Below are 115,343 nucleotides of genomic sequence, written 5' to 3'. Positions count from 1 at the left end.
TCGCGGTCACCGGCGGGCCATGACGCAATGCCTTGGCGTCGCCGGTCAGGATGCGACCGAGCTCGGACTGGTCGAGCTGGCGGACATTCCGGTCGGCAAAACCCTGGCCCGTCAAAAGGTCGTTCTTCATGCCAAAGATCGCGGCATTGGTATGGAAGCCACCGCCGCCTTCATATTGCCAGGAACCGAGCACGGTCGGCAGGCTTAGCGCCGCATGCATGGAGACCGTGCCATTGCGGCTGCGGGAAAAACCGTAGCCGAGGCGGAAATAGGTCTTCTTCGTCGTGCCCACCAGTTTTCCGAACGCCTCGATCTCCTCGACTGACAGGCCGGTGATCGCGGCCGCCCATTCCGGCGTCTTCGTTGCAAGATGCGCTTCGAGACCAACTGGATCGTCGGCATATTTCGCCATATAGCCGCGGTCGGCATAGCCGTCGCGGAAGGCGATATGCATGGCGGCGCAGGCGAGTGCCGCGTCCGATCCCGGCCTGAGGATCAACTTGATATCGGCCTGCTTCATCGTCGGATTGTCGTAGATGTCGACGACGACGATCTTTGCACCGCGATCCTTGCGGGCGCGGGTGGCATGCGTCATCACGTTGATCTGGGTCGTCACGGCATTGGTGCCCCAGATCACGACGCAATCCGCCTTGGCCATTTCGCGCGGATCGGGGCCGCGCAGTGCGCCGGTTCCCATATAATAACCGGACCAGGCCGGGTTGGTGCAGATGGAATCGAAGAAGCCGGAATATTTCTTGGCGTGGCGGAGGCGCTCGATGGAATCGCGCTGCACCCAGCCCATCGTGCCGGCGTAGAAATAGGGCCAGACGGTTTCGGCGCCATAACGGGCTTCGGCCTTGAGGAAAGCATCGGCGATCTCGTCGAGCGCATCGGTCCAGTCGATGCGCTGCCAGTTCCCCTCCCCCTTGGCGCCCTTGCGACGCATGGGATGCATCAGCCGATCCGGATGATAGAGCCGCTCGGCATAGCGGGCGACCTTGGCGCAGATGACGCCGGCCGTGTAGCTGTTGTCGGCGGCACCGCGGACGCGGCCGATGCGGCCGTCAGCCTGGATCTCGACCTCGAGCGCGCAGGTGGAGGGACAGTCATGCGGGCAGGCCGAATGACCGATCGTGATTTTTTCCGGTATGCGGGTCGCAATGTTCATGGCAATTGTATAATCGAAGCCGGCGCGCGGGAAAAGTTGCCGCAGTGCACATCAGGAAAATTCATCCGACCCATGAACTACCGCCATATCTATCATGCCGGCAATTTCGCCGATGTCTTCAAGCATGCGGTGCTTGCGCGGCTGATCGCCTATCTCAAGCAGAAGGACAAGCCGTTCCGGGTGATCGATACCCATGCCGGCATTGGTGTCTATGATCTTTCCTCCGAAGAGGCGCAGAAGACCGGCGAGTGGCGCGATGGCATCGGCCGGGTGATGGGGGCGTCACTACCCTCGTCCGTTGCGCCGCTGATCGAACCCTATCTGCAGACCGTGCGGGCACTCAACCCCGACGGCGGCGTGAGGCTCTATCCAGGCTCGCCGAAAATCTCGCGCCTGATGCTGCGCAAGGAAGATCGGCTATCGCTGATGGAACTCCACCCGGCCGACTATGAAGCGCTGGCGGCAAACTTCATCGGCGATTTCCAGACGCGCGCGACGCATCTCGACGGCTGGCTGGCGCTCAACGCGCATCTGCCGCCAAAGGAGAAGCGCGGGCTGATCCTCGTCGACCCACCCTTCGAGCTGGAGGGCGAATATCGGCGGCTTGCCGATGGGCTCGGCAAGGCCTGGCGAAAATTTCCAGGCGGCGTTTATTGCCTCTGGTATCCGCTGAAGCAGGGCGCGCCGATCAAGGCTTTTCACGCGGCGCTGGAAGCGCTGGGCATCCAGAAAATACTCTGCGCCGAACTGTCCGTCCGCAACGATCGCGATACAACCGGCCTATCGGGCTCGGGCCTGATCATCGTCAACCCGCCCTATACACTCAAGGACGAACTCGACACACTCTTGCCGTGGCTCACGAACGTGATAGCGCAGGACCGCTTCGCCGGCAGTCGGACTGTCTGGATCCGCGGCGAGTGATCAACGGTTACGTCAGCCTGGACATGACGGGTTACCCCGTCAGCCTGGACATGACGGGTTACCCCCGTCAGCCGGAGACTAACGGGGTAACAAGTTAGCCCGTTAGTCTGGGAACATTGACGATCTTGAGGAACAGCGCATTCATCGCCTCGGTAATGCCATCCGATGGGCTGACTTCGAAGAACAGACCATCGCTGGCACAGGCCTTCATGGCAGGATTGATCTCAGTGCTGAACGGCTTGATCCAGCTATTATACCATGAATTGGCCGTGACTGGCTGGTAGGTCGTATAGAGTACGGCTATGCGCACGCCATTGGCCTTGATCTTCGTGCAGATCGACGAATCAAGTGGCTGCTGGCACCGCGTGCTGCTGGTGACCGTCTTCAGGCAGCCGGTCGGACGGTTGGCGTCCTCAACCCCATCGCTGACCAGGAAAAGCACCTTCTGCGGACTGGTGGCATCCAGACCTGTTCCGCTGGTACCGATGGTGGTCTTGAGGCTGGTCAGGTTGGACAGCAGGTCGGTTTGCTGGTCCTTGTTGTAGTTGTTTCCCTTGATCGTCATCAGATCTATGGTTGCCGTCTTGCTGGCCACCGTCGTCAGGTCGTAGGAAAGCGGCGCAACATTGGTCAGTTGCTCGGTGGCGGCGTCAGTGCCCATGGAATAGACTGACATCCGATATTGGTCGGAATATTTGCGGTTCGACGCCGCGGTCGTCATCATGGCCTGCGCAGCCTTGGCAACCACTTGAATGCGCGTGGTGATGTTGAGCGACTTGGCCAGAGTATAGTAATCGCTCACACCGCTCGTGTCGTGACAGGCGAAGGCGCAATTCGCGTCATTCTTGTTGTTCTTCGTCGCGTTCTGCAGGGCGGTGATGTCGGCCGTGGTCGCGCCCAGGCCCATTGACGGCGAGTTATCCAGCATGAGGTAGAAATCGGTGTAGGTTGCCGGCACATAGCTTCCCTGTGAACTCCCTGAAACCGTGACGAAATTCTTGCCGATAATGCCGAGAAAGCTGGTGGGCACTTTTGCCGTAAAGGTTACCGTCGAGGTGAACTGCGTCGCGGTGCGTTGTATGTTCATGTGATAGTCGGTCACGTAGGAGGCGAGCTTGGGGTCGAGATTCGCCTTGAAATTGCGCCAGCGTCAGTGTTGGCCACATCGACTGTGCCAATGGTTCCGTTCTTCAATGCTGCGATGACGCCGACCGACTGCTCTGCAAGGGCGGATACCGCCGCCGAATCCGCCGACTGCTGCAACTGCCTCTGAGCCGTTAGCGCATAGCTGAGGTCGACTGCGCAGCCGAGCGCCGACACGATCGGAATCGTCAGCAGGCCGAACATGAGGGCGAAATTGCCCGAACGATCTTTCAGGAGACGGCGAAATGTCGGGCTCATGGACGCATCCTTCATGGCGCGAAATCAGGAATATGTCTCATTACTAATTCTCTTGATTTACGAATTGGTTAAACAGCATAGCGGAGCTGACGAACCGCGGTTCTGCGGACCAAAAAAGTACAATTCCGGAGCCAGGACGGAATGGGGACTTGAAACCTGTCACAAAAAGGAGGGAAAAGCCGCTTTATCAAGCAATGCCTCGTTCCAAAGTGATACACCAGCCATGAAACTCGTCCACATCTCCGACATTCACATCAATCCGGAACCCATTCTGGGCTTTGATCCCATCGGCAATTTCGAGGCCTGCCTCGGCCATGTCGCCGAATTCCACGCCGATGCCGACCGTATCGTCATCACCGGTGACCTGACCCACTACGGCAAAGCCGACAGTTATAAGCAGCTAAAAACCATTCTGGACGCCTCGCCTCTCAAGGACCGGCTCTCGCCTCGCCTGCTGATCGGCAACCATGACAACCGCGAGACCTTCGCCTCGCTGTTCAGCGATGCCGAGCGCGATGAGAACGGCTATGTGCAATGGACTGAGGACACGGATGCCGGTCTCTTCGTCTATCTCGACACTGCCGAGCCCGGCACCCATGCCGGCCATTATGACGCAAAACGGCAAGTGTGGTTGAGCCGCGTGCTGGAACAGGCCGAAACTTCGGGAAAACCGGTGTGGCTGTTCATGCACCACAATCCGCTGCCGGTGCATGTCGCCAATGCCGATGCGATCGGCATCGTGCACGAAGCAGATTTCCACGCCATTTTGCGCCGCCATCGGGAGACGATCCGGCATATTTTCTTCGGTCATTGCCATTTCACGCTGAGCGGGCAGGTCTGCGGCATTCCGTTCTCGGCGCCGCGCTCCACCAACCACGTCTGCTGGCCGGATTTTTCCGGCATCGTCGAGCGCATGGGCTATGGCGCCTTCGCGCCGAACTACAATGTCTGCTTCCTCGGCGAGGCTGGCACCGTAATCCATTCGGTCGACTTCCTCGACGCCCATAAGGTGCTCTGGGCCGCGGATTGACAGCGGTGGGGACTGTGGCCGGAATGCTCTTGACCTGATAGGACGAAGCGACCAATGCTGGCGTCTCCTACGGAGAAATACCATGTCTGCCCTTCGTTTCCTGCTCGCGCTCGGCTTTGTCGTCGCAACCCTTTCGATAAACACAGGGAGCGCCTTCGCCTGGCCGGTTCTGGATTCCAGCCCGCAATGCGATGCGAGATGGGTCGCCCGCCAGCTGAAGTTCGATTTCGCATTGAAATTCCGCCACTACAATGAAGCCGGACTGAAGCTGCAGGAGATCGTCAATCCGACGATGACCTATGAGCGTCAGCGCGACGAATATCACGATGTCGGTCGGCAGTTTTGCCACGCGACCGCGGCACTGAGCGATGGCAGCCGCCGCGACATGTGGTATCTGATCGCCAGGCCTTGGGGTTTCGCCGGCGTGCCAGGCACGGACAACGTGGAATTCTGCGTCGCAGGGCTCGACCCCTGGCATGTCTACGGCAAGGATTGCTCGACGATCCGCGACACCCTTGGCTGGTGAGGAACGACAGGATGCGACGCCTGCTCCGCGTGATGCTTGCCGGATGGACGCTGATCGCGGGCCTTGCTTTGTCGCGACCTGCCGTCGCTGCCGAATTCGATTTCTACGTTCTGTCGCTGTCCTGGTCACCGACCTGGTGTGCCGGGCATGACGCCGGCGGGCGGACGCCGCAATGCAACGGCAAGCATCGGTATAGTCTCGTCGTGCATGGTCTATGGCCGCAGAACGAGCATGGCTATCCCGAGAACTGCCAGAGTTCCGAGCCGGATCGAGTGCCCAGCAATCTGATCCGCAGCCTGTACGACATCGTCCCATCGGCCGGGCTTGCCGGACATGAATGGCGCACGCACGGCACCTGCTCCGGCCTCAGCCAGGAACGCTTTTTCGGTCAGTTGCGCGCAGCCTTTTCAAAGGTCCAGATACCGCCGGTCATTTTCAGCGGCAGCATGAACCGCAAGCTCAGGACCGACGACATCGAGAACCTGATGATCAACGTCAACCCCGGTCTGCGGCGGGACGGCATCGCGGTCACCTGCGAAGACGGCCAACTGGCGGAGATCCGCATCTGCATGACGAAATCGCTCGACTTCCGCTCGTGCGGCGAAGTCGCCCGGCAGAGCTGCCGGCAGAATATAGTCACGCTTCCGCCCATCCCCTGAAGGAATGAGCCATCATGAAACTTTTCTATTCATCGACATCGCCTTATTCCGCCAAGGTGCTGATGGCGGCACGACATCTCGGCATCGAAATCGAGGCCGTGCCGACCAAGACGGACGGTGCGCCCGAAGACCTCATCGCCAGCAATCCGCTCGGCAAAATCCCGGTTCTGCTGCGCGGCGACGATCGGCCGATCTATGACAGCGTCGCGATCATGCAGTTCCTCAACCGCTCGGCGGAGCATAAGCTCTATCCGCGCAATGACGAACGACGCACAGAGGCCGAAACCCTCGAAGCACTCTGCGACGGAATCACCGATTGCCTGCTGGCGATTGTCTATGAAAAGCGCTTCCGTCCGCCGGAGAAGGTCTACCAGCCCTGGATCGACAGGCAGTGGGAAAAGGCGGCGCGCGGACTCGATCACCTCAATGCCAATCCTCCGGGCGGACTGAAGCGGATGAACGGCGGGCATTTCGCCATGGCGGCCATGCTCGGCTATCTCGAACTGCGCTTTGCCGGTGAATGGGAAAAGGGCCGCGACAAGCTGAAGGGCTGGCAAGAGCGCTTCGAGAAGGCTTTTCCGGACTATCCAAAACTGAAGCCGCAGGCTCCGGCTACCTGAGTCATACATGTAGGCCGGATACAGATCCGGCCTTATTCAACTACGCAACCAAAGCCCGCTTTGACAGCGGGCGGCTGCAGACCATTCGTTACATCTTGGTCGAGTCCTGGATGGTCGGCGACTTCTGTATCGGCTGGCCTTTCGGCTGGTTGTCATTGACAGCGGGCGTGGTCGCAGGCGCCCTGTCGACAGATGAGGTGGTCGTCTTGTCGACCGGCGGCGCGATCTTGGAGCCATAATATTCGGCGCCCCACCAGGCGATCATCGCCAGAATGAGGCCGCAAACCAGAACGTAAAGCACAGGTTTGCCCCAACTGCCCTGCCGCGCTTCGGTCGCGGTGAGGGTGACCGGCGCGTCTTGCTCTTCTTCGCGGCGCGCACGAAAATAGCCGTCGGGATTGTCGAGATATTTTGCCATGATGCAATCCTTTCTCCCTCTTGACGGGACGAAGGATAAACTTCGGCATGATATGAAAGTTCCGGTATTTCACCGGCTGAGGCGCGGTGAAGAAAAACCCCGCCTTTTGGAAGACGGGGCCTGGAGGTTGGAGGTCAGTCAGGGAGATGATCAGAAGCGGACGCCGAGGCCGAGGTTCAGCTCATGGGTCTTCAGACCACGGCGATCGGAGCCGCTGTCGAGGTCGAAATTCTGGCGCTTATAGTCGGTGTAGCGATATTCGGCGCGGGCCGTGATCGAATCGGTGATCTTGGTTTCCGCACCGGCGCCTGCAGTCAGGCCGAACAGCGTGTTGCTTTCAGACGAGGTCGCGTCTTGCGACTTGACGTCACTGATAGCCAGACCGGCGGTGCCGTAGAGCAGCACGGGGTCGAGGTCATAGCCGACGCGGCCGCGGAGCGAGCCGTTGAGCTGCTGCTGGGTCTTGACGCCATTGGTCGTGTGATCGATGCCGGAATAGTTCAGGTCGGCTTCCGGGCCGTACACAATCTTGCCGTTCTGGATGTTGTAGCCGGTGTAGACGCCGGTGCCGAGGCCGTTGGCGTCATAGTGACCGCCTTCCTTAGTCTTGCCCCACTGATAGCCAAGCTTGGCACCGACATAGCCGCCGTCCCAGCCGGTCGGACCGCTGACCGTGTCCTGCGCCTCAGGGGCGGCCGGCACTTCGTCGATCGCATCGGCCGCATGGGCCAGGGAAGCGGCGCCGATCAGCATAGCGGAAGCCATAAGGGTCATCATCAGGTTGCGCATTTTAGTCTCCTTTTAGACCGGGCTGCGCCACGCAAAACAATGCAACAGCGCCGGGTTTAGCCAACAATCCACGTTCGGATTGAAAGAATTGATGACTACTAAATGAGGAAGCGAAGTTACCAAAGCGTGAAAAAATAAAGGCATTGTTGTGTCATTTCGATAACATCGCCTAAAACATAAATATTAACGCCAATATTTCTATATTATATTTCATTAACTAAGATTATTTACTTATTTATTCCTATCGTATCTCGAAATATATTATGGTTAAAAATTTGACTATCCCGCCTTTTTGACAAGGCTTCGCATCGCTATATCTTTTGGTCCGACAATTTAAACGATTCCCGGGGCAGCGGATTGACCACCGAAAAACTGAAGACCGCTCTGGTCACAGGCGGAGCTACGAGAATAGGCGCGGCAATGGTGCGCGATCTTGCCCACCATGACTTTGCGGTGGCGATCCACAGCCACACTTCCACTGCAGAAGCCGAGGCCCTGGCTGCGGAAATCCGCGCCGACGGCGGCAAGGCGATGGTGGTCAGCGGCGATCTCACCAAGATGGAGGATTGTGCGCGGATTGTCGCAGCGGCTATCGACGGGATTGGGCCGCTTGGATTGCTGGTCAACAATGCCTCCGTGTTTCAGCGAGATTCGGTTGCCGAGTTCTCATCTGAGACCTTCGATCTGCATTTTGCGCTGCATGTGAAAGCGCCATCGGTGCTGATCGGCCATTTTGCCCGGCAGTTGCCCGAGGAACGGCATGGTCTCGTCGTCAACATCATCGACCAGCGGGTCTGGAAACTCCGGCCGGATTTCTATTCCTATACCTTGTCGAAGGCGACGCTCTGGACGGCGACCAAAACTCTGGCGCAGGCGCTGGCGCCGCGCATTCGCGTCAATGCCATCGGCCCCGGCCCAACCCTCCGGAACAGCCGCCAGACGGATGAGGATTTTGCAGAGCAGGTCGAAGGGCTTATATTGAAGGCCGGGCCGATGCTGCCGGAATTTGGTCAGACCATCCGGTTTCTCTTTGACACGCCGTCGATCACCGGACAGATGATCGCGCTGGATGGCGGCCAGCATCTTGCATGGCGGACGCCGGACGTTTTGGAGAATAGAGAATGACCCCGCGCACGCCCGATGACGGCGGCATTTTATACGACGAGAACGTGACCGAAGACGATGACGACGATATCGTCGAAGCCGACGTCGATATTCCCACGGCCAAAGGTCCCGATATCGCCTGGCGGGAGACGCCATTGCCCGAAACCGGCCTGACCGGCATCGAGCTGATCGGCGAATTCGTCAAGCAATTGCCCAACAGCCCCGGCGTCTACCGCATGCTGAATGCGGATGGCGACGTGCTCTATGTCGGCAAGGCGCGGTCGCTGAAGAAGCGCGTCGGCAACTATGCCGCGGGACGGGTGCATTCCAACCGTATCGGCCGGATGGTGCGCGAGACGGCGAATATGGAATTCGTCATCACCCGCACCGAGACCGAAGCGCTGCTGCTCGAAGCGAATCTGATCAAGCGCTTGCGGCCGAAATTCAACGTGCTGCTGCGCGACGACAAATCGTTTCCTTATATCCTGATCTCCGGCAGCCATCGGGCGCCGGCGATCATGAAGCATCGCGGCGCGCGCGTGCGAAAAGGCGACTATTTCGGCCCGTTTGCCTCGGCCACCGCCGTCGGCCGAACCATCAATTCGCTGCAGCGGGCCTTCCTGCTCCGGACCTGCACCGACTCGGTGTTCGAGAGCCGCACCCGGCCTTGCCTGCTCTACCAGATCAAGCGCTGTGCCGGCCCCTGCACACACGAGGTCTCCGACGAGGCGTACAACACCCTGGTCGCCGAGGCGCGCGACTTCCTCTCCGGCAAGAGCCAGAACGTCAAGTCTGGCATCGCCGAGGCGATGAACCAGGCGTCGGAGGAACTCGATTTCGAGCGTGCCGCTGTCTATCGCGACCGGCTGGCAGCACTTTCTCATGTGCAGAGCCACCAGGGCATCAACCTCGCCACGATCGAGGAAGCGGACGTCTTTGCCATCCACCACGAGGGCGGGCTCTCCTGCATTCAGGTGTTCTTCTACCGCACCGGCCAGAACTGGGGTAACCGCGCCTATTTCCCCAAAGCCGATCCGTCGCTGACCGGCGACGAGGTGCTGAATGCCTTCCTGGCGCAGTTCTATGACGACAAGCCCTGCCCACGGCAGATCCTGCTCTCCGAGCAAATCGAGGAAATGCAACTGCTGTCGGACGCGCTGACCGAACGCGCCGGCTTCCGGGTGCATATCGCCGCACCGCAGCGCGGCGACAAACGCGAGGTCGTCGACCATGCGCTCGCCAATGCGCGCGAGGCGCATGGCCGCAAGCTCGCCGAGACCTCATCGCAATCGCGGCTGTTGTCCGGCCTCGCCGAGACCTTCGCCCTGCCCTACCCGCCGCGCCGCATCGAGATCTACGATAACTCGCATATCATGGGTACCAATGCCGTCGGCGGCATGGTCGTGGCCGGCCCGGATGGTTTCCTCAAAAGCCAATACCGCAAGTTCAACATCAAGTCGGAAGAGCTGACGCCTGGCGACGACTTCGGCATGATGCGCGAAGTGATGACACGCCGCTTCTCGCGGCTGATCAAGGAGAACGGCAAGCCGGATCGCAGCCTGCCGCCGGTCGAAGACGACACCATTCCAGCCTGGCCCGACGTGATCCTGATCGACGGCGGTCAGGGACAGATGACCGCGGTGCGCGCCATCCTCGCCGAACTCGACATCACTGACAGCGTCACAGCCATCGGCGTCGCCAAGGGCGTCGACCGCGACGCCGGCCGTGAGCGCTTTTTCCCCGAGGGCAAGCCGTCCTTCACGCTGCCGCCACGTGACCCCGTGCTTTATTTCATCCAGCGGCTGCGCGACGAGGCGCACCGCTTCGCCATCGGCTCGCATCGCGCCCGGCGCAAGAAGGAAATGGTCAAGAACCCGCTCGATGAAGTGTCCGGCATCGGCCCAACCCGCAAGCGGGCACTGCTGCAGCATTTCGGCACGGCCAAGGCCGTGTCGCGCGCCGGCATTCCCGATCTGCTCTCCGTGCCCGGCATTTCGGAAACCGTGGCGCGGCAGATCTACGCCCATTTCCATGCCAACATGCCCGAGAAGAATCTCAGGAAGTAGAAAACGCCTCACGATAGCTCAGTCACGCAGGTCCGCCGCCCGTGTTTCTCTGGGCGTTTCACCAAAGCGCTTTCCATAGGCCACAGCAAATCGTGACGGATTGGAAAATCCAAAGCGCCTGGCGATGTTCGAGACGGATTGACTGTCGGAATCGGCAAGCAAAGCCTTTCTGGCGTGTTGAAGGCGAATGTCGTGTAGTGCCGCCAGCGGCGTCGTATCGCGGAAGCGGCGAAAGGCGTTCAGCAATGTGCGTGTGCCGCATCCTGCGGCGACTGCGACATCAGCCATCGTCACAGGCAGGTCGGCCGAGGCATGCATGAAAGCAATCGCGCGCCGAAGATGCGCCGGAACGGGTGACGCCACGGAGCGCTTCATCCGTTCGGTATAATTGTGCGGCAGCGCATTCAGCATCAGATGAACCAGGCTGTCGGTAAATGCCTCGAGCGCTGTGGGTATGCTTGCAAGCCCGTGCGGATCGTTCAATTCAGACACGAAATATTCGATCGATCGCCGTACAGCAGCAGCAGCAGCGGCGCCGCTCCAGTCGATCTGGCTCTCGAATTCCAGTTTGTCGAGCAGAGCTTCATCCATGCCGGCGACCAAGGCCCGTTCAAATCGCGAAGCCTCCACCCACATCAATATCCGGGCGGTATTTTCGACGGTCTCGAAATGTCGTTGCTGGCGACCTTCATAGATCAGTCCACGCTGTCGATCGCCGACGACGGGCGCCAATCCGCCCAACGACATTTCGAGCGCGCCACTTGTGGTCAGGACGAAGCAGTATTTTGCCAGTCCCTCGCCGTCAACGCGAATATCGGTCGCATAGTGATCCCTGTTGTAGCCTAGCGCCAAACTGCCGGCCGGACGCATACCGAGCAAACTGAGCGGTCCGGATGCATCCCTGCGGGCGCCCCGATCTTTCAGACGGTAGGAGACATGGTTGTTGATCGCCTCGTATCTTTGTTGTGCGCCAAGACCGGCGCTACGTCCCTCCGGATATCGGATCTCCATCGACGTGAAGTTGTCGAATAGCGATTGTCCTATTTCGATCATCGGCACTGTCCCCATCAAACATGCGTAGCCTGCATTCCCAGTGACCCGTGTCCGGCATGTGCAGGTTCTCACTCGCGCGGGAGTGCTTGCCGAAACTCAGGCACCACTGGCGACTTGACGGTTCTCGTTGAAGTTTCGAATTTCACATTTGAGTGATTGATCGGTTAGAAGGGGTATTCGCCCGAGGTTTGCGATTTCCGAGGGGCGCCTCGGATCTGATCGGAACCCCATCGTCCTAACGGCACACAGACCCCACGATTTGTAGTCTGACACAAAAACTGACTGCGGCAGAAGGACAGATAGCGCATGTTGCGTACAGAAAGCGCAACAGAGTGAAACCACGTCTGGAAACCGGCTTGCCGTGTTGATTTCTGACCGATATGCAACCGGCAGCAGCGATCCACAGCAAGGGCGATGGCCCACGGACGTTGGAAAAGAAGGCGACGCTCGACATGCACCGAGGTGCAGGCACCTGGGCCAAATCCGTCGACCGCCGGCAATGAACTGAACATCCTCGGCTCATCCCATGGGCGGCGAGCACCTCGTCGCGCAGGGCGACCTGTGGCCGTTGCGATGCTTGCACGAATTCTGGAGTAGTGAAATGGGTTTCACGCGCAATATCGGCAACCGCAGTTCGACCTACGAAATCGCCGACTCGGATTCGACGATCAACCTTGCCAAGGGCGATACCATCAATGTCAGTAATAGCAGCGGCATTCTCCAAAGCCCTGACTTCCACTCCGATGCGATCGATGTCGAGGGCGAGATCCATGTGATCGGCGGCAGCGGCCTGCTGATCCGAGGCATGGACAATACCATTACCGCAGGTTTCGACAGCATTATCACCGGCAATATCGGACTTTGGCTCGACAACGACGGCTCCGGCAGTGTCGCCGATGGTAACGTAGTCGTCAACAAGGGCCAGATCGTCGCGACGGCGGATGGTATCCGCAACGAAAGCCTTGGCACGTCGATCCTGAACATCAGCACGTTGGACGCCGAGAACGCGGTTGTCGGATTGACCTATGGTCTGACCCTGATCAATGCCGAATTTGCCAAGATAGACGGCGACACCAGCATCGATCTCTCCGGGGTGACTGACGGCAGCCAGATGTCCAGGATCACCAATAACGGTGCGATCAGCGGCACTATCGTTGGCGGCGATGAGCGGGAGATCATCACCAACCACGGCACTATCAGCGGCAATGTGCTCCTAGCCGATGGCCAAGACGTGTTCGACAATCGCGGTGGCACGGTCGACGGTCTGATCGAAGGTGGCACCGGCAACGACATCTATTTCGTCGACAACGCTGATGCCAACCTAATCGAGGACGCGACAGGTGGCACGAATGATGCAGTCCATTCAACCGTCAGCTTCACGCTCGGCGCCAATTTCGAGAGCCTCTTCCTGCTCGGCTCGGCTAGGACCAGTGGTATCGGCAATGCGGAAGGCAATAGTATCTTCGGCAACAGGGGCAATAACATCCTGAAAGGCCGCGGCGGCGACGATGCTCTATCCGGCGGCAAGGGCAATGATGTCCTTTTTGGCGGCGCTGGAGCAGATGATTTCGAGTTCGACAAAGGGACCGGCCACGACACGATTCGGGATTTTACCGCAAACGGAAAAGGGCACGACATCATCAACCTCTCGAATTTCCTCGAGATCGGCGATTTGTCAAACCTCAAGAAGCATTACCTCGAAGAGCATCACGGCGACGTGCTCATCACCCTTGGCCATGGCGACGTGATCACTCTGGAGGACACGGCGACAGCTGATCTGCAGGCCGCGGATTTTCGATTCGCGAATGACTAGCCTGCAAAATCCGGCAGCTTAACGCGCTTGACATGTCTGCGTCTTGACGCGGACCTCGACGCAGGCTGTTGGCCGACAATTATCATTCTCCCGACATCGCTGCCTGTCCCACATCACCGGCCGGTGGGGCGACAGGTCAACATGTCAGCGTTTGAAAGGAACGCCTCATGGCGCGCACGACTATAACAGGATTGCAGAACGGCTCGATCGGCATCACGACCTCGGGAAATACTTATGAGATCAGCGAGAATGCGACCGTCATCGCCACAGGCGATTTCCCCGAGGGAGGAGGGCCCGGCGCCATTTTTGAAGATCCGAATGTGACGCCAGTTGTCAGCGACAATAGCTACCACATCGACGGTCGCGTCATCGGCTACGGATCGGGCGTTGTGTCTTATGGAATTCGCGACAGGATCAGTGTCGGCGTCCATGGCAAAGTTTCGGGAGCCGATGCCATCAATGCGCACGGCGACGGCTCGCTCATAACCAACCACGGTCAGATAATCTCTACAAAGGCGACCGCGGTTTATGACGTCGGTTCACATTCCCGGTTGGAAAATTTCGGCACGATCATCGGTGAGATGGCATTTGATGACGAGTCTTCAGGCGGAACGACTATAGTCAATGGCGCCAAGGGACGCATTTATGGGCTCGATGAAGGCATGTACATGGGCTCCGGGGCGAGCAGGCTCGTCAATCATGGCCTCGTCCACAGTGCCGTCGACTGCGCCGTGGACGGCGGTGCGGGCGATGACACCATCGTCAATGACGGCGTCGTGGACGGCGACATTGAGCTCGGTGACGGCAAGGACGTTCTGGATACGCGAGGCGGCACGATTCACGGCTCCATTGTCGGCCAGGGCGGTGACGATCTGTTGGTCACCGACAATGCCAAATACAAGCTCACGGAAGAGGTTGGTGGCGGCGCCGACACGGTGGAAGCCACGGTCAGCTACAAACTGTCGGACAATGTCGAGACGCTGATCCTGATCGGCAAGGGCAATATCAACGGCACAGGAACCGCGAGTGCCGACACGCTTATCGGCAACGATAGCGACAACAGGCTGGTGGGTGGAAACGGCGCCGACACTTTGGCGGGCGGAAAGGGCAATGACGAACTGAGCGGCGACCACCAAGGTACATCCGATGCAGCCGATACGTTCGTGTTTTCCACCGGTGACGGGCACGACCAGGTTATGGACTATACGGAATTCTCCGACATCCTCGACATCACCAACTGGAAGGGCATCGACAACCTGGCCGATGTCCTCAGTCACGCACATAACAGTGATGAAGGGCTGCTCATCAAACTCGGTCACGACAGCCTGCTGCTTTTCGGCTTCACCAAGGCCGATTTGGCTGACGACGGTTTCGCATTCAAGTTCTGAGGCGAGTACGCAGCCGGCGTAGTCTCCGCGCTGTCAATGATCATCCGCGAATTGGAAATCAGACATGTCCAAAAGAAACATTGTTGATACCGAATACGGTCCTATCCTCATCAAAACCGCAGGCAATACCATTCACGTCGGAGAAAGCGGAGCCGTCATAGAGGGAAAAGTTGTCGATGTCCCCGAACAAGCGGCATTGACCGAAGACTCCCGTCACGCCGCCGATATTCACGACAATACCTATGTCATCGACGGACGACTCGTCGACAGTGCCGCGGGATTGTTTGCCATCGGCGCGCGCGACGACGTGACAATCGGCGATACCGGCAGTGTTTATGGTGGCTACTGGGGAGTTTGGCTGGCTGGCGACGCCAGCAGGTTGAGCAATAGCGGCGAGATTTCGGGCAGCACTGGCAGCTATGGCGTCTATATAGGGCCAGGCACAGGCTCGCGCCTCAGCAATGATGGCATGATCACGGGTACCGTCGCGATCGGCTTTGAAAGCGAGCGGGGGACTATCGTCAACGGCCGTGACGGTGTCATAGCCGGCGACAGATCTGCTATCGAGATTCCGAGTTCCGAGACTGAAGTCGTCCGCGTGATCAATCACGGGCTGCTGATCGGCAGCAGTGGCCAGGCCATCGTGTTCTCGGGTTCGAAGGCACATCTCGTCAACGATGGCACGATCGAAGGTAGCGTCGCATTCGGCAGCGGGGTCAACACGTTTGACAACCGTGGCGGCGTCGTCAACGGCGCCATTATCGGCGGAACTGGCAACGACACGCTGATCACCGACAATGTCAACGATCACCTGAGCGAGGCTGCCAACCAGGGTACAGACACCGTCAAGTCGACCGTGTCCTACACGCTCGACGCCAATATCGAGCGGCTTATCCTGATCGGCAAGGCAGATATCTCCGGTCAGGGGACCGACGGGCTAAATGTGCTGCAGGGCAACGATGGCCGGAATTCGCTGAGCGGGCTTGGTGGAGCGGATATCCTGTCGGGCGGCAAAGGCAATGACAGCTTGTTTGGCGGTGATGGAGACGACACCTTCGTCTTCGGGACCGGCTATGGCAAAGATACGGTTGAGGATTTCCTGCCTGGCGCGGGCGACTTCATCCATCTTGGTGGCTGGACCGCCATCAGGAACTTTTCACAGCTTTTCAACCACGCCTCCGACCACGGCACCGATGTCTGGATCACCGCCGGCCACGACACGCTCGTGATCGAGAATATGCACAAGGCGGATCTGGGGCCATCAAGTAACGAATTCCTGTTTTGAAGCCGTCACTCCCATGGAGGCAGTCGCCACGGCCGCCACTGGTGGCGCGCTGACACCGGTCTCAAGCCATGGCACGAGACTATCAACGTTTGAGGAGGATGCCTCATGGCAACCAAGAACATCAACGGATTTCATGACGGATCCATCCATGTCGTCACGTCCGGAAATACTTACGATATTGGCGAGGATGCGACCGTAGTCGGGTTCGGCTATACTGACCCCGACACGGCTGTCGGTGCCATCTACGAAAGGCAAGACACGCCGCCCCTGGAAAACAACACATTCAATCTCGACGGGCGCATCATCGGATATTACAAAGGTATCGAGACCTTTGGAAGCAACGATCAGATCAATATCGGCGTTCAAGGAGAGGTTTCCGGGTATTTCGGCCTTACCGTCCATGGTGATGGAACGGCGGTCACCAATCGGGGGAATGTCGTTTCGGTCGATGGTTATGGCATCATCTGCGACAGCAGCAACGATGCAGTCATTCACAACTATGGTTTGGTCGACGCGTCCCGGGGTATTTCCGGCTTTGGTGCACCTGGCACGACTGTTATCAACGAGGTGGGTGGGCGGATATATAGTTCTGCGTCTGGTGTCGATTTGGAATCGGCAGCGGGCACGTCAGAAACGTTCATCAATCACGGTATCGTTCGCACGCCAGTGGGTGAGGACGCATATTTCGGCTCCGACGGGAGTGACACGGTTGTCAATGACGGTGTCCTGAGGGGCACAGTGATGCTCGGCTTCGGCGACGACCGGATCGATACCCGCGGCGGCACGATCATCGGCTCCATTGTCGGTGGCAATGGCGACGACACCCTCATCACCGACAACGCTCATTATACGCTCATGGAAGACCCCAATGGCGGCCTGGACACGGTGAAATCCACCGTCAGCTACACGCTTCCCGAGAATGTCGAGATTCTCTTTCTGCTCGGCAAGGGTGATATCGATGCGACCGGCAATGACGGTGGCGATATCCTCCGCGGCAATGCCGGCAACAACCGGCTGACGGATACAGGCGGCGGCGACGCACTGTCCGGCGGCAAGGGCAATGACGTCATGACCGGAGGCGCCGGCACCGATACCTTCCTCTTTGCAACCGGCGGAGGGCATGACACGATCACCGACTTCACGCAGACGGAAGATTCGATCGCTCTCGGTGCGTGGCTTGCCATGGACAGCTTCACCGAGGTGATGAATCACGCGCACGACCAGGACGGCGGCGTGCTTATCAAGGCCGGTCACGACAGCCTGCTGATCCAGGGCCTTTCCAAGGCCGAGCTGACGAGCAGCGACTTCCTGTTCACAATCTGAAAGCAACACGCGTTCAGTGCGTCGCTCTCGCTGAAGCCACACTTTCCGCCCCGATAGAATTCAGAGGAACTGCCATGTTCACGACAGAGATCAATGGTTTTGAAGACGCCCCCATCGCATTTGACAGTGCCAACAACAGCATCCACATCAACAAGCATGCGACGGCCGTATCGGGTATCTCAGAATCGACAAAAGGCCCGGCGGACGTCCACGACAACACTTATCTTGTCGATGGTTGGTTGCAGAACGAAGGATCCGCTATAAACATCGTCGGCGCCCGCGACATTGTGAGCGTCGGCGAAACGGGCCACGTCTCGAGCAGATACGGGGCGATATTCCTGAGCGGCGACGCCAATCGCATAACCAACAGCGGCGAGATCGTGGGCGGGCTTGGCTCAGCCGGAATTCTCGTCTCAGCCGGCACCGGCACGCATATCCAAAACGACGGCCTGATCACTGGTGACGGCGGCGGCGTGGATTTCGAAGGCGACAAGGGCCTGGTGGTCAACGGAAAGGATGGCGTCATTACCGGCAATGATTACGCTTTGAGGACGAATGTCGGTGCCGGCACCACATTCATAAACCATGGGCTCCTCATCGGCAGCAGCGGCACGGCATTCCAATCCGGAACGGCAACTTCAACCCTGATCAACGACGGCACGATCAGGGGCGATGTCAGCTTCGGCGATGGCGGTGGCACGTTCGACAATCGCGGCGGCATCCTCAAAGGCGCAATCATCGGCGGCGCCGGTAACGATACGCTCATCACCGACAATGCGAAATATCATCTGACGGAACAGGCGGACCAGAGCATCGACACGGTCAAGTCGACGGTCTCCTATACCCTCAACGACAATGTCGAAGCGCTGACCCTGATTGGCAAGGCGGATATCTTTGGAAATGGAAATGCCGGGGACAACTACATCAGCGGGAACGCCGGCGACAACGTCCTCAATGGCGCTCAAGGGGCCGATCACCTGTCGGGCGGCAAGGGAAATGACCAACTGTTTGGTGGCGACGGCAGGGATTATTTCACTTTCAGTACGGGTTGGGGTCACGACGTCATCGAAGACTATGATGCCAATGACGACGCAGTAGTGGTCAGCGGATGGCGGGCCATTGGGAGTATGGATGACATTATAGCGCATGCCCATGGCGATCATGGCAACACGGTGATCGAGGCTGGTTCAGACAGCCTGACCTTGAAAGGAATCCATCTCGCCGACCTCGACACCGTGCTGTTCCTATTCCCCAACTAGACGGTATCACGCCGAGGGCATCGGACGCCGTCGGATAAATATCCGGCAGCCGTGGACTAGTTGAAGGACTCGGGTCGATGTGGCGTTGTTTGCAGCTGCAGCTTTAACGCCGGTGCCGCCATGAAACAAGCACCATATGAAAACGCCATCGTTGCGAAACAACGATGGCGTTTTAGATTGGGGGTCGGTCAGCGGGTAACAGCAGAACGAGGACTCCGCAGGATTTACTTGCTGACCGACCGGCCCCACGATACAGGAGATGCGGCGGACCTGAACATCATGGGGTAGAGGAACCGTTTAGGCTTTCTCTGCCTCTGGAACATAGGATGATCACGAATCGCGAGAAAATCAATGGGTTGTTGGCGCCCCTGTCCTGACCCCCGCTTTTCAACCGAGCGAAATCGCGGGTTCGCAGGCTGAAAAGGCACTGTAATGCTTGCATTTTTCGCAATGCAGCCCTGTCAAAATAGAATTGACAGAATTTCGACACAAAGCTTTCCCTTTTGTTTCAAGAACATAGCAAGGTAAACGAAGAACATCTTCTATCCGCTTGTTTTCATAGCGCGAATCAAGCACCCTGAAGATACCGCTATATAGGCGATAGGGACAGCATAGGCTGCATTTTTTAGTAGAATTAGATTGCGCTAATTTGATTTTTCACAACTTTTGCAGATCTATTGGACAGCGAGATAAACGTTCCACGGGCTGCTGAACAAAGCTGTGGATAACTTTAGCATGGTCAGTTTTGTAAAGAAAAACAACCTGTCAGGCGGCAGCGGCGACGACTCTGTTGCGTCCGCTATGCTTGGCGTCATAGAGCGCCCGATCGGCCTGCTTCAGCAATTGTTCCGGAGATTCGGCGCCCCACACTGTCGACGATATTCCGAGCGATGCGGTGATCTGGATCGCGACGCCGGCCTGACGCAATTTGAAAGGGTTCATTTCGACGATCGTACGTAGCCGTTCGGCAACGGCAGCGGCCATTTCCGGCGGTGTGTCCGGCATGACCACGACGAATTCCTCGCCGCCGTAACGGCAGGCAAGGTCGGCGCCGCGCACGGTCGAACGGATGCGGTTGGCGAATTCCCTCAGCACTTCGTCGCCGGCATCATGGCCATAGGTGTCGTTGACCGATTTGAAACGGTCGATATCGGTGATGCAGATCGACAGAGGCCGGCCGCGTGCCACCGAGCGATCGAAAAGCATTTTCAAATGCTTGTCGAGATAGCGCCGGTTGTTGAGACCCGTCAGGCCGTCGGTCACCGCAAGCTCGATCGTCTGCTGCACGCTCTCGCGGAGCTGATCGTTGAAGCGCTTGCGGCGAATCTGGGTCAGGCAGCGGACGATCAGTTCATTGGGCTCGACCGGCCGCAGGATATAGTCGTTGACGCCGAGTTCCAGCGCCCGGACCACCATCGGCTCGCCGCCCTGGTCGACCACCAGCAGAATGGGAATGAAACGCGACCGATCGAGCGAGCGCAGCTGCGAGCAGAGCCTGAGCGGATCATAGCCGTCGAAATTCGAATTGACGATGATCAGGTCATAAGCCCCCTCGGCAGCCTCGAAGACGGCGGCCTGCGGGTCGCTCTGGGCGGTAACCTCGGCGATCGGTTTCAGCGTGCGGGCAAGCCGCTCCTGGGAATTGGCGCGGCCATCGACGAGAAGGACGCTCGGCGGCACATCGGCGTCGCCGCTGCCTGCCATCGCGTCATCCAAGCCGATGGTCCTGGCGGTTTCGGCGCGCAGGCGCAGTTCGTCGCTGAGCATCTTGAGGCGCACCAGGCTCTTCACCCGCGCCATGAGCTGCATATCGTTGACCGGCTTGGTGAGGAAATCGTCGGCGCCGGCCTTGAGCCCGCGGACGCGGTCGGCTGGCTGGTCGAGCGCGGTCACCATGACCACCGGAATATGCGACGTCCTGGGATTGGCCTTCAGCCGTTCGCAGACTTCAAACCCATCGATGCCCGGCATCATGACGTCGAGCAGGATGACATCGACCGGGACCTTGCTGCAGATGTCGAGGCATTGATGGCCGTTCCCAGCCGTCAGCACTTCGAAATATTCGGCCAGCAGCCGTGCTTCCAGGAGTTTGACGTTCGCCGGAATGTCATCGACGACGAGGATACGTGCGGTCATCTCAGCATCCCTCCGTCAGGCGTCGCCAAGATAGGTCTTGATGGTCTGGATGAATTTCGGCACCGAGATCGGCTTGGAAACATAGGCCTCGCAGCCGCCCTGGCGGATACGCTCCTCATCGCCTTTCATCGCAAACGCGGTCACCGCGATCACCGGGATGACATGCAGTTCGTCATCCTCCTTCAGCCATTTGGTGACCTCGAGGCCAGAGACTTCCGGCAGCTGGATATCCATGAGGATCAGATCGGGGCGATATTTACGCGCAAGATCAAGGGCTTCCATCCCGTTGCGGGTCTGGATCGTCGTGTAGCCGGAAGCTTCTATCAGATCGCGGAAGAGCTTCATATTGAGCTCGTTGTCCTCGACAATCATCACCTGCTTGGGCATGTCGCTTCGCTCAGACCCCTGATTTTGCGTGCCGGTCGGATAACCTCTATATAGAGGTGGACACGCGAATTCTCATCATTCATGTCAGGTACGCTATGCCGATTAAGTTTAAAAAGACGTAATGCGACCATGAAAATCCCAGGCAACGCCAAAATCGAACGCCCGACCGATGAGACCGCCGAGGAGCTGGCGGTCAGCATCCTCGGCTGGCTGTCGAACGAGCCCTCGCTGATGGGTCGCTTCCTGTCGATCTCCGGCATCGAGCCCGTCGCGATCCGCAGGATGATCGGCGATCCCGGTTTTTACGGTGGTTTGACCGGTTTCCTGATGAGCCACGAGCCGACTCTTCTGCAATTCTGTCAGGAGAACGATGTCAAGGTGGAATGGGTTCAGGCCTGTCATCAACATTTCACCGGGCCAACCGAAGGCGTCTGGCTGTGAACGACATTCTTGAAACGCTGGCGCTTTCGAAGAAGCCGCTGATCATCTGCGATGTCGACGAGGTCGTGCTGGAATTCATCGTGCCGTTCCAGAACTACCTCGCCTCGGTCAATCATCGCCTGCATGCCGATTCATTCCACCTGGACGGCAATGTGCGCCGCATCGCCGACGACATACCAGCAACGAAAGAAGAGATCGGCGCTTTCCTGGAGGCTTTCTTTTCCGCGCAGGACAAATGGCAGATGCCGGCAAGGGGCGCGAGCGCTGCTTTGGCCGGCTTGGAGGACGATGCCGATATCGTCTTTCTCACCTCTATGCCGCCACGGCACCAGATGGTGCGGCGGACTGTGCTCGACCTGCATGGCTTCCCCTACCCGATTGTCGCCACTGAAGAAGCCAAGGGGCCGATCGCTGCCAGCCTGATCGGCAGTCGACTCGTACCATCGGTGTTCCTCGACGATATCGCCCGCAACCTGCACTCCGTGCGCGAACACGCCCCATCCTGCCTGCTGATCAACCTGATGGCCAATGAGGCCTTCAAGGCATTGGCGCCCGATCCCGGCGTGGGCGTACACAAGGCGCGCGACTGGACGCATGCGGGTGAATTGATCCGGGCACATTTCAGGACAAGCTGAGAGTCTAGGCGTTTTGCAAGGCCAACCGCATCAACGGCCTTCCGTCCTTGCGAAGTGCGACTTGAGAAAATCCCGCCGCCTCGAAGATGCGGGTCGAGCCGACATAAAGGCCGACGGATTTCGATTGTTTGGTCCGATCGATCGGACAGGCTTCGAGCAATCGGGCGCCATTCTTTTCTGCAAAGACGATCGCCTCGGACAGCATGCGATGGCTCAGCCCCTTGCCGCGCTGCTTCGATGACATGAAGAAGCAGCTCACTGCCCAGATACCCTTGTCCGCCGCATCGGCATCATCCAATGGCCGCGATACCGTCTTCTGCGAATTCCAGTTGGGCACGTCGGTACGCGGGCCGACCTGGACCCAAGCCACGGGCACGCCGTCCAGATAGCCTAGAACGCCTGGTGGGGGACCCGCTTCAACCCGGGCATGCATGAATGCCTTCTTGGCTACACCATCCATCAGCTTGCGCTCGGATGACGCGATGCGGAAATGCGTGCACCAGCAGCCATAGCAGGCGCCTTGTGGTCCGAACACGGTTTCGAAATCCGCCCAGCGGTCGGCGGTCAAAGGCAAAGCGTGAAAGTCGTTCATGACGATTCCCGGTACTTGAGTGGCTTAAGATTAGAGCGTAAAGTTCAGATGTTCAACCTTTGTTCCGGGCGGGAACATGCAGGATTCGGAAAATGCGCCGGGCTTTTGCCGCGATTGCCTGAGACTGGCTTCGGGAACGGCACGGCGTTGCCGCGCCTGTGGCAGCCCTCGCCTGCTGCGCYATCCGGAGCTCAACCGCCTCAGCGTCGCCCATATCGATTGCGATGCCTTCTACGCCTCGGTAGAGAAGCGCGACAATCCGGAGCTCGCCGACAAGCCGGTGATCGTCGGCGGGGGAAAGCGCGGCGTCGTCTCGACCTGCTGCTATATCGCCCGCATCCGTGGCGTGCGCAGCGCCATGCCGATGTACAAGGCGCTGGAAGCCTGCCCGGAAGCGATCGTCATCAAGCCCGACATGGAGAAATATGCCCGTGTCGGCCGCGAGGTGCGCAGGATGATGCAGGACCTGACGCCGCTGGTGCAGCCGCTCTCCATCGACGAGGCCTTTCTCGATCTCGCCGGCACCGAGCGGCTGCATCACGATCCGCCGGCCCGGACGCTGGCGAAATTCGCCCAGCGTGTCGAGCGCGAGGTCGGCATCACCGTCTCCGCCGGCCTCTCCTATTGCAAGTTCCTCGCCAAGGTCGCCTCGGACATGAACAAGCCGCGCGGCTTTTCGGTGATCGGCGAGGCAGAGGCATTCGAATTCCTGAGAACCAAGCCGGTGACGCTGATCTGGGGCGTCGGCAAGGCCTTCGCCGAGGCGCTTGCCCGTGACGGCATCACCGAGATCGGCCAGTTGCAGCAAATGGAGGAGACCGATCTGATGCGCCGCTACGGCATTATCGGCAAGCGGCTGTTCAATCTGTCGCGCGGCATCGATGACCGCAAGGTGCATCTCAATGATGAGGCAAAGAGTGTTTCGGCGGAGACGACCTTCTTCGAAGACCATGCCCGGCTCGACGAACTCGTGCCGATCCTGAGGGCGCTGTCCGAACAGGTCTCGCATCGACTGAAGAAGGCGGCGATCGCCGGCCATACCGTGGTGCTGAAGCTCAAATCGCAGGATTTCAAGATCCGCACCCGCAACCGGCGGCTGGAGGCCCATACCCAGCTGGCCGACCGGATTTTCCGCGAGGGCCTGTCGCTGCTCGAAAGGGAGGTCGACGGCACGAAATACCGGTTGCTCGGGATCGGCGTCACCGATCTCGCCGATTCAGCCGATGCCGATCCGCCGGACCTGATCGACCGCGATGCAGGCAAACGGGCTGCAGCCGAGGCGGCGATGGACAAGTTGCGCGGAAAATTCGGCACGAAAAGCATCGAGACCGGCTACACATTCGGCCGCGGCAAGCGCGGCCATATCCCGAACAGCGATGCGAATTGACGCTCTGTAGTTTTGCTTCAAATTAACGGTAAATTCACCGTGATACGAAGCGAAAACGTGTTCCTTGCGGAACATACGTCACCGCAAAGATTCATTAAATCTCTAATCCTAGTTTGGGCACGAACCGTATAGCGTGGGGACAATCATGCTTGCACGTCTTTCTTTCCGCATCGCCTTGGCGACGACGGCTCTTTTTGGCACGGGCGCGAGCGCTGAGACGCTCGATCCGTTGCAGATTTTCGTTTCGAAGGATACGCAGACGCTTGTCGTCTATGATGGCGACCAGGTGGTGGCCACCAGTCATATTTCGACCGGCAAGCCGGGCCACACCACGCCGTCGGGCATTTTCTCGATCATCGAGAAGAGCATCATGCACAATTCCAATCTCTATGAATCGGCGCCGATGCCGTTCATGCAGCGGATCACCTGGGATGGCGTGGCGCTGCATGAATCGAACTCCGTGCCGCGCTATCCGGCCTCGCATGGCTGCGTGCGCATGCCCGGCAAATTTGCCCGCCAGCTGTGGGACATGACCAATCGCGGCTTCCACGTGGTGATCACCGAGCGAGAACTGACCCCGCATGCCATGCAGACGGCCGATCTCTTCAAGCCGCGCTACTCCCAGCCGGATCCGCAGACGATGAGCGATGCCGACCTCAGGCCGACGATATCGGTAAATCCGGGCACTGAAGTGGCGATGAACGAGACCCTGCCGAAGCTCGGCGCCACCGCCGTGGCGACGCTGCCGAAGGACATCGACCCGGTCAAGGTCCTGATCACCCGGCCCTCGCAGCAATCCAGGACGATGGCGGTGCAACAGATGCTGGCGCAGCTCGGCTACGATGTCGGCGATGCGGATGGCTATCTCGGCGACCAGACACGCACCGCGATCAAGACCTATCAAGCCATCCATAGCCAGAAGCAGACCGGTACGATGACGCCGAAATTCGTCGCTTCGATCTACAAGGTGCTGAACCGCAATCAGCCGACCGGCTGGCTTTATGTGCGACGCAACTTCAAGCCGGTCTTCGACGCACCGGTGGACATCGCCGAACCGAGCCTGGCGCTCGGCACGCATTTTATCGAGGCCGTGCATGTCAACATGGCGCAGAACAGCGCCGACTGGGTCGGCGTGACGCTGGACAACTACATTCCCAACAAGACGGCCAAACGGCTGGGCATCGTGCGCTATGGCGATGCCCAGGCGCCCGATGCCGCCGAACAGGCCTATGCCCGCGTGACCATTCCTGACTCGGTCCGCGCCCGCATCGAAACCATGCTGGGCAACGGCTCGTCGATCACGATCACCGACACCGGCACGGAGAGCAAAACCGGCGACGGCACCGACTTCATCACGGTCACCCGCGACACATCCTATAGCGACAACAGCTACCAGGACAATCTCGGCGCCAGCGATTCCGATGACGAGATCGGCCATTACGTCAATTGATCCGATACTGTCGCGTTCGACAGAACGCGGCCTGAATCCCGGAGGTCGCCTTTATCAGGCGACCTTTTCAATTTGTAAGACTATTTGATTAATTGCCGGCTTTCGGCGCAGCAAAGGCTCTGTTAGCCTCACACTATTCCCGATTCACGTTGAGGGTCCTTCCGCCAGGCGATCACGCCTGATCGGCCGGGCCATGATGCCATGACGCATGCCATTTCCGATATGTCCGCCGCCGACAGGCGACCTGCGCAGCTCATCCTGATCTCGCTGTTCGTCTGCTCGCTCGCCAATTCGTCGATCATCCCGTTCATGAGCTATTTCATCGTCGATCAGCTCGGCATGAAGCCCTGGCATATCAGCCTCTATTCCGTCGTCACCAGCATTTTCATCATGATCGGCAACCGGCTGTTCGGCGAGATGGTCGACCGCAGCAAGCCGATCTTTCCGCTGGTCTTCGGCGCCAGCCTCGGTCTGGTCGTGGCGAGCGGCGTGCTCTGCGTGGTGCAATCCTATTGGTTGCTGCTGGTTGTCGTCGGTCCGGGCATCGCGCTGGCAAGCACCGGCATATCGACCATGTTCAGCCTTGGCCGGCTCTATGGCGAACATTTCGGCCTCGACCTCACGCGTTACAATGCGCGGGTGCGGATGATGACCTCGCTCGGCTGGATGTTCGGGCCGGCGGCCTCCTATCTGATCGCGGCGCATTTCGGCAATCTCGCCGTCTTCAAGTTCGTCTTCATCCTGTCGCTGATCGGCAGCGCGACGTCTTTCTTCACCGTGCCGCATGATTTTTGCGGGCCGCGCCGGCATATCGCTTTGCGCGAGGACGGTTCGCGCGAGGGCTGGTTCGACAACAAGCCGCTCTGGCTCGCCGCTTTCGTCTGCTTCCTGTTCAACATCGCCCATGTGCTCTGTTCGGGCGCGCTGCCGCTGTTCTACACGGAAGAAGCGCATCTGCCCGTCTATGCCCCCGGCCTGTCGCTGACGCTGAAATGCACGGGCGAAGTGATTGCGATCCTCGCATCGCCGATGGTCATGATGCGCATCGGCCGCCGCAACGCGCTCTATCTTTCCACGGGCTTGGGGCTGGTAGCCTTTGCGGTTCTGCATGAGACCAACAGCATGGCACATATGGTGGTCGGCGCTCTGCTCGAAGGACTCTATTTCGGCCAGTTCGCCGGCGTTGCGGTGACATTCATCCAGGGCTTTGCCAGGGGTCGCGTCGGGCGGGCGACGTCGCTTTACATGAACAGCCTGTTCCTTGGCTCGCTCGCCGCCAATACCGGCATCGGCATCATTGCCAGTCTCGTCGATTTCCGCGCTGCGATCGCGGTCGCCGGCGGCGTCATGGTCCTGGCTGCGGCAGCGCTATTCGCCACCCGTCATGCGGACGCAGAGGCAGACGCCTGAGATCCAGGATCAAACGGCAGGCTTAGCCGGACTACACCAGTTCCACATCAACAACGCCGGGACTGGCCCTGAGTGCTGCGGCGATCTCCGGGGAAATCCGGTATTTCTCCGACAGCTCCACCTCGATCTCCTTCTTGCCGCTATCCTTGATGATGATGAAGGAGACTAGGCCCTCACCCTTGGCGTTGAGATGCGTCGCGACTGTCCGGATCGGCGTGGAATCGCGCAGGAAGACGCGCATCGCCTTCTGCAATTGCACCGACTTTTCTTCCAGCGACTGGACGGTCTGGATTCGGAGCCCGATGCCTTCCGGGCGTTCGTCGGCTTCAACGCCGATGATGAAGGATTTGCCGGGTTCGAGCATATCGCGGTATTGCGCCAGGGTTTCGGAGAACATCACCGCTTCGTACTGACCCGATGAATCCGAGAAGGCGATGATGCCCATCTTATTGCCGGTACGGGTCTTGCGCTCCTGCTTGCTGGTCACCGTGCCGGCCAGCCGGCCCGGCGCCTTGCCCTGCTTCACCGCATTGGCGAAATTGGCGAAGGTCTGGACGCGCAGCTTTTCCAGCGTTTTGACATAAGCATCGAGCGGATGGGCCGTCAGGTAGAAGCCGAGGACCTGGAATTCGCGCATCAGCTTTTCGGACGGCATCCAGGGCGTGGTGGGCTGGAATGTGATCTTTTCCGGCCCGCTCGCGGCATTGCCGAAGATGTCGATCTGGCCGCTCACCTTGTCGGACGCAGCCTTCTGCGTATAACCCAGCACCCGGTCGAGATTGCCGACCAGGAGCGCCCGGTCGATGCCGAAGCAATCGAAGGCGCCGGCCGAGATCAGGCTTTCCCAGACACGTCGGTTGATTAGCTTCGGGTCTGTCCGGAGGCAGAAATCCTCCAGGCTGGCGAAGGGTTTTTCGCCGCGGGCGGCAACGATGTGCTCGACGGCAGCCTCGCCGACGCCCTTGATTGCGGCGAGCGAGAAGTAGATGCAGTTGTCGCCGGTCTCGAACTGGCGGAACGAGGTCTGTACCGACGGCGGCACGACCTTGATGCCGAGCCGCTTGGCATCCTGGCGGAAGTCGTTGACCTTTTCGGTGTTGGCCATGTCGAGCGTCATCGACGCCGCCAGGAATTCCACCGGATAATGCGCCTTGAGATAGGCCGTCTGATAGGAGACGACCGCATAAGCGGCCGCATGCGATTTGTTGAAGCCGTAATTGGCGAATTTGGCGAGCAGATCGAAAATCACGTCGGCCTGGGCCTTGGGCACCTTGTTGGCCACCGCGCCCTCGACGAAGCGCGCGCGCTGCTGGTCCATCTCGGCCTTGATCTTCTTGCCCATGGCGCGGCGCAGCAGGTCGGCTTCGCCGAGCGAATAGCCCGACAGGACCTGGGCGATCTGCATCACCTGTTCCTGGTAGACGATGACCCCCTGCGTCTCCTTGAGCAGGTAATCGATCGTCGGATGGATGGATTCGATCTCTTCCTCACCGTGCTTGCGGGCATTATAGACCGGGATGTTCTCCATCGGGCCTGGGCGGTAGAGCGCCACCAGGGCGATAATGTCCTCGATGCAGTCCGGCTTCATGCCGAGCAGCGCCTTGCGCATGCCCGCGCTTTCCACCTGGAACACGCCGACCGTTTCGCCCCTCGACAGCTTTTCATAGGTCAGCTTGTCGTCGAGCGGCAAAGCCGAGAGATCGATATGGACATTGTGCTTGGCGATGAAATCGACCGCGACCTTGAGCACGGTCAGCGTCTTCAGGCCGAGGAAGTCGAATTTCACTAGGCCTGCCTGCTCCACCCATTTCATGTTGAACTGGGTGACTGGCATGTCGGAGCGTGGATCGCGATAGAGCGGCACGAGTTTCGCCAATGGCCGGTCGCCGATGACGATGCCAGCCGCATGGGTGGACGCGTGGCGGTAAAGGCCCTCGATCTTCTGGGCGATGTCGAGCAGGCGGGCGACGACCGGCTCCTTTTCCGCCTCTTCCTTCAGCTTCGGTTCTTCCTCGATCGCCTTGGAAAGCGGCGTCGGATTGGCCGGGTTGTTGGGCACGAGCTTGCAGATGCGGTCGACCTGGCCATAGGGCATTTCGAGCACGCGGCCGACGTCGCGCAGTGCGGCACGCGCCTGCAGCGAACCGAAGGTGATGATCTGCGCCACCTGATCGCGGCCATACTTGGCCTGGACATAGCGGATCACCTCTTCGCGGCGATCCTGGCAGAAGTCGATGTCGAAGTCCGGCATCGACACGCGTTCGGGATTGAGGAAGCGCTCGAACAGCAGCGAGAAGCGTAGCGGATCGATATCGGTGATCGTCAGCGCGTAGGCGACCAGCGAGCCTGCACCCGAACCGCGGCCCGGGCCGACCGGAATGTCATGGGCCTTGGCCCATTTGATAAAGTCCGCGACGATCAGGAAGTAGCCTGGGAATTTCATCTTCTCGATAATGCCGAGCTCGAATTCCAGCCGCTTGCGATAATCGTCCTCGCTATAGCCGGCCGCGAGACCGATGGAGGCGAGGCGGTGGTTGAGACCTTCCCAGGCCTGACGATTCAACTCGTCGGATTCCGCCTTCTCGGCTGCCTCCGCATCGCCTGTGCCACCGGTAAACCGCGGCAGGATGGGCGAGACGGATTTCAGCAGGAAGGAGCAGCGGCGGGCGATCTCGATCGTGTTCTCGATCGCCTCGGGCAGATCGGCGAACAGAGCGGCCATTTCCTTGCGGCTTTTGAAATAATGATCCGGGGTCAGGCGGAAGCGATTGTCGTCCGATACCAGTGTGCCTTGCGCCACGGCCATCAGCGCGTCATGCGCTTCGAAATCCTGCACCGTCGGGAAGAACGGCTCATTGGTGGCGACGATGGGCAGCTCGAGGCGATAGGCGAGATCGAGCATCTTCGCCTCATGCTGCCTGTCATAGGCGCCGTGCCGCTGCAGCTCGATATAGAGCCTGTCGCCGAAGAGCTGCATCAACAGCTGCAGGCGGCGTTCGGCGACCGCCGTGTTGCCGTCGCGCATCGCCATGTCGACCGGGCCGGTTGCCGCCCCGGTGAGTGCGATGACGCCCGGCATGTGATCGCCGAGCCAGGAGCGCTTGATATGGATCGAGGCATGCCCCTCGCCTTCCATATAGGCGCGGCTTACCAGCTCGGACAGGTGCTGGTAGCCTTCAGTGGTCGCCGCAAGCAGCACGAGCGCCGGCAGCTTTTTCGGCTGCTGGGTCCGTCCGTTGCGCTCATCTGACGCCTCTTCCTCGAAATCGATCGACAGCTGGCAGCCGATGATCGGCTGCAGCCCCTCGCCCGAGGCAGTCTTGGAGAATTCCAATGCGGCAAACAGGTTGTTGGTATCGGTCAGACCGAGCGCCGGCTGTTGGTCGGCGACGGCCTTGGCGATGATCTTCTTGACCGGCAGGGCGCCTTCAAGAAGCGAATAGGCGGAATGGATCCTCAGATGAACGAATTGCGGGCTTTCCGCAAGGCCTGAAAGGGCGCTGATCGTGTCCATCTGTTCCATGCCGCACCATAAGAGAATCCATTCCTCTCCAATGTAGCGGGTGCCATCGTCCTATGCCAGCTTGGGCCGGGCAACGGCGCATTTTCCCCACAGGATCAGAACGACATCATCACGACGGCGAAGCTCGCCACAAACATGACGACCGAGGTAAATGCTGCCATATCACGAAGAAATTCGCTCATTTCTGCCTCCAGTTCCGTTATGTTTCTTATATGTTCTATTAATGTTCCGTAGTCAACGCTATCCACAGGGGCAAGGTTAAAAAAGTATTGATGAAATGCGGAGCGAGCGACCGGCCCTGGAGGCGATCGCGACAAAGGACATAGGCCCACGCCCCCGCGATTAGACCGGACGGTCAGGGAGATAGAGCGGAGGAAGCCTGAAGTCCGTCAGCGTCGGTCAGAAGCGGAAGTTCAAACCGATCTGCGCGACGGGATAAAAGGTAAACTTGGAGATGCGGTCGCGTTCACGGTCGATCTCGCGGTCGATCTGGCCTTTGGTGAAACCGAATTTTTCAGCATGCGAATCGACGCTCAGGCTTGGCGAGCCGGCATAGAGCGCGCCTAGATCGAAACTGAGCGAGGTGCGCTCGTTAATCTGGGCGGAATAGCCGATGCCGAGATAGGGCTGGATGGCATTCTGGCGCGCCGTGTAGGTGGTCAGCGGATCGTCGATGACGATGCTGAAATGCTTGCCGCGCTTGACGAGGTTCTTCATCCGGCCATTAACCTTGCTGTCCGACAGCCGCACACCGGCGGAGACGCGGAAATCGTCGGCGAAGGGATAGTAATCGGCCGTCGCGCCGGCGCTCAACAACGAGACATGGTTGTGCAGGTCGGCATCCTTGTCGTGGTAGACATAGTCGAAGGCACCGCCATTGAGGCTGAGGCGACCGCCCCAATATTCGTTCCAGCGGTAACCCCCTTCGATGCCGACACCGAGCGTGCTGACAGTCGGCGTTAGCCAATATTTGTCGAACGACAGGGCATCACCGGCATGCGCCATTCCCGATGACGCGACAAGACAAGCGGTCAGCCCAGCCAGAACCAATTTCATTGTTTTCCCTCAGCGCCATATCCCACGGGCGCGTTATGATTCTACGCGAAACAAGTTGCCGGAGCCCTAATTGTGCGAATCTGGAGTCACCGGCAAAAAAACATGATTCTTGACGCAAATGCATTTGAAAGCGAACGCGCGCCTGCCTATTTTGCCCGCGAGGGGAGCGCGCGCCCGGCCGGGCTTGACCTTCATTGCCTGAAGCCATCATCTGGTAGCAATTGCGAGTCTAAGACAGAACACATGGCAAAGCGCGCTTATAACATCCCGAATATGCTGACCTATGGCCGGATCATCGCCGTGCCGCTGATCGTTCTGTGCTTCTATATCGAAGGTTCGCTGCAGAGCACGGATTTTGCCCGCTGGACCGCCCTCGGCCTATTTGCAGTGGCCTCGATCACCGATTTCCTCGACGGCTACCTGGCACGCATCTGGAAGCAGACTTCCAATATCGGCAAGATGCTCGATCCGATCGCCGACAAGCTGCTGGTGTCGGCCGTGTTGCTGCTCATCGCTGCCGACGGCACGATTGCCGGCTGGTCGCTCTGGGCGGCGATCATCATTCTCTGCCGCGAAATCCTGGTTTCAGGCCTGCGCGAATATCTGGCAGCACTCAAGGTTTCCGTACCGGTGACCCGGATCGCCAAGTGGAAAACCACGGCGCAGATGGTCGCCATCGGCTTTCTGCTCGCCGGCCCCGCAGGCGACAAAGTGCTGCCGCATGCGACACTGATCGGCATCATCCTGCTCTGGATCGCGGCGATCCTGACCATGTATACCGGCTATGACTATTTTCGCGCCGGGCTCAAGCATATTGTGGATGAAGACGAATGAAGGTCGACTTGGTTTATTTCGCCTGGGTGCGCGAACGGATCGGCAAGTCCGGCGAGACGATCGAACTGCCGCCGAGCGTGCTGACCGTGGGTGATTTGCTCACTCATCTCAAGACGCTCGGCGAAGAATATGAACTTGCGCTGGAACACGACAGGGTGATCCGCGTCGCAATCGACCAGGAACATGCCGAACAGGATGAACGGATTGCCGGGGCGCGCGAAATCGGCATCTTCCCGCCGATGACGGGCGGCTGAGATGTCTAGCCTCGAACCGCATGTCCGGGTGCAGGCGGAGGATTTCGACATCGCCGCCGAGACGGCGCGGATCACGACCGGGCGGCACGATATCGGTGCAGTCGTAACCTTCACCGGCCTCTGCCGCGACGAGGACGGGCGGCTCTCGGCGCTGGAACTCGAACATTATCCTGGCATGGCGGAGTCCGAAATTGTGCGCGTCTGCCAGCTTGCGGCCGAGCGCTGGCCGCTCAAGGGACTGACGGCGATCCATCGTTACGGAAAGATCGTGCCAGGCGAAAATATCGTCCTGGTCGTCGCAGCATCGAGCCATCGCCAGGCGGCCTTCGATGCCGCCAATTTCGTCATGGATTTCCTGAAAACGTCGGCACCGTTCTGGAAGAAGGAACATGCAGTTGGCGGCGCCGAAGGTGCCTGGGTCAGCGCGAAGGATGCGGATGACACGGCCGTCCGGAAGTGGGAATAGGCCACGTGGGTGAACTCCACAGCACGGCCGCATCCCTTCGCTTCACTGGCGATGATCTCGATCCGGATGAGTTATCGAGCAAGCTCGGTGCAGAACCCAGCACCAGCGCTCGCAAGGGATCGATCCGGCAGACGCCGAAGGGAAGGGAATTCATCGCTCGGAGCGGCATCTGGATATTGAATGCCGGCCAGCTCACTCCGGGCGATCTCGATCGGCAGATCAACACGCTGCTGGTCGATCTCAGCGGTGACCTTCAGATCTGGCAGGATATTGCCAGGCGCTACAAGGGCCATATCTTTGCTGGACTGCTTCTAGGGAGCGTCAATGAAGGCATGGGTCTGATGCCGCAGACGCTTTCCATGCTGGGTGCGCGGGGATATATCTACAGCCTCGCAGAAGAAGAGTGATTTCGCCGAAGGCCAGGCGACAAGTTAGCCAGCGCCAGATGACGGCGTGTGGCCCTAAGCCGCCATTCGATCGTGCCGTCATCTTGGCCCAAACCCGTTGAATCGGCGCTATCACAATTCAAGAACCATCCCCATGATGGCATCGCGCGTCCTCTCGGCGTTGCCCGACAGAGCATTGTCTCGATGGGAGACCAGTATGATCGGTTCGGTGACGGCTGCGTCGGTGATCGGCACCTGCCGGACCGCCTTGCCGTCATAGGTAATCTCGGACTTCGGCCGCGTATAGGAAAGCCCGACCCCCAGTCCATTGGCGGCAAGGCTTCGCATCGTCTCCATCGTGCCAGCCATATGTACAATCGAGAGCCGGTGACCTCGTTCGCTGAACACCCGCAACATATGGGCCTTGCTTAAACCCTGGTCGGTGACGATGATCGGCGCAGAGGCAACCTCCGCCATCGTCGCTGCTCCGGCATGCGCAAACGGGTGATCCGCAGACACCACCGCCTGAATTGGCAAGCGGAGGAGTTCACTTCGGATATAGGCGTCATCGAGGCCGAGGTCGTATGTAATTGCAAAGTCCATGCGCCCCGATTTTCCCAATCCTGACGAAACATCCTCAAAGTCGCCAAGCAGCGGATGTATATGGATGTCGGGCAAAACCCTTCCAAGATGTGAAAGGACTGGCGCGAGCAAAAGCGGCGCGAGGTCTTGGAAGAAGCCGAGAACGACAGGCTGTCCGGTTTCGGCGACACCGCCTGTCATCAGACGTTCCGTGTCGTCGACGATCCTGGACGCACCTTCCAGGAAGTTACGCCCGAAAGATGTGGGGATCATCGGTCCACCCGATCGACGAAAGAACAGCGGCTTGCCCAACTCCGCTTCAAGTTGGCCGAGCGCGACCGACAAGGCGGGCTGGGACACGTTGAGCGCCGCCGCTGCGGCCGAGACACCGCTGTGCCGCCAGATGGCAGTGACATATTCGAGTTGACGAAGCGTGACGGATAACATTTCGCGATACCGTGCATGAAGAAGTATTATTAGAATTTATGGCAATCGCGAACTACTGTTGTCAACATCGAACCACGGAGGCACTTATGTCGGCATCGCTCGTTACGGACCAGAACATCGAGGATTATCAGCGAGACGGCGTCGTCCTGATCAAAGGCCTGCTTCAGCCTTGGGTCGAGGAACTGCGTGCGGGCATCAAGCGCAACATGGATGAACCGGGACCGTACGCTTCGGAAAACCTCAAGCCGGGGGACAGCGGCCGGTTCTTCGACGACTACTGCAATTGGGAGCGCATTCCCGAGTTCGCACATGTGATCCGCCAGCCGGCTGTTGCAGAAGCAGCTGCCGCGCTGATGCGGTCCGAGACCGTCCAGATGTTTCATGACCATGTGTTGGTCAAGGAAGCACAGACTTCCAAGCCGACACCCTGGCATCAGGACGGTCCCTATTATTTTGTCGAGGGCAGACAGACTGTCAGTTTCTGGTCGCCGCTCGATCGGGTAAAAGAGGCGAGCCTTCGGTGTGTGGCCGGTTCCCATCTCTGGGAAAAGCAGGTGCTGCCGACACGATGGCTTTCCGAGACCAATTTCTATCCCGATCCGGGCGAATACATGCCAGTCCCCGATCCCGACGCGGAAGGCATGACGATCCGTGAATGGGAGATGGAACCCGGAGACGCCGTGGCTTTCAATTTTCTCACGCTCCATGGAGCGCGCGGGAATTCATCCGGTCTGCGCCGTCGAGCCTTTTCGCTGCGCCTCGTCGGCGACGATGCGAGATATATCGAACGCCCCGGCCGCACTTCGCCGCCATTTCCGGGACATGATATGCAAGCTGGGCAGCGGCTCCGCTCCGACTGGTTTCCGTATCTGCGCGGTGGCGACATCGTCGAAACCTGAAGATCGAACATGCTAATGGTCTCAGCTTGTCCGCTAGTGGCGCGATGAGGACATCGTTGGCCTCTGTCCGCTCGAGGGCCGGCCCAACATCCATGGCCGAACCCACCGCCTAAGAAGCTTTCAACGGGACTGTACGCATATGGTCCCGCCACTAAATCCGCCTCTCCTGCCTCAGCAGCACCGCCAACGCCACCAACATCGAAAACATCGCAAAATCGCGCCACATATAGGCCATGTAGGCACCCCAGAAAGTCTCCACCAGGCCGAACACGGCAGCACCCGCCGCCGATTTCGCCGGCGAGGATTGGTCGCCGATGGCGGCGATCATCACCACTTTCAGGCCGAACATCATGCCGGAGCCGAAATCCATCGAACCGAAATAGCCGGTCGCCATGACGCCTGCCACGGCCGAGAATGCTGCTGTCACCAGCGAGGCAATCACCACGACGCTTCCAGAATTGATACCCAGCAGTTCGGCGGCACGATCGTCGTCGCAGACGGCGCGCCAGATGCGGCCGAGAGGACTGCGCGCCAGGAACAGCGAGGCAGCAAGCACGATCAGGGCCATGGTCAGCGTGTTGATGATCTGGATCTGGGTCAGCATGACCGGAAAGGCGGCGAGCTGCCAGAAGACGATGCGGCCGTTGAGGAAAGGCGACAGCCAGAGATCATGGGCATTCACCGCGATCCGCACCAGCTCCATCAGCGTGATCATCACTGCCAGCGACGCGATGATCACGGCATTTGGCGAGACGAAGGAAAGTGGGCGGATGACTTTGTCACCGACCAGTGACGCAGTGAGCAGCGTATAGGCTATCGCGGCAAACGCCCCTACTCCCAAGGCTGCCGGGTAGATCAGCCACAGCCGGTCATAGCCGAAGGCGGTGAAGTAGACGAAGAGCTGGCCGGCGAAGGCAAACAGCGCGCCAGGGGTGAAATCGACGCGGCGCGACAGGCCGAAACTCAGCGAATAGCCGAAGGCCAGCATGGCGTAGAGCGCCGCATTGGGGGCGGCATTCAACAATTGCTGCAGGAAATAGGCGAGATCGGCACTGGCTATCATGCAAAAATTATAACTGGTAAAATGCGATTTACCAGTTATAATTTCCGGCATGAGCTTTATCTGGACCCCTCACCGTTTTGCCGGCGGCGCCTTGGCGCTCGATGTCGCCAACAGTGTCATCATGCGCTTCGACGACAAGCGCCGCGCCGACCGCTTTGCCTTGCCGTCGCAGTTCGAGGCTTTTGCCGATGCAGCTGAGAAGCTTTCGGCTGAACGCGAGGAATTTCCCGGCTTTGCCACGGTGGCGCCGGAGCGCAGAGGAGCGTTCATTGCGCTGAGGGAGAGGATCGACGCCTTCTTCCGGCGTCGCGTCGCCGAGAGGCGAGACGACCCTCAGGAGATGGCGGAGCTGCTGGAACGGGTTGCCGAGACGATCCGCGCCTATCCCGAGGCACCGTCACCCTGCCCCGTCGATCTTGCCACGGCGCGTTCGGCGCTGAAGCTGATCTGCCTGGAAGAGCGGGAGCGGCTGAAAATCTGCCCGAACTGCGAATGGCTGTTTCTCGACAAAAGCCGCAACCGCAGCCGTAACTGGTGCGACATGACCGTCTGCGGCAATCGCGCCAAGGCGCGGCTCTATTATCACAGGACGAAGGAAGGTGTGCGGTGAGAAAGATGCTGCTGTTGCCGGCCCTGATGGCGCTGGCGCTTTCGTCCGCGTGCCAGCGCGAGACGACCGAATATATTTCCGTCCAGGGCAAAATCTTCATCTTCAACATCCGCCTTGCCAAGGCCTATTACGCGCTCAACCTCAACCGGCTGAAGGCGACGCCGGACAATTCCGTCGTCCGGGTCGAGTTCGAAAATCCGGCCGGTGGTGCGCCGCTGATCAGCGAGCAGAAAGTGTTTCCGGCAATGTCGCGCATCGATATCGAAAGTCCCGATGCCAGCTGCATTGTGGCCGGCAAGCCCTACAAGATCCATATCGTGCTCAATGATCCCGATGGCAAGCAATTGCAGGTGCTCGACACGACGCTCACCTCGACGCTCGACCAGACTGTCATGCCGGCGGAGTCGCTGGTCGAAGGCCCGGCCTATGACAAGAACCCCGATGCCTTCAACAAGAACGGCACGACCAAGTTCCGGGAGAAATGCAAGGCAAGCTGAGACGAGAATATGAAGCCGGCCCAGTGAACCCTGAAGACATCAAGCCCGCGACATTTTCAGCATTTTGCCTGAACACATCTGTCAGCCCCAACAATACGTGTGTTAGATTTGGCCCTCGTAAGTGCCCGAGGACCCCAGTATGGAATTGAAATTCAAGGCCTTTTTGCTCTTTGTCGGCCTTTGCGTCGCACCGATCGCGGCGACGGCAGCCCAGACCAAGGCCTGCGCCCACAAAGGCACCATTGTCAATCTGGCGGATGTGCTGCTCCGGGATCTCGGCGCCCACGACCCGGCTGTCGCACGCTTCTATGCCCGCGATGCCGCCTTCCTCAAGATGTACTACGCCCCGATGAGTCCGCCGGCCATTGAGGCAATGTTCGATCACATGATCAGCGGAGGCGCGGCGGGCGCATCTGGATTTGCCTTTGCTTATTATCTTTCGACGACGAGCTATGATGAAGCGATGCTCAGGATCGGCAACCGAATGCATGATGCCGATCCGAACGCATTCGACCTGACCCTGATGCGGTCGCTTGCCAAAGCAGGGCGGTACGATCTGGCGGTCAATATGACGAAGGGCGTTTCTCCGCATCCCGAACAAGGATCCCTGCTGCCGCTCGCCCTGCCGTTCGTCGAAGCTGGCCCCGCGGAACGGCAGCGGCTCGCAGATATCGCCGACCGCTCCGGCGCCATCGTGCTGGCGGGAGAACTCTACGCATCCCTACCCAGCTACGAAGCCTGGACTGGCTTCCTCCGACGCCATTTCCAGACGCTCGGCTATCTTCACCTCGAGGGCAACTTCATCACCTTCTCCGCGATGCGCTTTGAGAACGCGGCTTTGCCCAATCCCAAGAACGGCGCCAACGGAGCGATGCAGCGCCGGTTCATACAGAGAACGGCGGCGGCGGCGTGGCTCGTGCCCGGGCCGAGCCTCATCTACCAATATCTGGGGCAGTTCAAGTTCGAACCGGTCTACGGCTCGCGCGCCGCGATCAAGCTCAAGGCCGCCTATGACAGCCACGCGCTCCGGCCCGACGGTCCCGTCGAACAGGGATGGCTGATGAGCTATCGTGCGCTGGCGGCGGCATCCGCAGCGGATGATCCGCATCTGATGGTGCAGAGAATGCAGCAGATGCGGATCAACAGCCGACACTACCTCCAGGGAAGTGTTGGCGACATCCTCGACACGATGCTGGCGGCAGAGGCGATCGGGCCCTGGCTCAGGGGAGCAGGTGGCGAATTTCCTGGCGTACCCGGTCTGGCGAGCGACACGCTGAAGGCGGATTGGCCGAAATGGCGAGCAGTGGCCGTCGCGATCAGAGGCAATGGCGCGCCGGATGGCCTGGATACGGATTTCGCATTGCGCGGAATGGTCGCGGACCTGCTTTACGCCAAGGGCGACGCACCGCAATTGCTGAAGCTGATCGCCATGGAGAAGAACGATGGCTTCAGGGACCGCCTGGCGGCGGATTTCATCAGCCGTCTCGACCGGCTCTGCGACAGCAGCCTGTATTTTCCCGGCGAGGGAATATTCCTGCGCAATACGTCGCTATACCGCTTCGAGATCGTGCCGCAGCAAAAAACCGGGGCGCCTGCGCCCCGGTTCTTGAAAATTTCCAATGACTTGAGGCAACAGCCTCAGAACTGGATTCAGCCGACGACTTCGGTGCCGGAGAACCAATAGGCAATCTCTTCCTTGGCAGTCTCGGGAGCATCCGAGCCATGCACGGAGTTTTCGCCGATCGAGAGTGCATGGACCTTGCGGATGGTGCCTTCGGCAGCGTTGGCCGGGTTGGTGGCGCCCATGACTTCGCGGTTACGGGCAATGGCGTTCTCGCCTTCCAGCACCTGCACGATGGTCGGAGCAGAGGACATGAACTCGACCAGTTCGCCGAAGAACGGGCGATCCTTGTGCACGGCGTAAAAACCCTCGGCCTCGCGGCGGCTCATCCAGACGCGCTTGGAGGCGACGACACGCAGGCCGGCATCTTCGAGCATCTTCGTGATAGCGCCCGTCAGGTTGCGCTTGGTGGCGTCCGGCTTGATCATCGAAAAGGTGCGTTCAATCGCCATGTCCTATAGTCCTCATATTGGTTTCTTCAGGTGGCGGGGTGCATAGCCGCCTTCGTCCGCGAAGACAAGAGGCGGTGCGGCAGAAGCGGCTGAAAAGGCTGATTTTCACGGCCTTGTCACAAAGACGCCGGATCGGCGGGCCGATATCGGAAGCAGATGGTGCGGCAGACAGCTCAGGTCTTTCAGGGCTTCTCGAGCAGTTCCCGCATGATCGTGGCAAAGTCCTTGCTCATGAATGAGCGCGCCTGCGAGAGCAGCATCGGGACGGGGCTGGATGGCTCGGTTTCGAAAAGAAATTCCTCGACCGTCTCGATCGCCAGGAACACGTCCTCGCGGCTTTCGATCGGAACCGTGGACGCCGAGGCTTTGGTCTCCCAGGCCTGGGTATCGGCATTATCCGACGCGCTCAAGGCGCGGATCTTGGCCACCCCGAGGTTGAAGCCTGATGCCTTGTCGACCTGGATGATCATGGCCTCGACCTTGGCGGGTGCCAGGGCCTCCAGCGCCTCGATCAGCGGCCGCCCCACGAGCATGCGGGCCTGCCGGACCAGCAGGCCGGAGGGCGAGGACGGCTCCCTGGTCTGGAAATATTCTTCGAGCCGGACAAGCACCGCCTTTGCCTCGGCATGGCTTTTGATCTTGAGCGCCTTGGCACGCTCCGGGTCAGTCCGGAACACCGAACGGACGGCCTGCATCAGGCCCGAACGCTCTGTGGAAGCCGCATCGGCTTTCTGCTCCGCACCCGGCGCGGCACCGCCGGCCGTAGGTTTCCTTCCCTGCCCAGCGCCCAGTTTCAGGAAGGTCTCGAGAGACACCAGAACATTGTCGACTTCCGCGACATTGGGCGGTGGCGCACTCGGCGCATTGGTCGACCAAATTTCGAGGATGGTGGCAAGCGCCGCTCGGCAGCGCCCCGCATCGGCGAGGATGTTCCCAACCTCTTCACGCACCTCCTCGGTGGTCACGGCCTTCGTGACGTCGTTGAGCGCCGGGACCTCCTCGCCGGGATAGGCCATTTCGGGACGGCCGGCGATCCGGTAATGGCGGAGCATGACATAACCGAGCTTGCTGTCGTAGAACAGGCGGAGATAGTTGATCGGCGCGATCACGCGCACGGGATGGCTCAGCACGGAGAGCGCGAGCTCGCGCATCTCGACATCGCCATTGTCGGGCGCGGGATGCACGTCCGCCCACCATGTCGTGAGCAATTCGGCGGCCGCTTCCAGGCATTCGGCAAAACCGCCGAGATCGCCGCTCAATATCCTGAACTGCGCCAATAACGCGATCAGCCGCAGGTCCTTGCTGCGCTTGAGCAGGGAGAAGATCGGCTTCTCCTCCGCGGCGATCTTGATCGACGCCGGATCGAACAATTGACCGGTCCCCGGGGAAACATATTTCCCGGGGAGGCGGTCAGGAGCGGTGATGGTGTAATTCAGATATTCGCCGTCTTCCTCGCTCAAATCCGGCCCGCACGGACGATCCTCCGTGACGGGCGTCAGACATAGCGACAGCAGCATCGATGCGTCCTGGGTCAATGTGGGCTCAGTCTGCCTTGAGCTTCAGTTCGACCCGGCGATTTTCAGCCGAAAACGGATCTGCGCTGTTGCGCAACTGCTTCTCGCCAAAGCCGACGGCCTGCATCCGTTTGGCGCTGATATGGTTCTCGGCGAGGAACTGTTCGACCGACTTGGCGCGCCGCTCTGACAATCTTTGATTGTAGTTCGGAGTGCCGAGCGCGTCGGTGAACCCTTCGATGCGGAAACCATCGCTGGCGAGCGCGGCATTCTTCATGGCGGCCGCCACCTTCAGGAGGTTTACCTTCGACTCCGGCCGAAGATTGGCAGAGTCGATATCGAAATTGACGACCAGATCAAAACCGGCCACCTTCGGCGTCTTGGCGCCGCAGTCCTCCTCCGAGCCTATGCAGACCGAGCGCGTCGCGCCGGATTTCCTGGCGTCGGCCAGCACCTTCTTCTGGGCTAGCATGAAATTGACGACATCATCGGATGTGTAGGTCTTCACATCGCCTGCGAATGCAGTGCCGACACTTGCTGCGCAGACCAATGCAAAAGCCAAGCTGAATGTGGTTCGCATCGCCTTAACCTCTTCCTTAGGTTACGCCTTGCCGAGATTATAACCCGGTTCAGCATCAGTTCAAGAACTTCATGGGAGCGCAGTCTACTCAATCTGTACCGGTGCGTGCCGGGAACAAAGACAGCAATGAGGTTAGACTGGTCATCCCTTCACTTTGGCTATCTGCTGCTTAGATGACGCATGACAGCGCTGTTTTATTCGGGGCGTAAGCCCATTTCCGGGCTTATCAAATGAGCGAGCGCTGGCCGATAACATGCTCCCAACGCTTGATAAGTTGCCGCTGTTTCGAGACGATGACCGTCTCGGTGAAACTGTTGAGCGACGCATATTCCGACAGGAAATTCTTGAGCACCGTACCGAACAGAAACACGCCCTGCCCTTCGAATGCCGCCTCGTCGAACGTCACCGTCACTTCCATGCCGCGAGCGACGTTGAAGCCGTTTTCCTGCTGGATTTTCCGCACCAGCGGCCGGGTCGACACGTCGGTTATGCCGCGGATGCGCCGTTCGATCGTCGGGTTGCCGACATCGGCGAAAAGCATCAACAATTCCCGCAATGCCGCGGCGCTGTCCTTGTTGCTGCGCAGGGCCAGGCCGATGTGATTGAACTGCAGGAAACTAATCAGCTTCCAGAGCATGCTGCCCACCGTTTCGGCGCTCTTGCCGCGCTGCAAGCCAAGCAGGATCGACTCGCGCGGCGGCGTCGGCCCAGCCACACTCTCGAAAGGGATGGTGGTGTTGTCGACCAGCTTGAAACGCACCTTGCCGCGTGCCGCGGTCAATCGCTCGGCGAGATGACGGTTGGTCACCAGCGCCCGGATCTGCAAGGTCCTGACCGGTTCGGCCTCCACCGTCTCGGCCGGTTCCTTGAGGCTGAGGAAGGTTTCGGTGCCGAGATAGGTATTGCTGAGCCCGGCGCGCCGTTCCTTGTCCGTCTTGCGCCGGTCGAGCCGCCGGCTCGAATAGAACAGTGCGGTTGACAGCTTCAGGTTGTTGCTGGCGGCAGAGTAGAGAGGATAGACCTGCACCCTTTCCTTGTTGCGCGGAAATTGCGCCGCAACGTCCAGTATGCGATAGATTTCATGGTTGAGCGGCCGGCTGCGGTCAACGATAACAGCTTGCTCATGCTCGTCGGTCCGCATCGGCAAGGGAGCGCAGACCACTTCCGAAAGATTGGCCGCGGGAACGACATAGAGGCCGAAAGCGTCAGGGTTGACGACCGAGATCAGCCGCGGCACGACACTGTCGAATTCGAAGACGATTTCGAAGCGATCGCTGTCAATCCTGGCGAGATGCTGTTTGAGGCCACGCAGGCGGAAGCCGAGATATTTGGCCGGAAAAGCGAAAAACTCGCGCAAATGATTGAAGCCGCTGAAGAAGCGGTCGTCATAGCCGAACAGTGAGGTGTGCGGCTCGAAACCGACGGGTTCGATGGCCAGGCTTCCGAGCGGCAGAACCTTGGCGTCGCCGAATTCGTCTTTGTAGGAAATCGACAGGCGTCGCAGTTTGGAAAACAACTGCTCGTAGAGCAACCCGGCGTCGCTCGCCGGCGCGAGCAAATAGATCGGCAACACATCCGGCGTGCTCTTGTTGACCTTGAAGCCATTCGCCTTGCCGCTCGGCGGTGCATCCCAGCCCGGCATGGCAAGTTCGATCGCCATGCCGGCAGCGACCGAGGGCGCGGGTGCCAGACCCCGCGACTGCAGTGCCGCCGCCGAGCCAAAATACTCGGCCTTGCTGATCTGATAGGGCCAGAGCGTCAGGCCGTCCGCCATCCGGTAGCGACAGATGACCCTTTGATTGGATTCCATGAACTCGGCGTCAAGGTAGCTCCCTGCCGGCAATTTCGTGCCGGCAATCAGGGCCGGATTCGATACATCAGGGCGCGCCTGCACCAGGGCGAAGGACGGCGTCGGCGCAAGGATGCCCGGCATCAGTTGCTCGATCAGCTCGACGGTGAACTGGCTGAACTCGCTCTTCAACTTCTGCTGCACGCGCGCAGCCATGAAGGCGGTGCCTTCCAACAGCCCGCCGATCAGGGGATCGACATGCTCCTCCGTCAGGTTGCCGAGACGGCCGGCCATTTCCGGATATTCCTGAGCGAATTCCTTGCCGCGCTCATAGAGCAGCTTCAATTCGCGGTCGTAGAGTTCGAGAAATTCCTGGTTCATCCGACGGATGCGCCTTTCGTGACCTGGATCTTGCCGGACGAGAGATCGACCTCTGCCGTCAGCTCGATCTCGAAATCGAGCGGATGCGCCTTTACATCCGCCCTGAGCGACAGTTCGAGCTGCTGGCCGACGTCATCGACCACTTTCTGCCGCTCCAGCCGAAGGGTTTCCTTGATGATGCGAGGCTCGTAAAAGGTGACGGCTGCCATGATATTCTGCTCGATCAGCGAGGTCTTTTGCCCTTCGCTGGCGAGCCCATGGAAATCATAGAGGCCGAAGTTGAGAACCGACTTGCGGACAAAGCTGTAAGAGCTGACATCGAGCGCCGACTGCAGGTCGATCGTATTGACGATATGGCTGACATTTTCAGCAATCGAGCGCTTCAGTTCCGCCTCGTCGAGGCTCCTGCGCCGTTGCGCGACCAGCATTTCGGGGCCAACCGCAGCGATGGCGGCCTCCTGCTTGTTCTGGTCGGTCTTCTCTTCGAAGTTTTCCTGGAACCTCTGGAACAGGGACAGTTGATATCTGCTTTCAGCCGCCATCTGTCTTCACTTCACTTCCGCCGAGTTCGCCGCAGGCAGTGGCCGAACATCGGACCAAAGATCCCAACACGACCGAAGACTGTATCGGACACCGCTCACGGCATGCGCAAGAAGCTTGGAGGACACGGCCCGTCGGTCGAAACGCCGGAGCGACGCAGAGCCTGGCCGCCCGTCATTCACATTGCTCAGCCCAACCGGGCTGATTTCACCGGCGGCGCAATTGCCGCCGGTCTTGCTTCGAACGATCGGAAATCAGGCGGCTGCCTTGTTCGCGGCGATATCCCAACCCTGGGTCGTATCACCTTCGCCCGTGCCCTGCGCCGACTGGGGCGTGTATGTCGTGACATAGCTCGCGAAGTTGAGGGCCAGGTCGACATGCACGGTGTCGCTGCTCTCCGCGCCGGTGATCGAATGGCTGGTGACCAGCACTTGGGTCAGAACGATCTTGACATAGTCCACCGGGCTGTCGCCACCCGCCTTTTGGCAGATCAGGGTGGCGGTGTCGATCGGCTTGCCGCTGCAGCAATACTGCATCAGCGCCGCGTCGGCCTTGCAGATATTCTTGGTGAGAACAATGTCGCGCACATCGACGCGACCGGCACCCGAACCATGACCATGCGTGACCGAAGACTGCTGGAACATTCCAAAGCTGAAGCTTTCGATCTGGATCTCGTCTTCGTGACCCTCAACACGTGATTCGCCTTTAATCGAATCAATCTTAAGATGCATATTTGTAGACACGGTAATCTCCTAGCTTGGTTGCTGCGATAGCGATCGAGAGCGTGAGCCGCGCTTGATCAATCTTGCTTCTTCAGACGCGAAACCAGACTCAGACCCACCTTCATACCCTCGAGCTGGAACTGGGGGCGGAGGTAGATGCGGGTGGAGTAATAGCCGGGATTTTCAAAATCTTCGAAAACCTCGACCTTCGCACCCCGGAGCGGCTTCTTGGCCTTGACCTCCTGGGTGGAGTTGTCCGGATCACCATCGACATAACGGGTGATCCAGGTTTGCAGCCAGCGCTCGAGCTCCACGCGCTCACGCGAACTGCCGATCTTGTCGCGCACCATCGCCTTCAGGTAGTGGGCGAAGCGCGAGCAGGCAAACATGTAGGGAAGGCGCGACGACAGGTTCTGCGACGCCGTATCCTCCTCCGTATCCATCTTCTTCGGCCGGTACACCGACTGGGCGCCGATGAAAGCGGCCTTGTCCGTGTTCTTCCGATGGATGATCGACAGCACGCCGGCGGCCGAGAATTCACCTTCGCGGGAATCGCTGATGGAGATTTCCGTCGGGCATTTCATGTCGAGCGCGCCATCATCGGTCTCGAAGGTCGGCGTCGGCAGATTGATCACCTCGCCGCCGGATTCGACACCGCGGATCTGCACGGTCCAGCCATATTCCTCGAAGGCCTTGTTGATGTTGACGCCCATCGGATAGGCGGCATTCATCCATGAATAGTTACGGACATCGTGGCCCCAGGTCTCTTCTTCGAAATCGAAGCCTTCGGCCTTGACCGACTTGGCGCCGTAAGGAAGACGCGAGATGACGCGCGGCATGCAAAGGCCCAGATAGCGAGAATCCTCGGAGTCGCGCAGCGACCGCCAGCCGGCATATTCGGGGGTTGTGAAGATCTTGCTGACCTCGCGGACGTCGACCATGTCGTCCCAGGTCCCCCAGTTGAACAGCGAGGGATCGGCGCTTGAAATGAACGGGCAATGGGCAGACGCGCCCAGCTTGGCCATGTAGCGCATCACTTCGATATCGGCATAGCCCTTGCCGAAATAGTAATCGCCGATGACGACGCCATAGGGCTCGCCGCCCAGCGTGTCGTATTCCTTTTCGTAGACTTTCTTGTAAAGCGGGCTCTGCTCGAACTGAACGTCCGGATATTTCTTGACGTCCTTGTGTATCTCCTCCTTGGAGATATTCATGACCTTGATCTTCAAGGTCTCGTCCGTGAACGTATTGCCGACCAGGTGATAGAGGCCGCGCCAGGCGCTCTCGATCTTCTGGAATTCCTCGGCATGCATGATCTGGTTGAGTTGATCGGAAAGCTTCTTGTCGATTTCGGTGATCAGGTTCTGGATCGTCCAATCGGCGCGATCGGTGATAATGTCGGAATTCTCCAGCGCCAGATCGCAGAGCGTCTTGATCGCCGCGTCGACATTATCGTTCAGTTCCTTCGCTTCGCGGATCCTTTGCCGCTTCTGCGGGTCTTGCTCCCGTTCGAGCAATTGCTCGACCGCGCCGCGGTCGAGATCGGCGACATTGACCTTCTGGTCATCGACCTTGATGTCGTACCGCTGAAAGCTCTGCAGCAGCGCCTTGGAAAAGTCATCGGCACCCTCGGTCACCGCTTCGGTCCGGGTTGCCTCTACACCTGCATTTGATCCGATTGCCATCTGTGTTGTCCCAGTGGAAATAATCTCAGCCGTCGCGCCTCATTTCGAGGCGCGATCAACCCTCAGCTTCGGTCTTGCCGCTCAGAGCACGCATCATCGTCGTGTCCTTGAGCAGTTTCTGCAATTGGTCTTCGGCATTGCCGCGCATGTAAGTCCGCAAATTCTCCAACTGCTCGCGGGCGGCAAGCAGTGTCGCCAGCGCCGGCACCTGCCGGACGATCTCCGCAGGCTCGAAATCGGCCATGGACTTGAATTGCAGCTCGGTGACGATCTGGCTGCCCTGGCCCGGCTCCGAGGCTTTCGCATCGAGGGTGTTCTTCACCCGCATGCGGATGCCGGGCCGCGTCTTTTCCATGAACTTGTCGAAATTGTCGATGTCGACGGGCACGAAATCACGTTGTGCGACCACCGGCTTCGGCACGGGCGACGCGTTTCCGGAAAGATCGGCCATCACGCCCATGACGAACGGAATCTCGATCAGCTTGTCGCTTTCGCGCGGATTCATATAGGTGATCTGAACGCGCGCCTTGGTGCGGTTCCTCGTCTTAATCTTCCCTGGACCAGCCATCGTAACCCCCTGTCGGCGTTCGTTGTCTATGCTGTATCTAACCAAATAACGGTAATAAAGTCAAACCTCGGAGCCTAGTACATACCCTGCCCTGTTACCCAGGTTACAGTCACAAAAACCTCAAGACCTGTCACAAAATCGAGCATTGCCGCGCAATTTCCTTGCGATCTCCGCATTGTCTCTAGTTTGTCTTCGGAACGACCTTGAAGAATCCGTAAGCATATTGGACACCCCCCGGCTGAAGATTGATTGCTTTAGCAATTGCTGGAACGATATTCTTTGCGAGAGGTGGCTTCCTCGGAAAGTCGACAGCAAGTGGTTTGTCCGATCCGATCAGCAACATGATCTTAAAGGTCTTGACTTTACTCTTTGCTTCCTTGCCGCGGTATTCCAACTCCACATCGTGGCCCGCCTTGTTCCTGACGTCTTTCGAAAGATCGTAGACCTTGCCGTCATTGTCGATCAGATAGGCGGTCATGAACGGCTTGTTGACGCCGCTGACTTGGCTCGACAGCGGATCACCGCTGACGACCTGGTCTGACGGCGTGAGCTGGAGGTCGAGGGCCTCGTTCTGGGCCTGACGCAATTGCTTGAGCAGGTCCGTGACCGCGCATTGACGCGTGTCGATCGGCAAGCCGCGTAGCGCTGGCTCCAGGCCGAATGTGGATGTGAAGGAATCGTTGAGTGAATAAAAGGGCTGACTGTCGGCTGCGACCGCCATGATGCCCGCGGCCGAGGCGACATTGGTCGTCATCCGGGCATAGAAACAATCGCCGCCCACGAAGCTCGCGACCCAGGAGTCGCGCTTAGCCAATCCCTCGTCGACGGCGATTTCCGGATGCTTGATTTCCGTGGTCGGCTCCCCGACGGCAACATCCGTCGACTGGGACTGATCCTCGGGCTTGTTTGCGGAATTATCGGCTGAGTTGTTATTGTCGATATGCGTTTTGGTCTCGTCGGGCAATCCGCTGTCCGCCGTCGTGTCCGATGGCGTTGTCTCGGTGTCTGCGGTCTGGCTGGTCTTGTCCGTATTATCCTGGTCGGCGTTATTGACGGTATTGTCGTTATTGTCGTTTGCGGCCGGCTGTTGATTGTTGTCGGCCGAATTGTCCGACGGATTGGTTTCCGTGTCGGTCGTCTGATTGGTCTTGTCTGTGGCCTGCTCTGTCTGCTGAGTGTCGTTGTCAGGTTTGGAGGTGTTTTCGCCGTTGTCATTTGTGGCCGGCAATTGCTCGCTTTGCGACGTATCCGTCGGCTTCGTTTCCGTATCGGTCGCCTGATGGGTCTTGCTGGTCGCCTCTTCCGTCTGCTGTACGCTGTTGTCGGTCTTGGTGGCACTGTTGTCGTTGGCGGCAGGCAATTGGCTGTCATCCGCCGCGCTGTCAGCCGGCTTCGTTTCCGTCTCGGCGGAGTCAGTGGTCTTGTTTGCGGTCGAATCTGCCTGGTGATCGTCCTGCGGGCTGACCTGGTTTTCGGTGACAGCATCCGACGGCTTTACCGCGTCATGGGTGGTTTCGCCGACATTGTTCGCCGTCACATTCGACGGCGTGGTCTTCACCTCGCCCTCAGAGGGCAACACGTCGCTCGGAAGGCCGATATTGGGCTCGGAGGTATTCGTGTCGTTTGTCGTATCCTCCGTCTTGACCGGATTGGTCACCGTGGCTGCGACATGGGTCTCTGTGGTCTCGTTGTTTTTGCTCTGGTTGTCGACCGTCGCGACCGGCTTCTGAGAGGTCGTGCTCGCCGGTTTGCCCGCGGTCGTGTCGGAAGCAACATGGTCGACCGGTTCGACATGCTTTGTGTTGTTGGCTTCGGCAGATTTGCCGACTGTCGATGGATTTTCCTCCTGGGCGACCTTGTCGTCCTTCTCCGCCACCGCGGTCGTCTGCACCACCGGGTTTTCGACCTTGCCTGACGTCTGATCGAGGTCCTGCTTGGACGTGTCCGACGACAGAGGCTTGGTCACATCAGCAACTGCCTTGTCGTCGGTTGGCAAAGCACTATCGGTCTTCGACTTGGTGGAAGCGTCGCTGGTCTGCTTCTCGGCATTTTCCGTCGGCAGCTTGTTCTGCGCGACCTTGTCCTGATTGTTATCAGGCAATATGCCGCCCGAATTGTCGGCGTTATCGGTCGTGGTGTCGGAAGCGCTGTTATTATTCTGGCTGTCGGCAGTGGCTTCGGCCTTGTGGTCGTCGGATGRGGTTTCCGTCTTCTGAACAGTCACATCGGATTCTTGGCTGTCCGCGATTTTCGGCTTCGCATCGATCTTGGCTGTCTCGTTGGCCGCCAGCGTCGCACCGATCTGAGCCGTGTCGTCAGCCTTGGGTTTTGCCTCAACCTTCGCCGTTTCGACGACGTTAGGCTTAACCTCGACTGTAGTGGCCGAATTATCGACCTTCGGGTTCGCGGCCTCGACCGTGGACTTGGCAACGGTGGTCGTGGTGCTGGCGACCTCCGTGGTCAGAGTGTCATTCTTCTTGCCGGTCTTCTGCTTAACCGGAACATCCTGCGTCGCCTCCGTGATCGCCGGCCGCGTCTTGGTTCGCATCGGCTGTTCCGCGGCAACATGATCCCGCTTTTTTGCCGGCTTGTCGGGTTGCGCGGTAAGGTCGGGCAAATCGCCCTGCACAACCTTGTCGTCGGCCTTCCTGCCAAGCAGGGCGTCGAGCTCCGGCGGCAGGACAACATTTTTCAGCGCACCGGAATAAAACGCCCCGGCTCCGCCGACGGCGAGGACAAGAACGGCGGCGGTGAGTGCATAGGGCCAGACCCTGCCGCGCTTGCGCACCGGCAATGCGGCGGGGGTCCGTGTGGTTATGACCGGCTGCGTTTCCCAGACGATCGGCTTTGCCTCGACCGCCGGCGGTTCGAATTGGGGCGGCATCTCTTCGCGCGGTGGTGTGTCGGCCTGCGCCGGCATCGGGGCGCTAACAACAGGAGGCATCGGGGCGCTGGCAATGATGGTCGCCGCGGCCGGCACCTGTTGCCGTCTTTCAGGCTCGGGAGCCGTCGCCGGTTCGTCGCCCGAACCGGAAACGAGCGTGGTACCGCTKTCCTCGGGCGTCGGCTCTACCGCCGTCGTGGCGGGAACGGTGTCCGGCAGCTTGGTCCAGAAATCATCGGGGTCGTCGACCGGCACTTCAGCACTGCGCTTCAAACTGGCAAGCGGCTCACGGCCGGAAAAATAATTAGCGACATCTGCCATGGTCAGGTGCCGGTTGGCAGGATCCGGCACCAGCATTTCTTCGACGATCGGCCTGAGGTCTGGATCGAGGTTCGAAAGATCGGGGACGCGCTTGCGTTTCTCGATCATCTCGTACTGGGTGCCGTTCATGTCGAGCGGCATGCCTTGCAGCGCATTGATGACGACGAGGCCGAGGCTGTAGACGTCGGAGGAGGCCTCGACATTGCCGCCGAACAGGCCGAACTGCTCGGGCGAGGCGAAATTGGTGCGGCCGGCGAACTCGCCGGCAAGGAATGTCTTTTGGCCCGCCTGTGTCGTCCTGGCGATGCCGAAATCGATAAGCTTGGGATGGGCCACGTCGTTGTTCGACAACAGGATGTTGTCGGGCGATAGATCGCGGTGGACGACGCCTGCCGCATGTGCGGTTTCCAGGCCATCCGCCAGCTTTGCCGTCAGCCTGCGCACTTCGGCGACGCTGAGCGGACCACTCCCCAGCCGCTCGGCCAGCGACATGCCGTGGATATATTCCATGACCAGATAGGGACGGCCGATCGCCTTGTCGATCGTGAAGATCTGGTAGCGCACGATCGACGGATGGTTGAGGCTGCTGAGAACCCTGGCTTCCTTGAAGAACAGGTTCGCATATTTCTCGTCCTTGGCAAATTCGCCCAGCACGATCTTGATCGCCACCGCCTCGTCAGTGGTGACATTGTGCCCGCGGAACACTTCGCCCATGCCGCCGATGGCGATCTTTTCGTCGATTTCGAAAATATCGTTGAGGCGTGTGCCAGGGCCGATCGATGTTCCGGCAGAAGGTCCCGTATGGTTTTCAGTTTCCATTGGGGTTTCCAGCTATCTCCGCGATCTGGGGCAGCGACATGCCCGTGATCGTCGTCGACGACGAATAGAACTGAATGACGTTGACCGTGACATTGTCCGTGCCGCCGCGCGACAGAGCCAAGTCGATCAATTCGCTGCATATATCCTTGGCGCGGCGTCCCGGCATCTTGCCGGCGATCTCATCGTTGCTGACATGCGTGGTCAGGCCGTCGCTGCACAACAAGAATATATCACCGGAGACAATAATACCATCGGTGAAATCCATATAGGGTTCGCTTTCAACGCCGATGGCATGGACGATAACGTTCTTCCTGTAGTAATTCTCCGCATCGGCCGCATCCAGCACGCCGCGGTCAAGCAGCTCCTGCAATTCGGTATGATCGCGGGACAATTGCTGCAGCGCGCCGCTGCGGAAAAGGTAAGCGCGGCTGTCACCCGACCAGAGGCAGCGATAGGCGTTGTCGAAGATCAGAAGCGCCACCACAGTGCTGCCGACCACGCCCTGCCCACGATCCCTGGCGATCTCCTTGATCGTCCAGTTGGCCTGGCGGATGCTGTCCCAGAACATCATGTTGAGGGTCTTAGGATCGGCGGCAGGAGTGAGTTGTTCCAGCTTGCGCACGATCGCTTCACTGGCGAGATCGCCGGCATCGTGGCCGCCCATTCCGTCGGCAACCGCCCAGACGCCGCAAACCGCGTTGGAGAAGCTGCGATCCTCGTTCAATTCCCGGACGCAGCCGACATGTGATTGCGCATAGGAATTCGCCCGCAGTCGGTGATTTGGCCTGCCCATCAGATTTCCGACCATTGGCTCCTCCGTCGATGCAAGTTCGACCTTTATCCCCGATATGTCCAGTCTCGTGCCGGGTTCTCACATTGCGCTTCAAAAGTAAGACGCGCCATCCTCCTCATTTCACGCAACGCAGGACGCGAGATTTTTCAGACGCCTGCTTGAGCTTCCCGAACGATCGCAGTCGGCCCCAGCATTCCCGAAAACACGTGTGGCTCCGGCATTCCCGGCACGACCAGAACCTGGCGCGCCACATGCGCCCCGCCGTCCGTCCACCAGACCGACTGGCGATTTCCGGCAAAAGCGAGATCATGGCGCTGCAGGACCTCGCGGAAGTCGCCGCGGTCCTGCTCGCCCATTTCTATCCTGAGACCGCGCGAGCCCTGCTTGCCTTCGCCCTCAACAATCGCGACCGATGGCGGCTCGGCGACGGATTTCGCAATCTCTGCCGGATCAGGCAGATCGCGGTCAGACAGCGTGGCGAGAAGTGCGGCATGCACTGTGCCGAACCAGCCGTCGATATCGAGGTCCATCCAGAGCGGGTAGCCGAAGCTCTTATCCCCGGGATAGGCAAGCAACAGCAATGGGAAATAGCGGCCGACGCCATCCACCGACGGCATGAATGCGCCCAGGCAATCCACGCCGCTGATTTCACGGCCAAGCCGGAAATTCCAGATCGGCTGGACCAGGAACATTTCCTTCCAGCGCATGCCGAACGCCTCCTTGCTGGTCGCCAGGCCCGCCTGCAGCCATTTCTCCAGCGGCGACAGGATCGATTGCGGCATGCCGACCGAGATGAAGTCGCGCCTGCCGGGATATTTGCCGAACACCCCTATTGGCATCAGAACGACCCCGGACATTTGAATTCCGACAAAGCCGGCAGGTTGAAGGGATTCTTGTCCGTCGACACCTGGACGCCGAAGGCGACCTCACGGCCGCCGAGGACGAAACGCACGTCCATCCCGTGTCCGTTGTCCGAAGCCCGGCCACTGCTCATCAGCCGCATGAACGCCCAGGGGCCGTTTGCAGCAATGTCGCTCTGGCGATCGGGCATTTCGGGGAAGATCGACACGCTGGCGGTCGTGCCCGTCGAATTGGGCCAGACGATATTCATTTCCGGAGTCGGCGTCTGTTTGATTTCGACGGGCTGGCCATTGACCTCGACAATCGCCGAGTCGGCATTGGAGGAGACGCTCTTCGGCCTGACGATCATCGGCTGGCCGGCCTGCGGTGCGTTCGAATAGAAGAAGGCGTCGCGGATGTCGGCCGCCCTCTGGAACTGCAGCAGTGCATCCGGCGCCAGCGCCTGACCGATGCGGGTATCCTGCCGCCAAGTCCATTTAGCGCCGCTGGTATCGGCATATTTCATCAGGTTCTCGGCGAAGAAGCGGTCGATCAGGCCGTTCGGCGCGAACAGCTTGTTGAATTCGCTGAGCGGCACGTCACGCGTGCTCTTGCGGCTGAACGGATATTGGTTGGTGGTCGTCATGCGGCAGACGGCGGTGATCTGGCTCACCAGCTTCTGGTTCAGTTCGGCAATCGTGGTGCCGGCGGAATCACCCTCGAATTCGGAAATTGCGCCCTGCATCATCCGCGACAGCGGCGCCGGCAGCCGCGAGACATTGACCTGCAGATTGCTGATATGGTTCTGCAGGTCGCCCGCCGCCTTGTCGGCCTGGGTCGGCTCCAGCGCATTGGTGAGATCGACATTGATGTCGTAGAGATTGCGGATCAGCGTGTCGATCGGCCGAGCGCCCGCCTGGCCATCGACCAACTGCTGATAGGCCAGGAAATGCGCCTGGACGATCTGCCCGGGCAGCACCGGGCGCGCATTGGTGTCGCCGAGCCGGTTCTGCGACTTGCGCAGCAAGACGTCCAGCGCCGAATGCGTCAGGCCGCTCGTTTTGTCGGCGAGGCGATGGGCGGCGATTTTGCCGATTTCGGAGGTGGTGCTGGAAACATCGTCCGATTTCTTGTCGCCCTTGTCCTTGTCCCGGTCTTCCGTCAGCATGGTCTCGTCGCGGATCGACTGGAAGATGCCGATGACCGGAGAGGTCGCCGCCTGCGCGGCCGTCGCCAGCACGATATATTTGGGCTTGTCCTTGGCAAGGCTCTTCAGCCGGACATTGGCCATCATGCCTTCCCAGGCCGCGATATAGTCGTTGTAATAGTGCTGCAGCACCAGGTCGTCGAGGTTCTGGAATTGCGATTCGACGGCATTCTGCGTCGCATATTTGCCGAGCACCCAGACATCGGCTTCCAGCCGGTCGCGCATCTCGTTGAGCTGGTCGATAAGGAAACTCTGGAAGCCGCTATAGGTATAGAGGCCGTCGATCTGGATATCTTCGAGCGGCGAATTGTCCACCGTCTCGAAAACCACGTCGGCATTGGCATTGCCATGGTCGACGAACCGCCAGGGCGGCAGGTTGCCGGCGATCGCCGCGCTCTTGATCATCGCATAGGCCCGGTCCGCCAGACCCAGGCGGACCAGCGATTTTTGCGCCTTGTCGACCAGGTTTGCATCCAGCTGGACCAATGGATCATGCTTCTTGGACAAAGCCAGCATGTCCTTGAGATATCCTTCCAGCAGTTCCCGACCTTGCCGGTATTGCGGTCCGGGATAGAGGTTGTCCTCCCAGTCCCGGCGCATCCAGTCGAGGACCAGTTCGTCTTCGATCTTGGGCGCCGCACCGCCGAGCATGAGGTAGACCTTCAGCGTCTCGTAGATGGCGCCGGGATCGTCGATATTCTTGTTGAGCAATTGCTCCAGGCGCAGGATCAGGCGTGGCCGGAACGCTCTTTCAAGCGACAGGCGATACGCATCCTCGCTCGCCGATTTGATGCGATCCTCCTGCCCCATGCCGAAGCCGGAAAACCACGAGCGTTGCGCTTCCACATCATCCAGATCGTTGTTGAGCTTGCGCATGACATGCAGTGGCTTGATCGTTTCGAGCGACGGCACGCTGTTGACCGGAGCGACCGACGTCGCCTGGTTGTCGCGGATATGCTGGTATTGGCGTTCGGCCGCTGTGGCGATGTCGACCACCTGCTGGTTCTGTCGATAGGCCATGTACCAAAGCGCTGAAAGCCCGATCGTCGTTACCAGCATGACGGTGATCAGCCCCCAGCGGAAGAAGGCTTCGCGGCGGATCGCCCGCATGTCCTTGGAGACCCAGCCGGCTTCGGGGTAGATGACCTTGGTCAAGAGGTCGTAAAGGAAATAGCTCTTGCCCTTGCCCGACATCTGGGCGGTGCTGGGGCTGGCGAAGCTCGTCTGCATCGCCCCGAGCAGTTGGTCGATCGGCGTGCCTTCCTGCGTGCCCGAGGTCAGGTAGAAACCGCGGAGATTGACATTGGCATGATAGCGGGTGGGTTCGAAGATGGTGGCGAGGAATTGGGCAATCGGGTCGCGGAGATTGGCGATCTGGCTGGGGAAGCCGAAAATGGCGATACGGTCGAGCGCATCCGGCTCGCTCTGCAGGAGGTCGGCCGTCTCCTCTGTCAGCCGCATGACGAGATCGTCGATCTCCGCCGGAACCTGGGAAACCTTGTTCTCGCGGCGCTCCTTGACCTGGAAAGTCGAGCCCCAGACCTGGCGCCGCTTTTCCTCCGAATAGCCGCCAAAGAACTCGTTGAAGCCGACGACCAGGTCGGCCTTGGTGAAAATCGCATAGACCGGGAATTCCACCTTCAGCTGTTCGTAGAGTTCGAGCAGGCGCTTGCGGATCGCTGTCGCATGCTGCTGCAACTCCTCGGCGCTCATCGTCATGATGTCGGTGAGGCTGATGGCGATGATCACGCCGTTGATCGGCTGTTTCGGACGGTTCAGCTTGAGCAGCGACAGGAAATGCAGCCAGCTCTTCTTGTCGGCTTCGACATCGGAATCCTGGGTCGTGTAGCGGCCGGCAGTGTCGATCAGCACCGCCTCTTCGGTGAACCACCAGTCGCAATAGCGGGTGCCGCCGGCGCCGGCCACCGAGGAAATGCCCTTTTCATGCAGCGGGAATTTCAGGCCGGAATTGAGTAGCGCCGTGGTCTTGCCCGCGCCGGGCGGGCCGATGATCACATACCATGGCAGGCTGTAGAGATAGGTCCGTCGTCCGGACGACTTCTTCAACGTGGCAAGCGCCGCCGTCATCCGCTCGGAGAGTTCGACACCGTCACCCGTCACCTCTTCGGCGGCGGCAAGGGCCGCCTCCAGAGCCTTTTCGCGGCGGCGGTGGCGCCACCAGACAATGAAATAGACGAGGGAAAAGATGAACCACAGGCCGGCAATGATCAGCACGCGCGTCCAGAAACCGGCCAGCGGCGCGTAATCGCCAAACGCCAGCAGCGGTCCCGCGAACCAGATCGCCAGGGATAGCAGGACGAGCGCAATGCCCGAAATGATCCAGCGCAGCAGTCTCAGCGTCGTGCCCTTCTCTATGCTCTCTGTTTTGCTTGTTTCGGATCGCTGGCCATGAGGTCAGCGATCTTTTCGCGTCCGCTCCCCGTTAAAGCGACTCCTCCTTGGGGATGGAGATCTCGACTCGCCGGTTGAATTGTTTGCCGGCGGCGGTCTTGTTGTCCGCGATGGGCTGTGTATCGCCCTTGCCGGACACCTGGACCCGTTTGGGATCCTTGAGTTTTGGACCGATCATATCTGCGACCGCCTGGGCGCGTTTGACCGAGAGATCGAAATTCGACTTGAACGGGCTGGTCGGCTTCAGCTTGGTATTGTCCGTATGCCCCTCGATGAAGATGCCGCCGGGCTCCCTGTTGAGCGAAGTCGCGATGCGCTCGGCAAGCTCCTGGAACTGCGGCTTGACGTCGGCGCTACCGGAGTCGAACAGCAGGAGGTTGCTGACCCGGATAACGATCTGCTGGCCGACCGGCTGGACATCGACAAGCTTCTTGGCGATCTCCGGCGCCATGGCCTTGCGGATGCGCTGCAACTGGGTGAGTTCCGATTGAGAGACGATCTTCGGCAGCGGCTTGAACGGCGCCTCGTCCGGCTTCGGCGCCGCGCGGGCGATCATCACCGCATTGCCAGGATGCAGGTTGATCAATGAATTGGCGGAGAGTTCGCCCGCATCGGCGCTGAGATACCGCAGGACGATATAGATTGCCGCGAGCAGCGTGATCAAGAAGGCGGCGATGGCCCAGAGTGGAATGCCGTCGCGGAATTTTCCCAGCTTGAACTGCATGCCCCGCCAACGCGGCGAAAGCTCGACCATGCCCTGCGGCTTGACGTTGCGCAGCGTCTGGTAGACGTCGCGCCGGACGCGTTGCAGTTCGATGTCGCCTCCGGCCATGCTGCGATACTGGCCTTCGAAGCCGAGCGACAGGCAGGCATGGATGAGCTCGAGCAAGTCGTAATAGACCGCCGGATTGTTGGCCAGCCGGCGGACATATTCGAAGAAGCCGGTGCCCGACGTGCGCTCGCCGAAGAACTGCGCCAGCATGCTGTATTGCAGCCAGATATGCTTGTCGCCCGGCAGGTTCTGGACGATGTCGTCGGCCGTGGCGCAGAGCGCATACTTCGCCGTGCGAACCTGTTCCGGATCGATGCCGGCGGAGAGCAGGTTCTTCTCGAACTGCATGATCGTGCCGCTGACATGCCGCATCAGCGGCACGGCGTCCATCTCGATCACCTGCAGCCGCAGACGGCCAAGCAGGGTGAGCAGCGGGGTCGCGGCCTGGGTGATCGGATTGGCGGCCTTGACCTGCTGGCCGATCTTGGAATTGAGCGCCACCTGCAGCGGGATACGCCGGGCCGGCGCCTGGACCTGCGGCTGACGCGACAGCGTCGGATCATCGAAGGCCCAGTCGACACCCGGCGGCTGGCCCATGATGCGCTGCTGGCCGCCTGCACCACCAAAACCGTCGAAGCCGAAAGGCGAATTGCCCTGGTTGTTGGGGAAAGGGCTGCCGGTAAACGGACCGCCGGCGGGGTTGTTGTTGCCCAACGCCGCTCCGCCCGGGCGGGGCCGGATAACGGTCCTCCCATTGTTGGCGAAGGGATCGTCGGAATTGCTCATCTCTGATCGTCCACGATGGCCCACAGATCCAACTGGAGGCCGGGCCAATTACCTGCAAAATGCAGGGCTATTCCGCTCGCAACGCTGAATTCCGGCCACAAAGGGGAATTCTTGTCAAGTTGAAAGTAGACATGGTCGATGATCGTCCGGATCTGCCGGGGCGGCGTCGGCATATGCACGACCGTCAGGCCTGGAAGATTGGTCTGGACCACTTCACGCATCCTGTTGTTCGGCGCGACCTTACACAGTTCGGGAAACTTCAGCTGTATCTGTTGTAACGGCATGCTGGCGGAAACTTCGATAACGAAGCGCGCGTTGCGGAACAGATTCCGGTCGTTGACATTGGCGAGGAAGGCGTTGGCGCGGACTTCCGTCAGGTCGAGGCGGATGGCGCGGCCGATATCGAGGCTCAGCAGGCGCTGGATCACCGTCAGCACCGGTTCCATCACCTCATGCAGGTTGTCGTGATCATAGGCCGGGAATTCCGGCGCGATGCGGGTGTTCGAGAAGGTCGACAATTCCCCGGCAAGCCTGATCAATTCGATATAGAGCTTTTCCGGATGCAGATAGCGGGTCGCACGATAGTGCTTGATGACGTTGACCTCGCGATTGAGCATCTGCAGCATGTAATAATCCAGCGCCTGCAGGCCGCCGCCGGAACTCGGGTCGGCGGCATAGCGGGCCAGCGCTTCGAGCCGCGTTTCCACCCAGCCGATCACCCGGTCCAGCCATCCGCGGGCCACGCCATGGGCGTTGCTGACCAGAAGCGGCGGGCAGATCGTCTCGTCGAACACGATCGTCTTTTCCTTGACTTCGAGGATGCGCGCGATCCGGAGATTGTGATAGCCGGGCTTCGGCTGTTCGCTGATCGTCAATTCGGCACGAGGATGTGCGATCTCGATCTCCTCGTCGATCTGCATATTGGTGGTTGTATCCCGCACCTTCTCCAGCGCCCGCGTGTAGCGGCTGCCGTTGGCGCTGCCGGGCATGTCGATTTCCTGCATGTTGGCGGTGGCGACCGGCATGGTCAGCCAGATATATTTGCGCTCGGCCGCTTCGGGAATGTCGATCGGCAGCGGCTCGGGGCTTACATCAGGCACATCGAAGGGCGTGCCGTCCTGGAAAACGCCGGCGGCGCGGCGCAGGCCGAACTTGCTTTGCTGAATGAGGTCGCGATTGATCTCCAGTTCGGCGAAACCCCAGGGATAGGGCGTGACGCTGCGGACCCGGGTTTCCAGGAGGTGCTCGACATAGCGATCATACTGCTGCAGGTGATGCTGCCGCAGGAACAGACCTTCCGCCCAGACCAGCTTGCTATGCCATGACATCCGCGCACTAATCCTCTGTTACAGGTTGAGAGACAATACTTCAGCAGCCGCACAGGTCAATATCGCCAGCATACAGGATAAACCGCGGAAACTCTTTGTGAATTCTTGTTACCGCCGCCAGCGGGGCATTGTGCCGCGGTCTATCCATTTTCAGCGCCTGAAATCCGTTCAATTTCCGCCAATGCACCTTCCGGTGCTGCGAAGACCTGCCGGTTGATTATTGCGATGAGCGCAAGATAAATGTCCAGCGCTCCTGATCCTTGGTGTCCACTTCGGTGAACGAGGCTTCCTTGTATCCCCGCTGCCAGCAATCCTTCTCACCGTCGATGAGGAATTTTCCCGTAGCGATGCAGGCCGGCAGCCGCCCCTGCAGCACCGGCTTGGAGAACACGTCCTCGACGTAGAGGTAGATATAGCGATCGTCGAGCGGCTTGCGAATGACATCGATGCAACGATTGGCGCCAAGCACCCACCAGCCCTCCGTCTCGAAGTCGTCACCCTCCTGGCGGCCGACCGCGATGTTGAAGACATCGAGCGACTGATTGCAGATCGTGAACTCGGCATGCGCCTCCGACGACAGCAAGAACCAGGCGGCCAGGGCGAGCAGGATCGATGTCAATCTGGTCATGATGGAAGATGCCCGGCAAGGTCAATCACCTCGTCTCCCGAGGCAATCTGACCAACTGCAAACTCGTTTGCGTCGATGGCTATTGCCATCAACTTTCAATATGTCGGCCTGAGCGGGTCATGGCGCGCCGACCGGTTCCTCGACATCAGTCGGCAATGCGTCATCCATCGCTCCGGGTGCAACACTATCGTCCTCATCGGCGGCAGCCGGCTCGCCATCTATGGCGGTCACGTCATAGCGGTAGGTGCCGTCGACGATCGATACATGCATGCGCTCCAGCTTGCCCTTGTCGATGGCGAGCGACAGGATGCGGCGCGACATTTCGGGCAGCAGCGAGTTGGTGACGATATTGTCGATCATGCGGCCGCCCGAATCAATATCCGTGCATTGCGCGACGATATGCTCGACCACCGCATCGTCATAGCTCAGCGCGGCACCGTGATTGTCGCGCATGCGCTTCACCACACGGTCGAGCTGCAGCCGGACGATGTCGCCAAGCCGCTCGCCGGAGAGCGGGTAATAGGGGATGGTGACGATGCGGCCGAGCAGCGCCGGCGGGAAGACCTCCTGCAGGTCGGGGCGGATCGCGACGTTGACTTGCTCGGCATCGGGCCGAGCCTTGCCGCCCTGGGTCATCTGCATGATAAGGTCTGTTCCGACATTCGATGTCAGGATGATCAGCGTGTTCTTGAAATCGATCATCCGGCCGGTGCCGTCTTCCATCTGGCCCTTGTCGAACACCTGGAAGAACAGTTCGTGCACATCAGGATGCGCCTTCTCGATCTCGTCGAGCAGGACGACGCTATAGGGTTTCCTGCGCACAGCCTCGGTCAGGCGGCCGCCCTCGCCATAACCGACATAGCCGGGAGGTGCACCCTTCAGCGTCGAGACGGTATGCGCCTCCTGGAATTCGGACATGTTGATGGTGATGACATTCTGCTCGCCGCCATAGAGCGCTTCGGCGAGCGCGAGCGCCGTCTCCGTCTTGCCGACGCCGGAGGGGCCGCAGAGCATGAAGACGCCGATCGGCTTGTTGGGATTGACGAGTTGCGCGCGAGACGTCTCGATGCGCCGCGAGATCATCTTCAGCGCATGCTCCTGGCCGAGCACGCGGCGATTGAGGATGTCGGGAAGACGCAGGATCGCCTCCATCTCATCCTTGACCATGCGGCCGACCGGAATGCCGGTCCAGTCCGAGACCACGGAGGCGACCGACTGGGAGTCGACATGCGGGTAGAGCATGCGGAATTCGGCCGGGATGGCTTCGAGCTCCGTCATCGCCGCCGCGAGCGATTTTTCGATGTCCGAGACCTCGCCGGCGTCGCCGCCCTCGGCAGCCGCCTTGCGCTTTTCCGCCAGCGACAAGCGAAGCTCCATAATCTTGTCGAGCAGCGCTTTCTCGGACTGCCAGTAGCCTTCGAGTTCCGCGAGCTTGACTTTTGCCTCTTCGATCTGGGTGTTGACGGCGGCAACCCGCGCGGCATTGACCGCGCCGAGATCGGCTTCTTTCTCGAGCAGCGCCTTCTCCTTCTCACGCGCCGTTATGCGGGCGCGCAAATCTTCGATCGCCGCGGGCGTGGTCGCCTGACTGATGGCGACGCGGGCGGAGGCCGTGTCGAGCAGGCTGACCGCCTTGTCCGGCAATTGCCGGGCCGGAATGTAGCGCCGCGACAATTGCACGGCCGAGACGATCGCGTCGTCAGAAATCCTCACCTTATGATGCGCTTCCATCTGGCCAATGATACCGCGCAGCATGTCGCAGCAGCGCTCGATATCGGGTTCACCCACCTGGATCGGCTGGAAACGGCGGGTCAGCGCCGGGTCCTTTTCGAAATACTGGCGATATTCCGACCAGGTCGTAGCGCCGATGGTGCGTAGCGTGCCCCGCGCCAGCGCCGGCTTCAAGAGATTGGCGGCGTCGCCGGTGCCCTGGGCGCCGCCGGCGCCGATCAGTGTATGGGCTTCGTCGATGAAGAGAATGATCGGCGTCGGCGACGACTGGACCTCGTCGATCACGGCGCGAAGCCGCTGCTCGAACTCACCCTTGAGCGACGCGCCGGCCTGCATCAGGCCGATGTCGAGCGCCAGCAGCCGGATGCCCTTGAGATGCGGCGGCACGTCACCGGAATGGATCTTGTGGGCAAAACCTTCCACCACGGCCGTCTTGCCGACGCCGGCCTCGCCGGTGAGGATCGGATTGTTCTGCCGGCGGCGCGACAGGATGTCGATGATCTGGCGGATCTCGTCGTCGCGGCCGACAATGGCATCAATCTTGCCCGAAGCGGCCTGCGCCGTCATGTCGACCGAGAAGCGATCGAGCGCGGAGGTGCCGCGCTTGGGCGGCTCACCAGGTGCGGTGGCCGCTTCCTGCTCGGAATAATCCATCGGCCGCAGATTGTTCTCATCGGAATCGGCCCAGAGCTTCTTATGTTGGTCGACGACCGCGTTCGCATCAAGCATGCCGAGCTTTGGCGACAGGCCGGCGACGACCCGCTGCAAGGTCGGCGTCTTCAACGCCGCCACCAGCAGGTGGCCGGTGCGAATCTGGGTTTCGCCGAACATCAGCGTGGCGAAATGCCAGCCGCGGTCGAGCAATTCGATGATCTGCGGGGAAAAAGCCGGCATTTCCGTTTGGTTGCGGCTCAACCTGTCGGTAGCGGCGGTGAGATCGGCGATGATCTTCGACCGGTCGACCTTGAGGCCATCAAGGGTCGTGGCCAGATCCGAGCGGTCGTTCTGAATCAGGTGCAGCAGGAAATGAGCGAGCTCGATATTCCTGTTGGCCGCAGACCGCGCCTGGCGGAAAGCCTTCATCAATCCGTCGTAACCAGCGGAATTCATCTTGCCGGCGACGGCTTCAACGTTGATATCGGTCATGCGCGCTCCCCTTCCTTCCTCTCAAGATCGGCCGGGCTGGCTGCTTGCGCTATCAAACCCGGAAATGGGCGTCGAAATGGTATGGCGGCGGAGTGCCGTGCTTGCGTTGCATCCATGATGTCCAGCCCAGACGTCCCTGCTTTCCCAAGGCAACATGCGGAGACCTGGCGGAATTGATGCCGAGTTGGATTTCCACTTCCTGACGGTAACCTAGATAAAAGAATATCAGGTCTGTCAATCTTTTGTATTCGGCCCCTACCGGCAGGAAACTCTGGTATTGCTGAAGATCATTGCACAGGATCTTGACCCGGATCCGCTCGTTGATCGAAAGCACACGCTTGCCGACGAAGGCGTCGCCGCTCAGCCGGCAGGAATTGCGACCGATGGCCATGCAATCGTCCGGCTCGAAATCAAGCCAGGTGCCGACCCATTCGACGATCTCGGCATCGACGCCGAATATGCCGTGCAGGATCTGGACCAGACCGCGTGCGGTCTTGACCTGCATGCTGGCAATGCCGACGAAGGGCAATTTGGCTTCGTCGGGCGTTGTATCGACATTGCGCACTGCCGGCGTGCCGAAGCCGGCAAACGAGGCGAGATAGCTGAGGAACCGGTCGCTCTCAGGCCGCTCATATTGGGCGATCGGCCGTGCATCCGCCCAGGCGCGGAAGAAGAGCTGCTGGAAGCGCGTGGAAAAAATATCGACGAAGCGGGCGAAGGACGGATCGCGGGCGTTCAGCCATTCCTTGGCGGTCTCGGTAACATAGAGCGGTAGCGCGCCTTGTGGGCCGAACATGCCCAGGAACCGTGTCACCAGCCGGATGCGCCCATCTTCCGTCACCTCGCCTTCGCCGACATTGGTCGCCGGAAAGGCCAGGAACGGGTCCTGCATCAGCCGTACCACTTCGTCAGCCAACACTGTGCTGTCGCCGATACGCGGCTTGTTGGGGAAATTGCGCTCGATCTCACGCAGGATCTTGAAGAGGTCCTGCTGCTCGGGATCGTGCTTGATGCGGTCTAGAAGGGTCGCTGCCACATTTCAATCCTTACGCTTCATTCAACCCGACCTATTTAGAAAGCAACGCATTGAAATGATCGCGCACCCGGTTGAGCATAGGAGCCGCGTCCTCGTCCGTCGCTTCGATCCCGACGCCCTCGATGCTGGAATAGTAGAGCTTCATCGTCGTACCGTCTTCTTCGAACAGGCAATAGCTGAAACCTGGTCCATCTTCCCGCTCGGTGATCGCGAAACCCAGGTCCTTGTTTATTATTTCAGCTACCCGCCGGAATTGCTCCTCGCTTTCGATCGGAAACAAATCAAGTTCCAGTTTCGCTCCGCTGTTTTCGATCTCTCTTATCATTTCACAGGCCTAGCTTGTCGTTTACGGATTTACGCGATTTCTGGGAGCTGTTTATGATCTCCCTATAAACATCGTCACCAGTAAACCCTTCTTTGCGTTTTTTTTCTACAAGCTGCTCCCAAGTGATATTGCGCTCTTCGCGCATCAGCTTTGCAGCAGCGTCCCTATCGGCCATTGCATCTCGGGCCGCAGTCCTGATTTCGTTCCTAAAATTAAAGGCCTGTTTCGCCTGCGTTTCAAGTGAAGCGTTCCGGTCGATGATCTGCGGAATTTTCGCTTCCTGCTCAAGATACCACTTTCGTGCTTCGACGTTCGAAAGGGAGGCAGCCGGCGCACGTTGATATTTTTCAACAAGAACTGGCGTTGCGGGCGTTGGGGGCGAAGCAGATGTCGAGGGCGCTGCTGACGTCGGAGATGTCGGGGACTTTGATCCGGGGCTTTCGCCTTTGTGCGTTTCGGACGTGACGTTGGGCCTCCGCGACTCCCTCACCGCCTTCAGTTCCTTCGGTCCGCTGCCGGGCTTTTCGACCACCTGCAGCCCGCCCTCCTTGCCTGGCCCGCGAGCCGGCTCCCGCGCCTTCATCAGTTTGTGAAAAATGCCTGCCACGACAAGGGCAGTGATCGCCTCCGCGACAGCCTTTGCCGCCGGCTCGAGATCGGCACGCGACCGAGCGTTGGCGACGCGCCGCATCGTCTCGGTGATCGCGTCGAAAGCGGCAATGACGCCGGAACCCAGAAAGTACACGTCGAGAATGAAGAGGGCGATATCGACGCCCGGGACCGCATGGGCGGTCAGCCAGGTCGCAAAGATGCCGGCCATGACGCCGATGCCGATACTGGCTACCGCATCCTCGAAGGCCTTTTTGGCGGCGCCGGTCAGGTAGCGGGGTACCATTTCAAGGACGATGGCCACCCGATCCACGATCGCGTTCGGCAGCGCGTCGCCTGCCGGCTGCTGTGCGAGGCGTGCGGCACGGGCAAAATCATTCTCAGCCGGACGCATCGCGGCGAGGGCCAGCGTCGTCTCAGGTACGACCGCGATGGCAAGCTGTCCGGAGGCCGCCGCCCGCAGCAGCGCGTCCTTTATGGTCTCTCTTTCCGACAGGCGCGAATGAGCCCAGTGCAGGCCCCACCGTCGGAGGTAGGGACGAACCAGATCGGCAGCACCGGGTCGCGTCATGAACACGTCCAGCTTGTGCCTCAATCGGTTGCGATCGCGAATGAGGTGGCGTCGGGCATTGGCGCCGAAGGCAGCCGACGGTCCGATCAGGAGCGTTTCCCGACCCGTGGCGATCTTCACGATGGCAACCACCGACTGCAGCACGCGCTTCTTCCGGTTGACGAGCTCCCTGGAAAGCCGAGGCAGAAACAAACCTGCCACGGCCACCTATCTCAACGACGTTTCACGCACCAGTCTTATGCGGTGCATACCGGCAATTTTCAAACAAGACATCGCCCGGCAGTAAACCGGCAGTGTGCCAGAAGAAGTGCACTGCAAGACGATCGAGATCAACGCTTCTTGCCGGCGGCTTCGCGGTATGCCTCGCCGAAATAGGTGAGGAATACATCGAGCATGCCATTGTCGCGGCCCTCGGTCTTGCCGTTCCAGCGTGAGACATAAGCATCCCAGGCCTTGGCCTTGTTGCTGGAAAATGCCGACTTCGGCAGCTTTTTCTCGATCGCTTCGGGGGAAAGGTCGTCCTCGAGCAGACGAAAGAGCGCCTTCTGCATGGCCGCATAGGTCGCCATCTCGTGGTTCTTGAGATCGTCAAAAGCCTCGCGGAAAGCCCGCTTGCCATCGAGATAGCCGCCGCGCCCCTGGCCCATCATCGTATCGAGCGCCGCTGCAGCGCCGGGCACGAATTTCAGCGGATTGTTGTCCATCGGCCCGATCATCGTGCGATCGGCGGAGCGAACCAATGACTTGGCGGAGGCGCGCGCATTGAGCAGCGTCATCATCAGTTCGACGGCGACCAGCATCATCTCGCCGAGTTCTTCGCCAAGTTCGGCCGCGTTTCGGCTCTGCACCGTGGCCGGCGACAGTTGCGTAGCCCGGATGAACGCCTCCATGAAGCCGCCGGCTCCGTGCGTGGACGGCATGACGCCGCGCATGTCCTGCGGTGCGCTTTGGCCCTGCTGCACCGGCGGCTGCCAGCTTGCGGCGCCCGGCGTCGGCCGGTTGAAGCCCGTCTCGGCGGCAAAGGGATTGGCGGGATGCTGCAATCCGCCCGCTGGCTGCGGCGGAAAACCTTGCGGCTGCGGGGAAAAGCCTTGCGGCTGTGCGGGAAAACCCTGTTGGGCAGGCGGAAAGCCCGGTTGAGGCGATGTCGGGAAGCTGGTCTGGGGGTTCAGCGCCGGCATGTCGACATAGGAATGGGCAAAATCCGGCTCCGCATAACTGACATTCTGCCGCGGCATGAAATCCCTGCGGTTCCCGGGCGGTGGTGCGGCAGCGGCGCCGACGCCCCAGATATCGTCGTCATCGCCGCCGAATGCCTGGTCCTTATTGCTGTTGAAGTCGCGCGGCGCAGCTTCGCCTAGCAGATGGGCGACGATGATATAATTGCCGATTTCGATGCGGTCGCCGTTGAAGATGCGATACGGGCTCTTGACGCGCTGGGTGGCGCCGTTGACGAAGGTGCCGTTGCGCGAGACATCGTTGAGATAATAATTCTGGCCGTCGAACTGGATCTCGGCATGGCGGCCCGAAATGAACAGATCCGGGTCCGGCAGCACCCAATCGCGAAACAGATCCCGGCCGATCTCGAAACTCCGGCCATGCGCGGTGAATGTGAGCGGACCACCATCGGGCAGCTCATTGAGATTGGAGATCTGGAGGGTGAGTGTGGTCATTTAGCTTCCAGCGCCTATTCGCGACTTTGAATCTCCCGGCCTCGGAGCGTAGAGCCCTCCGTAATTGTGAAACAAATAGCGCCTGCCGTCTACGGGTGATAAGGCCAAAGACGCAACAAGGTACAGTTTGCAATCCAGGCTTATCGCGGCCTCTATTAGACTACATCGATAGGCTCCCGGCGGATGAAAGCGACCGGGCAGCATGCTATTCCGCAATTGGGCCCGTTAACCGGTTTTGATTAAAGCTAGAATAAAATCTACGACATATCAAATGAAGCATCACGCGCGCTCAAATTCTCTTTAGATTATTCATCTCCGTAGTACAGTTTACTTTCTCCCGGTCTTATTCCATTGAGATTTTTGATTATGTCCCGATATCGCGGGTCACTCGGAAAGATGACAAATTGGGCGTGACCGATGGACCCTTTTCCATCTTCGGCCCTTAAATCCAGAACGATTGAACCGTCTGTATTCATTGTCGCGGTGCCGATAGCCTTCGAGGCGTTCATGTTGCCCTCATTTGCGGTTATTAAGGCGAAGGACATCAGAAATATCCACTGTATCACGGTCTGTTCTTAAAATAATTATCGAGATTTGGTTGATTTGAGCTTTTGCCTTCTTTCGACCGCGCCAGCCCTTCGGCAAAGCTTTCCTGCAGCCCCGCGTCTCCGTTTTGTCTTTCATAGGGCGGCAATGCCGCAAGATCCTGGTTGCGAGCCGCTTGAAATGCCGGATCTTGATTTAGAGGCGGCGGAGGCCCGTCCATGTCGAGCGCATGACCCGTCTCGTGAACGACAACATTCTCGGAACCATGGCCTTCTCCTGTCTTGGGGACATGTGCGCCGGCTGGCGTTCCGTGCCCGGTTGTGGCGATTATGACCTCCTTCTTATTGCCGTCGTGTAGCCCGGGAACCGTGTCCCAGGTCGCACCGGCAGGCCAGCCACGTGGATGGACATTCTTCAAATCCGTACGATATTCAGTTACGGAGCCACGACACACAACTACCGTTGACCCATTGGCTTTCAATCTATCCAGATCAGCGTCCGAAAATTTGGCCAGCTCGTTTGCAACCAACTCTGCGTCATGTTGATCCGCGCTGCCAGCAATTCTTATAAGGCCGAGCGCCTTTTTCATTTTCGCCGATGCGGATGCCGGAATGGCGGCTGGTACAGGGCTCGCTGCGGCGGACGGTGTCTGGCTCGAAGTGCCGGAGGCCGCACTGCTCGATGGCGAAGCAGGAGTTGACGGCATCGCAATGCCGCCGGGAGCACTTCCGCCGGGAGCACCTCCGCCCGGCCCACCGCCCGAGTCGCCGATCAGTACCGTCGGCCAGCCCTGGACGATGACGCCGCCATGGGCAGTCATATCGCCGATACGCGCGGCCGGCATCATGCCGATAAAAACGGTGGGGGAGCCCTGCACGATGACATCTGGCGGTCCAACGCACAGGCACATGTCGCTGACCCGCGCAGCCGGCAGCATACCGATCAACACCGGCGGATAGCAGGGCGGCATGATCGGACCACCGACATGCGGAATGGGCGGCGTGCCCGGCGTCGCAAGCGGGCATGTATGCATGTCCGTCAGGCGCGCCGCGGGCTTCATTGTTCGCTCCTTACCATACGGTGCTTGAGCATCTCCGGGCTCCTATTTCTGGAACGAACGCTTATAGCGGGTCGCATGCGGGCCCTTATATTTCTTAGGCTGCGCCGGCGATTTGATGGTCATCGGCGGCGGCGGCGGCGGCGCCGGGATGCTGCAGTTGATCGACACCATCGGCAGGCCTTCGATCGATATGCCAGCCGGGCTGATGCTGATGTAATTGCCGCCGACCATCAGCGTGATCGACAATCCCGCTTCGATGGTGACGCTCATGCCGGCCTTGATGTGAAAATTCATGCCGGCTTCCTGATATTGACCCATGCCGGCCTTCATTCCATGATCCATGCCGATGTCGGTCATCAGCGATCCGCCGATCTTGTTCAACTGGTCGCTTCCGACCGTCGTGGAATCGTCCGCACCGATCTTCTCGATCCTCGCGGCACCGACGGTCAGGTCCATCTCGCCGCCGATTTCCTCACGATGGTCAGCGCCGATCTTGATATCCTTGTCCGTCCCGACCGTTTCCGACTGCGAGGCTCCGACCGACTTGTGCCGGTTGGCACCGATCTGCCAGGTTTCGTTATCCTCCACCACCGCATTGTGATATTTCTGCGCGTGGAACCAGACCTCTTCCTCGTTTGCCTCGTCTTCGAAGCGGATTTCGTTGTAGCCGTCGGCCTTGTGGCTGTGAGTCTTGAACACGGAGCGCGTCTTGTTGCCCGGCAGCAAGTATGGCGGCATGTTGTCGTTGTTGTAGACGCAGCCGGTGACCAGCGGACGATCGGGGTCGCCTTCGAGGAATTCAACGACCACTTCCATGCCGATGCGCGGGATGATCATTCCGCCCCATTGCTTGTAGGCCCAGTTCTGCCCGACGCGGCAGCGCATCGACTGGTCGTCCTTTCTATCCCAGAAGAAGCGCACGAGGATGCGGCCATATTCGTCGCAATCGATCTCCTCGCCTTCCTTGCCGACCACCACGGCCGTCTGCGGGCCATGAACCATGGTCTTGCGGGTGACCACCGGCGGCCGGACCGGGATGCTGCTGTCGATGCACTCGAACTGGCCATCATAGTCGATATCGCCGCTCGCGCCGCCGCCGGAGCGGTATTGCTGCGAGGTGAAGCTGTGCTGCGCGGCCAGCACGACATATTCCTTGTTGTAGTCGAAAGGGTGATCGGTCAGCGTCATCAGCGTTCCGGGATAGAGCGACACGCAATTGCCGCTGCCGAGGCAGCGCTTGTCCTGCCCCTCCTCCTCCTGAAGCTGCACGGTCACCAGTTTCGTCCCGTCCGGCTGCTCGTCATATTTGCCGGGATAGTCGTAGAGTTCCTGTCCGGCATTTTCGTAGGATGCGGTGCCGTTATATTCCGCTTCCATCTTCGCGGTCGGCTTCTTGAAATTGTAGTCGCGATAGACCACGCGGCCGGAGGTGAAACGGCGCTCCGGGATCCAGTGTGTGAAAAGCTCGCGGTCGCGCCGGTCGGTGCCCTCAAGCGGCACATAGGGGCGAGACCCGCCCGGCGCGGGGTCGAAACTCTCGTTGCTGTCGCACAGGATCAGCTTGTGCTCGCCTTCCTGATGCGTGAAGAAATAATTGATGCCGAACTTTTCCATCAGCCGGCAGACAAAGGCCATGTCGGTTTCACGATACTGAACGCAATATTCGATCGGGCTATACTCGCCGGTCGTGCGGTCCTCGAACTGCGCAAAGGAATGACGCCCGAAGACCTCCGAGATGATGTCGGTGACGGTCTTGTCGTGAAAGATGAAGCAATCGCTGCGCTGCGACAGGATCCAGAACCAAGGCCTGAGGACGAGGCGATAGACATGAAGATCGTCTCGCACGCCGAGCCATTGTGTTTCAGTCAGGATGCCGTCGAAAACACGCTCGCCGTCGTCAAGGCCCTTGAAAGTAACAGAAACGTTCTTGCCGATCTTGCTGTCGAAATCGATGTCGCCCGTCTCCGACAGCGCCTCGATCCGATATTCGAACAGCGAATTCACGCCTTCCGAGCCGTCGAACCGGGCGAGGACCATTTCATCCTCGCCGCCTGGGACCTTCAGGATTGCCGAACGGTCCTGCTGGCTGATATCCAACATGTCGCGTTTCCTCAGCTCAGACCAGTCACGGGTTTGTGACGTCGCTCCACCCTATCCGGGTGTCCTTGGTTTTCAACTACAAAAACCGACCACGCTTCTGCGGTCGCACGGCCCTGCGGCCGACGGCGTACTGCATATCGTAGACGTGGCGATCAACGATATTATTCGCCAACTGCCCGGCAAAATCTCGCCGTTCGCCACTCCACTCGTTTTTTCACGCAAGGTGCGCCGACAGCGAAGGCACTTACTTACATGGGGAGATGAAGAGTTTCCCCGATGCATCCTTATAGTAGCAGTTGCCAGGCTGGGATTTGACCTTTCCTACAAGCGCAGGCCCTTCGGGCGCCTTCGCCGGCGTCGTCGTGCAGCCAGCGGCCAAGAGTGCGGCGGCAAGTACCATTCCAATGCGTATCATACGCCCCTCCACCATGATTTCCTCAGTAAGGCGACACAGAATGCCAACCGAACATAGCATCCGGCAACCTGACTGGAAAGGCAAAAGGGCAAAACCTACTCTACGGGATTTACCTATCGGCCTTGGATAAGTATCTACTCGACAATGCATGCACATGCTGTAACCTGGATTACTGCATAAGCTTGGAAATACCGGTAGACCGCGCGATCGGTCCGTTATTTTCCACGTCTCGCTATGGCTGCGATGCACAGGATCGACGACAGTTTCAGCATCAGGAGAAGCGAGATCCGCAAATCGCGCAGGACGCGATTCTGGCGGCGGTTGGCGCTTGTCATGCTCGCGGCGATCGTCTGCTCGGGCGGGCTTTACGGCTATTTCGCCTGGCGTGGGCAAGTAACCGACAGCGACGTGACGGACGACAACCAACCCTCCGAAGCCGAGATGCTCGCGGCTTACGCGCCCGAAATCATCGATCTCGCCGGCTCGCCGCTGAGGATCGAGCTTCCCGATGATGCAACGGCGTCCTCGCGGCTGCGCTGGTATGCCGCGCCGGCCGATCTGGCGAAATACGGCGTCGACGGCAGTGTCGCGGTGCTGCATGAACGCATCCTGCCGACCAGCACCCAGCTGATGCTGAAAATACCGTCAACACAGCGCGATTTCGCCTTCTTCGAAGCCCAGAAAGTCGCTAGACCGCAGCCTGTCCAGCCTGACTCAAAATCCTTTGCCCATATCGCCAAGGACACCAGGACGGACGACGCCGGCGAGCAGCCGACCGCAAAAGCCGAGCAGATCTCGACAAACGCCACCGATGCCGGCACCGACCGTGACGATTGGGGCGAACTCAACGGTTCCAACCTGGCCCCCGGCGAGAGCAAGTGGAAGAAGACTGCCATCGAGGACAATGTCTCGACCGCCTATGTCATCCCGGAGGCAAGCCGCCAGCGCGCCACGACCGATCGCATCCTGCAGGTCACCGGCGATGTCGAACTCACCGATTTCCTCACCAAGAGCGATATCAATCCGGTGATCGCCAAGTTTGCCGGCGACGCGGTTTCGACGCAGTTTTCCTTGACCCAACTGACAGCCGGTTCCGTGGTGGCGCTACGCTTTGCCCAGCAACCCGGTGCGGGCACCGGAAAAAGCCGGCTGGTGCAGATCGCCCTTTACGAGCCGGGCAAATATATCGGCGCGCTCGCCGCCAGCCAGGACGGCACCTTCATGCCTTCGGTCGATCCCTGGGCGGACAAGGACCTGTCGGCAGTCAAGAAGCCCGAGGACCAGCCGCAAGTGGTGCAGAAGTACCGGCTGATCGACGGTGTCTATTCGGCGGCGATCCGCAACGGCATCGGCACCCGTATCGCCGGCGAGGCGATCATGCAGCTTTCCAAGAGTTATGACCTTGCCGAATATGCCAATGAATCAGACTGGGTAACGCTGCTTTACGCCGCCTCGCCGCGCGAACAGGACGGTAACCGGACCAATATCCTGTTTGTCAGCATCGACAGAGCAGACAGTTCGATCAAATGCTACGTAACGCTGCTCACCGACACGCATAATTTCGGCTGTTTCAACGAGAATGGCACCACGAATGCGACCACGGCGCAGAACGGCATGGTCATGCCGGTCGAAGGCGTCATGACCTCGGCCTTCGGCCCAAGGCTGAATCCGGTGCTGAAGAAGGTGCTGTTGAACAAGGGCGTCGATTGGACGGCGCCGATCGGTACGCCGGTGCGGGCGGCCTATGCCGGTACCGTCGAATTCGTTGGCGACAAGGGCAATCTCGGCAACTATATCCAGCTCGATCATGCCAGGCATTTCGAAACCAGCTATGCGCATCTTTCCGCGTTTGCCACTGGCCTGAAGGTGGGGATGAAAGTCAAGGCTGGCGACCTGATCGGCTATGTCGGCACCAGCGGTCATTCAACCGGCCCACATCTGCACTTCGAAGCCTATCGCAACGGCCAGGCCGTCGATCCCCTGCAGATGAACGTCGCCGAAGTCGGCAACGATGCGCAGGCGGTCCAGGACCTGATCAACCGGATCATCCATGTCGAAAGCGGCGGCAAGAGCGATGCGAAGAACCCACGCTCATCCGCGACAGGTCTTGGCCAGTTCATCGATTCGACCTGGATCCGGATGATCAGCTCGTATCGGCCGGAACTGATGAGCAGCCTGTCCAGGGCGCAGGTGTTGGCGCTCAGGACCGATCCGACGATCTCGCGTGAAATGCTCGGCAATCTGGCACGCGAAAACGAGGATTATCTTAAATCCCGCGGCCATCCGATCACGGCAGCACATCTCTATCTCGCCCATTTCCTCGGTCCGGGCGGTGCCGATCTGATCCTGAGTTCGTCGGGGACAGCGCTCGTCTCCACCATTGTCGGCGCCGACGTGATGAAGGCCAATCCGCATCTCAACGGCATGACCGTCAACGATATCAATGCCTGGACGGCGCGGGTCATGGGACGAAAAGTCGCCAAGACGGCCGAGGACGAAGCCGATCAGGCACCGCAGAAGGTGCCGATCGCACCACCTGCGGACTATGTGGCCTACAAGGGCTACATTGAACAGATCCTCAAGCTCGCCATCACCGCATCGGGATAAAGGCGCCCGCTACGCCGCAGCCTTTACCGTCCGCGGCAACCCGCCATGCAGGTCGAGGCAGCGCTGGAACCAATCGCTGACCGGATCGTCGGCCTTGAGCAGCGGCTTCGGCGAGGCGACGCGAGCCCATTGCAGTGCGCCAAACAGGATATAGTCAGCGAAGAGCGGGCCGTCGCCGCCGAGATATTTCTGAAAGCGCAGCACATGCCGCATCGGCTCGAGCTTGGCGGCGAAGGCGGCCGCCTCGTTCTCCCAATCGCCGGAAATCTCCTCCAGTGTGCGGCCAAGACGCACCTCGCGGCTTTTGCGAAAGTAGGCCTGGTCCTCAGGCGCCAGCACGTCATGGATATCCTTGACGATGATCCGCATCAGCGCCGCCTGGACGACGAACTGCGTATAGCCTTCAATGCCGCGGCTCAGTGCTTTTCCGCCCTCGCCGCCGAAGAGACTGGGACGGTCGGGATAGGTCTCCTCCAGGTAAACCGCGATGTCGAAACTGTCGCGGACCAGGCGCCCATTGTCGTCGAGCACCGGCACGGTGGGCGAAAAACCACCCTCGATCTTCGGGATCTCGGTAAACGGCGTCGGCCGCTCCTCGAACTCCAGTCCCTTGTGATGCAGCGCCATGACGATCTTCCAGGAATGCGGGGAAAACCGCCGCGCCGCATCGGCACCACATAAAGTATAAAGCACTCTCGCCATCACCGCCTCCTGATCGTTCGTGCGCGATAGTTGAGCGCAAAGGCGCTGTTTCGGCAATTCAAAAAATGTCATGCAAACCATCTCGAAAAGTCGGTTGATCCGGCCGCAAAGGCGTGAATGAATGCCGCCAAAACCCGTCAAGGAATTTGTCATGAAAACCGATTTCCAGATGTTTGCCGCCTATAACAGCTGGGCGAACGGCGTCGTCTATGCCGCGGCAGATGACTTGTCGCCCGAAGAGTTCAACGCCAGCAAGGGCGCCTTCTTCGGCTCGATGATGGGCACGCTCAATCACCTCCTCTGCGCCGACCGCATCTGGATGCGCCGCTTCACCGGCGAGGGCGAAGCGCCCAAGGCGCTCAACACCGTGCTTTTCCCGGAACTTTCAGCGCTCAAGCAGGCACGCGACGCCGAGGACGCCCGCATCAGCGCATGGATCGATAGCGTTGATGAAAGTATGTTCGGCGAGAATTTCACCTATACGCCGATCAGCACGCCCGAGCCGGTGACGCAGAAGCTCGGCTCTGCCGTTTTTCATTTCTTCAACCACCAGACCCATCACAGGGGGCAGTGCCATATGATTTTGACTGCGCTTGGCAAGCCCTCAATCACACTCGACCTAGTGGCTTTCCAGCGTGTTGCCGGCCAGCGGTGGCTTTGAAATTCCGCGCCAGTGGTCGGTTCGGCAAAACCGTCACTGGCGCGCTTTTGGCGCACACTGGTCAAAAAAGGCAGCGCGACATAGCTTCTCAAGCGTCGCCGCAGCCTTAGAGTCCGTCCGGGACGTTTTCTTTTTGAATTCAGTCGCTTACCGTTTTTAGAGAATTCGCCTCAAATCATCTAACTTGCTGATATTGTGTATTTTTCTGGTCGGGGCGACTGAAAAATTCGGGAACTGGATTGGGATTTCCAAGCGATTTCAGTGGGTTGCTTCCGGACAGACTCTTAGAAAGATAATCCGGGCATGTGGCGCGTACCGCATGGTCATCTCGAACCCGAGGCGGCGATGGCCGAGTTGGTTGGCAATCTCCATCCGTATCGACACCCTCCATACGCATCCAGCGGGCACAAGTGTGCCGGATCGAATAGAGCGTGACCGCTTCATCCAGCCCTGCCCGCCGACGAACGCCTCTCACACCCGTCTCAGGTCTCAGCATGGGCTTTCCGTGGAATTTGAAGAGCCGACCATCAGGATAGTCCTTGAAACGCCTGTAAACGTCGCTTGAGAGTTTCACGACAGGGCGGTGAGGTGGAAAGACGAGCGCAGGCAGCATATGCGAAAGCTCTTCGAGGCGGCCAAATTCACGATTCGTAAATCCAACCGGATTGTTACAAAAAATTCATAAATCCGGCGGGAACTAATTCGGCTGCTCGGCAATTTTCAGCGTACGCGGACAAAAATGGGACAACGCGTGGCTGCCGACTGCCTTCTTATCGGTAACCCCGTATGGACCCTTTGGGAGGATTCCATGTTACTCATTCTGCGTAAACTGGCCGGCACGACGGCCATTGCCACCTCAATCGCGCTGTCGCTCAGCATTTCCGCCCATGCTTGCGGCATGTTGGGCTGCGGCGTTGATCGCGCCGTGCACGTAAAAATCCCGAACATTCCGAGGATTACGAAGCAGGCAACGAAGGTTGTTCAGCAGGCGTCCAAGGACGTGCACAACGGCTTTCACGAACTCGGCAAGGTCAAGATTCAAGTGGCAGTATCTTCGTCGCCCAGCAACAATCGCAGCGGCGAGATGATGACCGACAATGACACGACTCATGAGAACACCGGGGCCAACACGACTGCCGGCATTGTCCTGCCGTTGCTCATGCCGCTTAACATCAAGCCGGTCGAAGTTCCCAGAGATGGCTATTTCGAGAACGCAACGCCGAGCTGCGGCGATCACTGCCCGGTTACGTTGGACGACATTGCGAACGGCAAATTCGACAACCCCGGTTCAGACCTTCCCGACGCCAAGGATATCGACAGCCCGAACCGCTGGCATCCACCTGTGCAGCAGGAAAATTCACTGCCTGAATGAACCATTGCATTGAGTAGCTTTGGCTAGTTTCAATTTTACAGCTACCAACCCCGGGGGCATGCTCCCTGGGGTTGCTCATTTTAGCCTTATGTCAACGATCTGGCTGTCATCACCCAACACGCCTCAACGCACGAGCGTGTCAGATACCGCCTTCTCAATATCGATGCCGGCGTCCTCACCAGCCTTGATGAAGGCCTGCCAGGCTCTGGCTTCCGGCAGCTTGTTCCGTGTGTCATTGATGGATTTGGCGATAGCCTTGACGGCAGCCTTGAAGGCTTTGCCTTACGAATTCATTTTGCTGCGCTCCAGCCGACGCGGGCATCCTTGCGCCACTTCACGTCCGCCGGCTTCATCTCTCCCAGCACAGCAAGCGTCTCGCCGAAAAGTTCAAACCTGCGGTCCTTGCGATACTTTAGCAGCACCACTCTCTCGTCATCAGGCATTGCCGTCGCGTGCTTGATAAGCGCTTCATTTTCCAAAATGTCCCGCAGAAGGTTGCGCGTAACCATGCGCTCTTCCCTCAACTCGGCGAGTTCGATCATGGAAGCGCTCGCGGAGAGCCTCTGCTCAACACCCTTTTGGATTTCAACGTCCAACATCCGGTGTTTTCTGATAATATAGCAGAGGTTGATCGCAGTCAGAGTGACGGAGCATAGAACCAAGTACAGCATTCCGAATTTCCATTCGCCAACAGGTTACGCGATTGTTGACGGAAATGGTTAATGCGCTGGATATGAATCCGCTTCAGAGCGAAAATTAATCGATAAAAGATTTTAAGATGCTCGTCCTGATCGTCGACGGCGTGTTGGCCATCGACGCATCTATCTTCGATGAACGGCTTCATCCGAGAAGGCACATTCGCCACCTCGTCGGCAACAATTGAGCAAACATCGATGGTCATGCTCGCCTCTTTCAAGCGACCGATGTATTGCAGAAGCCAAACCGCTGCCAATGCGGGATAACCTTCACGACGATGCCGACATTCGCTTATGATTTCGCTCGCCACTGCGCACAGATTTTTGAAATTAACGTAAATATCGGATCGTATTTGACTTAAATGTAAAACACCTCAAATTAGAAAACTGTAACGGCCCCGCAAATCCGTTGCATGCTAGACAAATTCCCCCGACGCCATGACGGTGTCGGGGGATTTTTGTGAGGTCCCTGACCTTTTTCCGATTATGGCGGCTTGAGCGATCTGCTCGGCACGGCGGATGAAATTTATCCAGCTGAAGTTTTCTGACGCGAAATACAGAGTGCGGGGCAGCATTTTTGCTCGCTCGAAGCGACACTCGGCCAATCACAGGACTGTTCTCGAATTTCTTCGTCGCAGCTAAGATTTGATGGCACGGAGATCTCGCGACGAAGGGAGGCTCGGCGGACCTCAAGCCTCCCCTCTTACGCAGCGCACCTCTGTCCCTGCACAGCGCGCTATGCATATGGATATGAAGCTTCAGACAGTTTTGCGCAATGTTTTAGGGATAGGTGAAATTGCCTATTCTGAGATCTTTCCACAACAGATCTGAGAATAGAGAGGGGGAGGCCCGCCTGCCTCCCCCTTAACAAAGGCTCCGGAGCCCTCTTACAGACTGGAGTAAGCTTGACGTTATCTGCTTCGCGACTCAGTGCATAGAATCATTTCTGCAACATTCACAGCTATTTTAAGTTTCCATTATTTAACAAATGGCAAGAATGAGCATGTTTTGCCCGATTTTCAGCGGAAATTAGTCTTCAATACCTGCTCTCGGGTCGGAGACCCATTGCAGTGGATGACGCGGTGAAGACTGGCTTCCGTTCGCTCGCCTGTGAACGCGATGCTGAAAAACTGCAATCCGACCGTGGAGATTCAAAGCCCTTCCTCACCTCTGAAGAGGGAATGAATCTAAGTTTTCAGGCCGAGATGGCTGCATCAGAACCGACCGCCCTTGCATGAAGCGTCAACCGACCCTAACTTAGCATCCGAAATCCTGACCTCAGAAGAATCAGCAAATTCAATAAAATACACGCATTGCGTGATATACGGGCGGAACCAACGTGGAAGAGCGGAATAATAATTCTGTTCTCCTCCATCGGTGCGGCTTGTTTCGTCTGTGCTGGGATCAGTTTCGGCCCGTGCCAGGTTCGCGGCGCGGGCCGCTTTTTTGCGGTTGCCAGGAATCCAGACCGTCCTCATCGGTGTGAGGGCAGCCCGTCGCCTCCGCCCCAAGCACGCCCCTTTCATTTTTTTGACAATTGTCAGGAACCCTGCGGACTCTCAAACGTTTATGAGCCTGGCGGAATAAGATGCGGGGCGGAAGATGAACTTCCAATTCTATCTCAAAGGCGGGATCGTGCCCGCCGTCTACGATTTCGACATGACCGACACAGGCATGCTCTATCCGAGTGCCGCTCAGGCGTCGCGGAGCAAGGGCTGCGTCATGATTTTGCTGGAAAACAGCGGCGGCGGGCCTACCTTGGAGCAGGTTGCGACCATCAACCAGCTCTGCACCATCAATCCCGAATGGGAAAGCACCTTCTTCTTCGAGACAAAAACTGCCCTGGCCGGTTAGTGCGGAACCTTCGGAACTTTGGGTCGTTAGGCTGTCAAGTTGAAGCTCGGCATCTTGTCCCCCCAAAGCCGAGTGGTGCGAGAAGCCCACCCCCTGGCCCCTCCAGGCGGTGGGCTTTTTCACGCCGCAGGACGGGGTAGTTTCACTCCTGTATTCCACCCGGAAACGCCAGCCTCCTGATGTCAGATCATCCGATGGAGAAATGAGCGTCAGCCGAACATGCTGCACCGCAGCTTGAAACTTCCCTCCCGCCGGATTTTAGGCTAAAGGCGCGGGCATGATCACCATTACCGAACTTTCGGCCCGCATTGCCGGCCGCCTCCTCATCGACCATGCCAGTGTCACGCTTCCAGCGGGCACGAAGGCTGGGCTCGTTGGCCGCAACGGCGCGGGTAAATCCACGCTGTTCAGGATCATCACCGGCGAAATGGCGCCGGAGACCGGCTCCGTGCAGATCCCCAAGCAGGCGCGCATCGGCCAGGTGGCGCAGGAAGCGCCAGGCACGGATGAATCACTGATCGAAATCGTGCTTGCCGCCGACAAGGAGCGTGCTGCGCTGCTCAGCGAAGCCGAGACGGCCACAGATCCGCACCGCATAGCCGAAATCCAGATCAGGCTTGCCGATATCGACGCCTATTCGGCCGAGGCGCGCGCCGCCTCGATCCTCGCCGGCCTTGGTTTTGATGAGGCCGCACAACAGCGGCCGGTCAAAAGTTTTTCCGGCGGCTGGCGGATGCGCGTGGCACTCGCCGCCGTGCTGTTCTCCGAGCCCGATCTTCTCCTGCTCGACGAGCCGACCAACTATCTCGACCTCGAAGGCACGCTCTGGCTCGAGGACTATATCAAACGCTACCCGCACACGGTCATGGTCATCAGCCACGATCGCGACATGCTGAATTCTGCGGTCAATGCGATCGTGCATCTGGACCAAAAGAAGCTCACTTTCTACCGCGGCACCTATGACAGTTTCGAGCGGCAGAAGGCGGAGGCCGAAGAGCTGCAGATGAAGGCCAAGGCCAAGAATGATGCGGCGCGAAAACACCTGCAAAGCTTTGTCGACCGCTTCCGCGCCAAAGCGACCAAGGCCAAGCAGGCACAGAGCCGCATCAAGGCACTGGAGCGCATGGGGACGGTCGCAGCTGTGGTCATCGACCATGTGCAAGGTTTCAGGTTTCCAGATCCGAAGAAGGAAGCGGCTTCGCCGATCATCACCGTCGATGGCGGTTCGGTAGGCTATACGGCCGGCAAGCCGATCCTCAAGGGCATGTCGCTTCGCATCGACACGGACGACCGCATTGCGCTGCTCGGTTCGAACGGCAACGGCAAATCTACCTTCGCCAAATTCATCTCGGGACGTTTGAAGCCGGAGGCTGGTCGGTTGACTGTGGCGCCGGGCTTGAAAGTGGGTTTCTTTGCCCAGCACCAGATCGACGACCTGATGCCGGAAGAAAGCGCTGTCGCGCATGTGCGCAGACTGATGCCGACCGATCCGGAGGCAAAGGTCAGGGCGCGGGTGGCGCAGATGGGGCTTTCGACCGCCAAGATGGATACGCCGGCCAAGGACCTGTCCGGCGGCGAGAAGGCCCGGCTGTTGATGGGTCTTGCCGCTTTCGACGCGCCGAATCTCCTGATCCTCGACGAACCGACCAACCATCTCGACATCGATAGCCGCCGGGCTTTGATCGAAGCGCTGAACGATTATTCCGGCGCCGTCATCCTCATCGCCCATGACCGGCACCTGATCGAGGCGACCGTCGACCGGCTCTGGATCGTCAAGGACGGCACCGTAAAACCGTTCGATGGCGACCTGGACGAATATCGCGACCTCGTCGTCGGTGCGGGCAGGAAGGCGAAGAAAAAGGAAGAGGCGGCTGCCCCAGCGGCCGAACCGGTCAAGGCTGATCCGGCGCGGCGCACCAATCCGAGCTTGCTCAAGAAGAAGGTGGACGAACTACAGTCACTGATGAGCCGGATCGAACGACTGATCCAGGGCATCGACACCGAGCTTGCGGACCCGGCGATTTTCGCCAGGAACCCCAACCGCGTCACCGAACTGACTGTCGCACGCGCCAATGCTGGAAAGAAGCTGGCCGATACCGAGGAGGAGTGGCTGCTGCTTTCACAGGAGTTGGAGACGGCGGCAAGCTAAACATCAGAACCGATTCGGGCAGAGCGCCTTGAACTGGTCGATGGCGACGTCGTAGCCGCTTGCCGTGCTGCCGTCGAGTTCTGAATTGTCGTTGTCATCTGTCTCGCGCAGCACATAGTCGGTGTTCGACGCGGTGTCGGCAGACTTGCGCCGTCCTTGAAACACATATTGGGCGCCGTAAAACGTTGTGAATGTGCCTGCGTTGCAATCGGCGGTGATCGTCAGTTGCAGCTCCTGCTTCAGTTCCTGCTTGACGCATTCTGGATCGGTGGTCATCTCATATTCGCGGCAGAAGTTCTCCGCATTGGCAAGCGTGTGCTCGGTGACGATCACGGCATGCTGCGTACCGATGCCCTGGCGGCTGCGAACCGTGACTTCCATCCCTGCCCGTGAGCCGTAGTAGAGAATGTCTTCTGCATCAGGCAGTGGGGAACTGTCATCCTGGGCGATCGACTGCAGTTCCTGTAGCGTCTGGTTCTGGATATCGGCAATGCATTTGACGTCGCTGCCGCAGGCTTTTCGTTTGGCAAGCATCTCCTGGGCCTTGGCACGAGCGGTGCGCTTGCCTGCCGCATGAACCGCGGCCAGATAGGCCTGGTTCACCATGTCGTCCGCCTGCAGCAGCGATGGATTGGCGCAAATAGCGATTTCGTCCGCGCTTGCAGCCTTGCCGCAGTCGAAGCTGGCCGCTTGCGCCTGGCCGCACAAAAATGCCGCCGACAAAAACACTGATATCCGCATCCACATGACAATCTTCCCAAATGCAAAATCCAACTGGCCGCTTGGCAATGTTATTACGGTCAAGCGTCGCCGGCAAACACCTGTCCAGCACGGACATGCCTTCGGCAGTTCGCAACAGTGAGCCAGCGTTCAGATGGACGTCGCCGAAGGCCGGAATATTCGCGGCAAGAGGCAATCATGCCTTATTATGCACCGCTCGACCAGCTTTTGTTGTCCGCAGAGCTTGATCTGTTCCGACAGCAGGCCAAGGCTTGAACACGGTGCCCGCCAGTTCGACAAACCCCGCCCGCAAAGCTATTGTGGCCGCAGGGAATCATTGACACCGGACGGAACCATGACAGCCGAAAAGCCTGCCGCGTCGACGCATGACAAGACGGGATCGAGCGGGGTCAACACACCGCGGCAGCAGCGGCTGCGTGATCTGCATGACCGGATCGGCGGTCAGTTGCCGACACCGATCTGGAACCTCAACAATTCGCTGTTGTTCTCCGACCGGTTGTCGATCTCGCGCATCCTCTATTTCGACAATCTTTACCGGCAGATCGTCGGCAATACCGGCGTGATCTGCGAATTCGGCGTGCTCTATGGCGCGACCCTGTCACTGCTCGCCAATCTGCGCGGTATCCACGAACCCTATAATTTCCTGCGCCGGATCATCGGCTTCGACACGTTTTCCGGCTTCAACAGCGAACTCACCGAAGCCGAAAAAGCACAGGGCTGGGAAGCGGGCGATTTCAGCACGCCTGAGGACTATGAGCAGACGCTCGCCGAACTGCTCGATGCCCACGAGGCCTATTCGCCGATCAACCACAAGCGCAAGTTCGAACTGGTGAAGGGCGACGTGACGAAGACGTTCGACACCTGGCTGGAAGCCAATCCCAGCACCGTCGTCGCCATGGCGATCTTCGACATGGATGTCTACCAGCCGACGAAGCACGTGCTGGAGCGGATTATCCCGCGCATGCCGAAGGGCGCGATCCTCGCCTTCGACGAGCTCAATTATCCGCTCTTCCCGGGCGAGACCGTGGCGCTGCACGAAGTGCTGGGCATCCACAATCTCCGCCTCAGGACCGATCCGCACAATGCGGCGCAGGCGTGGTGCGTGATCGAATAGATCAGGCTCCGCCCGACCAGCTCTTGTCGTCCGTCGCGGCCGGTTGGCCGGTGGAGATGGCGCTCTTGCGGGCATGATCGAAGATCTCGTGCAGGCGTTGCTCCTGCGTGCGGTCGAGATTGGTGCGCAATATGGTGCCGCCATAGCCCGCCATGGCTTCGATCACCCGATCAGAACTGGCGCGGTCGGCAAGCACGAAGAGTGCCGCCTGGCCCGGCCGCAGCACTGAGCCGACATCGCGCATGAAATCGTCATTGATGCCGTAGTCCGAAAGCGCACCGGCGAGCGCGCCGGAGGCGGCACCTGCCGCCACGCCGATCAGTGGATTGAAGAACAGGATGCCGGCGAGCAAGCCCCAGAAGGCACCACCGCTGGCCCCCACCGCCCAGAGATTGACCATCTGGTGCAGCTTGATCTGGCCATCCTCTTCGGCGGTGGCGACCACGGCGTCGCTGACAGTAACGAGATATTCCTTGGAGAGCTTGAAGAGGCCCGTGCGCGCTGCCTCTGCCTGCTGCTGGCTTTCATAACCGAAGACGATGAGTTCGGACATTGGCTCTCTCCTTTTGCCGATCGCTGATCGAGGCATATGAAACGATGATGAAAGCTGTGCGACAATAGCCGGCGCTCTCACCCCAGCTCAAACGTGGTGATGCCGAAAATCTTTGCAAGCGGCAGCGCCGGCGCGTCGCCACGATACATGCGCGCAGTCTCAAAGACGCTCGTCATGCCGTGACGTCCCGAAAGTGCACGGGCTGCCGCATTCGGCTCGGGGATATCGAGATAGATCGTGCCGCCGCCGGCCAGATGGACAAGATGGAGGAAGAGCCGTTCCGCAGTCGCCTCGTCGTCGGCAAAGAGCGGGCCGACCTTATGACCCTCGCGGCAAGCGCGGATCGTGCCCAACGCGGCGATTTTGCCATCGCGGATCAGGCAGGCACTGTGGCGTGTCGCCGTGTCCGTGTACCAGGCCGCGGCGAACCGTGGCCGAGCCGAGGGATTCATGGCGGCGTCATAGGCCAGGACCGCTTTCTGGTGAATGGGTGTGATGGTGGCAAAATCGGGATCAGCGGCACCCTGCCCGATCACACCACCAAAGCGCCAGTTGGCATGGGCGTAGACAAAGCCGGACTTCCGGTAGTTGGCCTGCTGGGCGACGACGCCGTCGAGCCCGATTGCACGCGCCCCGCTACGCTCAAGCACCGATCGCCACAGGCTGTAGCCCATGCTTCGCCCGCGATAGGCGGGATCGACGATGTAAAATCCGAGAAAGGCATAGCCTGATTGATGGTGCACGAGCGAGATCGCTGCGGTCATGCGCCCCTCAGCCTCCCCCACCCAATATCCTTCGGGATCGGACAGGCGGAATGGAACGAGATCGTCGTGGCCGGGATTCCAGCCTTCCCGCGCCGCCCATTCGATCATGGTCGCGACTTCGTCCGCCGTTGCCTGCCTTATCCGATAATCCTGCATCGATGCCACCCTTGCCGATGACGCTCAAACGACCATACTGCCAGTAAGAATGCCAGAGCCTCTGCCAGGGCTGCGCCGATTTTCATGCATTCGACCGCTTGCCGAAATTCAATGTTCTGCTAAACATCGCCAACAATAATCATACTTTTGGGAGAGAGACATGGCCCCCATCAAGCTCGGTATCGTCGGCGTCGGCAAGATCGTCCGCGATCAGCACCTGCCGTCGATCGCAAAGAATCCGGATTTCGAACTGGTGGCGACGGCCAGCCGTCACGGCACGGTCGACGGCGTTCCGGCCCATAAGACGATCGGCGAAATGCTCGCCGCCCATCCGGAGATCGACGCCGTGTCGCTCTGCATGCCGCCGCAATTCCGCTACGAGGCCGCCGCCGAAGCGCTCGCCGCCGGCAAGCATGTCTTCCTCGAAAAGCCGCCGGGTGCGACGATTTCCGAAGTCGAGGACCTGCAGCGGATGGCCGATGCCAAGAAAGTGTCGCTGTTTGCCAGCTGGCATTCGCGCTATGCGCCCGCCGTCGAGCGGGCCAAGGCGTGGCTGGCCGCTTCGCCGATCAAATCCATGACCGTGACCTGGAAGGAAGACGTACGCCACTGGCATCCGGGCCAGGCCTGGATCTGGGAGCCGGGCGGTCTCGGCGTGTTCGATCCGGGCATCAATGCGCTGTCGATCGTCACGCATATCCTGCCCAAGCCGATTTTCATCACGGCCGCCGAACTCGAATTCCCGGCAAACCGCGATGCACCGATCGCCGCGAGCCTGACCTTCTCCAATGCCGACAAACTACCGGTGAATGCGGTATTCGACTGGCGCCAGACCGGCAAGCAGAGCTGGGATATCGAGGCGGAAACCGAGGCTGGCAAGATGCGGCTCGCCGATGGCGGGGCGCGGTTCTTCCTCGGCGACAAGCTCGAATTCGAGGCGCCGGAACAGGAATATCCGAACCTCTACAGGCGCTTCGCCGAGATTGTGAAGGCGGGTGTTTCGGATGCCGATATCTCGCCGCTGACACATGTGGCGGATGCTTTCATGCTCGGTCGCCGCAAGGTGGTCGAGGCGTTCCACGACTGAGCCGGTCGGGCGACGGCCTGTGCCAATTGGCGACAGGCCCCGCCCAGGAGCGCTGCGTTTAACCGAAACGCAAGCCTTGCCTGTTAGCCTCCCGGCGTTGTGCTTAGCGTCCGGAGCCTGTCTTGCCTCTCCGCTTATCGAATTATTGCCGGAACTTGGGCCGTGTTGTGGGCCGTGGATTGGCGCGCCTTGCAGGCAATCGTGAGGGCAATATTGCGCTCACCTTTGGTTTGCTATCCATGCCGATTCTGGTCGGCCTTGGCGTCAGCGTCGACTATGTCCGCGCCTATAACGTCCGCGTGAAGATGCAGGCTGACCTGGACGTAGCGCTGATTGCTGCGGTCAAGAAAGTCGACAGTCTCGACGAGGGACAGATCAAGACGGAAGTCGGCAACTGGTTCACCGCGCAGGCCAGCGACAACCAGGCCAGCTACACGCTGCTGGTCGATACGATGGTGATCAGCAAGACCAACAGGACGATCAACGCGGTGGCGACCGGCGTGGTACCGACGGTCTTCCTCGGGCTGGCCAACATCAATTCGGTGAATGTCTCCGTCGCGACGTCGGTGGCGGGACCCGCGACATCCTATCTCAACGTTTATCTCGTCCTGGATAAGTCCGCATCGATGCTGCTCGCAGCGACGTCCTCTGGGCAGACCACGATGCAAAACTCGTCCGCCGGGTGCGTGTTTGCATGTCATGACGCGGAAAACGGAAGCCATCTCTATAATGGCGTCTACTATGCCAACAACTATACACTTTCCAAGGCCATGGGCGTGCAACTGCGCGCCGATGTGGCTGTCAGCGCCGCGAAGGAAGTCCTGGACCTGGTGACGGCGGCAGATCCGACGCAATCACGCATCAAGGTCGGCCTCTATTCGATCGGTGCGGATGCAACCCAGGTCCTTGCGCCCAGCAGCTCGATGACAACCGTAAAGTCGACGCTGACGGATGATTCCAAGGGCTTGACCAGCGCCACGTCGCAGACGACGACCGATTTCCAGACCTCGCTCGCCACACTGGCCAGCCTCGTCGGTACGGCTGGCGACGGCAGTTCGGCGACGAAGCCGCTGAAACTCGTGCTGATGATGACCGACGGCGTCCAATCGCAGCGTCCATGGGTGACAAACAACCCCACGGGCACATGGAAATGCACCTCGAAAATCAGCGGAACCTGCGTCAAATATAATACGGCCTATTTCCCGGACCAGTACAAGACCTCGCCGCTCAATCCGAGCTGGTGTGCCGGTTTGAAGGGAACCGGAATGACGTTTGGTGTGCTCTACACCGAATATCTGTCGATCGCTACAGACTGGGGTTATAACGGAACCGTTGGCGCCACAATGAAGACCAGCGGCTTCACCTCGCTCTGGGGAGGAACGATGCACACGGGTGTCAGCTCCTCGACCTCGCGCCAGGCTTACATTCCCTATGCCCTTGGCGACTGCGCCTCCAGCTCGGACATGTTCATTTCGGCAGCCGACCCCACTGCTATCGAATCGGGCCTTTCCTCACTCTTTCAGCAATATCTCGGGTCGGTGCGACTGACACAATAGGACAACGGCATGCGGATCTTTCGACGTTTCATCACCAACAGAAAGGGCAGCGCAGCGATCGAATTCGCTATCCTGGCGCTGCCTTTCATGGTGCTGATCTTCGCCATCATCGAGATTGCGCTGATGTTCTTCATCGATTCAGGCCTCGATGCAGCGCTCCACAAGACAGTGCGACAGGTGCGTGTCGGCACGGCCAAGAATGCCTCGTGGAGCCTTGCGACCTTCAAGAGCACGCTGTGCGGCCAGTTGAGCTATTCTTTTTCCTGCAGCAGCAGCCTGCTGGTCCGCGCCGTCGTCGTTACCGATATGTCGTCGGTGTCGAAAACCAATCCGATCGTCAACRGCCAGCTCAGTGTGAGCGAAAACTTCAATATCGGCGGCTCCGGCGACTACGTGCTCGTCCAGGCCTTTCTGCCCTACGATCCCGTGCTGAAGCTCTACACGTTCGCCGGCGGGCGGCTGAATGACGGCCGCTACGTGCTGGGCGCGGCCGAACTCTTCAAGAACGAGCCCTTCTGATGCCGAAGCTTTTCCATAATCGCAACACGTGTGCAAAGAGCCGCCTGCGGCAGATCTGGGGCAGGCTTGCCCGCGACCGGCGCGGCGTGTCGGCGGTCGAGTTCGTGCTGATCTTCCCGCTGCTCGTCGGCCTGCTCGCAGGCACGGTCGATTTCGGGCAGGCGCTGATGGTGTCGCGCAAGATGGACCAGATCGTCAGCACGTTGGGCGATATGGTCTCGCAGAAATCGGCATGGACCACGTCCGATCTCGACGCGATCGTCACCGGCACGGCAACGATCATCCAGCCATTTGACAGTACCAACCTGCAGATCCAGATGACGGTGCTGGATGTGGCCACCAATCTCACCACCACGGTCAACTGGGCGCGTGCCTATCACACCACGGCGCTCACCAAGGGTTCTGCTTCACCGGTGACCATCCCCACCAATATCGCCGAGGCGGGCGTGCAACTGATTGCGGTGAAGGCTACCTATTCACTGACCACGCCGTTTTCCAGCCTGCTGAAACCGGTGACCGGCGTCACATCCTACTCCTACAGCAAGACCTATATCATGCGGCCACGTGTCAAGGACACGATCACGCTGAGCTGAGGCCGGGCCGATGGCAGTGCTTCGCATCGTCGCCAATTTTCAAGCCGCCGATCCGGGCGCGGCGCGACGGTTCTATGGCGAGATTCTCGGCCTGGATCCGGTCATGGATCACGGCTGGATTGTCACCTATGCGGCGGGCGGCAACATGGTGCCACAGGTGAGCTTCGCCCGGGAAGGCGGATCGGGGACGCCGGTGCCGGACCTTTCCGTCGAGGTCGACAATCTCGATGAGATCCACCGGCGGATGATCGATGCCGGTTTCGAGATCGCCTATCCTGTCACCGCCGAGCCATGGGGTGTGCGGCGTTTTTTTGTCAAAGACCCCTTCGGGCGGTTGGTCAATATTCTCCAACATGAAGGCTGAGTTGGTCCAACTGCTCGGCACTGAAGCAAGACTACAGAAATTTCTCCATATCATAATTGTGCATCTGCGCGCCGCGCATGATGAAATCCTTGCGGCCGAGATTGACGAAACCCTTGTGATCGAAAAACGGCTGGGCGAATTCGCTTGCCTCGACGAACAGGCGTTTCAAATTCCAGGCGCGCGCCTGCACTTCAAGCTGGTCGTAGAGGCGTGAGGCTGCACCGGTGCCGATCGCTTCGGGCAGGCAGAACAGGTGGTCGATATGGCCGGACCGCTCGACGTCGCCGTAGGCCACCGGCCGATCATCGCGATCGGTGGCCAGTAGCAAGCAGCGTCCGTCGGCTGCCTTGCGCTCGTAAAATTCGGCCGGCGGCGGAAAGATCGCCCATGCCTCGACCTGTTCCCGGCTATAGCTGCGGCACGCCACTTCACGGACGGCGCGATAGAAGATGTCTCCCAACAGCGGCGCATCTTCAGGCCGGTATGGCCTGACCTGCAGGTGCCCATTCCCGGCCATGGCGCCTATGCCTTCTTCTCCCAGCGCCCGTCCTGGTTCTGCTGCCAGTAGGAGAGTGAATGGCCCTCGCCTTTCAGCTTCTTCCATTGGCCGCGCGCCAGCGTCAGCTGGGCCTCGTCATGACCGTCGAACATGAAAACCACGCGCTGGTAGGCGGAAAGATCGGGCGGCTCGGCGCCGTCGACAAGGAAGCGGACATCCGCCCGGTTGGAGTTGCCGTCATCGCTGACGATGAGTATCGGTTGCTCAGTTTCAAACGGCTCGCCGGCTTTTCCATGCGGCAGAAAGCTTTCCGGGCGCCAGGTCCAGAGATGATTGTCGAGGAAGGTCGAGCGCTCCGTGTCAACCGTCTGCACTGCCACGCGCCAGCTGCGCTCGATACTCTTTTCGAGCAACCCCGGTAGCGCGTCCTCGACCCGAGTTTCGGTCAAATGGTAGAAGAGGATGTCCACGGCGTTCCGTCCACCTGCCATTGGCCGCCGCTACGTTGCGGGGACAATCAATTCTCGTAGTAGCTCCTGATTAGCTCATCGAGCAGGCGGACGCCATAGCCGGTGCCCCAGGACGTGTTGATCTCGTCATTCGGTGCGCTCATCGCCATCGAAGCGATATCGAGATGCGCCCAGGGCGTGTTGCCGACGAAGCGCTTGAGGAACTGGGCGGCCGTGATGGCGCCCGCCTGGCGGCTGCCGCCGGTATTCTTCATGTCGGCGAAGCGGCTGTCGATCATCTTGTCATATTCGCGGCCGAGAGGCATGCGCCAGAGCCGCTCATGCGCCGTGATGCCGGAGATCAGCAAGTTGGCAGCCAGCGTGTCGTCATTGGTGAACAGGCCGCCGTGATAGGCGCCAAGTGCGACGCCGATCGCGCCGGTCAGGGTCGCCAGATCGATCATGAAGGCGGGCTTGAAACGGTCGTTGACATACCAGAGGGCATCGGCAAGCACGAGCCGGCCTTCGGCGTCGGTGTTGATGATCTCGATCGTCTGCCCCGACATCGAGGTGACGATATCGCCCGGACGCTGGGCATTACCGTCAGGCATGTTCTCGACGATACCGATCACGCCCACCGCATTGACCTTGGCTTTGCGCGCGGCAAGCACCTGCATCAGGCCGGTGACGGCAGCGGCGCCCGCCATGTCGCCCTTCATCTCCTCCATGTTGGCTGCCGGTTTGATCGAGATGCCACCGGTGTCGAAGACGACGCCCTTGCCGACGAAAGCATAGGGCTTATCCTTCGGCTTGCCCCCCTTCCACTGCATCACGACCAGCCGCGGCGGCCGGACGGAACCCTGCGCCACGCCAAGCAGCGCGCCCATACCGAGCCGGCGCATCTCCTTGTCGGTGAGAATCTCGACTTCGACGCCCAGCGGCTCAAGTTCCCTGACCCGGGCAGCGAATTCCGAAGGTCCAAGCACGTTCGGCGGCTCGTTGACCAGATCGCGGGCGAAGTTGACGCCTGTGGCGACAGCCTGCGCGGTCTCGAAAGCACGCTTAGCGAGAATGGAACCGCTGGTTACGAGCGTTACGCGCGCTGCCTTGCGATTGTTGTTTGCCTCGTCGCCGTCATCATGGCTGGTCTTGTATTTGTCGAAACGGTAGCTGCGCAACAGCATGCCGAGAGCGAAATCCGCCGTCGCCTTGGCATGGATGGCGCCCCCGGGAACGTCCATATAGACCGTTACCCGATCGGTCCCGTCAATCGCGGCGGCAACCACGCCGCCGAATTTCAGCCAGTCATGGGCAGTCAGTTCGGCAGCAGGGCCCAGCCCAAGCACGACGATGCGATCGGCCGGAGACTCGCCCGGGGCGATCAGGTCGAGCTTCGTCAGCTTCTTGGCCTTGAACTTCGCGACCCGCGCCGCCTTCTGCAGAGCCTCGCCGGCCCCGATCGCATCCGCACCGGATATCCCGTCACCGTCGGAAAATTTCAGCACCACGGCGGTTCCACCCGACAGACGGACAGAGCGCGCAAAAGAAATTTCGAACGGCGATGGCATGGGAGGCACCTAAGGATGAGAAATCAGCGAATCCAATCATCAACAATGCTTACGAGTTTGCAAGCGTCGATAGATCAAAAAGCGGTCCGAATGTCGAAACAAACTTGGGATTGCGCCGCATGGACGCCCGGTCGCCGCGCACTTCTTACCAAAAGACAATTCCCGTCCAATTTCCCGACAGGCTTCTCTGCTCGATATTGCTCGATGATATGAATTGGCGAAGAATATCCGCGTCGACGCCGCAGTCAGGCGCCGAATCGCGTATGGGCTAGGCTCGGTCCGCGGCAAGCCAGCCGCGGGGTCGAACAAGCGACTTCATGCGATACCTATTACATCTCCAAGTATAGGCGGCGCAATCTGCACCTATCACATCGCATCGGACGGAGCCAAATGTTTGCCGCAGCGCCCCTTGATCGGCAGCGGCAAAAGTGCCAAATCGCAAATTTGCCGCCTTCCTCGCGGAAGAGGCTGGTCGACCGTCGAATAATGGATGTTCTATGGCGCTGCTGGAATCCTATATATTCGGCCGGGTCTTCCGGATGTTTCTGATAGCGCTGGTCCCTGTGCTGGTCATCATCTGGACGACTCAGGTGCTGCAGCGCATCAACCTGGTCACCGACAGCGGCCAGTCGATCGGCTCTTTCGTGATGCTCGCCACCTATGTGCTGCCGACCATCATCCCCGTCGTCATCCCCTTTGCGCTGATCATCGGCGTCACGCAGACGCTGCAAACGATGAACAACGATTCGGAATCGGCGGTCATCGACAGCGCCGGCACACCGCGAAGCATCATCTACCGTCCGATCCTTTTCCTCGCGTCACTGCTCTGCGTCACCTCGTTCCTGATCGATAACTTCGTCGAACCGGAATCGCGCATCGGCATGCGCGAGACGATCGCGGCGACCTATGCCGACCTTCTCTCCACGGTGATCGAGGAGAAAGCCTTCCGGCGGATAGACGACAATCTCTATGTGCAGATTTCCGAACGCGTCCAGGGCCGCGTCCTCAAGGGCCTGTTCGTCGCCGACTCGCGCGACCCGCAATACGAGATGCTTTATTACGCACGTGAAGGCGCGGTCGACGACAAGGGCGGAACCTTGATCATGAAGGACGGCGAGATTCATCGCAAGGCGCCAGGCGGCACCGTCTCGATCGTCCATTTCGATTCCTATTCCTTCGATCTTTCAGACTTATCGGAAACGCGCGGACAGGCGCGGTTCCGCGCCAGCGACCGGACATTGAGCTTTCTCTTCAATCCCGACCCCAAGGATCCGGATTATCAGACCCGGCCGGGTGAATATCGCGCCGAACTGCACCGTCGGCTGACCGATTGGTTCTTCCCTATCACGTTCGCGCTGGCGGCGCTGTCGCTGGCCGGCGGTGCGCATTCGCACCGGGAGCGGATGGTGCACCCGCTGATCCCGGCGCTGCTCTTCGCCTTCGTCTTCCGCTGGATCAGCTTCTTCCTCGCCAACCGCATCGAGTCCCCGCATGCCTCGCCGGCGCCGCTTTATGTTTTCGTCGGCTCGGTGACGCTGCTGCTTGCCTTCGGCGTCTATCGCGCCACGTCTCAACTGAGGAGAGCCAGTCCGCTCCACAACATCGCCGACGGGATCGCGCAAGCGATCATGCGCCTGCGTGGCCCCCACCCGGATAGTGCGGGGGCAGCCCAATGATATCGGGAACGCTTTTCCGCTATTTCCTCAAACGCCACCTGATGACCATTTTCTGGTTCTTCCTCGGGGTGACGGCGCTCATCTTCCTGCTCGATTTCATCAACACGTCGGGCGCGCGCAGCAATATTCCCGGCTTCACCTTGCTCGACGCCTTCATCCTGACGACGATGCGGGTGCCGCTGATCCTGCAGCAGACCGTACCGTTCGTGATGCTGCTTGCCGGTATCACGACGCTGGTTTCGCTCAACCGCCGGCAGGAAATGGTCGTCACCCGCGCGGCGGGCATATCTGCCTGGCAGTTCATGATGCCTTTCGTCAGCGGCGCCGTCATCACCGGTCTGGTGGCGCTCTTCGTGCTCAACCCGCTTGCCGCCGCCGGTCAGCGCGCCGCGCAGCAAATCGATCTCGACAGCGCAGCCACCAAACCGCTCACCCGCCGCAACCAACCCATCCCCTGGCTCCGGCAGATCGTCGGCAGCGACGACGTGATCATCGGCGCCCAGACGGTGGCCGATGGGGGCACGTCGCTCAACGATGCGGTCTTCATCCACTTCGGACCGCAAAGCCGAATCGTTTTGAGACAGGATGCAGCCACAGCAAAATTAAAAGATGGTTACTGGCTTCTTACCAAGGTGACGGAAACCCGGCCCGGTCAAATCCCGGTTGTGGAGCCGACGGCGGAAGTCCGTACCAATTTGAAACGGGAGTTCGTCCAGGAACGGCTGACCGAGCCGGAGAGCGTTGATTTTCTCGACCTTCCGGCCAAGATCAGGGCCGCGCATTCGTTCGGCGTCTCAACCAATGCGCTAGAGACGCAGTTCCATTCGCTGATGTCGATGCCTTTCCTGCTCATTGCCATGACACTCATTTCAGCAACAGTGTCGTTAAAATTCAGTAGGTTCAATCAATCCCAGAGCATGATTTTGGGTGGCGTCGCAGCTGGCTTCGTGCTTTATGTGGTCAGTGTATTGGTGAAGGCGTTCGGAAGCAGCGGCGTTGTTCCTCCGTTCGTTGCTGCCTGGATTCCAGTGGTGGTCGCAATGTTCTTGGGGACGACACTCTTGCTGCATCAGGAGGATGGTTAGTGGCGGCAGGCGACCGCAAGACTGTGAAGAGGCTGCGGGCCGTTCTCCTGGCGGGGACGGCGGCGCTCGGCCTGTGCATATCCATGCCATACATGGCCTCGGCCGCTTCGCCGAAGCCGGTGACGACGGTTCCCGAAAACGCCAAACTCGAGCTGACGGCAGCCGAACTGGTCTATAACCGCGACAACAAGAAGGTCATCGCGGTCGGGGGCGTGCAGATCAATTACGGCGGCTACAAGCTGGTCGCCAAACGCGTCGAATATGACCAGAAGAACGGGCGCATGATGGCGTTCGGCGACGTCGAGATGATCGAGCCGAGCGGCAACCGTGTCTATGCCGACAAGGTCGATGTCACCAATGACTTCGCCAACGGCTTCCTCGAGGCGCTCAGGCTCGAATCGACCGACGATACGCGCGTCGTCGCAGTGAAGGGACGCCGCATCAACGCGGACCTGTTGATCCTGCACAAGGGCGTCTATACGGCCTGCGAACCCTGCCGCGAACATCCGGAAAAGGCGCCGCTCTGGCAGGTCAAGGCGGAGCGAATCATTGAAAACGGCAAAACCCATACCGTCCGGCTGGAGAGCGCGCATTTCGAACTGTTCGGCCAGCCAATCGCCTATATCCCGGTCCTGGAACTGCCCGACAGCACGGTGAAGCGCAAGTCGGGCTTCCTGTTTCCGCGCATGAGTTCGTCGCAGAATCTTGGCTTCGGTCTTGGCATTCCTTATTATCAGACGCTCGGCCCGCATGCGGACGCGACGTTGACTGTGATGGGCTATACGGCGCAGGGTGCGCTGCTCGATGCGGAGTTCCGCCAGGAATTCTGGGGCGGCGTCCATACACTCGAGGTCGCCGGCATCAACCAGCTCAACCGACAGAGGTTCACGCCCGATACATCCGACTACGAGGAGAAGCAACGCGTCGGCATATCTTCGACGGCGCAATTCGCCATCAATCCGCGCTGGACATTCGGCTGGAACGCGATGTGGCAATCGGACAACAACTTTGCCCGAACCTATTCGCTGTTCAACGCGACGGAAGCCACACAAACCAATCAGATTTATCTGACCGGTATCGGCCAGCGTAACTATTTCGACATGCGCTCTTATTATTTTGACGTCCAGGATGCTGATCCCAGCAATCTGGCGGAGAAGCAGCAGGCTGTCGTCCATCCGGTGATGGACTACAATTACATCAGCCCCAATCCGATTCTCGGCGGCGAACTCAGCGCGACGGTGAACTTCCAGAGCCTGACGCGCACAACCACCGACAAAGTCACCGATGTCAACGGCATCGATCTACTTCATCGTGATGATCGCTTTCCCGGTCTTGCTGGCACGTCGAGCCGTTTCACCACCAATGTCGAATGGCGGCGGACATTCATCGTGCCCGGCGGGCTGGTGCTGACCCCGATCCTCGGTGCCCGCGGCGACGGCTTCAGCCTCGGCACCAACGATCCGGGCAGAGACTATAGCGGCGACTATTACACCGGCACCGACGCCACGCGTTACATGCTCACCGCCGGCATCGAGGCGCGCTATCCGATCCTGCTGACGGCAGACGGTTCGAGTCACATCATCGAGCCGATCGTGCAGGTCTTCGCCCGCCCCAACGAGCAACTGGCCGGTGCCCTCCCCAACGAGGATGCACAGGCCTTCGTCTTCGATGCGTCGAACCTGTTTTCGGAAGACAAGTTCTCAGGCTATGACCGCGTCGAGGGCGGCACGCGCGCCAATGTCGGCTTCCGCTATACCGGCACCTTCGACAGTGGCTATACGATCCGCAGCGTGTTCGGACAGTCCTACCAGTTGGCCGGCCAGAATTCCTTCGCCAGCCATGATCTGGTCTATGTCGGTGCCGACTCCGGCCTGGAGACTGCAGTGTCCGATTTTGTCGGCGCCACCGGCATCGAGGCGCCCAACGGCCTTTCGGTGTCGTTCGGCGGCCGCGCGGACCAGAAGACCTTCGACATCCGCCGGACCGATTCGACGATCGGTTTCAACGGCAAGCGGGTACAGGCCGAACTCACCTATTCGCGCATCGCGGCGCAACCGCTTTACGGCTATCCAACTGACAGTGACGAAATCCAGTCTACCAGCAGCATCAAGATCAAGGACAATTGGACGGTCTATAGTTCCATGACTTGGGACCTGGACAAGAATATCATGAGCCGCCGCGGTTTTGGCATAGGTTATGACGACAGTTGCACCGTCTTTGCGATAGGCTTCAGCCAGACGAAGGACATCGCCGATACAACAGCCAATGACTGGCAAATCGGCGCCAGGCTTTCCTTCCGCACATTGGGCGACGTCAATGTCGGCGATCCGGCTTTGCCCGGCACGGTGGCTCTCGATTACCTGCCGGGCATGTCCGCCATCAACAATGCGCAGCAATGACATTGTTTTGCCGCAAGGAATGTGCAATTCCAGCAGCAAAAGGCGTATTGCGCCCACAATCCGGACTTTGAAGGGATGACGATGCTTGCGAAACCGGCCAAACTGCACCTGCTGATCGTCGGTGCACTCTGCCTGCTTCTCGCTTCGCTGGCCCTGCCGCGCATGTCGGTGGCAGCTGGCAGCGGCGACCAGATCAAGGCAATCGTCAACGGCATCGTCATCACCAACAGCGACGTCGCCAAGCGCATTAATTTCCTCAAACTCCGCCGGACGAAAGGCAATCTGCCGAAGCTGGCTGTCGATGAAATGGTTAACGAAGTGCTGATGCGCACTGAGATCATCCGCACCGGCACGTCGGTCAGCACCGACGAAGTCGATGCCGCCTTCGGACGTTTCGCCAAGAACAACAAGATGACCGAGGCCCAGTTGTCGATGATTCTCGACAAGGCAGGCATCGGAGTCGCGCATTTCAAGGGCTATGTCGGCGTGCAGATGAGCTGGCCGCGTACGGTCCAGAACCGCTTCGGCTCGAACGGCAACCGCATGACCCAGTCTCAGTTCATCGCCCGGCTGAAACAGGACAACGGCCAGAAGCCGAAGACGAACGAGTATTTCCTGCAGCAGGTGATTTTCGTCGTGCCTGAATCCAAGCGCGGCAAGATCGAGGCCAAGCGCAAAGCAGAGGCGGAAGCGTCACGGAAAAAATATCCGGGCTGTGCTCAGGCCAAAGCCTTCGCCGCCGGCTATCTCGATGTCTCCATCCGCGATATCGGCCGCATCCTTGAGCCGCAACTGCCCGATGCCTGGAAGGACGACGTCATCAAGGTGCCGCTCGGCGGCACCACATCGGTGAAGGTGACGGACAAGGGCATCGAATATCTGGCGGTCTGCAAGAAGAGGGAAGTATCGGACGATTTCGCCGCCCAGGTGATGTACGAGGCCAAGGACCTTCAGACCGCTGAAAAGGAAACGGGGGATCCGGACAGCAAGAAATATGTCGACGAGCTGCGTAAGAACGCCACGATTATCATGCGCTGACCATGGGCAGAGGCGATGGTGCATTGCTGGCCTTGTCGCAGGGAGACCCCGCCGGTATAGGGCCAGATATCACACTCCTGGCCTGGGCATTGCGCCGTGATCACGGTGTGCCACCATTCCTCTATATCGGCGATCCGAACGTGTTACGCGCCCGCGCAGCACGCCTCGGTCTGGAAATACCGATTGAGGAGACCGACAGCGCCAGTGCGGCTTTCGACCAAGCCCTGCCTTGCCTTCCTGTCGCCGCCGGTGCGCCGGTTGGCGCCGGCAGCCCCGATCCTGCGACGGCGACAGGCACGATCCGCGCGATCGAAACCGCTGTGGAACTGACAATTTCTGGCCAGGCCTCCGCGGTGGTGACCAATCCGATTGCCAAGTCCGTCCTCTACCAATCGGGTTTCCGCTTTCCGGGCCATACCGAATTCCTCGCCGATCTCGGTGCCAGGGCGTTCGGTCGCAACGTCATTCCGGTGATGATGATTGCCGGCCCCGCGCTCCGCACCGTGCCGGTCACCATCCATATTCCGCTCAAGGACGTGCCGTCGGCGCTGACCGAGGACCTGATCTACCAGACCGGCCGCATCGTCGCCCATGATATGAGGGCACGCTTCGGGCTTTCAGCACCGCGGCTCGCCGTCTCCGGCCTCAATCCGCATGCCGGCGAGAACGGTGCGCTCGGTCTCGAGGACGACGCCGTCGTGGCGCCGGCGATCGCGCGGCTACGCGCCGACGGCATCGACGTGGTCGGGCCACTGCCGGCGGACACCATGTTCCATGCGACGGCGCGTGCAACCTACGACGTGGCGATCTGCATGTATCATGACCAGGCGCTGATCCCCGCCAAGGCGCTGGGCTTCGACGATGCGGTCAACGTCACGCTCGGTCTGCCCTTCATTCGCACCTCGCCCGACCACGGCACCGCCTTCTCGCTCGCCGGCACCGGCAAGGCGAGGCCATCGAGCCTGATCGCTGCGCTGAAGATGGCGGCCGACATGGCCGAGAAGAGTTCCGCCGATGCCCGCGCTTGACGGCCTGCCGCCGCTGCGCGAGGTCATCGCCAAACATGGCCTGGACGCACTGAAATCGCTCGGCCAGAATTTCCTGCTAGATCTCAATATCACCCAGAAAGTCGCGCGCACGGCGGGCAAGATCGACGACGCGACGGTGGTCGAGATCGGTCCTGGCCCCGGCGGGCTGACGCGAGCGCTTTTGGCGCTCGGCGCCAAGCATGTCGTCGCCATCGAGCGTGACCGCCGCGCCGTGCCGGCTCTGGCGGAAGTCGGCGTGCATTATCCCGGCCGGCTGACGGTGATCGAAGGCGATGCGCTGGACATTGACCTTTCGCAGTTCAAGCGCGATGGCGAGCCGCTGAAGATCGTCGCCAATCTGCCATACAATATCGGCACGCAATTGCTGGTGAACTGGCTGACGGTGCCGTGGCCGCCGTTCTGGCAATCGCTGACGCTGATGTTCCAGAAAGAGGTCGGCGAACGGATCGTCGCTCAGGCAGATGACGACCATTACGGCCGGCTCGGCGTGCTCTGCGGCTGGCTGACGCATGCCGAGATGATGTTCGACCTGTCGCCGCAGGCGTTTACGCCGCCGCCGAAGGTAACCTCGACGGTGGTGCATCTCGAGCCGCGTGCCAATCCCCTGCCCTGTGATCTCGCCAAGCTGGAGCGCGTGACGGCCGCCGCTTTCGGCCAGCGCCGCAAGATGCTCAGGCAGAGCCTCAAACCGTTGGGCGGCGAACCTCTGCTGCAGCGTGCCGACATCGACCCGGCACGACGGGCCGAAACGCTGACCGTCGCGGAATTTTGCCGGATCGCAAATCTCCTGAGCTGACGGACACAGCATCGATGCTGGTTTTCGTATAGAAGCGTTCTGGCGCAATCCCGATGCGAGTCGAAATGAAGCCCCTCAAGTCTTCCATGACCGGAGACCTCGTACTCCTGCTGACGCTCTCGACGCTGTGGGGCGCCTCCTACACGTTCATCAAGATCGGCGTCGAAGCCATTCCGCCGGTGACCTTCATTGCCGCGCGTACGCTGATTGCCGGCTCGATCCTGATCGGCATGCTGCGGCTCAGAGGCCTTGCATTGCCGCGCGATCCGGCTGTCTGGCGGCGTTTTCTGCTGCAGGCCTGCCTCAACAGCGTCGTCCCCTTCACACTGATCGCATGGGCGGAACAGACGGTCGATGCCGGCCTTGCCACGATCCTGAATTCGACCACGCCGATCTTCACCTTCCTGCTGACCGTGTTGATCACCCGACATGAACCAGTGACCGGGCGCAAGATGTTCGGCGTCGCAGCCGGCTTGACCGGCATCTGCCTCATCATCGGCGTGGAAGCGCTCGAAGGCGTCGGGCGCGATCTCTGGTCGCAGCTGGCGATTCTTCTTGCCAGCCTCGCCTATGGTGGTGCCGCGATATTCGGCAAGAACTTCAAAGGCCTCGATCCGATGATGCCGGCCGCAGGGTCGATGATCTCCGGCGCGATCATCCTGGTGCCCGTCAGCCTGCTTGTCGATAGGCCATGGACATTGTCGCCGTCGACGGATTCTCTGCTTGCCTTGCTCGGTCTGTCGGTCTTCTCGACCGCGCTCGCATTCGCGATTTTCTTCCGGCTGATACAGACGCTCGGCTCGGTCGGCACCACTTCACAGGCCTATCTTCGCGTGCCGATCGGGGTTGGCATCGGCGTGGTGCTCCTCGGAGAGACCGTTTCGCAAACCGCCTGGATCGGCCTTGCCTGTGTCATCGCCGGTGTCGCGGCGATGACCTTGCCCGGTCGCAGACAAGCCGTGATACAGAAGTCCTGACAGGCGCATGATTTCAGCCGCCAGCTGCTCTAGCGGACCACGGAACCGAGCCATTCGACACCCGCCGAGACTGTCACGCAGGTCGGACGTGGAAGAAGGGCGACTGGGCAGCCTTGCGGCTTTTCCGGTATCGATGGAGGTATCAGGTCGCCGAAAGCTCGGCTGAGCACCAACCTTGGACAGTTGTCCCTGTTGGGGCAGCGATGGGGATTGCAAATGGCCATGGCTTACCCATCCAGTCCGATGCGGCGCGAAAGCTCGGCGAATTCAGCAGCACTCAGAGTCGGTCGGGCAGCGAGATCGATCACTGCGCTGAAAGCTTCCGGCGGGGCGGCGGCCTTCATGCCGCCGAGCAGATTGGCTCGCTCGTCGGGATTGGAGGCGGGGATCATCAGCCGCATATAGGCAATCGCCTTTTCCGGCGTTAGTGTCGCAACGATCTGCATCTCGATGTCTTCGAGTTCCGTGTCGGTAAACATCGAATGCAGCGTCGGGTTGGCGACGGTCTCTTCCTCGTGCATGTGTTCGAGGTCGTGGGCGATGAAGGCGCTGAAGCCGAGATAGAGCCGGCGACCGAGCGCCTTGCGCGCCCGGTTGTCTGCAGTCTCGATCACGCTCAGCAGTTCTTCGAGCTCGGCGAAGTCGCGCTCATGGCTGTCGTGCTGATCCTCGAGACGATCCACCTCTGCCTGCGCCTTGGCCTCCATGGCGCGATGGATATGGTCGTTCTCATGCTTGAGATGCGAGGCGCCGAGCATCATGACCAGCCGCATGTCGGCGAGAATGGAAGCAACGGTTTCGGGATTGCCGAAATCGCTGCTGCCAATGCGCATCAGCATTTCGAGTTGCGCCTTGCGCAGGCCCTTGTGGATCGAGCCATAGATATCCCAACGGCCGTTGAGATCGGGGGTATCGAGCGGAGAAATATGGGGCATTTTCTGGTTCCTCGATTGGAGTTGCCGGATGAGCGGAGTGTTCCGGATCGAGGAGGCTTCTAGGCGGAGCGCAGCGACGACGCATCCTAAATGCTTCTTAAGGTCGCTTTGGAAATCCTAAAAGATTGCTATGGAGGTTTCGAAAGCGAATAGCGAATAGCGAATAGCGAATAGCTGGCGCTGCCCGTCTATTCGCTATTCGCAAATAACTATTCGCTTATTCCATCAACGTATTGACAAAATCGAACAGCCCATACCGCCGGTCGCGCCTGAGGCGTTCAGCCTCGACGATGGCGCGGACGGCGCCAAAGGCGCGGTTGAGGTCGTCGTTGACCACCACATAGTCATATTCCCGCCAATGGGCGATCTCGGCGCGGGCATTGGTAAGCCGCGTGGCGATCACCGCGGCCGAATCTTCGGCGCGGCGGTTGAGGCGGGCCTGCAGTTCCGCCATGGTCGGCGGCAGGATGAAGACCGAGACGACATCTGCCGGCATTTTTTCCTGCAATTGCTGCGCGCCCTGCCAGTCGATGTCGAACAACATGTCTTCGCCGGCCGCCATGGCGTTCTCCGCCGGCTCGCGCGGCGTGCCATAGAAATTGCCGTGCACCTCGGCCCATTCGAGCAGGGAATCGCTCGACCGCAGGCGCTCGAACTCCTTGAGCGAGACAAAATGGTAATGCACGCCCTCGATCTCGCTCGGCCGCCTCTGGCGGGTGGTGACGCTCACCGACAGCCGCATGGACTGGTCGGCTTCGAGGATATTGCGAGCAATTGTCGATTTGCCGGCGCCGGATGGCGATGAAATGACCAGCATCAGGCCGCGACGCGCAATCGTCACGGCGTTCCCCTGCGGTTTGCCCATCCCCTACTCCAGATTTTGGCCCTATTCCAGATTTTGGACCTGTTCCCGAAACTGGTCGATCACCACTTTCAATTCAATGCCTGCCGCGGTGACCGCTGCACTGTTGGATTTAGAACAGATCGTGTTCGATTCGCGATTGAATTCTTGCGCCAGGAAATCGAGCTTGCGGCCGACCGGCCCGCCCTTGGCCAACAACTCCCGCGCCGCGACCACATGCGCCGTCAGCCGGTCGATCTCTTCGCGGATATCGGCGCGGGTGGCGAGCAACGCAACTTCAGTGTGCAACCGGTCTTGGTCGAGGCCGGACACAATGTCCATCAGCGAGGCGACCTGTGCGGCAAGCCGGGCGCGGATTTCGGCCGGCGAACGCGACGGATCTTTTTCGACGATCGCGGTCAGCCGCTCGATCGCATCGACCTGCGAGCGAAGCACGGCGTCGAGTGCCATGCCTTCCGCCTCGCGCATCCGGCGCATTGCCGCCGCCACGGTTTCGAGGCCCCGCATGATTTCCTGATCAAGCGCTTCGGTCGCTGCCGGATCGTCATCGACGTCACGGAAGTCGACGATACCGCGCAGGTTGAGCAATGTGTCCAGGCGGACCGGTGCGGGGTCGATCGCGCCTGCGAGCTTCTCGCGCAGCCCCAGAACCGCGTCGAGCGCGGCCTGATTGATCTCGGCCTGCACGCGCGCCTCGCCGGTCTGTATATTCAGGGTCGCCTGGATATTGCCACGGGCGAAATGCTGGCCGATGATCCGCCTTGCCTCGACTTCCAATCGCTCGAAGCCGCCCGGAAGCCTGAGCCGGATATCCAGCCCCTTGCCATTGACCGAACGCAATTCCCAAGCCCATTGATAACGGCCGCTTTGGCCGTCCAACCGGGCAAATCCGGTCATGGACTGTAGTGCCATGCTTTCCTGTCTCCGGCGCGCCTGATCAGGCCGCTAATTCTGAGGTGTCTCGGTATCGGTGTCGGTGCTGTTGTCGTCGGTCGTGGAACCGTCGTCGGCCTTCATTTTTCGGTAACGCTTGACGTTCTCATTGTGTTCCTCGAGCGTCGAGGCGAAAACGTGCCCGCCCGTACCGTCGGCGACGAAGTAGAGGTAGGTGGTATGCGAGGGGTTGGCGACGGCTTCAAGCGCTGCGCGGCCAGGATTGGCTATCGGTGTCGGCGGCAGGCCCTTGATCACATAGGTGTTGTAGGGCGTCTCCTTGCTGATCTCCGATTTCAGGATCGCCGCGTCGACGGGTTTGCCGTCGCCGCCATAGAGCCCGTAGATGATCGTCGGATCGGATTGCAGGCGCATGCCCTTCTTGAGACGGTTGAGGAACACGGAGGCGACCTGCGGCCGCTCGTCGGCCTTGCCGGTTTCCTTCTCGACGATCGAGGCGAGGATCAGCAGGTCTTCCTTCGTTTCGATCGGCAGGTCCTTGTCACGCTTGGCCCAGACCTCGTCGAGGATTTTCGCCTGTGCGGCCTTCATCTGTTCGACGATCGCAGCGCGCCGATAGCCGCGCGTGAACTTGTAGGTATCCGGGAAGAGGCTGCCTTCCGGCGGCAGATCGACCGGCAGGTCACCCTCGAGCACCGGATCATCCGCGATCTTCTTGAACATCTGCTTGACCGTCAGGCCTTCGGGCAGGGTCACGGCATATTGGATCGACTTGCCGGACTTCAAGAGTTCCATGATATCGAGCATCGAGGCATGCGCCTTGATCTCATATTCGCCATGCCTGAGCGCCCTGTTATCCAGCAGAAACTGGCTGACACCGTTGAAGATCCGTGCCTGGCTGACAATGCCCTTGCGTTCAAGGCCGGTACCGATCTCCTTGATGCCGGCGCCCTCGCGGACCATGAAGGTCGTATCGGCGTCGAGCGGCCCCGGCGCCTGGTATTCATGGAAGGCGTAGTAGACGAGCGCCACGGCGCCGATCGTCACCAGCGTCACCATGCTCATGACGAAATTCAGGAAAATGACCAATTGGCTGCGGGCCTCGCGCGAACGACGCGGCGGCGACGGCACCCTTTCCGGTCTCAAGGCTTCCCGTGGAGATTTCGGCAACAACCGGCCATTTTCGCCGGCAGCGCGCCCGAACTGACCATCATTGGCTTGGTTTGGATCGGTCACGGAAACCCTCAAATATCGAATTCTTACCGCGCGTCATAAAATCGCATTGCGGCAGAAACTGGAAGAGGCCGCGGGTCCAATCCCGCGGCCGATCATCATCAATTCACATAACGTTTCAACACCAATGACGCATTGGTGCCGCCGAAACCAAAGGAATTCGACAGCGCCACATCGACTTTGCGCTTGCGCGCCACCTTCGGAACCAGATCGATCGGCGTCTCAACTTCCGGATTATCGAGGTTGAGCGTCGGCGGCACGGCATTGTCACGGATCGCAAGCGTGGCAAAGATTGCCTCGATCGCGCCAGCCGCGCCCAGAAGGTGACCGGTGGCGGATTTGGTCGAGGACATCGATACATTGGCGGCATGGTTGCCGAGCAGCCGTTCGACGGCACCAAGCTCGATCGTGTCGGCCATGGTCGACGTGCCGTGGGCGTTGATATAATCGATATCGGACGCTTCGAGACCGGCGCGTTTCAGCGCCATGCGCATGCAGCGCTCCGCGCCCTCGCCGTTCTCCGATGGCGCCGTGATGTGATAGGCATCACCCGAGAGGCCATAGCCGACCACCTCGGCATAAATCTTGGCGCCGCGCGCCTTGGCGTGTTCGAGTTCTTCGAGCACGACGACACCGGCGCCCTCGCCCATGACAAAGCCGTCGCGGTCCCTGTCATAGGGACGCGAAGCGCGCTGGGGTTCGTCGTTGAAATCGGTCGACAGCGCCTTGCAGGCAGCAAAACCTGCTAGCGAGATGCGGCTGACCGGCGATTCCGTGCCACCTGCGACCATCACATCGGCATCGCCCAGCCCGATGAGGCGTGAGGCGTCACCGATTGCATGCGCGCCGGTCGAACAGGCCGTGACGACGGCATGGTTGGGTCCGCGCAACTTGTGGCGGATCGACACCTGGCCGGAAGCGAGATTGATCAGACGGCCTGGGATGAAGAAGGGCGACACGCGCCGCGGCCCCTTGTCACGCAATGTATAGCCGGCGTCGACAATGCCTTCGATGCCGCCGATGCCGGAGCCGATCAGCACGCCGGTGGCGATCTGATCCTCATCGGTTTGCGGATGCCAATCGGCGTCGCCGAGCGCCATGGTGGCCGCTGCCATCGCATAGACGATGAAGGCATCGACCTTGCGCTGCTCTTTGGGTTCCATCCAGTCGTCGGGATTATATGTGCCGTTGCTGCCGTCGCCGAACGGAATCCGGCAGGCGATCTTGGCCGGCAGGTCTTCGACCTCGAACTCCGTCACTCTGCGGGCGCCGTTCTTGCTCGCCAGCAAATTCGCCCAGGTGACTTCCGCGCCACAGCCAAGCGGGGTCACCATGCCAATGCCCGTGATGACAACACGTCTCATGGCCCACCTCCACCCTTACGCATTCTACCGTGCAGTCGTAGTTATGCAGTTCGCAGTTAGAGAACAGCCGGACGGGATCGTTTCCCGCCCGGCTGCAATGGATACGTCAAGATCAGGCTTGGGCCTTTTCGATGAACTTCACCGCATCGCCGACAGTGAGAATGGAGTCGGCGGCATCGTCCGGAATCTCCACGCCGAATTCTTCTTCGAAGGCCATGACGAGTTCGACGGTGTCAAGAGAATCCGCACCCAGATCATCGATAAAGCTGGCGCTCTCGGTCACCTTGTCGGCTTCAACGCCGAGGTGGTCAATGACAATCTTCTTCACGCGTTCTGCGACATCGCTCATAGCAGGTTCCTCGACCTTCGTCCTTCATGGCGCCCTGATGGCGCTACCGTTATATTTGACCGCTTCCCCCCTGAGGCGAGCCAGCGGCGGTTCCGTTTATCGCCTGCCAATGCCAAAATCCAGTCTAAACCGATTTTAATCATGCATCAGGCGAGCAAACGACTGCTCTCAGTCACTTGCGGCTTAACATGGTTTATTGCCCACGCAAAGCCAGAAAATGAGCCGTTCCCGGGTGTTCAACACCGAATTCCAACGGGTTCGGCCCATGGTTTTCGCGGCTGGCCCGAGGGCATACAGACCCCCCCGAAACCAACCGCAAATCGTCAAAGCATGGCCATGCCGCCGTTTACATGCAGCGTAAGCCCCGTGATGTAGGACGCCTCCGACGAGGCGAGGAAGGCGACCGCCGCGGCGACTTCCGACGCCGTTCCCATGCGTTTGGCAGGAATCTTCACCAGCAGGCCTTCGCGTTGCTTGTCGTTGAGCTTCTCCGTCATTGCCGATTCGATGAAGCCGGGGGAAACGCAATTGGCGGTTATGTTGCGGGTGGCGACTTCGGCGGCGAGCGCCTTGGTAAAGCCTTCCATGCCGGCCTTGGAAGCGACGTAATTGGCCTGACCCGCATTGCCCGTCGTGCCGACCACCGAGGAGATGTTGACGATGCGGCCATAGCGGCGCTTGAGCATCGGCGAGACGAATTCGCGCGTCAGCAGGAAGGCGGCATTGAGATTGATGTTGATGACCGCGTCCCAGTCCTCGTCGCTCATGCGCATCATCAGACCGTCGCGGGTGATGCCGGCATTGTTGACCAGGATATCGACGCCGCCCAGCGTGCTTTCGACATCCTGCGCCAGCGTCTTGAGCGCGGCGCGATCGGTTATGTCGGCCGTGAAGACATAAGTACGGTCACCAAGCTCGGCGGCAAGCGCGTCGAGCTTCTCGCGGCGCGTGCCATGCAGGCCGACCGTAGCGCCCTGCTTATGCAAAGCGCGGGCGATCTCCTCGCCGATGCCTCCGGAAGCACCTGTGACAAGTGCCTTGCGGCCGGTCAGATCAAACATGCTCATATCCTTGTCTTGATCAAATCCATCGGTGGGATGTCATGCATTCAATGTAGCCAGCGCGGCGTCGATATCGGCGGAGCCATTGACCGCAATACCGGTGACGTTTTTGTCGATACGGCGCGCTAGGCCCGTCAGAACCTTGCCGGCGCCGATCTCGTAGAGCGCTGTGACGCTGTTGCTGGCGAACCATTCCACCGTCTCGCGCCAGCGCACCTGGCCCGTGACCTGCTCGACGAGCAGCGATACGATTTCGGCCGCGTCCGTCACAGGTGCGGCACGGACATTGGCGATCAGCGGCACGACGGGATTCTTGACGCCGACATGTGACAGTGCTTCGCGCATCGCTTCGGCCGCCGGCGCCATCAGTGTCGAATGGAATGGTGCGGAAACCGGCAGCAGGATAGCCCGCTTGGCGCCCCTGTCCGTCGCCAATGCGCAGGCGCGGTCGACCGCTGCCTTTTCACCCGAAATGACGATCTGGCCACCGCCATTGTCATTGGCGATCTGACAGCTGCCTTCGGCGGTCGACGCACCGGCACAAGCATCTTCGACACCGGCGTGGTCGAGGCCAAGGATCGCCGCCATGCCGCCCTTGCCCGGCGGCACGGCCGCCTGCATGGCATTGCCGCGGATGCGCAGGAGGCGCGCAGTATCGGAGAGCGAGAGGCTGCCGGCCGCGCAGAGCGCCGAATATTCACCCAGCGAATGGCCGGCGACGTAAGAGACTTTGTCCTTGAGGTTCAGGCCGCGCGTTTCGAGCACGCGGATCGCCGCGATCGACACGGCCATCAGCGCCGGTTGCGCATTGGCGGTCAGCGTCAGCGTTTCCTCGGGGCCATTCCATATCGTGTCGGTGAGCTTTTCGCCCAGCGCGTCATTCACTTCCTCGAACACCGCGCGCGCTTCGGCATAGGTATCGGCAAGATCCTTGCCCATGCCGACAGCCTGGCTGCCCTGGCCGGGAAAAGTGAACGCAACCGCCATGAATGTCTCCCTCAAGGTTTTTGCTCTCCATTCACACAATCGCCCAGCCTGTCAAGCGCGGGCCGCTGAAAGCCACGGGTTTTCCGGCGGAAAGCCGCAGTAGACGCTCTTGCGCTGCAACAAAATCGGCATAGAGTGCCGCCGTTTCCCGCACTGCAAGGATTTTCCCATGAAATTCAATCCGCTTGGCCGCACCGGCATGCTTGTCTCCGAAATCTGCCTGGGCACGATGAGCTGGGGCAGTCAGAACAGCGAAGCGGAAGCGTTCGAGCAAATGGACTATGCCGTGGATCAGGGCATCAACTTCATCGACACGGCTGAACTTTATCCGACAACGCCTGCGACAGAAGAGAACCAGGGCTCGACCGAGATCTATATCGGCAACTGGATGAAGGCGCGGAGGAATCGCGACAAGATCATCCTCGCCACCAAGGCCAGCGGCCCCGGCCGGCCGCATATTCGCGGTGGCGTACCGCTCGACGGCAACGAAGTCCGCAGGGCGCTCGATCTCAGCCTTGGGCGTTTGCAGACGGATCATATCGACCTCTACCAGATCCACTGGCCCAATCGCGGCCATTACCACTTTCGCCAGGGCTGGAACTATCATCCGGAAAAGCATCCGCCGAAGGCCGAGATCGTCGCCAATTTTCGCGAATGCCTGGAAGCGCTCGGCGAGGCGGTGAAGGCCGGCAAGATCCGGGCCATCGGGCTGTCGAACGAAACGGCCTGGGGCGCCATGCAGTTCCTGAAATTGTCGGACGAGCTGGGTCTGCCGCGCATCGCCTCGGTGCAGAACGAATATAACCTGCTCTACCGGCCGCATGATCTCGACTTCGCCGAGCTCTCGCATCACGAGGATATCGGGTTGCTCGCCTATTCGCCGCTCGCAGCCGGTATTCTGACGGGCAAATATATTGGCGGCATCAAGCCGCCGGGCTCGCGCGCGTCCATCAACGGCGACCTCGCCGGCCGCCTGCAGCCGCTGCAGGAGCCGGCCGTGCTCGCTTATCGCGAGATCGCCCGCCGACATCAGATCGACTTGCCGGTGATGGCGCTCGCCTGGGCGCGGACGCGGCCATTCATGACTGCGGTGATTGTCGGGGCGACCAGTATGAATCAGCTGAGAACGGCGATTTCGGCCAAGGATGCGGAGATCGGACCGGAACTGATGAAGGAGATCAAGGCGGTGATCCGGCAATATCCGATGGCCATCTGATGACGATGCGGGATGAACAGAGAGCTGTTTGCAAAAGATTCAGCGTTGAGCCAGATTTTCCGGTCGTAGGCTCAACGGTGGGCGTTAGCGACAACGTTCGCAGCGGTGTTCCGCCCCTGAACGGCCTGAGGCATCCGGCTGAAAACGGAACGAATGGCTGGTACATCTGGGCGTCAGAAGATTTTCCAACTGAAGACGATGGTTTCAAGCCACTCCATATCGCGCATATTCCCGACTGGCTCCCTTCCGTTGAGCGATATTTCGCACTGCCACCCGGCTGGCGTTTCCTGATTGCTGACGGCTATGAAGACGTGTGGTACGACGGGAGGCTATTGACAACATAACGGCTTGTAGAGATATCCGATAGGGCCTATATTTTGTGAGATGGATCGTTCGAGAACACCCAGAGTTATCCAAGGAGCTTGAAGTGCTTGATGACGGTGTGGCCGACAAACTGTTCGAGGTCATAACTGTCCTTGCTGAGAAGGGCCCCGGTCTCGGAAGACCCTATGTGGATACGTTGGAAGGCTCGAAGCATAGCAATATGAAAGAAATCCGCTTCTCGCACGAGGGTGTTTGGCGCTTCGCCTTCGCTTTCGATCCCGAAAGGCAGGCAATCATTCTGGTCGGCGGCAATAAGCAGGGTATCGATCAGAAGAGGTTTTATCAGAACCTCATCCGGATAGCAGACCGGCGATTTGTGGATTGGTTGGAGAGGACGATGAGGTAGATGACGCGATATAAGGAATCTGACTTCAAGCTATTTTCTGAGCGCATTGCTGCGCTGCCCGAGGCTCGCAGGCGCGAAATTGAGGACGGCGCTCGGACGATCATGGAGCAGATGCATCTCGCCGAAGTTCGCAAAGCGCTGGACGTTACGCAGAAATCACTCGCCGAGAAGACGGGCATTAAGCAGGCGGAGCTGTCGCGGATCGAGAACAACATCGAGACCGTGCAGATCAAAACACTCGACCGCTATGTCACCGGCCTCGGCGGCACATGCAAGATCGTCGCCGAGTTTCCTGACGGCACGGTGGCTGAAATTCCGTTGCGCGCGGGCAAGCCGGTCAAGTCGCGGGTGAAGGTCGCAAGTCGACGCGAGCCGGCCGGCGAACTCGATATCGCATCCTGAGACACGGGCCGGTTGGCATAGCCACCGCATTCATGTATCGGGTCCGCGCATCCTAATCTCGCGGAACCTCCCGATGTCTGCCCGGTCCGGCCTTCTCATCATTCTCGCCATCACGCTCTGGCGCATCGTCCTCCTCAGGTTCGATGCGACGGATCTGTTCGTCGACGAAGCACAATACTGGCTTTGGTCGCAGCATCTCGATCTCGGCTATTATTCCAAGCCGCCGATGATCGCCTGGGTGATCCGGGCGGTGACGGCAGCGGCCGGATCGAACGACATTTTTTGGATCCGCATTTCCGGCCCGCTCTTCCACGCCGCGACCGCGCTGGTGCTGATGGCGACGGCGCGGCGTTTCGTCAGTCCTGCGATTGCCAGATGGACGGGCGTCATCTTCGTCACCGCGCCGGCCGTGGCACTGTCTTCGGTTTTCTTTTCCACCGACGATATCCTGTTGTTGTTCATCGCCATCGCGCTCTGGGCCTATTTCGGATTGACGGAGAGGCGCTCGGTCGGCCTGGCGATCCTGCTGGGGGCGGCGTTCGGCTGTGCTTTTCTGGCGAAATATGCGATCCTGTTCCTCGTGCCGGGCGGCATTGTCGCGTTCATCCTGATCAAGGAGGCGCGGATCGGCTGGCGCGATCTGGCAATCGCCGTTATCGTCTCCGCCATCGTTGCCGCACCAAATCTCTGGTGGAATCTCAGCCACAACAACACGACCGTTCGCCACACGCAGGACATTGCCCATTGGAACAGCCTCGGCGTCCATATCGGCGGCGGTGTCGGATTTTTCTTGGCACAGTTCGGCGTGGTCGGGCCGATCATCTTCTTCGCCATGCTCTGGGCCTGCTGGCGCATGGCCAAACACGAGAACGAGCCGCGTGAAAACATGCTGGTCTGGCTCTCCGTCCCCGTCGTGCTCCTGATCACACTACAGGCGCTGATCGCCAAGGCCTATGCCAACTGGGCAGTGACGGCTTACGTCGCCGGCACGATCCTGGCCGTCTGGCTGCTCGATCGCAAATGGCCGCGAGGGCTGCCGATTTCGCTGGCAATCGGCGGGATCGTCTCGGTGCTGTTTCCGGTCGCCACGATCTTTGCTCATGATCTCGTCCTGCCGAATGGCAGGGAAGCGCTGGAGCGTTTCCTCGGCCGCTCCGACGTCAGCCGCAAGGCGGGTGATCTGGCGAAGCAGGCTGGGCTCAACACGATCGTCACGGACAATCGCGATATCGCCGCCGATCTCTTCTATACGCTGCGCGATCGGTCGTTCCGGCTCTACGCAACGCCTCCTCAAGGTTTACCGAAGAATTATTATGAGCAGGAGCTCGCCCTGCCTGCCGGTTCGACGGGCGACGTGTTGCTCGTTACGCCTAGGCCGCCCACCTGTGGCAGCTCGCAGCCACAGGTGCTGGCGGCGTGGAACCCGGAAAGCGGCAACTATGAAGGGAAGACATTGCACGCCTACAAGATAGCGGCGACGTGCCTTGCAGCTAAGCCTTAAGATAATGCGGCTATTGAGGTACCCCTTGCTTTTGCCGCATTTGTCTGTATAAGCCCGCCACATCAAACATCCGGTCATTTGGCTGGTGGCTGTACGGAAGGCCGGTTTTGGCGACGAAACCGTTTGGAACCACAGGGTTCCGGCTTCCCGTGTCTCCGCTCTCGACCGTACCGAAAAAACGCTTTTCTTGCACCGCGGTTCGCGCCGCAACCTGAGAACAGTCGTTGAGGCTTGGCGCCAAACCGGGTGGGATTGATGAAACGCAAGAAAGGCAAAGAGTTTCATGGCTCTCTATGAACATATTTTCCTTGCCCGGCAGGACATTGCCGCCACGCAGGTCGACGCGCTCGTCGAAACCTACAAAGGCGTCGTGGAAGCTGCCGGCGGCAAGGTCGGCCGTATCGAGAACTGGGGCCTCAAGTCCCTCACCTACCGCATCAAGAAGAACCGCAAGGCCTTCTACGTGCTGATGGACATCGACGCCCCGGCCGGCGCCGTGCAGGAAATCGAGCGCCAGCAGCGCTATAACGAAGACATCCTGCGCTTCATGAGCATCAAGGTCGAAGCCCATGAAGAAGGCCCGTCCGCCATGATGCAGAAGCGCGATCGCGACGACCGTCCGCGCCGCGAAGATGGCGACCGTCCGTTCTCTCCGCGTGGCGATCGTCCGCCGCGCCGTGACGATGGCGATCGTCCGCCGCGCCGCGATGGCGACCGTCCCTTCCGTCCGCGCGACAACTAAGGAGATCTCACCATGGCTGATACTTCCTCTTCCTCACCGGCCCGCCGTCCGTTCCATCGTCGCCGCAAGACCTGCCCGTTCTCGGGTGCCAATGCGCCGCGGATCGACTACAAGGACGTCAAGCTGCTGTCGCGCTACATTTCCGAGCGTGGCAAGATCGTCCCGTCCCGCATCACTGCGGTGTCGCAGAAGAAGCAGCGCGAACTGGCCCAGGCCATCAAACGCGCCCGCTTCCTGGGCCTTCTGCCCTACGTCGTCGCCTAAGCAATCGCTACGGCATGACTCTGCGGCAACTGTCGCAGCCTGACTCACGGGAAGGCGGCTTCGCCTTCCTCCTCCCTTCCGCGATGGGCGCGGATCGGAAAACCTAAATCCCATGTTGGGGACCTGAGATCTCAATTCAGGACAAACCCCTAACTGCTTCATTCGCTTGAATGAACAGGACAGCGAGAACGATGAAACCGACTGCCAACCCGATCCTGATCGGCATTGTTGCCGGCTTGGCCGCAGCCATATTGATGGCTGTGTCCGTCTACGTGCAAATCGTTCCCCAGCTTGTAGCCATTACGCTTCTCTTCATCGCCGGCCTCGGCTTCGGTCGGGTGGCAGGCATCGTTGCGGTCGTGACCGTGGCGCTCGCCCTGGGCGCGTTGACGTCTTCGCCACTTTTCGCGCTAGTGCTCCTGATCACACTTCTGCCGGCGGCTGTGATGAGCCAGCTTGCCAGCCTAGCGCGACCCGCCGCAGAAATCGGTGGGCCTGAGACTTCGCTTGCTTGGTACCCGCTCTCCGACATGCTGCTCGCCGGTGCTACGCTGGTTGCGCTGGCAACGATATTCTTGCTGATGCTACAGACAACGGCGACCTATGAGCTGGCGGCCGATCAGGTGATCCAGATGGCTTCGGAGATCAATCCAAGTCTCGTCACTCAGGATCTAAGGCCGCAACTGATTGTCGCGATCAAGACCTTTCTGCCGTTCGGACAAGGGATCGGCAATATGGTTCAGTTGTTTGCCGGCTTCTACTTTGCCATGCGCATTCTGACAGCAATCGGCCGCAGCGTGCGTCCGCGCGAGGACATTCGCGCCAGCCTCAGGATGAACCGGCTGTCGATCGTCGTGTTTCTCGCGGGCGTCGTGCTGATGTTCGCCGGCGACAAAGCCGCCATTATCGGCGCCTCCTTTGCCGGCGCCATGGCCGGTGGCTATCTGCTTTCGGGCTTCGCCATCATCCACAATGCGGTGCGTGAAAAACCCTGGGCGCTGCCGGCGCTCATTCTCGTCTATCTCGTCACCGTGATTTTCCCGCCGCTGACGGTCGTGATCGCGATCGCCGGCGGCCTCGCAAATCCGCGTCGCGCCATCGCGCTGACGCCGGCAAGACCCAACCAGACCTCCAACAATTCGAACTGAAAGGAACATAAAATGGAAGTCATTCTCCTCGAACGCGTCAACAAGCTCGGCCAGATGGGCGAGACCGTGAAGGTGCGCGACGGCTATGCCCGCAATTTCCTGCTGCCGATGGGCAAGGCGCTGCGCGCCAACGAAGGCAACAAGAAGCGTTTCGAAGCCGAGCGCGCCACGCTCGAAGCCCGCAATCTCGAGCGCAAAAGCGAAGCCCGGACGGTTGCCGACAAGCTCGAAGGCAAGAGCTTCGTCATCGTCCGCTCGGCCGGTGAAACCGGCCAGCTCTACGGATCGGTTGCCGCTCGCGACGTCATCGAGACGCTTGCCTCGGAAGGCTTCAACATCGGCCGCAACCAGGTCGATCTCAACCATCCGATCAAGGAAATCGGCCTGCACAAGGTCACGCTGCACCTGCATGCGGAAGTCGAGATCGAGATTTCGCTCAACGTCGCCCGTTCGGCCGACGAAGCCGTCCGCCAGGCCAAGGGCGAAAGCCTCACCTCCGCTGACGCCATCTACGGTGTCGACGAAGATGCGCTGAAGCCGGAAGACTTCTTCGATCCGAACCAGCTCGAACACGGCGAAGAGCTCTAATCTTACCGATTTGAAGATCTTCTCGAACGGAACCTTCGGCCTAGCCGGAGGTTCTTCTTTTTTGAAATTAACCATATGTGACGTTTTTTGGCCGACTGTCCCCTCGCCCACATAAAACGTTCGTTCAATATAGTTGACGACTAGCTGCGTTTTGATAAGTTTACCAAACATTAACGTTTTGTAACGTCGGCCGAAACCACCGCGCGAGCGTTGCGTGGCGGCGAAGCCGCCATCAAAGTGCGTGGTGATCGAATGTTCAACGGGATTCTCGACGGGTTCATTGCCAAAGCCGTTGTCAAGGGCAGCCTCAAG

General features: G+C 59.7%; 106 protein-coding genes and 1 pseudogene (2 of these 107 running past the window's edge). 55 read left to right on the top strand and 52 right to left on the bottom strand.

All coding sequences use genetic code 11. The features are described 5' to 3' along the window. On the bottom strand, positions 1-1,168 hold the 5' portion of the coding sequence (locus tag AC1DYF_RS09970) for a molybdopterin oxidoreductase family protein (protein ID WP_477876557.1). 971 nt of this gene lie to the left of the window's left edge; 1,168 of the gene's 2,139 nt are visible here — the first part of the coding sequence; its start codon is at positions 1,166-1,168; its stop codon lies beyond the left edge, outside the window. 72 nt (positions 1,169-1,240) lie between these two features. Here AC1DYF_RS09970 and AC1DYF_RS09965 point away from each other — a divergent pair, with 72 nt between their 5' ends. Further along, positions 1,241-2,089 (top strand): 23S rRNA (adenine(2030)-N(6))-methyltransferase RlmJ, encoded by an 849-nt coding sequence (locus AC1DYF_RS09965; protein WP_477876556.1) that lies wholly within the window; start codon positions 1,241-1,243, stop codon positions 2,087-2,089. 94 nt (positions 2,090-2,183) lie between these two features. Here the strand turns inward: AC1DYF_RS09965 and AC1DYF_RS09960 are convergent, their stop codons facing one another. Next, on the bottom strand, positions 2,184-3,176 hold the full coding sequence (locus AC1DYF_RS09960) for a hypothetical protein (protein ID WP_477876555.1): 993 nt from the start codon (positions 3,174-3,176) through the stop codon (positions 2,184-2,186). Between the two features lie 11 nt (positions 3,177-3,187). Beyond that, positions 3,188-3,490, bottom strand: coding sequence for a TadE/TadG family type IV pilus assembly protein (locus AC1DYF_RS09955; protein ID WP_477876554.1), 303 nt, complete (start codon positions 3,488-3,490; stop codon positions 3,188-3,190). 223 nt (positions 3,491-3,713) lie between these two features. Between AC1DYF_RS09955 and AC1DYF_RS09950 the strand changes: the two genes are divergently transcribed. The 4 genes from AC1DYF_RS09950 (at position 3,714) to AC1DYF_RS09935 (ending at position 6,325) form a co-directional block, all read left to right on the top strand. Then, the gene (locus tag AC1DYF_RS09950) at positions 3,714-4,520 is read left to right on the top strand and encodes a metallophosphoesterase (protein ID WP_477876553.1); all 807 of its coding nucleotides are present in this window, start codon (positions 3,714-3,716) and stop codon (positions 4,518-4,520) included. An 82-nt stretch (positions 4,521-4,602) separates the two neighbouring features. Beyond that, on the top strand, positions 4,603-5,046 hold the full coding sequence (locus tag AC1DYF_RS09945) for a hypothetical protein (RefSeq protein ID WP_477876552.1): 444 nt from the start codon (positions 4,603-4,605) through the stop codon (positions 5,044-5,046). An 11-nt stretch (positions 5,047-5,057) separates the two neighbouring features. Then, complete coding sequence (locus tag AC1DYF_RS09940) at positions 5,058-5,705, top strand: ribonuclease T2 family protein (protein WP_477876551.1); 648 nt, start codon at positions 5,058-5,060, stop codon at positions 5,703-5,705. Positions 5,706-5,719: 14 nt separating this feature from the next. Further along, positions 5,720-6,325: a glutathione S-transferase family protein gene (locus AC1DYF_RS09935; protein ID WP_477876550.1), complete on the top strand. Its 606-nt coding sequence runs from the start codon at positions 5,720-5,722 to the stop codon at positions 6,323-6,325. 88 nt (positions 6,326-6,413) lie between these two features. On the opposite strand, the gene AC1DYF_RS09930 is transcribed toward AC1DYF_RS09935, so the two are convergent. Further along, positions 6,414-6,743 carry a hypothetical protein gene (locus tag AC1DYF_RS09930; RefSeq protein WP_477876549.1) on the bottom strand — a complete coding sequence of 110 codons (330 nt, stop codon included), beginning with the start codon at positions 6,741-6,743 and terminating at the stop codon, positions 6,414-6,416. A 150-nt stretch (positions 6,744-6,893) separates the two neighbouring features. Further along, positions 6,894-7,532, bottom strand: coding sequence for an outer membrane protein (locus AC1DYF_RS09925; protein WP_477876548.1), 639 nt, complete (start codon positions 7,530-7,532; stop codon positions 6,894-6,896). A gap of 357 nt (positions 7,533-7,889) precedes the next feature. On the opposite strand from AC1DYF_RS09925, the gene AC1DYF_RS09920 reads away from it, so the two are divergent. Both AC1DYF_RS09920 and uvrC read left to right on the top strand, forming a co-directional pair. Then, the gene (locus AC1DYF_RS09920; protein ID WP_477876547.1) at positions 7,890-8,657 is read left to right on the top strand and encodes an SDR family oxidoreductase; all 768 of its coding nucleotides are present in this window, start codon (positions 7,890-7,892) and stop codon (positions 8,655-8,657) included. Continuing rightward, positions 8,654-10,702, top strand: coding sequence for an excinuclease ABC subunit UvrC (uvrC, locus tag AC1DYF_RS09915; RefSeq protein ID WP_477876546.1), 2,049 nt, complete (start codon positions 8,654-8,656; stop codon positions 10,700-10,702). The genes AC1DYF_RS09920 and uvrC overlap by 4 nt, the downstream gene beginning before the upstream one ends. A gap of 18 nt (positions 10,703-10,720) precedes the next feature. On the opposite strand, the gene AC1DYF_RS09910 is transcribed toward uvrC, so the two are convergent. Next, positions 10,721-11,755, bottom strand: coding sequence for an AraC family transcriptional regulator (locus AC1DYF_RS09910; protein WP_477876545.1), 1,035 nt, complete (start codon positions 11,753-11,755; stop codon positions 10,721-10,723). 601 nt (positions 11,756-12,356) lie between these two features. On the opposite strand from AC1DYF_RS09910, the gene AC1DYF_RS09905 reads away from it, so the two are divergent. The 5 genes from AC1DYF_RS09905 (at position 12,357) to AC1DYF_RS09885 (ending at position 18,823) form a co-directional block, all read left to right on the top strand. Continuing rightward, complete coding sequence (locus AC1DYF_RS09905) at positions 12,357-13,568, top strand: calcium-binding protein (RefSeq protein WP_477876544.1); 1,212 nt, start codon at positions 12,357-12,359, stop codon at positions 13,566-13,568. Between the two features lie 167 nt (positions 13,569-13,735). Further along, a complete protein-coding gene (locus AC1DYF_RS09900; protein WP_477876543.1) occupies positions 13,736-14,956 on the top strand; it encodes a calcium-binding protein in 1,221 nt (406 codons plus the stop codon). A gap of 64 nt (positions 14,957-15,020) precedes the next feature. Next, entirely contained in the window at positions 15,021-16,241 is a 1,221-nt protein-coding gene (locus AC1DYF_RS09895; protein ID WP_477876542.1) for a calcium-binding protein, read from the top strand. 105 nt (positions 16,242-16,346) lie between these two features. After that, positions 16,347-17,564: a calcium-binding protein gene (locus AC1DYF_RS09890; RefSeq protein ID WP_477876541.1), complete on the top strand. Its 1,218-nt coding sequence runs from the start codon at positions 16,347-16,349 to the stop codon at positions 17,562-17,564. A gap of 74 nt (positions 17,565-17,638) precedes the next feature. After that, entirely contained in the window at positions 17,639-18,823 is a 1,185-nt protein-coding gene (locus AC1DYF_RS09885; RefSeq protein WP_477876540.1) for a calcium-binding protein, read from the top strand. Between the two features lie 765 nt (positions 18,824-19,588). On the opposite strand, the gene AC1DYF_RS09880 is transcribed toward AC1DYF_RS09885, so the two are convergent. Together AC1DYF_RS09880 and AC1DYF_RS09875 are read right to left on the bottom strand one after the other, a co-directional pair. Continuing rightward, entirely contained in the window at positions 19,589-20,959 is a 1,371-nt protein-coding gene (locus AC1DYF_RS09880; RefSeq protein ID WP_477876539.1) for a PleD family two-component system response regulator, read from the bottom strand. 15 nt (positions 20,960-20,974) lie between these two features. Continuing rightward, a complete protein-coding gene (locus AC1DYF_RS09875; protein WP_477876538.1) occupies positions 20,975-21,346 on the bottom strand; it encodes a response regulator in 372 nt (123 codons plus the stop codon). A gap of 81 nt (positions 21,347-21,427) precedes the next feature. Here AC1DYF_RS09875 and AC1DYF_RS09870 point away from each other — a divergent pair, with 81 nt between their 5' ends. Then, positions 21,428-21,787 (top strand): DUF3572 domain-containing protein, encoded by a 360-nt coding sequence (locus AC1DYF_RS09870; RefSeq protein WP_477876537.1) that lies wholly within the window; start codon positions 21,428-21,430, stop codon positions 21,785-21,787. Beyond that, positions 21,784-22,422 carry a hypothetical protein gene (locus tag AC1DYF_RS09865; RefSeq protein WP_477876536.1) on the top strand — a complete coding sequence of 213 codons (639 nt, stop codon included), beginning with the start codon at positions 21,784-21,786 and terminating at the stop codon, positions 22,420-22,422. The genes AC1DYF_RS09870 and AC1DYF_RS09865 overlap by 4 nt, the downstream gene beginning before the upstream one ends. A gap of 4 nt (positions 22,423-22,426) precedes the next feature. Here AC1DYF_RS09865 and AC1DYF_RS09860 read toward each other — a convergent pair whose 3' ends face one another. Beyond that, on the bottom strand, positions 22,427-23,014 hold the full coding sequence (locus tag AC1DYF_RS09860) for a GNAT family N-acetyltransferase (RefSeq protein ID WP_477876535.1): 588 nt from the start codon (positions 23,012-23,014) through the stop codon (positions 22,427-22,429). Positions 23,015-23,090: 76 nt separating this feature from the next. On the opposite strand from AC1DYF_RS09860, the gene AC1DYF_RS09855 reads away from it, so the two are divergent. The 3 genes from AC1DYF_RS09855 (at position 23,091) to AC1DYF_RS09845 (ending at position 27,261) form a co-directional block, all read left to right on the top strand. Then, a complete protein-coding gene (locus AC1DYF_RS09855) occupies positions 23,091-24,401 on the top strand; it encodes a DNA polymerase IV (protein WP_477876534.1) in 1,311 nt (436 codons plus the stop codon). A 145-nt stretch (positions 24,402-24,546) separates the two neighbouring features. Further along, complete coding sequence (locus AC1DYF_RS09850; RefSeq protein ID WP_477876533.1) at positions 24,547-25,851, top strand: L,D-transpeptidase family protein; 1,305 nt, start codon at positions 24,547-24,549, stop codon at positions 25,849-25,851. Positions 25,852-26,052: 201 nt separating this feature from the next. Next, positions 26,053-27,261: an MFS transporter gene (locus tag AC1DYF_RS09845; RefSeq protein ID WP_477876532.1), complete on the top strand. Its 1,209-nt coding sequence runs from the start codon at positions 26,053-26,055 to the stop codon at positions 27,259-27,261. Between the two features lie 31 nt (positions 27,262-27,292). Here AC1DYF_RS09845 and dnaE read toward each other — a convergent pair whose 3' ends face one another. Next, positions 27,293-30,775, bottom strand: coding sequence for a DNA polymerase III subunit alpha (gene dnaE / locus AC1DYF_RS09840; RefSeq protein WP_477876531.1), 3,483 nt, complete (start codon positions 30,773-30,775; stop codon positions 27,293-27,295). Positions 30,776-31,183: 408 nt separating this feature from the next. Further along, on the bottom strand, positions 31,184-31,840 hold the full coding sequence (locus AC1DYF_RS09835; protein WP_477876530.1) for a hypothetical protein: 657 nt from the start codon (positions 31,838-31,840) through the stop codon (positions 31,184-31,186). A gap of 243 nt (positions 31,841-32,083) precedes the next feature. Here AC1DYF_RS09835 and pgsA point away from each other — a divergent pair, with 243 nt between their 5' ends. From pgsA to AC1DYF_RS09815, 4 genes are read left to right on the top strand one after another with little or no spacing between them, the layout of a single operon-like run. After that, positions 32,084-32,674, top strand: coding sequence for a CDP-diacylglycerol--glycerol-3-phosphate 3-phosphatidyltransferase (gene pgsA, locus AC1DYF_RS09830; protein ID WP_477876529.1), 591 nt, complete (start codon positions 32,084-32,086; stop codon positions 32,672-32,674). Continuing rightward, a complete protein-coding gene (gene moaD, locus AC1DYF_RS09825) occupies positions 32,671-32,928 on the top strand; it encodes a molybdopterin converting factor subunit 1 (RefSeq protein ID WP_477876528.1) in 258 nt (85 codons plus the stop codon). The genes pgsA and moaD overlap by 4 nt, the downstream gene beginning before the upstream one ends. Position 32,929: 1 nt before the next feature. Further along, positions 32,930-33,394 carry a molybdenum cofactor biosynthesis protein MoaE gene (locus AC1DYF_RS09820; protein ID WP_477876527.1) on the top strand — a complete coding sequence of 155 codons (465 nt, stop codon included), beginning with the start codon at positions 32,930-32,932 and terminating at the stop codon, positions 33,392-33,394. A gap of 5 nt (positions 33,395-33,399) precedes the next feature. Beyond that, entirely contained in the window at positions 33,400-33,801 is a 402-nt protein-coding gene (locus AC1DYF_RS09815) for a DUF4279 domain-containing protein (protein ID WP_477876526.1), read from the top strand. Positions 33,802-33,912: 111 nt separating this feature from the next. Here AC1DYF_RS09815 and AC1DYF_RS09810 read toward each other — a convergent pair whose 3' ends face one another. Then, on the bottom strand, positions 33,913-34,809 hold the full coding sequence (locus AC1DYF_RS09810) for a LysR family transcriptional regulator (protein WP_477876525.1): 897 nt from the start codon (positions 34,807-34,809) through the stop codon (positions 33,913-33,915). Between the two features lie 86 nt (positions 34,810-34,895). Here AC1DYF_RS09810 and AC1DYF_RS09805 point away from each other — a divergent pair, with 86 nt between their 5' ends. Then, positions 34,896-35,708, top strand: coding sequence for a phytanoyl-CoA dioxygenase family protein (locus AC1DYF_RS09805; RefSeq protein WP_477876577.1), 813 nt, complete (start codon positions 34,896-34,898; stop codon positions 35,706-35,708). 151 nt (positions 35,709-35,859) lie between these two features. Here the strand turns inward: AC1DYF_RS09805 and AC1DYF_RS09800 are convergent, their stop codons facing one another. Beyond that, entirely contained in the window at positions 35,860-36,771 is a 912-nt protein-coding gene (locus AC1DYF_RS09800; protein WP_477876524.1) for a branched-chain amino acid ABC transporter permease, read from the bottom strand. A gap of 49 nt (positions 36,772-36,820) precedes the next feature. On the opposite strand from AC1DYF_RS09800, the gene AC1DYF_RS09795 reads away from it, so the two are divergent. The 3 genes from AC1DYF_RS09795 (at position 36,821) to AC1DYF_RS09785 (ending at position 39,562) form a co-directional block, all read left to right on the top strand. Beyond that, positions 36,821-37,381 carry a CGNR zinc finger domain-containing protein gene (locus AC1DYF_RS09795; RefSeq protein ID WP_477876523.1) on the top strand — a complete coding sequence of 187 codons (561 nt, stop codon included), beginning with the start codon at positions 36,821-36,823 and terminating at the stop codon, positions 37,379-37,381. Between the two features lie 5 nt (positions 37,382-37,386). Further along, positions 37,387-37,878: a hypothetical protein gene (locus AC1DYF_RS09790; protein WP_477876576.1), complete on the top strand. Its 492-nt coding sequence runs from the start codon at positions 37,387-37,389 to the stop codon at positions 37,876-37,878. A gap of 139 nt (positions 37,879-38,017) precedes the next feature. After that, positions 38,018-39,562 carry a hypothetical protein gene (locus tag AC1DYF_RS09785; protein ID WP_477876522.1) on the top strand — a complete coding sequence of 515 codons (1,545 nt, stop codon included), beginning with the start codon at positions 38,018-38,020 and terminating at the stop codon, positions 39,560-39,562. On the opposite strand, the gene ndk is transcribed toward AC1DYF_RS09785, so the two are convergent. The 22 genes and pseudogenes from ndk to AC1DYF_RS09675 all read right to left on the bottom strand — a co-directional run bounded on the left by ndk (position 39,529) and on the right by AC1DYF_RS09675 (position 71,317). Beyond that, positions 39,529-39,951, bottom strand: coding sequence for a nucleoside-diphosphate kinase (gene ndk / locus AC1DYF_RS09780; RefSeq protein WP_477876521.1), 423 nt, complete (start codon positions 39,949-39,951; stop codon positions 39,529-39,531). The two genes, AC1DYF_RS09785 and ndk, sit on opposite strands and share 34 nt — an antisense overlap. A 182-nt stretch (positions 39,952-40,133) precedes the next feature. Beyond that, positions 40,134-41,468, bottom strand: coding sequence for a type VI secretion system protein TssA (locus AC1DYF_RS09775; protein ID WP_477876520.1), 1,335 nt, complete (start codon positions 41,466-41,468; stop codon positions 40,134-40,136). Between the two features lie 25 nt (positions 41,469-41,493). Further along, positions 41,494-42,045: an OmpA family protein gene (locus AC1DYF_RS09770; protein WP_477876519.1), complete on the bottom strand. Its 552-nt coding sequence runs from the start codon at positions 42,043-42,045 to the stop codon at positions 41,494-41,496. Positions 42,046-42,271: 226 nt separating this feature from the next. Continuing rightward, positions 42,272-44,215, bottom strand: coding sequence for a type VI secretion system baseplate subunit TssF (gene tssF, locus AC1DYF_RS09765; RefSeq protein WP_477876518.1), 1,944 nt, complete (start codon positions 44,213-44,215; stop codon positions 42,272-42,274). After that, positions 44,212-44,757: a type VI secretion system baseplate subunit TssE gene (tssE, locus tag AC1DYF_RS09760; RefSeq protein ID WP_477876517.1), complete on the bottom strand. Its 546-nt coding sequence runs from the start codon at positions 44,755-44,757 to the stop codon at positions 44,212-44,214. The genes tssF and tssE overlap by 4 nt, the downstream gene beginning before the upstream one ends. A gap of 252 nt (positions 44,758-45,009) precedes the next feature. Then, positions 45,010-45,498, bottom strand: coding sequence for an Hcp family type VI secretion system effector (locus AC1DYF_RS09755; protein ID WP_477876516.1), 489 nt, complete (start codon positions 45,496-45,498; stop codon positions 45,010-45,012). A gap of 56 nt (positions 45,499-45,554) precedes the next feature. Beyond that, entirely contained in the window at positions 45,555-47,162 is a 1,608-nt protein-coding gene (gene tssC, locus AC1DYF_RS09750; RefSeq protein ID WP_477876515.1) for a type VI secretion system contractile sheath large subunit, read from the bottom strand. 55 nt (positions 47,163-47,217) lie between these two features. After that, positions 47,218-47,730: a type VI secretion system contractile sheath small subunit gene (gene tssB / locus AC1DYF_RS09745; RefSeq protein ID WP_477876514.1), complete on the bottom strand. Its 513-nt coding sequence runs from the start codon at positions 47,728-47,730 to the stop codon at positions 47,218-47,220. Positions 47,731-50,944: 3,214 nt separating this feature from the next. Continuing rightward, a pseudogene (locus tag AC1DYF_RS09740) lies at positions 50,945-51,754 on the bottom strand (serine/threonine-protein kinase); the annotation flags it as partial. After that, positions 51,744-52,562 (bottom strand): PP2C family protein-serine/threonine phosphatase, encoded by an 819-nt coding sequence (locus AC1DYF_RS09735; protein ID WP_477876513.1) that lies wholly within the window; start codon positions 52,560-52,562, stop codon positions 51,744-51,746. The pseudogene AC1DYF_RS09740 and the gene AC1DYF_RS09735, both read right to left, overlap by 11 nt. Before the next feature lie 131 nt (positions 52,563-52,693). Beyond that, positions 52,694-53,404, bottom strand: a complete 711-nt coding sequence (gene tagF, locus AC1DYF_RS09730; RefSeq protein ID WP_477876512.1) for a type VI secretion system-associated protein TagF — start codon at positions 53,402-53,404, stop codon at positions 52,694-52,696. Beyond that, complete coding sequence (gene tssM / locus AC1DYF_RS09725; protein WP_477876575.1) at positions 53,386-56,874, bottom strand: type VI secretion system membrane subunit TssM; 3,489 nt, start codon at positions 56,872-56,874, stop codon at positions 53,386-53,388. Before tssM ends, tagF begins: the two co-directional genes overlap by 19 nt. Before the next feature lie 163 nt (positions 56,875-57,037). Beyond that, the gene (gene tssL, locus AC1DYF_RS09720) at positions 57,038-58,564 is read right to left on the bottom strand and encodes a type VI secretion system protein TssL, long form (RefSeq protein WP_477876511.1); all 1,527 of its coding nucleotides are present in this window, start codon (positions 58,562-58,564) and stop codon (positions 57,038-57,040) included. After that, positions 58,561-59,892 carry a type VI secretion system baseplate subunit TssK gene (gene tssK / locus AC1DYF_RS09715; protein WP_477876510.1) on the bottom strand — a complete coding sequence of 444 codons (1,332 nt, stop codon included), beginning with the start codon at positions 59,890-59,892 and terminating at the stop codon, positions 58,561-58,563. The genes tssL and tssK overlap by 4 nt, the downstream gene beginning before the upstream one ends. 217 nt (positions 59,893-60,109) lie before the next feature. Then, positions 60,110-60,520 carry a DUF1036 domain-containing protein gene (locus AC1DYF_RS09710; RefSeq protein ID WP_477876509.1) on the bottom strand — a complete coding sequence of 137 codons (411 nt, stop codon included), beginning with the start codon at positions 60,518-60,520 and terminating at the stop codon, positions 60,110-60,112. Positions 60,521-60,637: 117 nt separating this feature from the next. Next, a complete protein-coding gene (gene tssH, locus AC1DYF_RS09705; RefSeq protein WP_477876508.1) occupies positions 60,638-63,397 on the bottom strand; it encodes a type VI secretion system ATPase TssH in 2,760 nt (919 codons plus the stop codon). 52 nt (positions 63,398-63,449) lie between these two features. Continuing rightward, positions 63,450-64,433: a type VI secretion system baseplate subunit TssG gene (tssG, locus tag AC1DYF_RS09700; RefSeq protein ID WP_477876507.1), complete on the bottom strand. Its 984-nt coding sequence runs from the start codon at positions 64,431-64,433 to the stop codon at positions 63,450-63,452. A 31-nt stretch (positions 64,434-64,464) separates the two neighbouring features. Continuing rightward, the gene (locus tag AC1DYF_RS09695) at positions 64,465-64,758 is read right to left on the bottom strand and encodes a hypothetical protein (RefSeq protein ID WP_477876506.1); all 294 of its coding nucleotides are present in this window, start codon (positions 64,756-64,758) and stop codon (positions 64,465-64,467) included. 1 nt (position 64,759) lies between these two features. Then, positions 64,760-66,139, bottom strand: coding sequence for a hypothetical protein (locus tag AC1DYF_RS09690; protein ID WP_477876505.1), 1,380 nt, complete (start codon positions 66,137-66,139; stop codon positions 64,760-64,762). 128 nt (positions 66,140-66,267) lie between these two features. Beyond that, positions 66,268-67,611 carry a type VI secretion system-associated FHA domain protein TagH gene (tagH, locus tag AC1DYF_RS09685; RefSeq protein ID WP_477876504.1) on the bottom strand — a complete coding sequence of 448 codons (1,344 nt, stop codon included), beginning with the start codon at positions 67,609-67,611 and terminating at the stop codon, positions 66,268-66,270. 562 nt (positions 67,612-68,173) lie between these two features. Beyond that, a complete protein-coding gene (locus AC1DYF_RS09680; RefSeq protein ID WP_477876503.1) occupies positions 68,174-69,217 on the bottom strand; it encodes a PAAR domain-containing protein in 1,044 nt (347 codons plus the stop codon). 42 nt (positions 69,218-69,259) lie between these two features. Continuing rightward, a complete protein-coding gene (locus AC1DYF_RS09675; protein ID WP_477876502.1) occupies positions 69,260-71,317 on the bottom strand; it encodes a type VI secretion system Vgr family protein in 2,058 nt (685 codons plus the stop codon). Positions 71,318-72,065: 748 nt separating this feature from the next. On the opposite strand from AC1DYF_RS09675, the gene AC1DYF_RS09670 reads away from it, so the two are divergent. After that, positions 72,066-74,339 carry a M23 family metallopeptidase gene (locus AC1DYF_RS09670; protein WP_477876501.1) on the top strand — a complete coding sequence of 758 codons (2,274 nt, stop codon included), beginning with the start codon at positions 72,066-72,068 and terminating at the stop codon, positions 74,337-74,339. Between the two features lie 9 nt (positions 74,340-74,348). On the opposite strand, the gene AC1DYF_RS09665 is transcribed toward AC1DYF_RS09670, so the two are convergent. After that, entirely contained in the window at positions 74,349-75,041 is a 693-nt protein-coding gene (locus AC1DYF_RS09665) for a glutathione S-transferase family protein (protein WP_477876500.1), read from the bottom strand. Between the two features lie 151 nt (positions 75,042-75,192). Here AC1DYF_RS09665 and AC1DYF_RS09660 point away from each other — a divergent pair, with 151 nt between their 5' ends. Both AC1DYF_RS09660 and AC1DYF_RS09655 read left to right on the top strand, forming a co-directional pair. Beyond that, entirely contained in the window at positions 75,193-75,702 is a 510-nt protein-coding gene (locus tag AC1DYF_RS09660) for a DinB family protein (RefSeq protein ID WP_477876499.1), read from the top strand. A gap of 808 nt (positions 75,703-76,510) precedes the next feature. After that, positions 76,511-77,074 carry a hypothetical protein gene (locus AC1DYF_RS09655; RefSeq protein WP_477876498.1) on the top strand — a complete coding sequence of 188 codons (564 nt, stop codon included), beginning with the start codon at positions 76,511-76,513 and terminating at the stop codon, positions 77,072-77,074. A 290-nt stretch (positions 77,075-77,364) separates the two neighbouring features. On the opposite strand, the gene AC1DYF_RS09650 is transcribed toward AC1DYF_RS09655, so the two are convergent. Together AC1DYF_RS09650 and AC1DYF_RS09645 are read right to left on the bottom strand one after the other, a co-directional pair. Beyond that, positions 77,365-77,616: a hypothetical protein gene (locus AC1DYF_RS09650; RefSeq protein ID WP_477876497.1), complete on the bottom strand. Its 252-nt coding sequence runs from the start codon at positions 77,614-77,616 to the stop codon at positions 77,365-77,367. Between the two features lie 95 nt (positions 77,617-77,711). Next, complete coding sequence (locus tag AC1DYF_RS09645) at positions 77,712-77,975, bottom strand: hypothetical protein (RefSeq protein WP_477876496.1); 264 nt, start codon at positions 77,973-77,975, stop codon at positions 77,712-77,714. 864 nt (positions 77,976-78,839) lie between these two features. Here AC1DYF_RS09645 and AC1DYF_RS09640 point away from each other — a divergent pair. The 3 genes from AC1DYF_RS09640 to AC1DYF_RS09630 all read left to right on the top strand — a co-directional run bounded on the left by AC1DYF_RS09640 (position 78,840) and on the right by AC1DYF_RS09630 (position 81,772). Beyond that, a complete protein-coding gene (locus tag AC1DYF_RS09640) occupies positions 78,840-79,007 on the top strand; it encodes a hypothetical protein (RefSeq protein ID WP_477876495.1) in 168 nt (55 codons plus the stop codon). Between the two features lie 364 nt (positions 79,008-79,371). Continuing rightward, positions 79,372-79,623, top strand: coding sequence for a hypothetical protein (locus AC1DYF_RS09635; protein ID WP_477876494.1), 252 nt, complete (start codon positions 79,372-79,374; stop codon positions 79,621-79,623). A 277-nt stretch (positions 79,624-79,900) separates the two neighbouring features. Next, complete coding sequence (locus tag AC1DYF_RS09630; RefSeq protein WP_477876493.1) at positions 79,901-81,772, top strand: ABC-F family ATP-binding cassette domain-containing protein; 1,872 nt, start codon at positions 79,901-79,903, stop codon at positions 81,770-81,772. Positions 81,773-81,775: 3 nt separating this feature from the next. Here the strand turns inward: AC1DYF_RS09630 and AC1DYF_RS09625 are convergent, their stop codons facing one another. Then, the gene (locus tag AC1DYF_RS09625) at positions 81,776-82,378 is read right to left on the bottom strand and encodes a lysozyme inhibitor LprI family protein (RefSeq protein ID WP_477876492.1); all 603 of its coding nucleotides are present in this window, start codon (positions 82,376-82,378) and stop codon (positions 81,776-81,778) included. Between the two features lie 25 nt (positions 82,379-82,403). Between AC1DYF_RS09625 and AC1DYF_RS09620 the strand changes: the two genes are divergently transcribed. Continuing rightward, a complete protein-coding gene (locus AC1DYF_RS09620; protein WP_477876491.1) occupies positions 82,404-82,634 on the top strand; it encodes a hypothetical protein in 231 nt (76 codons plus the stop codon). Between the two features lie 213 nt (positions 82,635-82,847). Next, the gene (locus AC1DYF_RS09615) at positions 82,848-83,627 is read left to right on the top strand and encodes a class I SAM-dependent methyltransferase (RefSeq protein WP_477876490.1); all 780 of its coding nucleotides are present in this window, start codon (positions 82,848-82,850) and stop codon (positions 83,625-83,627) included. A 1-nt stretch (position 83,628) separates the two neighbouring features. On the opposite strand, the gene AC1DYF_RS09610 is transcribed toward AC1DYF_RS09615, so the two are convergent. After that, positions 83,629-84,180, bottom strand: a complete 552-nt coding sequence (locus AC1DYF_RS09610) for a DUF1269 domain-containing protein (protein WP_477876489.1) — start codon at positions 84,178-84,180, stop codon at positions 83,629-83,631. A gap of 77 nt (positions 84,181-84,257) precedes the next feature. Further along, the gene (locus AC1DYF_RS09605) at positions 84,258-85,100 is read right to left on the bottom strand and encodes a GNAT family N-acetyltransferase (RefSeq protein ID WP_477876488.1); all 843 of its coding nucleotides are present in this window, start codon (positions 85,098-85,100) and stop codon (positions 84,258-84,260) included. A gap of 160 nt (positions 85,101-85,260) precedes the next feature. Here AC1DYF_RS09605 and AC1DYF_RS09600 point away from each other — a divergent pair, with 160 nt between their 5' ends. The 5 genes from AC1DYF_RS09600 (at position 85,261) to AC1DYF_RS09580 (ending at position 89,219) form a co-directional block, all read left to right on the top strand. Next, positions 85,261-86,187 carry a Gfo/Idh/MocA family protein gene (locus tag AC1DYF_RS09600; protein ID WP_477876487.1) on the top strand — a complete coding sequence of 309 codons (927 nt, stop codon included), beginning with the start codon at positions 85,261-85,263 and terminating at the stop codon, positions 86,185-86,187. A 155-nt stretch (positions 86,188-86,342) separates the two neighbouring features. Continuing rightward, positions 86,343-87,743 (top strand): TadE/TadG family type IV pilus assembly protein, encoded by a 1,401-nt coding sequence (locus tag AC1DYF_RS09595; RefSeq protein WP_477876486.1) that lies wholly within the window; start codon positions 86,343-86,345, stop codon positions 87,741-87,743. Positions 87,744-87,752: 9 nt separating this feature from the next. Beyond that, entirely contained in the window at positions 87,753-88,262 is a 510-nt protein-coding gene (locus AC1DYF_RS09590) for a TadE/TadG family type IV pilus assembly protein (RefSeq protein WP_477876485.1), read from the top strand. Beyond that, a complete protein-coding gene (locus AC1DYF_RS09585) occupies positions 88,262-88,855 on the top strand; it encodes a TadE/TadG family type IV pilus assembly protein (protein ID WP_477876484.1) in 594 nt (197 codons plus the stop codon). Before AC1DYF_RS09590 ends, AC1DYF_RS09585 begins: the two co-directional genes overlap by 1 nt. Before the next feature lie 10 nt (positions 88,856-88,865). Further along, positions 88,866-89,219, top strand: a complete 354-nt coding sequence (locus AC1DYF_RS09580; protein ID WP_477876483.1) for a VOC family protein — start codon at positions 88,866-88,868, stop codon at positions 89,217-89,219. Positions 89,220-89,250: 31 nt separating this feature from the next. Here AC1DYF_RS09580 and AC1DYF_RS09575 read toward each other — a convergent pair whose 3' ends face one another. Genes AC1DYF_RS09575 through AC1DYF_RS09565 form a run of 3 tightly spaced genes read right to left on the bottom strand, consistent with a single transcriptional unit; the run spans position 89,251 to position 91,735 of the window. Then, positions 89,251-89,736, bottom strand: a complete 486-nt coding sequence (locus tag AC1DYF_RS09575) for a GNAT family N-acetyltransferase (RefSeq protein ID WP_477876482.1) — start codon at positions 89,734-89,736, stop codon at positions 89,251-89,253. Between the two features lie 5 nt (positions 89,737-89,741). Next, positions 89,742-90,188 carry a DNA polymerase III subunit chi gene (locus tag AC1DYF_RS09570; protein ID WP_477876481.1) on the bottom strand — a complete coding sequence of 149 codons (447 nt, stop codon included), beginning with the start codon at positions 90,186-90,188 and terminating at the stop codon, positions 89,742-89,744. 47 nt (positions 90,189-90,235) lie between these two features. Next, positions 90,236-91,735, bottom strand: coding sequence for a leucyl aminopeptidase (locus AC1DYF_RS09565; protein ID WP_477876480.1), 1,500 nt, complete (start codon positions 91,733-91,735; stop codon positions 90,236-90,238). A 497-nt stretch (positions 91,736-92,232) separates the two neighbouring features. Here AC1DYF_RS09565 and AC1DYF_RS09560 point away from each other — a divergent pair, with 497 nt between their 5' ends. The 7 genes from AC1DYF_RS09560 (at position 92,233) to AC1DYF_RS09530 (ending at position 100,755) form a co-directional block, all read left to right on the top strand. Beyond that, positions 92,233-93,411 (top strand): LptF/LptG family permease, encoded by a 1,179-nt coding sequence (locus tag AC1DYF_RS09560; protein ID WP_477876479.1) that lies wholly within the window; start codon positions 92,233-92,235, stop codon positions 93,409-93,411. After that, on the top strand, positions 93,408-94,496 hold the full coding sequence (gene lptG / locus AC1DYF_RS09555; protein WP_477876478.1) for an LPS export ABC transporter permease LptG: 1,089 nt from the start codon (positions 93,408-93,410) through the stop codon (positions 94,494-94,496). The genes AC1DYF_RS09560 and lptG overlap by 4 nt, the downstream gene beginning before the upstream one ends. Continuing rightward, complete coding sequence (locus tag AC1DYF_RS09550; protein WP_477876477.1) at positions 94,496-96,895, top strand: LPS-assembly protein LptD; 2,400 nt, start codon at positions 94,496-94,498, stop codon at positions 96,893-96,895. The genes lptG and AC1DYF_RS09550 overlap by 1 nt, the downstream gene beginning before the upstream one ends. A gap of 81 nt (positions 96,896-96,976) precedes the next feature. Then, complete coding sequence (locus tag AC1DYF_RS09545; protein WP_477876476.1) at positions 96,977-97,933, top strand: SurA N-terminal domain-containing protein; 957 nt, start codon at positions 96,977-96,979, stop codon at positions 97,931-97,933. Between the two features lie 2 nt (positions 97,934-97,935). Then, positions 97,936-98,961: a 4-hydroxythreonine-4-phosphate dehydrogenase PdxA gene (pdxA, locus tag AC1DYF_RS09540; protein WP_477876475.1), complete on the top strand. Its 1,026-nt coding sequence runs from the start codon at positions 97,936-97,938 to the stop codon at positions 98,959-98,961. Next, entirely contained in the window at positions 98,948-99,778 is an 831-nt protein-coding gene (gene rsmA, locus AC1DYF_RS09535) for a 16S rRNA (adenine(1518)-N(6)/adenine(1519)-N(6))-dimethyltransferase RsmA (protein ID WP_477876474.1), read from the top strand. The genes pdxA and rsmA overlap by 14 nt, the downstream gene beginning before the upstream one ends. 65 nt (positions 99,779-99,843) lie before the next feature. Continuing rightward, a complete protein-coding gene (locus AC1DYF_RS09530; protein ID WP_477876473.1) occupies positions 99,844-100,755 on the top strand; it encodes a DMT family transporter in 912 nt (303 codons plus the stop codon). 227 nt (positions 100,756-100,982) lie between these two features. On the opposite strand, the gene AC1DYF_RS09525 is transcribed toward AC1DYF_RS09530, so the two are convergent. From AC1DYF_RS09525 to fabD, 8 genes are all read right to left on the bottom strand, one after another. Further along, entirely contained in the window at positions 100,983-101,690 is a 708-nt protein-coding gene (locus AC1DYF_RS09525) for a hemerythrin domain-containing protein (RefSeq protein ID WP_477876472.1), read from the bottom strand. A gap of 217 nt (positions 101,691-101,907) precedes the next feature. Beyond that, positions 101,908-102,555 (bottom strand): guanylate kinase, encoded by a 648-nt coding sequence (gene gmk, locus AC1DYF_RS09520; RefSeq protein ID WP_477876471.1) that lies wholly within the window; start codon positions 102,553-102,555, stop codon positions 101,908-101,910. A gap of 21 nt (positions 102,556-102,576) precedes the next feature. Further along, positions 102,577-103,464 carry a YicC/YloC family endoribonuclease gene (locus AC1DYF_RS09515; protein WP_477876470.1) on the bottom strand — a complete coding sequence of 296 codons (888 nt, stop codon included), beginning with the start codon at positions 103,462-103,464 and terminating at the stop codon, positions 102,577-102,579. Positions 103,465-103,497: 33 nt separating this feature from the next. Continuing rightward, positions 103,498-104,682 carry an endolytic transglycosylase MltG gene (gene mltG, locus AC1DYF_RS09510; protein ID WP_477876469.1) on the bottom strand — a complete coding sequence of 395 codons (1,185 nt, stop codon included), beginning with the start codon at positions 104,680-104,682 and terminating at the stop codon, positions 103,498-103,500. 98 nt (positions 104,683-104,780) lie between these two features. Next, positions 104,781-106,043: a beta-ketoacyl-ACP synthase II gene (fabF, locus tag AC1DYF_RS09505; RefSeq protein ID WP_477876468.1), complete on the bottom strand. Its 1,263-nt coding sequence runs from the start codon at positions 106,041-106,043 to the stop codon at positions 104,781-104,783. Between the two features lie 112 nt (positions 106,044-106,155). Continuing rightward, positions 106,156-106,392: an acyl carrier protein gene (locus AC1DYF_RS09500; RefSeq protein ID WP_477876467.1), complete on the bottom strand. Its 237-nt coding sequence runs from the start codon at positions 106,390-106,392 to the stop codon at positions 106,156-106,158. Positions 106,393-106,715: 323 nt separating this feature from the next. Further along, entirely contained in the window at positions 106,716-107,453 is a 738-nt protein-coding gene (fabG, locus tag AC1DYF_RS09495; protein WP_477876466.1) for a 3-oxoacyl-[acyl-carrier-protein] reductase, read from the bottom strand. A 39-nt stretch (positions 107,454-107,492) separates the two neighbouring features. Next, on the bottom strand, positions 107,493-108,440 hold the full coding sequence (gene fabD / locus AC1DYF_RS09490) for an ACP S-malonyltransferase (protein WP_477876465.1): 948 nt from the start codon (positions 108,438-108,440) through the stop codon (positions 107,493-107,495). Positions 108,441-108,609: 169 nt separating this feature from the next. Here fabD and AC1DYF_RS09485 point away from each other — a divergent pair, with 169 nt between their 5' ends. The 10 genes from AC1DYF_RS09485 to AC1DYF_RS09440 form a co-directional block, all read left to right on the top strand. Beyond that, on the top strand, positions 108,610-109,656 hold the full coding sequence (locus tag AC1DYF_RS09485; protein ID WP_477876464.1) for an aldo/keto reductase: 1,047 nt from the start codon (positions 108,610-108,612) through the stop codon (positions 109,654-109,656). Next, positions 109,656-110,000: an immunity protein Imm33 domain-containing protein gene (locus AC1DYF_RS09480; protein WP_477876463.1), complete on the top strand. Its 345-nt coding sequence runs from the start codon at positions 109,656-109,658 to the stop codon at positions 109,998-110,000. Before AC1DYF_RS09485 ends, AC1DYF_RS09480 begins: the two co-directional genes overlap by 1 nt. Before the next feature lie 83 nt (positions 110,001-110,083). After that, positions 110,084-110,386: a type II toxin-antitoxin system RelE/ParE family toxin gene (locus AC1DYF_RS09475; protein ID WP_477876462.1), complete on the top strand. Its 303-nt coding sequence runs from the start codon at positions 110,084-110,086 to the stop codon at positions 110,384-110,386. Further along, positions 110,387-110,788: a helix-turn-helix domain-containing protein gene (locus tag AC1DYF_RS09470; protein ID WP_477876461.1), complete on the top strand. Its 402-nt coding sequence runs from the start codon at positions 110,387-110,389 to the stop codon at positions 110,786-110,788. Between the two features lie 73 nt (positions 110,789-110,861). Beyond that, entirely contained in the window at positions 110,862-112,289 is a 1,428-nt protein-coding gene (locus AC1DYF_RS09465; protein WP_477876460.1) for an ArnT family glycosyltransferase, read from the top strand. A gap of 283 nt (positions 112,290-112,572) precedes the next feature. Further along, positions 112,573-113,031, top strand: a complete 459-nt coding sequence (rpsF, locus tag AC1DYF_RS09460; protein ID WP_477876459.1) for a 30S ribosomal protein S6 — start codon at positions 112,573-112,575, stop codon at positions 113,029-113,031. Positions 113,032-113,043: 12 nt separating this feature from the next. Beyond that, on the top strand, positions 113,044-113,295 hold the full coding sequence (gene rpsR, locus AC1DYF_RS09455; protein ID WP_477876458.1) for a 30S ribosomal protein S18: 252 nt from the start codon (positions 113,044-113,046) through the stop codon (positions 113,293-113,295). Between the two features lie 191 nt (positions 113,296-113,486). Next, complete coding sequence (locus tag AC1DYF_RS09450) at positions 113,487-114,443, top strand: DUF2232 domain-containing protein (protein ID WP_477876457.1); 957 nt, start codon at positions 113,487-113,489, stop codon at positions 114,441-114,443. 12 nt (positions 114,444-114,455) lie between these two features. After that, the gene (gene rplI, locus AC1DYF_RS09445; RefSeq protein WP_477876456.1) at positions 114,456-115,031 is read left to right on the top strand and encodes a 50S ribosomal protein L9; all 576 of its coding nucleotides are present in this window, start codon (positions 114,456-114,458) and stop codon (positions 115,029-115,031) included. Positions 115,032-115,283: 252 nt separating this feature from the next. Next, positions 115,284-115,343 carry the beginning of a class I SAM-dependent methyltransferase gene (locus AC1DYF_RS09440; protein ID WP_477876455.1) on the top strand. The gene runs 1,221 nt beyond the window's last position, so 60 of the gene's 1,281 nt are visible here — the first part of the coding sequence; the start codon lies at positions 115,284-115,286; the stop codon falls past the right edge of the window.

The organism is Rhizobium sp. P2_G9, from assembly GCF_056403475.1.
The sequence above is the reverse complement of the archived record's forward strand: the minus strand, read 5'-3'. Positions and strand labels throughout refer to the sequence as shown.

Bases quoted from the DNA above. Each gene is read 5' to 3' on its own strand.
- AC1DYF_RS09945 (WP_477876552.1), top strand. From the start codon at position 4,603: ATGTCTGCCCTTCGTTTCCTGCTCGCGCTCGGCTTTGTCGTCGCAACC.
- AC1DYF_RS09635 (WP_477876494.1), top strand. From the start codon at position 79,372: ATGAACTTCCAATTCTATCTCAAAGGCGGGATCGTGCCCGCCGTCTAC.
- AC1DYF_RS09875 (WP_477876538.1), bottom strand. From the start codon at position 21,346: ATGCCCAAGCAGGTGATGATTGTCGAGGACAACGAGCTCAATATGAAG.
- AC1DYF_RS09955 (WP_477876554.1), bottom strand. From the start codon at position 3,490: ATGAGCCCGACATTTCGCCGTCTCCTGAAAGATCGTTCGGGCAATTTC.
- AC1DYF_RS09905 (WP_477876544.1), top strand. From the start codon at position 12,357: ATGGGTTTCACGCGCAATATCGGCAACCGCAGTTCGACCTACGAAATC.
- AC1DYF_RS09860 (WP_477876535.1), bottom strand. From the start codon at position 23,014: ATGAACGACTTTCACGCTTTGCCTTTGACCGCCGACCGCTGGGCGGAT.
- AC1DYF_RS09450 (WP_477876457.1), top strand. From the start codon at position 113,487: ATGAAACCGACTGCCAACCCGATCCTGATCGGCATTGTTGCCGGCTTG.
- AC1DYF_RS09885 (WP_477876540.1), top strand. From the start codon at position 17,639: ATGTTCACGACAGAGATCAATGGTTTTGAAGACGCCCCCATCGCATTT.
- rpsR (WP_477876458.1), top strand. From the start codon at position 113,044: ATGGCTGATACTTCCTCTTCCTCACCGGCCCGCCGTCCGTTCCATCGT.
- tagF (WP_477876512.1), bottom strand. From the start codon at position 53,404: ATGTCCGGGGTCGTTCTGATGCCAATAGGGGTGTTCGGCAAATATCCC.
- AC1DYF_RS09480 (WP_477876463.1), top strand. From the start codon at position 109,656: ATGACGATGCGGGATGAACAGAGAGCTGTTTGCAAAAGATTCAGCGTT.
- AC1DYF_RS09935 (WP_477876550.1), top strand. From the start codon at position 5,720: ATGAAACTTTTCTATTCATCGACATCGCCTTATTCCGCCAAGGTGCTG.
- moaD (WP_477876528.1), top strand. From the start codon at position 32,671: ATGAAGGTCGACTTGGTTTATTTCGCCTGGGTGCGCGAACGGATCGGC.
- AC1DYF_RS09890 (WP_477876541.1), top strand. From the start codon at position 16,347: ATGGCAACCAAGAACATCAACGGATTTCATGACGGATCCATCCATGTC.
- AC1DYF_RS09695 (WP_477876506.1), bottom strand. From the start codon at position 64,758: ATGATAAGAGAGATCGAAAACAGCGGAGCGAAACTGGAACTTGATTTG.
- AC1DYF_RS09775 (WP_477876520.1), bottom strand. From the start codon at position 41,468: ATGCTGCTGTCGCTATGTCTGACGCCCGTCACGGAGGATCGTCCGTGC.
- AC1DYF_RS09900 (WP_477876543.1), top strand. From the start codon at position 13,736: ATGGCGCGCACGACTATAACAGGATTGCAGAACGGCTCGATCGGCATC.
- AC1DYF_RS09950 (WP_477876553.1), top strand. From the start codon at position 3,714: ATGAAACTCGTCCACATCTCCGACATTCACATCAATCCGGAACCCATT.
- fabD (WP_477876465.1), bottom strand. From the start codon at position 108,440: ATGGCGGTTGCGTTCACTTTTCCCGGCCAGGGCAGCCAGGCTGTCGGC.
- AC1DYF_RS09710 (WP_477876509.1), bottom strand. From the start codon at position 60,520: ATGACCAGATTGACATCGATCCTGCTCGCCCTGGCCGCCTGGTTCTTG.
- AC1DYF_RS09545 (WP_477876476.1), top strand. From the start codon at position 96,977: ATGCTTGCGAAACCGGCCAAACTGCACCTGCTGATCGTCGGTGCACTC.
- AC1DYF_RS09485 (WP_477876464.1), top strand. From the start codon at position 108,610: ATGAAATTCAATCCGCTTGGCCGCACCGGCATGCTTGTCTCCGAAATC.
- AC1DYF_RS09655 (WP_477876498.1), top strand. From the start codon at position 76,511: ATGTTACTCATTCTGCGTAAACTGGCCGGCACGACGGCCATTGCCACC.
- AC1DYF_RS09850 (WP_477876533.1), top strand. From the start codon at position 24,547: ATGCTTGCACGTCTTTCTTTCCGCATCGCCTTGGCGACGACGGCTCTT.
- tagH (WP_477876504.1), bottom strand. From the start codon at position 67,611: ATGACCACACTCACCCTCCAGATCTCCAATCTCAATGAGCTGCCCGAT.
- AC1DYF_RS09470 (WP_477876461.1), top strand. From the start codon at position 110,387: ATGACGCGATATAAGGAATCTGACTTCAAGCTATTTTCTGAGCGCATT.
- dnaE (WP_477876531.1), bottom strand. From the start codon at position 30,775: ATGGACACGATCAGCGCCCTTTCAGGCCTTGCGGAAAGCCCGCAATTC.
- AC1DYF_RS09650 (WP_477876497.1), bottom strand. From the start codon at position 77,616: ATGATCGAACTCGCCGAGTTGAGGGAAGAGCGCATGGTTACGCGCAAC.
- fabF (WP_477876468.1), bottom strand. From the start codon at position 106,043: ATGAGACGTGTTGTCATCACGGGCATTGGCATGGTGACCCCGCTTGGC.
- AC1DYF_RS09605 (WP_477876488.1), bottom strand. From the start codon at position 85,100: ATGCAGGATTATCGGATAAGGCAGGCAACGGCGGACGAAGTCGCGACC.
- fabG (WP_477876466.1), bottom strand. From the start codon at position 107,453: ATGTTTGATCTGACCGGCCGCAAGGCACTTGTCACAGGTGCTTCCGGA.
- AC1DYF_RS09575 (WP_477876482.1), bottom strand. From the start codon at position 89,736: ATGGCCGGGAATGGGCACCTGCAGGTCAGGCCATACCGGCCTGAAGAT.
- AC1DYF_RS09810 (WP_477876525.1), bottom strand. From the start codon at position 34,809: ATGTTATCCGTCACGCTTCGTCAACTCGAATATGTCACTGCCATCTGG.
- AC1DYF_RS09870 (WP_477876537.1), top strand. From the start codon at position 21,428: ATGTCAGGTACGCTATGCCGATTAAGTTTAAAAAGACGTAATGCGACC.
- ndk (WP_477876521.1), bottom strand. From the start codon at position 39,951: ATGGCGATTGAACGCACCTTTTCGATGATCAAGCCGGACGCCACCAAG.
- tssF (WP_477876518.1), bottom strand. From the start codon at position 44,215: ATGAACCAGGAATTTCTCGAACTCTACGACCGCGAATTGAAGCTGCTC.
- AC1DYF_RS09665 (WP_477876500.1), bottom strand. From the start codon at position 75,041: ATGGCGAGAGTGCTTTATACTTTATGTGGTGCCGATGCGGCGCGGCGG.
- AC1DYF_RS09660 (WP_477876499.1), top strand. From the start codon at position 75,193: ATGAAAACCGATTTCCAGATGTTTGCCGCCTATAACAGCTGGGCGAAC.
- tssC (WP_477876515.1), bottom strand. From the start codon at position 47,162: ATGGCAATCGGATCAAATGCAGGTGTAGAGGCAACCCGGACCGAAGCG.
- gmk (WP_477876471.1), bottom strand. From the start codon at position 102,555: ATGGGCAAACCGCAGGGGAACGCCGTGACGATTGCGCGTCGCGGCCTG.
- AC1DYF_RS09965 (WP_477876556.1), top strand. From the start codon at position 1,241: ATGAACTACCGCCATATCTATCATGCCGGCAATTTCGCCGATGTCTTC.
- AC1DYF_RS09770 (WP_477876519.1), bottom strand. From the start codon at position 42,045: ATGCGAACCACATTCAGCTTGGCTTTTGCATTGGTCTGCGCAGCAAGT.
- AC1DYF_RS09515 (WP_477876470.1), bottom strand. From the start codon at position 103,464: ATGGCACTACAGTCCATGACCGGATTTGCCCGGTTGGACGGCCAAAGC.
- AC1DYF_RS09785 (WP_477876522.1), top strand. From the start codon at position 38,018: ATGGAATTGAAATTCAAGGCCTTTTTGCTCTTTGTCGGCCTTTGCGTC.
- AC1DYF_RS09680 (WP_477876503.1), bottom strand. From the start codon at position 69,217: ATGAAGCCCGCGGCGCGCCTGACGGACATGCATACATGCCCGCTTGCG.
- AC1DYF_RS09675 (WP_477876502.1), bottom strand. From the start codon at position 71,317: ATGTTGGATATCAGCCAGCAGGACCGTTCGGCAATCCTGAAGGTCCCA.
- AC1DYF_RS09625 (WP_477876492.1), bottom strand. From the start codon at position 82,378: ATGGTGAACCAGGCCTATCTGGCCGCGGTTCATGCGGCAGGCAAGCGC.
- AC1DYF_RS09880 (WP_477876539.1), bottom strand. From the start codon at position 20,959: ATGACCGCACGTATCCTCGTCGTCGATGACATTCCGGCGAACGTCAAA.
- AC1DYF_RS09960 (WP_477876555.1), bottom strand. From the start codon at position 3,176: ATGAACATACAACGCACCGCGACGCAGTTCACCTCGACGGTAACCTTT.
- AC1DYF_RS09465 (WP_477876460.1), top strand. From the start codon at position 110,862: ATGTCTGCCCGGTCCGGCCTTCTCATCATTCTCGCCATCACGCTCTGG.
- AC1DYF_RS09500 (WP_477876467.1), bottom strand. From the start codon at position 106,392: ATGAGCGATGTCGCAGAACGCGTGAAGAAGATTGTCATTGACCACCTC.
- rsmA (WP_477876474.1), top strand. From the start codon at position 98,948: ATGCCCGCGCTTGACGGCCTGCCGCCGCTGCGCGAGGTCATCGCCAAA.
- AC1DYF_RS09670 (WP_477876501.1), top strand. From the start codon at position 72,066: ATGCTCGCGGCGATCGTCTGCTCGGGCGGGCTTTACGGCTATTTCGCC.
- AC1DYF_RS09530 (WP_477876473.1), top strand. From the start codon at position 99,844: ATGAAGCCCCTCAAGTCTTCCATGACCGGAGACCTCGTACTCCTGCTG.
- tssE (WP_477876517.1), bottom strand. From the start codon at position 44,757: ATGGCGGCTGAAAGCAGATATCAACTGTCCCTGTTCCAGAGGTTCCAG.
- AC1DYF_RS09910 (WP_477876545.1), bottom strand. From the start codon at position 11,755: ATGATCGAAATAGGACAATCGCTATTCGACAACTTCACGTCGATGGAG.
- AC1DYF_RS09600 (WP_477876487.1), top strand. From the start codon at position 85,261: ATGGCCCCCATCAAGCTCGGTATCGTCGGCGTCGGCAAGATCGTCCGC.
- AC1DYF_RS09795 (WP_477876523.1), top strand. From the start codon at position 36,821: ATGAGCTTTATCTGGACCCCTCACCGTTTTGCCGGCGGCGCCTTGGCG.
- uvrC (WP_477876546.1), top strand. From the start codon at position 8,654: ATGACCCCGCGCACGCCCGATGACGGCGGCATTTTATACGACGAGAAC.
- AC1DYF_RS09580 (WP_477876483.1), top strand. From the start codon at position 88,866: ATGGCAGTGCTTCGCATCGTCGCCAATTTTCAAGCCGCCGATCCGGGC.
- tssH (WP_477876508.1), bottom strand. From the start codon at position 63,397: ATGACCGATATCAACGTTGAAGCCGTCGCCGGCAAGATGAATTCCGCT.
- AC1DYF_RS09525 (WP_477876472.1), bottom strand. From the start codon at position 101,690: ATGCCCCATATTTCTCCGCTCGATACCCCCGATCTCAACGGCCGTTGG.
- AC1DYF_RS09630 (WP_477876493.1), top strand. From the start codon at position 79,901: ATGATCACCATTACCGAACTTTCGGCCCGCATTGCCGGCCGCCTCCTC.
- AC1DYF_RS09895 (WP_477876542.1), top strand. From the start codon at position 15,021: ATGTCCAAAAGAAACATTGTTGATACCGAATACGGTCCTATCCTCATC.
- AC1DYF_RS09585 (WP_477876484.1), top strand. From the start codon at position 88,262: ATGCCGAAGCTTTTCCATAATCGCAACACGTGTGCAAAGAGCCGCCTG.
- pgsA (WP_477876529.1), top strand. From the start codon at position 32,084: ATGGCAAAGCGCGCTTATAACATCCCGAATATGCTGACCTATGGCCGG.
- AC1DYF_RS09925 (WP_477876548.1), bottom strand. From the start codon at position 7,532: ATGCGCAACCTGATGATGACCCTTATGGCTTCCGCTATGCTGATCGGC.
- AC1DYF_RS09560 (WP_477876479.1), top strand. From the start codon at position 92,233: ATGGCGCTGCTGGAATCCTATATATTCGGCCGGGTCTTCCGGATGTTT.
- AC1DYF_RS09805 (WP_477876577.1), top strand. From the start codon at position 34,896: ATGTCGGCATCGCTCGTTACGGACCAGAACATCGAGGATTATCAGCGA.
- AC1DYF_RS09610 (WP_477876489.1), bottom strand. From the start codon at position 84,180: ATGTCCGAACTCATCGTCTTCGGTTATGAAAGCCAGCAGCAGGCAGAG.
- AC1DYF_RS09800 (WP_477876524.1), bottom strand. From the start codon at position 36,771: ATGATAGCCAGTGCCGATCTCGCCTATTTCCTGCAGCAATTGTTGAAT.
- AC1DYF_RS09940 (WP_477876551.1), top strand. From the start codon at position 5,058: ATGCGACGCCTGCTCCGCGTGATGCTTGCCGGATGGACGCTGATCGCG.
- AC1DYF_RS09735 (WP_477876513.1), bottom strand. From the start codon at position 52,562: ATGGTCGGAAATCTGATGGGCAGGCCAAATCACCGACTGCGGGCGAAT.
- lptG (WP_477876478.1), top strand. From the start codon at position 93,408: ATGATATCGGGAACGCTTTTCCGCTATTTCCTCAAACGCCACCTGATG.
- rpsF (WP_477876459.1), top strand. From the start codon at position 112,573: ATGGCTCTCTATGAACATATTTTCCTTGCCCGGCAGGACATTGCCGCC.
- AC1DYF_RS09930 (WP_477876549.1), bottom strand. From the start codon at position 6,743: ATGGCAAAATATCTCGACAATCCCGACGGCTATTTTCGTGCGCGCCGC.
- AC1DYF_RS09645 (WP_477876496.1), bottom strand. From the start codon at position 77,975: ATGACCATCGATGTTTGCTCAATTGTTGCCGACGAGGTGGCGAATGTG.
- AC1DYF_RS09845 (WP_477876532.1), top strand. From the start codon at position 26,053: ATGACGCATGCCATTTCCGATATGTCCGCCGCCGACAGGCGACCTGCG.
- pdxA (WP_477876475.1), top strand. From the start codon at position 97,936: ATGGGCAGAGGCGATGGTGCATTGCTGGCCTTGTCGCAGGGAGACCCC.
- AC1DYF_RS09565 (WP_477876480.1), bottom strand. From the start codon at position 91,735: ATGCCATCGCCGTTCGAAATTTCTTTTGCGCGCTCTGTCCGTCTGTCG.
- AC1DYF_RS09615 (WP_477876490.1), top strand. From the start codon at position 82,848: ATGACAGCCGAAAAGCCTGCCGCGTCGACGCATGACAAGACGGGATCG.
- AC1DYF_RS09835 (WP_477876530.1), bottom strand. From the start codon at position 31,840: ATGAAATTGGTTCTGGCTGGGCTGACCGCTTGTCTTGTCGCGTCATCG.
- tssL (WP_477876511.1), bottom strand. From the start codon at position 58,564: ATGAGCAATTCCGACGATCCCTTCGCCAACAATGGGAGGACCGTTATC.
- AC1DYF_RS09790 (WP_477876576.1), top strand. From the start codon at position 37,387: ATGCTGCTGTTGCCGGCCCTGATGGCGCTGGCGCTTTCGTCCGCGTGC.
- tssB (WP_477876514.1), bottom strand. From the start codon at position 47,730: ATGGCTGGTCCAGGGAAGATTAAGACGAGGAACCGCACCAAGGCGCGC.
- tssK (WP_477876510.1), bottom strand. From the start codon at position 59,892: ATGTCATGGCATAGCAAGCTGGTCTGGGCGGAAGGTCTGTTCCTGCGG.
- rplI (WP_477876456.1), top strand. From the start codon at position 114,456: ATGGAAGTCATTCTCCTCGAACGCGTCAACAAGCTCGGCCAGATGGGC.
- AC1DYF_RS09820 (WP_477876527.1), top strand. From the start codon at position 32,930: ATGTCTAGCCTCGAACCGCATGTCCGGGTGCAGGCGGAGGATTTCGAC.